Annotated in this window: 100 protein-coding genes, 1 tRNA gene, 1 CRISPR repeat array and 1 riboswitch (2 of these 103 cut by a window edge); of the genes, 50 read left to right on the forward strand and 51 right to left on the reverse strand. The window is 57.9% G+C overall.

What is annotated here, in order from left to right:
- The 6 genes from GbCGDNIH6_RS08395 to GbCGDNIH6_RS08415 form a co-directional block, all read right to left on the reverse strand.
- On the reverse strand, positions 1–609 hold the 5' end (the start) of the coding sequence (locus tag GbCGDNIH6_RS08395; protein ID WP_072563560.1) for a hemagglutinin repeat-containing protein. 2,250 nt of this gene lie to the left of the window's left edge; the window shows 609 of its 2,859 coding nt (coding positions 1–609); it begins with the start codon at positions 607–609; the stop codon falls past the left edge of the window.
- A gap of 44 nt (positions 610–653) precedes the next feature.
- Positions 654–926 (reverse strand): MafI family immunity protein, encoded by a 273-nt coding sequence (locus GbCGDNIH6_RS08400; protein WP_198355737.1) that lies wholly within the window; start codon positions 924–926, stop codon positions 654–656.
- Between the two features lie 227 nt (positions 927–1,153).
- Complete coding sequence (locus GbCGDNIH6_RS08410) at positions 1,154–1,555, reverse strand: hypothetical protein (protein ID WP_072563562.1); 402 nt, start codon at positions 1,553–1,555, stop codon at positions 1,154–1,156.
- Positions 1,556–1,582: 27 nt separating this feature from the next.
- On the reverse strand, positions 1,583–1,723 hold the full coding sequence (locus GbCGDNIH6_RS12470; protein WP_157692389.1) for a hypothetical protein: 141 nt from the start codon (positions 1,721–1,723) through the stop codon (positions 1,583–1,585).
- A 177-nt stretch (positions 1,724–1,900) separates the two neighbouring features.
- Positions 1,901–2,149, reverse strand: a complete 249-nt coding sequence (locus GbCGDNIH6_RS12475; protein WP_157692390.1) for a hypothetical protein — start codon at positions 2,147–2,149, stop codon at positions 1,901–1,903.
- On the reverse strand, positions 2,149–3,552 hold the full coding sequence (locus tag GbCGDNIH6_RS08415) for a hypothetical protein (protein ID WP_157692391.1): 1,404 nt from the start codon (positions 3,550–3,552) through the stop codon (positions 2,149–2,151). The genes GbCGDNIH6_RS12475 and GbCGDNIH6_RS08415 overlap by 1 nt, the downstream gene beginning before the upstream one ends.
- On the opposite strand from GbCGDNIH6_RS08415, the gene GbCGDNIH6_RS12480 reads away from it, so the two are divergent.
- The gene (locus GbCGDNIH6_RS12480; protein ID WP_157692392.1) at positions 3,553–3,786 is read left to right on the forward strand and encodes a hypothetical protein; all 234 of its coding nucleotides are present in this window, start codon (positions 3,553–3,555) and stop codon (positions 3,784–3,786) included. It abuts the gene before it with no gap.
- A gap of 127 nt (positions 3,787–3,913) precedes the next feature.
- Here GbCGDNIH6_RS12480 and GbCGDNIH6_RS08420 read toward each other — a convergent pair whose 3' ends face one another.
- From GbCGDNIH6_RS08420 to GbCGDNIH6_RS08435, 4 genes are read right to left on the reverse strand one after another with little or no spacing between them, the layout of a single operon-like run.
- Complete coding sequence (locus GbCGDNIH6_RS08420; protein ID WP_157692393.1) at positions 3,914–4,267, reverse strand: hypothetical protein; 354 nt, start codon at positions 4,265–4,267, stop codon at positions 3,914–3,916.
- 49 nt (positions 4,268–4,316) lie between these two features.
- Positions 4,317–16,532, reverse strand: coding sequence for a hemagglutinin repeat-containing protein (locus GbCGDNIH6_RS08425; RefSeq protein ID WP_072563565.1), 12,216 nt, complete (start codon positions 16,530–16,532; stop codon positions 4,317–4,319).
- Positions 16,532–18,265, reverse strand: coding sequence for a ShlB/FhaC/HecB family hemolysin secretion/activation protein (locus GbCGDNIH6_RS08430; RefSeq protein ID WP_081370053.1), 1,734 nt, complete (start codon positions 18,263–18,265; stop codon positions 16,532–16,534). The genes GbCGDNIH6_RS08425 and GbCGDNIH6_RS08430 overlap by 1 nt, the downstream gene beginning before the upstream one ends.
- 52 nt (positions 18,266–18,317) lie before the next feature.
- On the reverse strand, positions 18,318–18,995 hold the full coding sequence (locus GbCGDNIH6_RS08435) for an invasion associated locus B family protein (protein ID WP_081370054.1): 678 nt from the start codon (positions 18,993–18,995) through the stop codon (positions 18,318–18,320).
- Positions 18,996–19,672: 677 nt separating this feature from the next.
- Between GbCGDNIH6_RS08435 and purC the strand changes: the two genes are divergently transcribed.
- The 7 genes from purC (at position 19,673) to grxD (ending at position 24,688) form a co-directional block, all read left to right on the forward strand.
- On the forward strand, positions 19,673–20,437 hold the full coding sequence (gene purC, locus GbCGDNIH6_RS08440; protein WP_025287067.1) for a phosphoribosylaminoimidazolesuccinocarboxamide synthase: 765 nt from the start codon (positions 19,673–19,675) through the stop codon (positions 20,435–20,437).
- Positions 20,438–20,439: 2 nt separating this feature from the next.
- The gene (purS, locus tag GbCGDNIH6_RS08445) at positions 20,440–20,709 is read left to right on the forward strand and encodes a phosphoribosylformylglycinamidine synthase subunit PurS (RefSeq protein WP_198355738.1); all 270 of its coding nucleotides are present in this window, start codon (positions 20,440–20,442) and stop codon (positions 20,707–20,709) included.
- The gene (locus GbCGDNIH6_RS08450) at positions 20,706–21,050 is read left to right on the forward strand and encodes a Rap1a/Tai family immunity protein (RefSeq protein ID WP_072563568.1); all 345 of its coding nucleotides are present in this window, start codon (positions 20,706–20,708) and stop codon (positions 21,048–21,050) included. The genes purS and GbCGDNIH6_RS08450 overlap by 4 nt, the downstream gene beginning before the upstream one ends.
- 10 nt (positions 21,051–21,060) lie before the next feature.
- Positions 21,061–21,756: a phosphoribosylformylglycinamidine synthase subunit PurQ gene (gene purQ / locus GbCGDNIH6_RS08455; protein ID WP_072564475.1), complete on the forward strand. Its 696-nt coding sequence runs from the start codon at positions 21,061–21,063 to the stop codon at positions 21,754–21,756.
- A gap of 106 nt (positions 21,757–21,862) precedes the next feature.
- Positions 21,863–24,037, forward strand: a complete 2,175-nt coding sequence (purL, locus tag GbCGDNIH6_RS08460; RefSeq protein WP_072563569.1) for a phosphoribosylformylglycinamidine synthase subunit PurL — start codon at positions 21,863–21,865, stop codon at positions 24,035–24,037.
- Positions 24,038–24,076: 39 nt separating this feature from the next.
- Positions 24,077–24,310, forward strand: a complete 234-nt coding sequence (locus GbCGDNIH6_RS08465; RefSeq protein ID WP_025287072.1) for a BolA family protein — start codon at positions 24,077–24,079, stop codon at positions 24,308–24,310.
- Between the two features lie 42 nt (positions 24,311–24,352).
- On the forward strand, positions 24,353–24,688 hold the full coding sequence (grxD, locus tag GbCGDNIH6_RS08470) for a Grx4 family monothiol glutaredoxin (protein WP_025287073.1): 336 nt from the start codon (positions 24,353–24,355) through the stop codon (positions 24,686–24,688).
- A 58-nt stretch (positions 24,689–24,746) separates the two neighbouring features.
- Here grxD and GbCGDNIH6_RS08475 read toward each other — a convergent pair whose 3' ends face one another.
- Positions 24,747–25,208 carry an RrF2 family transcriptional regulator gene (locus GbCGDNIH6_RS08475; protein WP_332455412.1) on the reverse strand — a complete coding sequence of 154 codons (462 nt, stop codon included), beginning with the start codon at positions 25,206–25,208 and terminating at the stop codon, positions 24,747–24,749.
- A gap of 109 nt (positions 25,209–25,317) precedes the next feature.
- Here GbCGDNIH6_RS08475 and hmpA point away from each other — a divergent pair, with 109 nt between their 5' ends.
- Both hmpA and GbCGDNIH6_RS08485 read left to right on the forward strand, forming a co-directional pair.
- The gene (gene hmpA / locus GbCGDNIH6_RS08480; RefSeq protein ID WP_072563571.1) at positions 25,318–26,544 is read left to right on the forward strand and encodes an NO-inducible flavohemoprotein; all 1,227 of its coding nucleotides are present in this window, start codon (positions 25,318–25,320) and stop codon (positions 26,542–26,544) included.
- A gap of 99 nt (positions 26,545–26,643) precedes the next feature.
- Entirely contained in the window at positions 26,644–27,045 is a 402-nt protein-coding gene (locus GbCGDNIH6_RS08485; RefSeq protein WP_072563572.1) for a DUF3597 domain-containing protein, read from the forward strand.
- Positions 27,046–27,139: 94 nt separating this feature from the next.
- Here the strand turns inward: GbCGDNIH6_RS08485 and katG are convergent, their stop codons facing one another.
- The 9 genes from katG to GbCGDNIH6_RS08530 all read right to left on the reverse strand — a co-directional run bounded on the left by katG (position 27,140) and on the right by GbCGDNIH6_RS08530 (position 35,923).
- Complete coding sequence (gene katG, locus GbCGDNIH6_RS08490) at positions 27,140–29,305, reverse strand: catalase/peroxidase HPI (protein ID WP_232450056.1); 2,166 nt, start codon at positions 29,303–29,305, stop codon at positions 27,140–27,142.
- Between the two features lie 372 nt (positions 29,306–29,677).
- Entirely contained in the window at positions 29,678–30,787 is a 1,110-nt protein-coding gene (gene leuB / locus GbCGDNIH6_RS08495) for a 3-isopropylmalate dehydrogenase (protein ID WP_072563574.1), read from the reverse strand.
- 81 nt (positions 30,788–30,868) lie between these two features.
- A complete protein-coding gene (gene leuD, locus GbCGDNIH6_RS08500) occupies positions 30,869–31,495 on the reverse strand; it encodes a 3-isopropylmalate dehydratase small subunit (protein WP_072563575.1) in 627 nt (208 codons plus the stop codon).
- Positions 31,495–32,910 (reverse strand): 3-isopropylmalate dehydratase large subunit, encoded by a 1,416-nt coding sequence (gene leuC / locus GbCGDNIH6_RS08505; protein ID WP_072563576.1) that lies wholly within the window; start codon positions 32,908–32,910, stop codon positions 31,495–31,497. Before leuC ends, leuD begins: the two co-directional genes overlap by 1 nt.
- A gap of 353 nt (positions 32,911–33,263) precedes the next feature.
- The gene (rplS, locus tag GbCGDNIH6_RS08510) at positions 33,264–33,653 is read right to left on the reverse strand and encodes a 50S ribosomal protein L19 (protein WP_025320274.1); all 390 of its coding nucleotides are present in this window, start codon (positions 33,651–33,653) and stop codon (positions 33,264–33,266) included.
- 28 nt (positions 33,654–33,681) lie between these two features.
- The gene (trmD, locus tag GbCGDNIH6_RS08515; RefSeq protein ID WP_072563577.1) at positions 33,682–34,479 is read right to left on the reverse strand and encodes a tRNA (guanosine(37)-N1)-methyltransferase TrmD; all 798 of its coding nucleotides are present in this window, start codon (positions 34,477–34,479) and stop codon (positions 33,682–33,684) included.
- Positions 34,476–35,042, reverse strand: coding sequence for a ribosome maturation factor RimM (rimM, locus tag GbCGDNIH6_RS08520; protein WP_072563578.1), 567 nt, complete (start codon positions 35,040–35,042; stop codon positions 34,476–34,478). Before rimM ends, trmD begins: the two co-directional genes overlap by 4 nt.
- Before the next feature lie 37 nt (positions 35,043–35,079).
- The gene (gene rpsP, locus GbCGDNIH6_RS08525) at positions 35,080–35,424 is read right to left on the reverse strand and encodes a 30S ribosomal protein S16 (RefSeq protein WP_072563579.1); all 345 of its coding nucleotides are present in this window, start codon (positions 35,422–35,424) and stop codon (positions 35,080–35,082) included.
- 325 nt (positions 35,425–35,749) lie between these two features.
- Positions 35,750–35,923, reverse strand: coding sequence for an addiction module antidote protein (locus GbCGDNIH6_RS08530; RefSeq protein WP_072564476.1), 174 nt, complete (start codon positions 35,921–35,923; stop codon positions 35,750–35,752).
- A 158-nt stretch (positions 35,924–36,081) separates the two neighbouring features.
- Here GbCGDNIH6_RS08530 and GbCGDNIH6_RS08535 point away from each other — a divergent pair, with 158 nt between their 5' ends.
- Positions 36,082–36,828 (forward strand): prepilin peptidase, encoded by a 747-nt coding sequence (locus GbCGDNIH6_RS08535; RefSeq protein ID WP_072563580.1) that lies wholly within the window; start codon positions 36,082–36,084, stop codon positions 36,826–36,828.
- A 12-nt stretch (positions 36,829–36,840) separates the two neighbouring features.
- Here the strand turns inward: GbCGDNIH6_RS08535 and GbCGDNIH6_RS08540 are convergent, their stop codons facing one another.
- Complete coding sequence (locus tag GbCGDNIH6_RS08540) at positions 36,841–37,485, reverse strand: LysE family translocator (protein WP_072563581.1); 645 nt, start codon at positions 37,483–37,485, stop codon at positions 36,841–36,843.
- A gap of 260 nt (positions 37,486–37,745) precedes the next feature.
- Here GbCGDNIH6_RS08540 and cas3 point away from each other — a divergent pair, with 260 nt between their 5' ends.
- The 8 genes from cas3 (at position 37,746) to cas2e (ending at position 46,383) form a co-directional block, all read left to right on the forward strand.
- On the forward strand, positions 37,746–40,295 hold the full coding sequence (cas3, locus tag GbCGDNIH6_RS08545; protein WP_198355739.1) for a CRISPR-associated helicase Cas3': 2,550 nt from the start codon (positions 37,746–37,748) through the stop codon (positions 40,293–40,295).
- A 248-nt stretch (positions 40,296–40,543) separates the two neighbouring features.
- The gene (gene casA, locus GbCGDNIH6_RS08550; protein WP_232450059.1) at positions 40,544–42,019 is read left to right on the forward strand and encodes a type I-E CRISPR-associated protein Cse1/CasA; all 1,476 of its coding nucleotides are present in this window, start codon (positions 40,544–40,546) and stop codon (positions 42,017–42,019) included.
- Positions 42,006–42,587 (forward strand): type I-E CRISPR-associated protein Cse2/CasB, encoded by a 582-nt coding sequence (locus GbCGDNIH6_RS08555; protein ID WP_072563584.1) that lies wholly within the window; start codon positions 42,006–42,008, stop codon positions 42,585–42,587. Before casA ends, GbCGDNIH6_RS08555 begins: the two co-directional genes overlap by 14 nt.
- The gene (gene cas7e / locus GbCGDNIH6_RS08560) at positions 42,580–43,740 is read left to right on the forward strand and encodes a type I-E CRISPR-associated protein Cas7/Cse4/CasC (RefSeq protein ID WP_072563585.1); all 1,161 of its coding nucleotides are present in this window, start codon (positions 42,580–42,582) and stop codon (positions 43,738–43,740) included. Before GbCGDNIH6_RS08555 ends, cas7e begins: the two co-directional genes overlap by 8 nt.
- Positions 43,737–44,444 carry a type I-E CRISPR-associated protein Cas5/CasD gene (cas5e, locus tag GbCGDNIH6_RS08565; protein WP_072563586.1) on the forward strand — a complete coding sequence of 236 codons (708 nt, stop codon included), beginning with the start codon at positions 43,737–43,739 and terminating at the stop codon, positions 44,442–44,444. The genes cas7e and cas5e overlap by 4 nt, the downstream gene beginning before the upstream one ends.
- Positions 44,444–45,187 (forward strand): type I-E CRISPR-associated protein Cas6/Cse3/CasE, encoded by a 744-nt coding sequence (locus GbCGDNIH6_RS08570; RefSeq protein ID WP_072563587.1) that lies wholly within the window; start codon positions 44,444–44,446, stop codon positions 45,185–45,187. The genes cas5e and GbCGDNIH6_RS08570 overlap by 1 nt, the downstream gene beginning before the upstream one ends.
- 3 nt (positions 45,188–45,190) lie before the next feature.
- Positions 45,191–46,090, forward strand: a complete 900-nt coding sequence (gene cas1e, locus GbCGDNIH6_RS08575) for a type I-E CRISPR-associated endonuclease Cas1e (protein ID WP_011632400.1) — start codon at positions 45,191–45,193, stop codon at positions 46,088–46,090.
- Positions 46,087–46,383 (forward strand): type I-E CRISPR-associated endoribonuclease Cas2e, encoded by a 297-nt coding sequence (gene cas2e, locus GbCGDNIH6_RS08580; RefSeq protein WP_081370055.1) that lies wholly within the window; start codon positions 46,087–46,089, stop codon positions 46,381–46,383. Before cas1e ends, cas2e begins: the two co-directional genes overlap by 4 nt.
- Positions 46,384–46,442: 59 nt before the next feature.
- A CRISPR array of direct repeats spans positions 46,443–48,544; the repeat unit is 28 nt; unit sequence GGTTCCTCCGCGTGCGCGGAGATAGACC.
- A 19-nt stretch (positions 48,545–48,563) separates the two neighbouring features.
- Here the strand turns inward: cas2e and GbCGDNIH6_RS08585 are convergent.
- Positions 48,564–48,654, reverse strand: a tRNA-Ser gene (locus tag GbCGDNIH6_RS08585).
- Between the two features lie 346 nt (positions 48,655–49,000).
- Here GbCGDNIH6_RS08585 and rplU point away from each other — a divergent pair.
- The 4 genes from rplU to proB all read left to right on the forward strand — a co-directional run bounded on the left by rplU (position 49,001) and on the right by proB (position 51,922).
- Positions 49,001–49,315: a 50S ribosomal protein L21 gene (rplU, locus tag GbCGDNIH6_RS08590; protein ID WP_025287092.1), complete on the forward strand. Its 315-nt coding sequence runs from the start codon at positions 49,001–49,003 to the stop codon at positions 49,313–49,315.
- Positions 49,316–49,328: 13 nt separating this feature from the next.
- Positions 49,329–49,598, forward strand: a complete 270-nt coding sequence (gene rpmA, locus GbCGDNIH6_RS08595) for a 50S ribosomal protein L27 (protein ID WP_011632406.1) — start codon at positions 49,329–49,331, stop codon at positions 49,596–49,598.
- A 156-nt stretch (positions 49,599–49,754) separates the two neighbouring features.
- A complete protein-coding gene (gene obgE / locus GbCGDNIH6_RS08600; RefSeq protein WP_072564477.1) occupies positions 49,755–50,786 on the forward strand; it encodes a GTPase ObgE in 1,032 nt (343 codons plus the stop codon).
- Entirely contained in the window at positions 50,783–51,922 is a 1,140-nt protein-coding gene (proB, locus tag GbCGDNIH6_RS08605) for a glutamate 5-kinase (RefSeq protein ID WP_025287093.1), read from the forward strand. Before obgE ends, proB begins: the two co-directional genes overlap by 4 nt.
- A 12-nt stretch (positions 51,923–51,934) precedes the next feature.
- Here proB and GbCGDNIH6_RS08610 read toward each other — a convergent pair whose 3' ends face one another.
- Positions 51,935–52,123 (reverse strand): hypothetical protein, encoded by a 189-nt coding sequence (locus GbCGDNIH6_RS08610; RefSeq protein ID WP_025287094.1) that lies wholly within the window; start codon positions 52,121–52,123, stop codon positions 51,935–51,937.
- A 197-nt stretch (positions 52,124–52,320) separates the two neighbouring features.
- On the opposite strand from GbCGDNIH6_RS08610, the gene GbCGDNIH6_RS08615 reads away from it, so the two are divergent.
- From GbCGDNIH6_RS08615 to GbCGDNIH6_RS08660, 10 genes are all read left to right on the forward strand, one after another.
- Positions 52,321–53,586: a glutamate-5-semialdehyde dehydrogenase gene (locus tag GbCGDNIH6_RS08615; RefSeq protein ID WP_025287095.1), complete on the forward strand. Its 1,266-nt coding sequence runs from the start codon at positions 52,321–52,323 to the stop codon at positions 53,584–53,586.
- A 3-nt stretch (positions 53,587–53,589) separates the two neighbouring features.
- Positions 53,590–54,276, forward strand: coding sequence for a nicotinate-nucleotide adenylyltransferase (locus GbCGDNIH6_RS08620; RefSeq protein ID WP_038515592.1), 687 nt, complete (start codon positions 53,590–53,592; stop codon positions 54,274–54,276).
- 170 nt (positions 54,277–54,446) lie between these two features.
- Complete coding sequence (gene rsfS, locus GbCGDNIH6_RS08625) at positions 54,447–54,899, forward strand: ribosome silencing factor (protein ID WP_025287097.1); 453 nt, start codon at positions 54,447–54,449, stop codon at positions 54,897–54,899.
- Positions 54,900–54,939: 40 nt separating this feature from the next.
- Positions 54,940–55,413, forward strand: a complete 474-nt coding sequence (locus GbCGDNIH6_RS08630; RefSeq protein ID WP_025287098.1) for a 23S rRNA (pseudouridine(1915)-N(3))-methyltransferase RlmH — start codon at positions 54,940–54,942, stop codon at positions 55,411–55,413.
- 102 nt (positions 55,414–55,515) lie between these two features.
- Positions 55,516–57,054 (forward strand): 2,3-bisphosphoglycerate-independent phosphoglycerate mutase, encoded by a 1,539-nt coding sequence (gpmI, locus tag GbCGDNIH6_RS08635; RefSeq protein ID WP_081370056.1) that lies wholly within the window; start codon positions 55,516–55,518, stop codon positions 57,052–57,054.
- A complete protein-coding gene (locus GbCGDNIH6_RS08640) occupies positions 57,051–58,454 on the forward strand; it encodes a murein hydrolase activator EnvC family protein (protein ID WP_157692395.1) in 1,404 nt (467 codons plus the stop codon). Before gpmI ends, GbCGDNIH6_RS08640 begins: the two co-directional genes overlap by 4 nt.
- A gap of 79 nt (positions 58,455–58,533) precedes the next feature.
- Positions 58,534–59,949 (forward strand): S41 family peptidase, encoded by a 1,416-nt coding sequence (locus GbCGDNIH6_RS08645; RefSeq protein ID WP_072563590.1) that lies wholly within the window; start codon positions 58,534–58,536, stop codon positions 59,947–59,949.
- Between the two features lie 17 nt (positions 59,950–59,966).
- A complete protein-coding gene (locus GbCGDNIH6_RS08650; RefSeq protein ID WP_072563591.1) occupies positions 59,967–60,488 on the forward strand; it encodes an RNA pyrophosphohydrolase in 522 nt (173 codons plus the stop codon).
- A complete protein-coding gene (locus GbCGDNIH6_RS08655) occupies positions 60,479–61,465 on the forward strand; it encodes a GDP-mannose 4,6-dehydratase (protein ID WP_072563592.1) in 987 nt (328 codons plus the stop codon). Before GbCGDNIH6_RS08650 ends, GbCGDNIH6_RS08655 begins: the two co-directional genes overlap by 10 nt.
- A gap of 2 nt (positions 61,466–61,467) precedes the next feature.
- Complete coding sequence (locus GbCGDNIH6_RS08660) at positions 61,468–61,944, forward strand: YbaK/EbsC family protein (protein ID WP_072563593.1); 477 nt, start codon at positions 61,468–61,470, stop codon at positions 61,942–61,944.
- A gap of 33 nt (positions 61,945–61,977) precedes the next feature.
- Here GbCGDNIH6_RS08660 and GbCGDNIH6_RS08665 read toward each other — a convergent pair whose 3' ends face one another.
- Positions 61,978–62,184 carry a DUF4169 family protein gene (locus tag GbCGDNIH6_RS08665; protein WP_072564478.1) on the reverse strand — a complete coding sequence of 69 codons (207 nt, stop codon included), beginning with the start codon at positions 62,182–62,184 and terminating at the stop codon, positions 61,978–61,980.
- A gap of 172 nt (positions 62,185–62,356) precedes the next feature.
- On the opposite strand from GbCGDNIH6_RS08665, the gene GbCGDNIH6_RS08670 reads away from it, so the two are divergent.
- Positions 62,357–62,509, forward strand: a complete 153-nt coding sequence (locus GbCGDNIH6_RS08670; RefSeq protein WP_072490579.1) for a DUF3309 family protein — start codon at positions 62,357–62,359, stop codon at positions 62,507–62,509.
- Positions 62,510–62,974: 465 nt separating this feature from the next.
- Positions 62,975–63,232, forward strand: coding sequence for a hypothetical protein (locus GbCGDNIH6_RS12485; RefSeq protein ID WP_157692396.1), 258 nt, complete (start codon positions 62,975–62,977; stop codon positions 63,230–63,232).
- 64 nt (positions 63,233–63,296) lie between these two features.
- Here GbCGDNIH6_RS12485 and GbCGDNIH6_RS08680 read toward each other — a convergent pair whose 3' ends face one another.
- Positions 63,297–64,184 carry an S-methyl-5'-thioadenosine phosphorylase gene (locus tag GbCGDNIH6_RS08680; protein ID WP_072564479.1) on the reverse strand — a complete coding sequence of 296 codons (888 nt, stop codon included), beginning with the start codon at positions 64,182–64,184 and terminating at the stop codon, positions 63,297–63,299.
- A 263-nt stretch (positions 64,185–64,447) separates the two neighbouring features.
- Here GbCGDNIH6_RS08680 and hemF point away from each other — a divergent pair, with 263 nt between their 5' ends.
- Positions 64,448–65,347 carry an oxygen-dependent coproporphyrinogen oxidase gene (gene hemF / locus GbCGDNIH6_RS08685; protein WP_072563595.1) on the forward strand — a complete coding sequence of 300 codons (900 nt, stop codon included), beginning with the start codon at positions 64,448–64,450 and terminating at the stop codon, positions 65,345–65,347.
- A gap of 48 nt (positions 65,348–65,395) precedes the next feature.
- Here hemF and GbCGDNIH6_RS08690 read toward each other — a convergent pair whose 3' ends face one another.
- The 14 genes from GbCGDNIH6_RS08690 to GbCGDNIH6_RS08755 all read right to left on the reverse strand — a co-directional run bounded on the left by GbCGDNIH6_RS08690 (position 65,396) and on the right by GbCGDNIH6_RS08755 (position 81,837).
- Complete coding sequence (locus GbCGDNIH6_RS08690; RefSeq protein WP_072563596.1) at positions 65,396–66,982, reverse strand: DHA2 family efflux MFS transporter permease subunit; 1,587 nt, start codon at positions 66,980–66,982, stop codon at positions 65,396–65,398.
- Positions 66,979–68,223, reverse strand: coding sequence for an HlyD family secretion protein (locus GbCGDNIH6_RS08695; protein WP_025287110.1), 1,245 nt, complete (start codon positions 68,221–68,223; stop codon positions 66,979–66,981). The genes GbCGDNIH6_RS08690 and GbCGDNIH6_RS08695 overlap by 4 nt, the downstream gene beginning before the upstream one ends.
- Before the next feature lie 121 nt (positions 68,224–68,344).
- Positions 68,345–71,077, reverse strand: a complete 2,733-nt coding sequence (locus GbCGDNIH6_RS08700) for a nitrate reductase (RefSeq protein WP_072563597.1) — start codon at positions 71,075–71,077, stop codon at positions 68,345–68,347.
- Positions 71,074–71,421, reverse strand: a complete 348-nt coding sequence (nirD, locus tag GbCGDNIH6_RS08705; protein ID WP_025287112.1) for a nitrite reductase small subunit NirD — start codon at positions 71,419–71,421, stop codon at positions 71,074–71,076. Before nirD ends, GbCGDNIH6_RS08700 begins: the two co-directional genes overlap by 4 nt.
- Before the next feature lie 6 nt (positions 71,422–71,427).
- Positions 71,428–73,896, reverse strand: a complete 2,469-nt coding sequence (nirB, locus tag GbCGDNIH6_RS08710; RefSeq protein WP_072563598.1) for a nitrite reductase large subunit NirB — start codon at positions 73,894–73,896, stop codon at positions 71,428–71,430.
- A gap of 22 nt (positions 73,897–73,918) precedes the next feature.
- A complete protein-coding gene (locus GbCGDNIH6_RS08715) occupies positions 73,919–75,163 on the reverse strand; it encodes an MFS transporter (RefSeq protein WP_072563599.1) in 1,245 nt (414 codons plus the stop codon).
- A 337-nt stretch (positions 75,164–75,500) separates the two neighbouring features.
- Positions 75,501–76,793 (reverse strand): CmpA/NrtA family ABC transporter substrate-binding protein, encoded by a 1,293-nt coding sequence (locus tag GbCGDNIH6_RS08720; RefSeq protein WP_072563600.1) that lies wholly within the window; start codon positions 76,791–76,793, stop codon positions 75,501–75,503.
- A gap of 1 nt (position 76,794) precedes the next feature.
- Complete coding sequence (locus tag GbCGDNIH6_RS08725) at positions 76,795–77,430, reverse strand: ANTAR domain-containing response regulator (RefSeq protein ID WP_072563601.1); 636 nt, start codon at positions 77,428–77,430, stop codon at positions 76,795–76,797.
- Positions 77,431–77,484: 54 nt separating this feature from the next.
- Positions 77,485–78,819: an alpha,alpha-trehalose-phosphate synthase (UDP-forming) gene (locus GbCGDNIH6_RS08730; RefSeq protein WP_072563602.1), complete on the reverse strand. Its 1,335-nt coding sequence runs from the start codon at positions 78,817–78,819 to the stop codon at positions 77,485–77,487.
- A complete protein-coding gene (gene otsB, locus GbCGDNIH6_RS08735) occupies positions 78,816–79,574 on the reverse strand; it encodes a trehalose-phosphatase (RefSeq protein ID WP_232449773.1) in 759 nt (252 codons plus the stop codon). The genes GbCGDNIH6_RS08730 and otsB overlap by 4 nt, the downstream gene beginning before the upstream one ends.
- Positions 79,575–79,685: 111 nt before the next feature.
- Entirely contained in the window at positions 79,686–80,417 is a 732-nt protein-coding gene (locus GbCGDNIH6_RS08740; RefSeq protein ID WP_157692397.1) for a DUF2155 domain-containing protein, read from the reverse strand.
- The gene (locus tag GbCGDNIH6_RS08745) at positions 80,407–80,649 is read right to left on the reverse strand and encodes a hypothetical protein (RefSeq protein WP_072563604.1); all 243 of its coding nucleotides are present in this window, start codon (positions 80,647–80,649) and stop codon (positions 80,407–80,409) included. Before GbCGDNIH6_RS08745 ends, GbCGDNIH6_RS08740 begins: the two co-directional genes overlap by 11 nt.
- Positions 80,650–80,697: 48 nt before the next feature.
- Entirely contained in the window at positions 80,698–81,246 is a 549-nt protein-coding gene (gene mlaD, locus GbCGDNIH6_RS08750) for an outer membrane lipid asymmetry maintenance protein MlaD (RefSeq protein ID WP_072563605.1), read from the reverse strand.
- Between the two features lie 147 nt (positions 81,247–81,393).
- Positions 81,394–81,837 carry an NADH:ubiquinone oxidoreductase subunit NDUFA12 gene (locus tag GbCGDNIH6_RS08755; protein ID WP_095413405.1) on the reverse strand — a complete coding sequence of 148 codons (444 nt, stop codon included), beginning with the start codon at positions 81,835–81,837 and terminating at the stop codon, positions 81,394–81,396.
- 105 nt (positions 81,838–81,942) lie between these two features.
- Between GbCGDNIH6_RS08755 and GbCGDNIH6_RS08760 the strand changes: the two genes are divergently transcribed.
- The 3 genes from GbCGDNIH6_RS08760 (at position 81,943) to GbCGDNIH6_RS08770 (ending at position 85,394) form a co-directional block, all read left to right on the forward strand.
- Entirely contained in the window at positions 81,943–83,571 is a 1,629-nt protein-coding gene (locus GbCGDNIH6_RS08760) for a TSCPD domain-containing protein (RefSeq protein ID WP_072563606.1), read from the forward strand.
- A gap of 110 nt (positions 83,572–83,681) precedes the next feature.
- Positions 83,682–84,146, forward strand: coding sequence for a RidA family protein (locus tag GbCGDNIH6_RS08765; RefSeq protein WP_072563607.1), 465 nt, complete (start codon positions 83,682–83,684; stop codon positions 84,144–84,146).
- Positions 84,147–84,239: 93 nt separating this feature from the next.
- Complete coding sequence (locus GbCGDNIH6_RS08770) at positions 84,240–85,394, forward strand: GNAT family N-acetyltransferase (RefSeq protein WP_072563608.1); 1,155 nt, start codon at positions 84,240–84,242, stop codon at positions 85,392–85,394.
- A gap of 64 nt (positions 85,395–85,458) precedes the next feature.
- Here GbCGDNIH6_RS08770 and GbCGDNIH6_RS08775 read toward each other — a convergent pair whose 3' ends face one another.
- Positions 85,459–86,706, reverse strand: a complete 1,248-nt coding sequence (locus GbCGDNIH6_RS08775; RefSeq protein WP_025287124.1) for a porin — start codon at positions 86,704–86,706, stop codon at positions 85,459–85,461.
- Between the two features lie 310 nt (positions 86,707–87,016).
- Here GbCGDNIH6_RS08775 and GbCGDNIH6_RS08780 point away from each other — a divergent pair, with 310 nt between their 5' ends.
- The 4 genes from GbCGDNIH6_RS08780 (at position 87,017) to GbCGDNIH6_RS08795 (ending at position 91,252) form a co-directional block, all read left to right on the forward strand.
- Positions 87,017–88,012 carry an endonuclease/exonuclease/phosphatase family protein gene (locus GbCGDNIH6_RS08780; RefSeq protein ID WP_025287125.1) on the forward strand — a complete coding sequence of 332 codons (996 nt, stop codon included), beginning with the start codon at positions 87,017–87,019 and terminating at the stop codon, positions 88,010–88,012.
- Positions 88,013–88,048: 36 nt separating this feature from the next.
- A complete protein-coding gene (locus GbCGDNIH6_RS08785) occupies positions 88,049–88,807 on the forward strand; it encodes an SDR family NAD(P)-dependent oxidoreductase (RefSeq protein WP_025287126.1) in 759 nt (252 codons plus the stop codon).
- On the forward strand, positions 88,804–89,715 hold the full coding sequence (locus tag GbCGDNIH6_RS08790) for a polyphosphate kinase 2 family protein (RefSeq protein ID WP_072563609.1): 912 nt from the start codon (positions 88,804–88,806) through the stop codon (positions 89,713–89,715). Before GbCGDNIH6_RS08785 ends, GbCGDNIH6_RS08790 begins: the two co-directional genes overlap by 4 nt.
- Positions 89,716–90,220: 505 nt before the next feature.
- Positions 90,221–91,252: a hypothetical protein gene (locus GbCGDNIH6_RS08795; RefSeq protein WP_157692398.1), complete on the forward strand. Its 1,032-nt coding sequence runs from the start codon at positions 90,221–90,223 to the stop codon at positions 91,250–91,252.
- Between the two features lie 86 nt (positions 91,253–91,338).
- On the opposite strand, the gene atzF is transcribed toward GbCGDNIH6_RS08795, so the two are convergent.
- From atzF to GbCGDNIH6_RS08850, 11 genes are all read right to left on the reverse strand, one after another.
- Positions 91,339–93,117 (reverse strand): allophanate hydrolase, encoded by a 1,779-nt coding sequence (atzF, locus tag GbCGDNIH6_RS08800; protein WP_072563611.1) that lies wholly within the window; start codon positions 93,115–93,117, stop codon positions 91,339–91,341.
- Position 93,118: 1 nt separating this feature from the next.
- Positions 93,119–96,712, reverse strand: a complete 3,594-nt coding sequence (uca, locus tag GbCGDNIH6_RS08805) for an urea carboxylase (RefSeq protein ID WP_025287130.1) — start codon at positions 96,710–96,712, stop codon at positions 93,119–93,121.
- 16 nt (positions 96,713–96,728) lie between these two features.
- Entirely contained in the window at positions 96,729–97,373 is a 645-nt protein-coding gene (locus tag GbCGDNIH6_RS08810) for an urea amidolyase associated protein UAAP2 (protein ID WP_025287131.1), read from the reverse strand.
- A 3-nt stretch (positions 97,374–97,376) separates the two neighbouring features.
- Positions 97,377–98,111, reverse strand: coding sequence for an urea amidolyase associated protein UAAP1 (locus GbCGDNIH6_RS08815; RefSeq protein WP_072563612.1), 735 nt, complete (start codon positions 98,109–98,111; stop codon positions 97,377–97,379).
- Between the two features lie 83 nt (positions 98,112–98,194).
- Positions 98,195–98,998: an ABC transporter ATP-binding protein gene (locus GbCGDNIH6_RS08820; RefSeq protein ID WP_072563613.1), complete on the reverse strand. Its 804-nt coding sequence runs from the start codon at positions 98,996–98,998 to the stop codon at positions 98,195–98,197.
- Entirely contained in the window at positions 98,995–99,822 is an 828-nt protein-coding gene (locus GbCGDNIH6_RS08825) for an ABC transporter permease (RefSeq protein ID WP_232449774.1), read from the reverse strand. Before GbCGDNIH6_RS08825 ends, GbCGDNIH6_RS08820 begins: the two co-directional genes overlap by 4 nt.
- A 29-nt stretch (positions 99,823–99,851) precedes the next feature.
- The gene (locus GbCGDNIH6_RS08830) at positions 99,852–100,925 is read right to left on the reverse strand and encodes a putative urea ABC transporter substrate-binding protein (protein ID WP_072563615.1); all 1,074 of its coding nucleotides are present in this window, start codon (positions 100,923–100,925) and stop codon (positions 99,852–99,854) included.
- 110 nt (positions 100,926–101,035) lie between these two features.
- Positions 101,036–101,149: riboswitch (guanidine-I (ykkC/yxkD leader) on the reverse strand.
- 332 nt (positions 101,150–101,481) lie between these two features.
- Positions 101,482–103,842, reverse strand: coding sequence for an ATP-dependent Clp protease ATP-binding subunit ClpA (gene clpA, locus GbCGDNIH6_RS08835; protein ID WP_072564483.1), 2,361 nt, complete (start codon positions 103,840–103,842; stop codon positions 101,482–101,484).
- Positions 103,843–104,124: 282 nt separating this feature from the next.
- Positions 104,125–105,240 carry a glycosyltransferase family 4 protein gene (locus tag GbCGDNIH6_RS08840; RefSeq protein WP_072563616.1) on the reverse strand — a complete coding sequence of 372 codons (1,116 nt, stop codon included), beginning with the start codon at positions 105,238–105,240 and terminating at the stop codon, positions 104,125–104,127.
- Positions 105,241–105,250: 10 nt separating this feature from the next.
- Complete coding sequence (locus GbCGDNIH6_RS08845) at positions 105,251–106,969, reverse strand: heparinase II/III family protein (RefSeq protein ID WP_072563617.1); 1,719 nt, start codon at positions 106,967–106,969, stop codon at positions 105,251–105,253.
- A 134-nt stretch (positions 106,970–107,103) separates the two neighbouring features.
- Complete coding sequence (locus tag GbCGDNIH6_RS08850; protein WP_072564484.1) at positions 107,104–108,426, reverse strand: RsmB/NOP family class I SAM-dependent RNA methyltransferase; 1,323 nt, start codon at positions 108,424–108,426, stop codon at positions 107,104–107,106.
- Between the two features lie 121 nt (positions 108,427–108,547).
- Between GbCGDNIH6_RS08850 and GbCGDNIH6_RS08855 the strand changes: the two genes are divergently transcribed.
- From GbCGDNIH6_RS08855 to GbCGDNIH6_RS08885, 7 genes are all read left to right on the forward strand, one after another.
- Complete coding sequence (locus GbCGDNIH6_RS08855) at positions 108,548–110,248, forward strand: ArnT family glycosyltransferase (RefSeq protein WP_072563618.1); 1,701 nt, start codon at positions 108,548–108,550, stop codon at positions 110,246–110,248.
- Between the two features lie 109 nt (positions 110,249–110,357).
- A complete protein-coding gene (locus tag GbCGDNIH6_RS08860) occupies positions 110,358–112,130 on the forward strand; it encodes a GspE/PulE family protein (protein WP_232449775.1) in 1,773 nt (590 codons plus the stop codon).
- On the forward strand, positions 112,127–113,380 hold the full coding sequence (locus tag GbCGDNIH6_RS08865) for a type II secretion system F family protein (RefSeq protein ID WP_072563619.1): 1,254 nt from the start codon (positions 112,127–112,129) through the stop codon (positions 113,378–113,380). Before GbCGDNIH6_RS08860 ends, GbCGDNIH6_RS08865 begins: the two co-directional genes overlap by 4 nt.
- On the forward strand, positions 113,377–113,844 hold the full coding sequence (locus GbCGDNIH6_RS08870) for a pilus assembly FimT family protein (protein WP_072563620.1): 468 nt from the start codon (positions 113,377–113,379) through the stop codon (positions 113,842–113,844). The genes GbCGDNIH6_RS08865 and GbCGDNIH6_RS08870 overlap by 4 nt, the downstream gene beginning before the upstream one ends.
- A complete protein-coding gene (locus GbCGDNIH6_RS08875; RefSeq protein ID WP_072563621.1) occupies positions 113,831–114,268 on the forward strand; it encodes a type IV pilus modification PilV family protein in 438 nt (145 codons plus the stop codon). Before GbCGDNIH6_RS08870 ends, GbCGDNIH6_RS08875 begins: the two co-directional genes overlap by 14 nt.
- Positions 114,265–114,882 carry a prepilin-type N-terminal cleavage/methylation domain-containing protein gene (locus GbCGDNIH6_RS08880; protein WP_072563622.1) on the forward strand — a complete coding sequence of 206 codons (618 nt, stop codon included), beginning with the start codon at positions 114,265–114,267 and terminating at the stop codon, positions 114,880–114,882. The genes GbCGDNIH6_RS08875 and GbCGDNIH6_RS08880 overlap by 4 nt, the downstream gene beginning before the upstream one ends.
- A protein-coding gene (locus GbCGDNIH6_RS08885) for a PilN domain-containing protein (RefSeq protein ID WP_072563623.1) crosses the window boundary here: on the forward strand, positions 114,879–115,343 show its 5' portion. 696 nt of this gene lie beyond the right edge of the window; 465 of the gene's 1,161 nt are visible here — the first part of the coding sequence; the start codon lies at positions 114,879–114,881; its stop codon lies off the right edge, out of view. The genes GbCGDNIH6_RS08880 and GbCGDNIH6_RS08885 overlap by 4 nt, the downstream gene beginning before the upstream one ends.

The raw sequence follows: 115,343 nt of genomic DNA on the forward strand, positions 1-115,343 counted from the left end.
CTCAACACCATAGCCCGTGCTTTGCGTGCCGATCCCCGCATACACACCGACAGCAGCGGATTTAGAGACATTGTCGTTGCTGTATTGCGTGCTGTTCTCCCCTGACTGAAAAATGATGTTTCCGGTCGAGACAAACGCCGCGTTCCCGCCCGCCTTCAGGGTCGCCCCACGTGCCGTGATGTCGCCATCGGTCGACACCACAGACAGATTGCCACCTGCAAACGCAACACTTCCCTGTGCCGTGCTGCTGAAATAACGATCATTGGCTTTACTGCCTGAGCCGCCGACCACGACATCGACCTGCAACAGCTGACCGTTACCGCCCGAAGACGTGGCCGCATCAACCGCCTTATACGCCTCATAGCTGGCATACCCGGCCTGCCCGGCTTCCAGAGCCTGTAGACGCGGATCGGACGGACGGTCCGACGCAGCAACCGCCGCAGCGGTGTAGGCGTTCCCGACCACCCCGCTCAACGATGCCGTCAAACCGGAGAAATTGGACTTCTGTGTTTGTGTCTGCGTCGTTGTGTCATGCGACACATCAAACGTGACACTCTTGCCGATGATCGCCATGTCACCGCCGGATGAAAGATGCGCATCCTGCAACATCACCGCGCCACCAGAATGAACCGTCAGATCACCGGACAGTCAGGTCATTTTGAATCAATCACAAGAGATTTAAGCATTTTTTTATCTAATTCACTTAATTTCATTCCAGGAGAAGATCCTATATTTATTATTTCTCTAAATTCATCAGAAGAAATTAATACACCATCATCACCGATATGATCACAAAGCATTTCAAATGCAAGAAGCGATTCATTATGTTCAATATATTCAAGAGCAGAATCAATCTTCCACTGCTCAAGGCGACCTCTTAATTTTTCTCCCAAATCATATATTCTTTGTATAATTTCCATGGTCATTATTTAACCCTCTTTGCTCCTTGAGACGGGCCAGCAAAATCAGGATATGCAGTTACTACTCTTCCAGTGGCCGGCTCAAAAATAACACGTATTTGAATACCATCACGGGTTTCCCATGCAGCCCATCGCGCAGGCTTGCCAGAAGCAGTATAATACCCACCGCTTCCAGATTGAACATACCATTTCGTGCTTGGCGACGTAGCAATATCGCCAATATCATGAATCACCTAATCAGGAGTCATAGATTCTGGGAATAGCGTCTTGCCTGGATTGCCAGGAGGATAATGACCACCCCGGCTAAAGTCATCACCGTAAAGAATGTGCTGACGAGTATCTGGAGAAAGTATATCTACATACTCATTCGAATCTGGAACATTAGATAACGATACATTATTTTCTTTTGGGGTCGTTCCATACCCCTTCACCTGAACACCCGGCTGCCCGACGACGGTCATCTCGCCGTCTTTCACGATCACGGTTCCGGGTATCTGCCGTGCTGACCCGGCAGCAGAGGCTGCGGCTCCCCCCGCCATGCCATACAGAAGCTCCGCGGCCCCCGGAGACATCCCAAAGACAGAAACCAGAGCCTGTGCGCCGAAAGTCCCCGTCGGATGACCACTGATCGTCATCAGGCCCGCTGCTACCTGATCAGCAGCTCAACCACTCAGAACAATGCCACCGGCAGCAACCATACAGCCACTGCCAAAGCTTGCCGCGCAGCTGGTGATACCGCTGATCGTCAGCGCACGACCCGTTACCGCAGCCGTATATCCACCGGCGACCTGCAAGGTAGCCATCCCTTGCGTGAGAACACGACCGTGACCGGAATCAAACGCACTCAACGCGTCAATTGCAGCATCAGACGTGGAATAACCAAAAAGCTAGATCTCTGTGACCAGAATCCAGCTTTTGGCGCTTCTTCTCTAAAATACCCCTGCCCATAAACTCAAAAAATTGCAAATTTTATATTTTTATTACATTTCATCATTTATTGGCAACCAAGATCCTGAAAAATATCCAGGATCAGGACAGGATAATTTCCAAATCTTTCCCGAATCTTTACAGACAAACCATCTATCATTCCATTCACTCTCATGAAGATTTTTTTTATATATTTCTTCACATAACCCATTATTTACTTGGTTTTGAATCCATTGCACAAAACGACGATATTCCGAAAGAGATTCAAAGGAAGCAATTTCTTCCCAATTGCAGCTCGTCATTATTTAATCCACCTCGGATCAAAGGGTGTAAGAGTTTTATCAAAATATATTTGATTACCCCCTCCTACTAGTCCACGCTGATGGGCAGCAACCCCCTCAAAAAAATGTGTCCCGGCAGGAACTTGCATTTCTACTACTTTGGTTGCTGTGTTACCCCAATTTTGGTCTAATGCACTATCAATAACTGATTGCAATGGACCTTTAGGTTCAACCTTTGTCCAATATGGACCTGCAGGATTACCATTGTCACCAATAATTCTATATAAAGTTATTGGTTTATTATTTACAACTTCTCGATATGTACCACTACGAAATGTTGCCGCAATCTCATCCGGTAGTGGACCTTTATTTAGCGGATTATAAGAAGCAATAATATTTTCAGTCTGTCCTCCATACCCCTTCACCTGCACACCCGGCTGCCCGACGACGTTCATCTCGCCGTCTTTCACGATCACGGTTCCGGGTATCTGCCGTGCTGAGCCGGCAGCAGAGGCCGCGGCTCCTCCGGCCATGCCATACAGAAGCTCCGCGGCCCCCGGAGACATCCCAAAGACAGAAACCAGAGCCTGTGCGCCGAAGGTCCCCGTCGGATGACCACTGATCGTCATCAGGCCAGCCGCTACCTGATCAGCAGCCCAACCACTCAGAACAATGCCACCGGCAGCAACCATACAGCCACTGCCAAAGCTTGCCGCGCAGCTGGTGATACCGCTGATCGTCAGCGCACGACCCGTCACAGAAGCCGTATATCCACCGGCGACCTGCAAGGTAGCCATCCCTTTCGTGAGAACACGACCGTGACCGGAATCAAACGCACTCAACGCGTCAATTGCAGCATCAGACGCGGAATAACCAAAAAGTGCCTGTTCTGCAGAAGGACTGTGGCCAGGGGTACTCCCTCCCTGAAAAAATGCAGTCTGCGAACTCAACTGATTGCGCAGATCCGCATAACCGGAAGAGGCACCAATATCCGCAATGCTCTTCCAGAATATGTATTCCTGACTGCCCTCAGCATACTCCGCGTAGCATTTCACCAAAGCACAGGCCGCAGCCGTCAGAGCCGCCTCCCGCTTAGGGTCACCGTTCGCAAGCTGCCTGATCCGGTCCAGTTCAACCGGATGCAGTTGCCGGTTGAACTCATCCGCGCTCATCGCCGCACCGGCACCACTGAGCGTGCCACCGCTGCCGCCAACCGCGCTGCCGGCAATCCCACCGGCGACACCGCTCACGGTTGATGTCACGATGTTCGTCGCGATCGGACGCAGCCAGGCAGGGAGATCAGCCGTTACCTGACCGGTAAAGCCGGAGAGAGCGCCAGAGGCCGCATCACCCGCAGCACTGCCCGCCATCGCCCCCGCGACGTTCCCGCCGCCCAGCGCGGCACCCGTGCCTGCCACCACCATATGCATCAGGCCGGAGCCGTAGCCGGACCAGAAATCAGCCGTAGCCTGCTTGTTCTTCAGATCAGACTCATCCGCCGCAAGCGTGCTGGAATCAGCGCCATTCCGGCGATCATTCTCAAGCTTCTCAGAGGCCGCCTGAACATCACGATCGGCTTTGTCGCGATAAGATTTCGCAACCTCGCCGCTGACCATCATGCCGAGGTGGGTAAAGCCGTAAGGCAGCGGATTTCGTGACGTTCTCGCTACTGAACCGCGTGTATTTTGCGCAGACTATAATAGGGTAGTCCCGGTCGAGAGCGGAGCAATATGCCGCCTGTATTTAGTCTCACTCCACATGCCCAGGCAGCATCATTTTATTTCTTTATTTGAGCATATACAACTTTGCCCACTCCACAAATGATGGGGAAAGGGGCCTCTTTAGCCCCCCTATATTAAAACCCTTTATTAATTCTTTACCATATGCAGTAGAGTATAATTGATAGCCATACCAGGCTTGGATCCCATCATCACCATTAGGATCAGTATTTTTTAGATTTTCCAGAATCCCCCATGTAGATATTTTTATGCTAGTATCAATTTCTGCTATGCCAGTTTTACAAGAGGCTTCGACAAAACCAATCACTCTATCTTTCCATGTCGATTCACCTGTAATCTGATCATACAATTCTATTCCAGGAAGAATACTATAAATAGCCATCTCCGTAATGCTCAACATATAAATATCATCTTGGTAAGCTTGGAGAATTTTTTGATCACACATCATTCTACTCACGAGGAAATTTTAACTTTAGAATCCTATCTGAATTTAATTCCTTTACCACAGGATCATTGATCTCAACAGTTGCTGTTGTCGGCAGTGTATCCTGACCTGCTTGGCCAGCTCGACGAAAGGTTATAGCACTACCATCACTGAATTTCGCAACCCATGCGCCAGGCTTACCCACGATTAATTTAAAACTTGTCGGCACTCTACCGTTGAATGCATTGAACGCAAACTGCTCAGCGGTTTGATCAGGGTTAGCACTGGCAGGCATTTCACGTGGACTGCCAGGATCACCAATAGGGGTACCGGCAAAATCACCATTCAGTCTGAATAAATTGGATAAACCACCACTCCGATTAGAGAGTGTTTCCAACAATGCTTTTCTGGCATCCAAAGTAGCCTGATCGGCTACAGAAAGATTTTCTGTACCAACAGAAGCATTCTTGATCAGCTCCAGCAAACCATCTGCTGTTGTATTGAGGGCCTTAATGTTCCTTGCCTCTGCCAGCGCCTGCTGCATCCGCACTACATCTTCACGGGTCGGCACATAGTTCCGAGGGATCAGCATTTGCAAAGCAGGGTTCTTCGGATCAATCTCCGCAAGTTCTCTCGCAGCAACGTTGAAGTTACGCGTCTCGAGGATTTCCTCCTCCGTCAGAGGCTCACCATTCGGACCGACAGGGCGACTGACCTCTTCATCAAGAGGCTCCTCCATATTGTAGAGTGTAGAGCTGGCTGCTGCGGAACCACCCAAAATCGCACCGATCCCTGCACCGCCCATGCCTACGCCGGTTAATGCCCCTATACCAGACCCAATAGCCGCACTCGCCATGAGGATGACGACATGGCCAGCCGGGCTATCGGGCCGGATCGAGCCACCATGCAGATAGTCATCCCACAAATATTGCTGTAATTGCGCCGAGGAATACGTTCCAGCCTCTGCGCCAAGACCACCAGCCAGAATACTTCCTGCACTGCCGCTTCCTGCGATGGCACCCTGCGCGGCACCGATCACAGCATGCAGCGCCAAGGCTTCCGCACTGTCTTCCTTCCACCCCACATTGCGTATCTGTGCCCCGGCGACCTCATTAGCGACCTGACCAAAAAGCGTTGCTACTCCCTGATTGAAAGCGAGATCATTGCGCGTCTGCTGCGGATCGAACTTGTTCTGCAACCCGTTCGTGGTTTGCAGCGCCGTGCCGCCATTCCCCGCGATACCGCCCGTGACTGTGCCGAGTGATGTGTTCGCCGTCAGCTGATCCGGACGCAGCAAATTCGATGGAACAGAGCCGTCACGCACCGTCACACCGACATTGCTGGTGATCGCGGACAGGGTTGTGCTGTGCGCGCTATCGCTGGTTTGGGCGACACCGCCGCCGCTGCCCGTGCCGCTGCTTGACGCGCTGGCAGTCATCGAGACGGCAGAGTTATCCCGGTGATTATCCAGATTGCTCACCGTCAGTGTGCCGGTGTTCAGAGTGTTATCATTCGCAGGCGCAAGGCTGGAGATCACCGCACCGGTCAGCGATGTATTGCCGCCAACGGTTACGTTCAGGCCACCCTTCCCAGCAAAAAGCCCCGTCTGGGAAACAACAGAAGCGTAGCCATTGTTGATATTCGAAGCCGCCACAGAAGCAGAGCCGCCGCTGGTGCCCGTTATCCCGATCTGGACATTCACCGAGCCGCCGGCCTGGCTGCTGCTGCCGCTCGCGGTGGCCTGCATGCTTTTCAGGATCAGGTCCCCGCCGATGCTTGCAACGATTTTGTTCGCAGAAGCATCAGCCCCTTCCAGACGCGTGTCTTTTCCGCTGACCAGAACAAGCGTGTTCCCCGCCGCCACCACCGTGTTCACAGGCGTCGTGCTGCTGGCAACAGTCCCGCCCTGAGACCAGCTCGCGCTGCCCTCAACACCATAGCCCGTGCTTTGCGTGCCGATCCCCGCATACACACCGACAGCAGCGGATTTAGAGACATTGTCGTTGCTGTATTGCGTGCTGTTCTCCCCTGACTGAAAAATGATGTTTCCGGTCGAGACAAACGCCGCGTTCCCGCCCGCCTTCAGGGTCGCCCCACGTGCCGTGATGTCGCCATCGGTCGACACCACAGACAGATTGCCACCTGCAAACGCAACACTTCCCTGTGCCGTGCTGCTGAAATAACGATCATTGGCTTTACTGCCTGAGCCGCCGACCACGACATCGACCTGCAACAGCTGACCGTTACCGCCCGAAGACGTGGCCGCATCAACCGCCTTATACGCCTCATAGCTGGCATACCCGGCCTGCCCGGCTTCCAGAGCCTGTAGACGCGGATCGGACGGACGGTCCGACGCAGCAACCGCCGCAGCGGTGTAGGCGTTCCCGACCACCCCGCTCAACGATGCCGTCAAACCGGAGAAATTGGACTTCTGTGTTTGTGTCTGCGTCGTTGTGTCATGCGACACATCAAACGTGACACTCTTGCCGATGATCGCCATGTCACCGCCGGATGAAAGATGCGCATCCTGCAACATCACCGCGCCACCAGAATGAACCGTCAGATCACCGGACAGGGAGCCGACCGTGCTCGCGACATTCGTCACCTGCTTTATCGTCGTCGTGTTGCTGTTCTGCTGAAGGCCAACGCCGACGCCAACAGGCAGCATGCTGTTCCCCATGCTGAAAACACCGGCTTTCTTCCCGTTCTGATTATCCGTGATGCTCAGCGTCTGCTCTGCGCTCCGGATCGAGATATCGCCCACGGCACCAAGCGTGACATCCCCCGTGCCAACAACGCCCGAACCGACAATCGTCAGATTTTTCCCGGACTGGATCGAAACCGTATCGCCGGACACCGTGCTGCCAACAGACAGAACCGCCTCCGTCTGTGTCGACACTGTGTTGTGGTGATAATCCATCCCCGAACTACCAAACGAAACCCCGCTCTCACTATACGAGGCAAAGCTGTCATGATGCTCCGTTGCGGAGAGCAGAGAGATATCGCCGTTCTTTGTCTGAAGGCTGACAGGCCCATGATCGCTCAGAAGGTTCGCCCCTGTCCCGGTGATCGAGCCAACAGCCAGAAGAGAAAGACCGTTGTCGCCCGAAAGCGTGCTGCCCTGAACATGCTCGTCATACGAGCCGACCGTTTGCGAACGGCCATCGATCAGGCCCGTATGGCTGCTCGATGCCTCTCGCGTCTCGCTGCTCGTCACCGCGTTCAGCGTGATGCTGCCCGTCGTGATTGCATCCAGTGCGCCGCCTGCCTTAGCACTGCTGCCGTTCAGCGTAATCCCGCCATCACCGGCAGCAAGAGTCATATTGCCGCCCGCATTGATCGAGGAGCCGATCTGCAATGTTGCAGCATGCAGACCACTGAAACCGCTGCTGTTACCAAAACCGCTTTTGCTGCCGGAGATCGTGCTCGACAACGTATTCGTCGAGGCGCCGAGAGAAAGCGATTGACCTCCAATCAGGGTCACATCTCCGCCAGATGACAGCTTGACACCTGTCAGGCTCAGAGAATTTTTGGCCAAAATGATCGAGTTTTTACCTGCGCTGAGAGTAGTGCCGAGATTTTCAGTCAGATTAAATTGACGGTTGACGCCACCAAAGGAAGAGTCATCCTTGGTCGACAATGCCAGGCTTCCCAAAGCAACATTGCGAACCGCTGAAAGTTCAAGAGAACCACCGGCCCCAAACATACTTCCTGCCGAAACAATATCCTGCCCGGCTTTCATCGTCAGATTGCCACCGGAAACAATGGAGGCAACACGGTTCAGGGACTCAATAGAGCCACCCATCGTCTGCCAGCTTTGTGTCGTGCTGGTGCTGAGGATCGTGCCACCCGCCTGAAGCAGAATGTCATTCCCCGCTTTCAGCGTTCCGCCATTATTAATAATGTCGCCCGTTACAGAAATTAAAAGATTGTTCGATGCGGAGACCGTGCCGGAGTTATAAAGCCCTGCCGCTTTCAGTGTAACATCTTTACCGGCCAGCACCGCACCATCAGTAAGCACCTTATCCCGGCTGGCGGAAGCAAGATAAAGTTGGGGAACCAGAACTGTTTTTCCATTCACAGTCCGCGGAACATACCAGACAATATCATCATCTAGTGCCGCGACCTGCTCCGGTGTCAAATCAACACCGAATTGCAATCCAAGTGAATGAGACTGGCTGGCCGCATTGTTCAGCAGTGCAACCATTTGTGCCTGCTGCGTAGTATATGCCGCACTCAGCGTCGCACGGCCTGTGGCGTCCGATACCTGCTGGGCAATATAACGCGTGTCAAAATACGCATCCCCCAGAAAAGGAGGCGTTGTCTGTGAATTTACGCCCAAGCGGTCAAGCAGATACTGGGAACCGTAGAAACCCTTGAATGTCGAATAGTTCGGATTGGTTTCAATCAGATATTGTGCCTGTGGAGAAGGATTGGGGACAAACAAAGCGTTACCCCCCGCCACAGAGGCAATGATCTGCGCCGTGCTCGGGCCGTCAACACTGCTGAACGAAGACTGGGTGGCAGAAGAAGAGGAGGCGGAATTTGTCGTAGAGATAGGCTGGAATTGGGGCGTTGTATTCGAAGACGACGCACCTTGCTTGATGACGACTGCATTGCCATTACTTCCCCAACTCCCTGCTCCCTGATTTATGCCCGGCAAGTGAGAAGCTGTACCTCCGACAGATCCTGTCCCCTGCATGGACAGATTACCAGTAGAAACACCGCCCCCTCCCTGTGTAGGCGTCAACGAATTCGAGGCACCAGGCACCGTATAAGAAACTGTTCCGCTCGGCAGGCCTCCCGTGGTGGAGGACAGACCGCCCGGCAAAGTCGCCATAGACCCCAGTCCTCCATTGCCATTAGAGATGAAGCTCCCGGCACCATTAGAGCCAGCCGGTGCTGCTGCCGTCGATGGCAATGGTATTGAGCCGCCAAATCCCAGCATCTGCGATGGCATAGCCTGAGCAATTTTTGTCTCGTTGGTAATTGTCCCTGTGAAATTACCGCTGATATTCCCACCAGCAATAATGGAACCCGTGACGCTCTGTCCTGCCGCATTAAACCAGTCTGCCGCTACAATGGGATGACCTGCACCAATAACCCACCCAGGCATCGGAATATTCGAGGGCAAAGGATCAACAAGCGGTAAGGCCGAACGACAGCTGTCATTGCCCGTACAAGTCGTCGTATATTTAACACTTCCCTGATAGCCAATATTATTCAGACTGCCTCCGGTCAGGTTGATGTTTCCACCCGCCGAAAGATGACTGGCATCATTTTTGATACCGTTGCTGGAATTAATTGTAAGGTTTCCACCTGCACTGATCAAAGCCGCTGCAGCATTCCGTGCGTAGCTCGCACCAGTTCCTTCAACCAGTATACCGGATTGTGCACTTTGATCATAAAGCGCAAACCAGACACCACCAGCCCCAATCGGATTTGGCACGTAGACGTGTTTAACGTTTGTCCAATATTGACTGATATCAGATGATGATTTGAAATTACCAAGATCTACGGCTGGTGGATTTTGATTGACTGCGTAAAGCTTTTGAAAAATAACCCCCGATGTCTGTGTTACACCGCCAACCACGTCATTTGTAATACTCTGAGCATCAATAGTAATATTACCATTTGAAGAAGCTGCCTGAATAAGTCCAGAGTGATTCAACAAGGCGCTTGCAGAGCTTCCAGTGCTCCTGCCACCAATCGTCAGATTACCATTTTCTGCAATAAGTGCACCCTGATTATTATACAGGGTACCATTTAGGCCAATATTTAATCCTGCAGAACCATATATCAATCCAGTATTGGAAATATCATCTTTAATCAACAGATTCATATCTGTTGTGCCAAACAGACCACCTGCATTGATCAAGGAATTCGCAGATATAGAAAGTTTCCCATTGGCACCAATGCTTTGGCCGGCAGAGATGCTCAGCGTGCCATCGACATCAAGAGATATATCCTTGCCAGATGCAACACCTGCAAAATCTTCTGCATTCAAATTCCCTTTTAAATTCAAGAACAGATTATTTGCAGCACTGATCTTTCCCAACCCTGATTGAGCAACGGCACTGATTGTCAGATCACCATCACCTGCCTGAATACTGCCATTTGTATTATCAAGAAGTCCAATTGAAGAATTCAGCAAACCCTTGATTGTAAAAGAGCCAGAAAGAGCAATAATACTTCCTCCTGCATTGCTCAATGTACCATCAGTCTGCACTGTAGCACCGGTTTTACCAACCATCATCCCGGAATTAGACAGATCTCCAGAAAGGGTTCCATTGAGTACACCCCCTGCTCCAATAGAACCATTATTAACAAGTGATCCCGCGCTGATAATGAGATCACTCTGCACCGCAACCAGATTTGCCTCTTTAGCATTATTCAGCTGGCCAGAAATTTGTACAGAACCACCTGAAGAAGAAATAATGGATCCATTATTGTTCAATGATGCTGCTTCCAGCATCATTTGTGACCTCCCTTCGCTTTGAATCTTTTTGTTATTGATGACAGATCCCTTTGCCGTCACGCTGACGACGCCATCTTTCGCCCCGATCAATCCACCATTTACCACACTGTCGCCTGCTGTGATCAGCAAATTCTGACCGCCGACAAGTGCACCATCTACACCGATAGAGACAGATTTTTCAGTGAGCAGAGTAACCGACTGGCTACTCCTTACCTGGCCCAAGCCTTCGTCATAATACGAGCCTGTATTAATATTGATAGTACCGGCATTCGCCTGGATACTGCCTGCGGAGTTGACGAGAGCTCCCATTGCAGCATTTCCAATGCCGGCCAACCAAATATCACCTGTCGTAGCACCAAGTATTCCCTTGTTTTCGACAGTTCCCGCAACATTCATGACCAATCCGGTCTTACCCAGAATGGTTCCTGTATTGGTTAAATTTCCTGAATCAGTTATGAACAGTCCTGTATCCGATGACAGGGCGCCTGAGTTATTAAAAACTCCCGCATGCACCGTGACTGTATCACTGACTGAGCCGATTGTTCCGGAAGCATTATTTAAAAATAGACCGCCAATATCCAGATTAACAATTCCGCTCGCTGTTATAGAACTGTTATTGTTTAAAATGCCTGCCGTCACCAGATTCAAGCTGCCATTCTTTGCAACAAGACTGCCTTGATTATCCAGATCCCTGGCTATCAAACTTACCAGTCCGGATGCGGCCCCAATCGTAGCGCCCGTCATAATGGTCAACTGGCCTGATGTATTCAGAGTCAAACCATTCGAACCACCAGCCAACGGACCAGCTGTAACAACGGGACCATCAGCATTCATACTCAATGCTGTCCCAGCGCTGATTTGACCAGCAGAATCCGCAGAATAACTGCCTGTTATGATAGAAACAGCGCCAGCATTCGCCTGTATACTACCCCCATTATTCGTTATGGCTGCCAAGGCTGTATTATCTGCGAGCCCACGCAAGGTAATATCGCCTTTGTCTGAGGCCATAATCCCTCCATCATTGTGAAGAGTTCCTCCTGCCCCAAACAATACCCCACTCTGTCCATAAAACAGACCTGAGTTGGTAGCATCACCTTTCACCATGGAAGACACTATACCAAGAGCTGCCAAACCAGTTGGCGTTTCCTTCACTATGCCAGCTGTATTATTAAATGTCCTGGCAGATATAGTAAGATTTCCACCTTTAGCAGAAATCAATCCACTCCCAGTATTACTAAGCATATTAGACACGGTCAGTACTTGCTGACCACTTGCTACAATCTGTCCTTTATTCGCCAAGGCTGTGGCCTGCAAAGTGATATCACCCGCTGCCGCCTGCACCAATCCATCGTTCGTTATATTACCTGCCCAGATGGTAACCGGACCCTGCAAAGCCCCCACCATGCCGCTATTGATGATATCCCCGGCAGCGAGGGCAAAGGTCCCACCACTGACATTGCCATGCACAGAAAACAGCCCGGACACTGAGAAATCCAATGTCTGCTTGGCACTGATGATACTACTCGCATTATCACTATACGAGGCAGCCGCAATCCTGATATCACCGTCAGAGGCTTGTATTTGTCCCCCATTGTTGAGTATGGCAGGCGCGACCGAACCTGTCAGGCCCTTCAATAGTACATTGCCGGCCTGCGCAATAATAGAACCATTGCTGATATCTAGAGTACCATCAATAGCCAAGCTTACTCCAGAGTCTCCATAAATCATTCCGGTATTGCTAATATTTCCAGCAATTTTCCCGATGATGAGACCCGTACTCAGCAGCCCTGTACTGTTTCCTGTTGCTGTATTTGAAAGTGATGCTGAAGTAAACTGAAGGTTTCCTCCCAATGCTGCAATCTGACCAGAGCCACCATTTTCGATTTTATCAGTCACACTTATATCGGCTGCTTTACCAGCAGCGATCTGACCACTATTGAGCAAGGACTGCGCATTCAACGACACATCATTGGAGACAGCAATCATGACACCTGTACTCATGATTGCCCCTGATTTCAGGTTAAGCTTTCCTGATTGTGTTCCTATCGTTCCATGATTGATCAGAGACGCTGATGAAAGGATCAAATCGCCACTGGCAGCCTCAATAGTGTCCTCATTTTTCAATATACCACCGGCCCGCAGCGTCAGAGGTCCCGCTGCAATCTGGCCAGCATTGGTAATATCTCCACTGACAAACAGCGCCATGTCCTGCGCTGAAAACAACGCCCCATTTCCAACAAATGTACCGGTATTAAGGGTTAGCTTTCCCCGCTTTGCAGCAATGACGCCCCCTGTCGGAACACCTTCGACTATGCCAACACCATTATTAATAATCTGTGCTGTTGCACTTCCGGAATCCATTCCGCCGATTAAAATATTCCCGTGCTCTGCAATGACAAGACCATTCGTATTATCAAGCACACCGGCGATCTGGAATATATCGCCCTGTTCACCATATAATTTTCCACTGTTCCTCAATTCATCTGCGGTCAGTCCTAATAATCCCGTTTCGGCTATGACTGAACCTGTATTGGTAACAGTTTTACCAATAGAAAAAGATACATTGCCAGAACGTGCTCCGATCATGCCATTATTACTCAGCGCGCCGCCAGCCGTCAGCTGCAAACCTGTACCACCGGTTATCTCACCCTTTGCTCCAACAGAAAACCCAGCGACCGCATCCAGCGATACCTGGCCAGATCCACTGACCAGACCACCCCCAACATCTGTATAGGAAGAAGCATGAACGCTAACATCTCCAGACTTCGCCTCAAGCTTGCCGCCTGTATTATTGAAATCACCTCCACTGTTCAGGGTCACACCAGTCTGACCATTCAGACCTCCGCCTGCATTATTGAAGGTGCCAGACGTATACAGCGTTAATAAAGAGTTTGGAGCAATTACTTGTCCCGCATTGTTCACAGAGCCAGCTGATACAGACAAAGCTTCCTTCTGTGACCTGATCAGACCAGATGATTCATTGTTCAGGAGGCCGGACAGCATCAATGTTTGGCCATCAGATGATTCAACCTGACCACTATTTACCAAAGACAACGCTGTAAGAGAAATAGTGCCTGCAGCAGAAGCAATTTGGCCGTTGTTAACGCTTGCCCCGGCAATAATCTTTACCGATCCACTATGAGAACCGATCACACCATTATTACTTAGCGCGCCGCCAACCGTCAGCTGCAGACCTGTATCACCGGTTATCTCACTCTTTACTCCAACGGAAAATCCAGCGACCGTATCCAGCGATACCTGGCCAGACCCAGTGATCAGACCACTCCCACCATCTGTATAGGAAGAAGCATGAACGCTGACGTCTCCAGACTTCGCCTCAAGCTTGCCGCCTGTATTATTGAAATCACCTCCACTTTTCAGGGTCACACCAGTCTGACCATTCAGACCTCCGCCTGCATTATTGAAGGTGCCAGACGTATACAGCGTCAATAAAGAGTTCGGAGCAGTTACTTGCCCTGCATTGTTCACAGAGCCAGCTGATACAGACAAAGCTTCCTTCTGTGACCTGATCAGACCAGGTGACTCATTGTTCAGAAGGCCGGACAGCATCAATGTTTGGCCATCAGACGATTCAATCTGGCCACTATTTGCCAGAGACAACGCGGTAAGAGAAATAGCGCCTGCATCCGCCTTAATGATACCGTTGCTATTATTCAACAGACCAGCCACATTCAAGAGCAGTCTGTCGGATACTGCCACAATCTGTCCATTTGTGTTATCGAACGTTTCGCTGCTCATCAGCGAAACACCGGCTTGTCCTCGCAACATCCCGCCAGCATTACTAGATGAAGAAGAAGATTTTATATTTAAAAAACCGTTATTACTAATAATCGATCCATTACTGGCCAATGCATTGGCAGCAATATGTAAATCAGATCCAGATTCAATATACCCGCTATTATTCAGAGCACCTTTTACGTCCACAATAGTGGTGCCGGCTGCACTGATCTTACCAGCATTACCAAGCGAACTAGCTGCCATGGCCAGCTTATCAGAGGCAGCATCAATCTTGCCTGTGTTCATTATATCGCCGGACTTGATGGTCACAGAGCCGGCCTGTGCACCCAACATACCGGCATTGAGCAACGGACCACCTGCGCTCAATACTAAACCGGAGCCGCCAATAACCTGTCCCTGAATTGACACCGCATCTGTTGAAAGCAGCGCCATCCATCCTGACGCGGTCGCTATACCTTTGCCTGCATCAGCATAGGATTGCGTCTCCAACCTGATATCCCCATTCCGTGCCTGAATGAGGCCATTTGTATTAACGACTGCCGTTAGGGGAAGATTGTTTGAACCTCCATCCAGCATCACTGCACCAGATGTAGAGGCAAGCTGACCACCTGTATTGTCGAGCACTCCGTTAATATGACCTGTCAATCCCGTATCAGCTGCCAGAACTCCACCGGTGTTGGATACATCTCCTTTTGACTGGACCTGCAATGATCCTGAACCAGATACAATTGTTCCTGCATTACTGAGACTACCAACCGAGAAAACCAGATCACCGGCATTTGTAATTATTTTTCCACCAGAAACATTACTGGCTTTCTGTGCAACCTGAAAATTCGCCTTTTTATATGACTGCACTGTACCGTTGTTATTAAAAGAATTCGCCTCGATTGAAACAGACTCTTTCGTTGAAGCGATAAGACCTGCATTATTCAACAACCCATTCTGGTTCAGTTGAACATTACCACCTGATTGGATGCTGGCGGCAGGCGATGCATCAATACCTTGTGTAGAGATTGCAATATTACCCGCTGCGGACAAAGATCCTTTTAAAACAAGCTGACCGTTTGCCGTCAGGATCAGATCGCTTGCATTGGCAGCCATTTTGCCGTCAATTCGAACCCCTGCTCCTGCCTCTGTAACAGTCATCAGAATCCGATTGGCATACATTCCTCCCATCGCCGCTGTATCAATTGCAAATTGCGGCGCAAGAGAACCATCCGAGGCTGCTGTTGCCGTTCCTGAAGGATAGGCATAGTTGACTTGACCAGCAGTCAGCAAAATAGCCTGCCCGTGGACAGGACCGTTGACCGTTACACGCCTGCTGACGATATCAAGAACTGGGACCTCTGTAAAATTACCACCTTTACCGACAAAAGCTATTGTCCCTTCTCTTACCGATAGATCTTTCAGAGATCCGTCTGCTCCAAGAGAAGGAGTGCCTGTAGAAAGTGTCACACGGGGTGTATTTATAAAACCGCAGCCTGAGCAGGTAATACCATTAGGATTTGCCAGTACCACAGCAGCTGAAGCACCGGCGACTTCGGTAAATCCATTCAGTTGGGAAGCGGCATTCCCTGTGACTTCATTTAAAATAATCTTTGCAGAACGGCCTTGCAAATTCGAATTACCGTATACAACCCCTCCCAACTGGGTTGACGTGGCTGTTGTTGCATTGTTCAGGATCAAACCTGAAGGTGCCACACCAAACTCAGTGAAATGGTTATGAGACAATCCTGCTGCATTAGGCGTTGCGACATTCAACTGCGCAACACCATTGGCAGTTGTATCCAGTGTCGGCAACGCGCCACCAGCACCCGCATCAACCACGATACGCTGAGCATCCGCCATAACCGGTTCAAGTACAAGCACAATACTAAGACAGAATGCGATAAAACGCCGGCCAATCCCGGCTGCATGTGAAGGAAATTCTGTCAAAATTGACAACGGCACAAAAATAGAAAAATTCATTTTATCGCCTGTTTTTCTGATGTGTCGGTTATTCATCAGAATTTTACTCCAGCCTGAAACGCACAGACCCATCCATCATGACCGAGAGGCCCTTCTGCAAGCGCATGCTGTGCCGAAATATCCCAAAATACTGGACCACTCAGACTTCGAAAGCCGAATGCCGCCCCAGCCACTCCCCCACGGACAAGCGACTGGTTCGTCTGTGACAATGCAGCGTCTGACTCTGCCCAACCTGCATCAAGGCCTATATAGGCTTCTATTTTTCCGCTTAGTATATCAACGTTTTTTAAACCTGTACGCGGCAGGTTCCATGTAATATCGTTACGTATATAAGAACCATGATCACCGATCAGGCTGACATTGACGAAGCCTCTGACTGTATAAATGCCACCAATTTGTAAAGCCTGTTGAGAATATAGATGCGCGTTTGCATAATCTGCATGTATAAAACTGTGCAGGCGTGCACGCAACGGAAGCGGCTGGTAAATGTCGATATCAATGCTTGGCCTGATATAGACAGCATGTGGATCGGTATCCGTTGGATTTTTAATTTCCAGAGATGTCCCCAGACCTGGAAGACCTCCCTGCAAACCTATTGTCAGAAAATATTGCCCACCCCACATCCGCTGGCTGTAACTGAGTCTGGCTGAGAGGGCAGCCAAGTCTTCACTGGCAGTAAATAACTGAACATCATTTATACTGGACTTGACCTGCTTAAGCTCATAGGAAAATTCCAGGGTCGTTTTGCTGATTTGTCCCCGTGTCAATACACGGCTCAAGCCTGCCTTCCAGGTAAGTGTATCACCAGCCAGCTTGAAAGTGTCGCTATGCGCTATCAAAGGATAGGTATAGCTGGCGTAACGCCAATCAAGAAAAGCTGTCCAGTATCCATAGGGAATTGCGACATCAAACGCTGCGTAACTACTGTTACGCGAATGCTGAAGTGGAAATACGGAATGATCATATTCTACAGACCAGATATCAAGCATACCAAAAGGATCATCAGCACGTAACAACAGATGACCAGTGTTTCGGCCAGTCCACTGCTGTCCATAATTATCGACCCATGTAGCACCATGCAGCCAGCCATTATGAGGGGTTTCTATCACCACAATGCTGGTACCAATTTTTTTACCAGGCTCGATATGCATCCGTGCATCCCAGCTGGGCAGACGGTTCATCTGCTCCAGACCCTGCTCCAGATCTCTTAAATTAAGGATGTTTCCAGAAAGACCCTGAAACGCCCCCTTTTCATGCCATAAAGATTTTTGTCCTTTAAAAATAAAGCTGTTGACACGGCCTTCTACCGCTACGATCCTGACAGTCCCGGATGATAAATCCTGCTGTGGTAAATAAGCTCTAGACGTTACAAAGCCGGAATCAATGTAAGCTTTGTTAAACGCATTGATCAGCTTATCAAGCTTAACCAAAGAGAGACATTTTTGTGTAAAAGGGGCAGCCAGCGCCTGCTGCTGCCATGGTGGAAGATGATCAGCCCCTTTTATTTCAATCCGGCTGACTTGTATGCAATTTCCCCCAGATGGAACTGGAACCGATGGAGCGCGCAATTCTACGTCCCCATCTGGTGGTGCGATACGCTGCAACTCCCGCTCACGATCCTGCGCTCTCCCTCTCTGCTGCTGGTCGAGCGCATTGCTGATGAGGTGAGAAGATCCATTCTGAAAAATTTGCGCCTGTGTCTTGGTTGAGTACACTGGCAAGAAGCTTATCGCCACAAATGCGGCCAGCCTCTGGTAGCAAGGCGCCATGATACAGCAACCCTTTTAAAGCACAGTTCAAGAAAAACAGGAATTTGAAGTCTTATGGCTTGGTGACCTGCGCAGAAGATGCTGCGGCAGTATTTGCAGATGAATCAGCAGCAACCGGCACCGGCGCTTTCCCACTCTCAAAGGCTGCCAGTGCTTCTGCCACCCCATTCATCACAAAATTCAGCGTCACACCACGTCCATTGCTCATGACAATGTGGATATGCCCCTGCTTGCCATGCTTCAACTGCGACAAAAACGATGGAGACATCATGGATCGTGCAAAACAACCCCGGCTATCACAGAACTGATAATCAAGGGCAGTTGTATGTCCTCCATCAACTGACAAAGTCAGGGCAGATTTCAACTGTACACCCAATGGCGCAACCACGGTCGCAGTATAAGGCTTTCCTGGCACTTCTGCCATTAAGGCAAATGTCATGATGGGAACCAGCTTTTCTCCCTGCTTGAGCAACATCTGCTGAGCAATCTCGCAAACAGGATGCTGATTTTTGTTTGCTGTATCCGCTGGGTGCTGACAACGATAGATCCAGTCTCCAAAAATCTGGGCTACCACACGGGGTTGGGCAGAAGAAGGAGGGGACACAGCAGGCGATGCCGGACCTGCAGAATCAGATGAAGATTTCATCTGATTAGATTGAGCCAGAAGGGATAATGGCAAAAGCATTCCCCATGAGGCTAATATGGCAATTAATCTAATTTTATACATCATTTCGCTTCTCAAACATTATGTTTTGCGAATTATAATAAGATAAGAAAATAATCAAGCTTTGTATTTGAAATTAAAGTTTTTTACTTTATATACTTATTTATATTATTCAATAAATTTTCTAAAATGGTAAAATAAACCTAATAAATTAGATTCTGTCGTATCCTGCTTGGCAAGGAACATACAAACCGCTACGCTATCATTGGTAAAGCTGAGCGTATAAAGCTGCTGCCGTTAGCGGTTATGACCTTCACCACACCATGATGATTGGTCTGATTGACCGTATCGTCGCTTGAAGCAGCTTATCACCGCACCAGAGCACCTAACCCCTACAATAGGTCCAGGCCAGGCACGGACCTGTCAGCGTGATTTGCACTGACCGGAGCAGGATCAGATGACCCACCGGACATAGAATAATACCCTGACCTTGCCCTATCACCGGCCTGATCATCATGAGCAAGAACAAATCATCGCCGGATAATCATCATTCCAGAGAACCGCACCATCCCCCCTCCCCCGCCTGAACCGCTGGAAGTCAGGGACAGAACCGATACGCATGACGATGACACAGGAACAGGGCGTTACAGATGTTTCCCGATGCCCTGCATGCTGCTATACCCGGCGCGCGTCGCCCGGTTCGGGGGACGTGGTTCGTCACCACCGTCGCTGAAAGTCATGCCATGGCACGCCGACGCCAGCTCTATGAGGGCAAGGCCAAAATCCTGTTCGAGGGGCCCGAACCGGGCACGCTCGTGCAATATTTCAAGGACGATGCCACCGCCGGGAATGGAGCCAAAAAAGGCATCATCACCGGGAAAGGCGTGCTGAATAACCGGATCAGCGAATATCTGATGCAGCGTCTGGGTGAGATCGGCATCCCGACCCACTTCGTCCGCCGTCTCAACATGCGGGAGCAGCTGATCCGTGAGGTCGAGATCATCCCGTTGGAAGTCGTCGTGCGCAATGTCGCTGCCGGCAGCATCTCCAGCCGCCTCGGGATTCCAGAAGGCACACGCCTGCCGCGCTCTATCCTGGAATATTATTACAAAAACGATGCGCTGAACGACCCCATGGTCGCGGAAGAGCATATCACCGCGTTCGGCTGGGCCAGCACCACCGATATGGATGATATCGTCTCCTTGACCCTGCGCGTGAACGATTTTCTCTCCGGCCTGTTTCTGGGCGTCGGGATTCTGCTGGTTGATTTCAAGCTGGAATTCGGCCGCCTGTGGGAAAACGAGGAAATGCGCATCGTGCTGGCTGATGAGATCAGCCCTGATAACTGCCGCCTATGGGACGCCAAGACCAACGAGAAAATGGATAAGGATCGTTTCCGCCGCGATCTGGGCGGGGTCGAGGAAGCCTATCAGGAAGTGGCCAAGCGCCTGGGCATCCTGCCGGAAGCCGGAAGCCGGGACATGAAGGGCCCGGAGACCATGCAGTAACAATGAGCGATACAGCAATGAGCCATCCCACCAAGGCCGTGGTCACCGTCACCCTGAAGAACGGCGTGCTGGATCCGCAGGGCAAGGCCGTTGGTCATGCCCTGCATACGCTGGGTTTCTCCGGCGTCGGCGAAGTCCGCATCGGGCGCGTGATCGAACTTGAACTGGCCGAGACCGATCCCGAACGCGCCCGTCAGACCGCGGAGGATATGGCCCGCAAGCTGCTGGCCAACACCGTGATCGAAAGCTTTCGCGTGGAGATCAAGTCATGAGCCGTTTTCCGACTATTCTGTTCGGTGCCGTTCTTGCCTGCACCGCCGTCACGATCGGCCTGTCGGGCTTTTCAGCCCCGGCACATGCGGATTTTCTGAAGCGGAAAGTCTTGCTGGACTCCTGCCTCAGCGCAAAAAACGAGCGCGACTGCACCGGCTATATCGCTGGAATCGCCGATGCCGCCAGCGATGCGAAACAGGTGTGCATCCCTGCCGAAGCCCATCTGCCACAGGTCAAGACCCGCGTGCTGGAATGGCTGAAAGCCCATAAGGAAAACCCCACCGAAGCCGCCGCCCCGTGGGTGAAACAGGCCCTGACGGAAAGCTTCCCCTGCAAGTGAGCCAATGCGCATGAAAGCCGGCATCGTCATTTTCCCCGGCACGAATCGCGACCGCGATATGGCGATCGCGCTGGAACGTGTCACCGGCCATGCGCCGGCGCGGTTGTGGCACCGCGATACCTCCCTGCCCACCGGACTTGATCTGGTGGTGCTGCCGGGCGGGTTCAGCCATGGCGACTATCTGCGTAGCGGGGCCATGGCCGCCCTCTCCCCCATCATGGCCGAAATCCGCGCCTTTGCCGGGCGTGGAGGCCATGTGCTGGGGGTCTGCAATGGTTTCCAGATCCTCACCGAAGCGCACCTTCTACCCGGCGCGCTGCTGCGCAACGCGTCCCTGCGCTTCCTGTCGATGGACTGCTATTTGCGGGTGGAGCGGGCAGGAACGCCCTTTACCTCACGCTGGCAGAAGGGAGACACCTTTCGTTCCCCCATGGCGCATGGCGACGGCAATTTCTTCGCCGATGACGATACGCTCGACCGGCTGGAAGGCGAAGGACGTGTCGCGTTCCGCTATGTCAACGCAACGGGGGAAGCAGCCCCGGACGCCAATCTCAATGGCAGTGCCCGCTCCATCGCCGGTATCTACAGCGAGAATTTGCGCGTGCTCGGCCTGATGCCCCACCCGGAAAACCTGGTGGACCCGCTGATGGGCGGCGTGGACGGCAAACCGCTGTTCGACAGCATCGCCGCATCGCTCGCGGCATGAGGGGGCGGAGCGGCTCCCTTCCGGTGGGCCATCCACCCCGATATTTTCCTACCATCCGCGCGCGCCGCTTCCCGCAGGCCAGCGCGCCCGGCACCGAGGCTGCTGCATGACCCGAGACGTCACCCTGTCCCTGGCCCAGGAATTCGGCCTCGACGCCGCCGAATACCAACGCGTGCTGGACATCATGGGCCGTACCCCGAGCTTTACCGAGCTCGGCATTTTCAGCGTGATGTGGTCGGAGCACTGCTCCTACAAATCCTCCCGCTATTGGCTGAAGCAATTGCCGACCAAGGCCCCCTGGGTCATTCACGGCCCCGGTGAGAATGCCGGCGTGGTCGATATCGGCGACGGGCTGGCCGCCATCTTCAAGATGGAAAGCCATAACCATCCCAGCTTTATCGAGCCTTATCAAGGCGCGGCAACGGGGGTGGGCGGCATTCTGCGTGATGTGTTCACCATGGGCGCCCGTCCGGTGGCCAATCTGAACGCACTGCGCTTTGGCAGCCCGGATCATCCGGCCACGAAGCGGATCATCGACGGCGTGGTGCGCGGTATTGGCGGCTATGGCAACTGCGTCGGCGTGCCGACCGTGGGGGGAGAGGTCAATTTCCACCCGTCCTATAACGGCAATCCGCTGGTCAATGCCATGACCGTGGGCATTGCGCCGAAGGATCGCATCTTCCTCTCCGCCGCAGCGGGTGTCGGCAATCCGGTGATCTATGTCGGCTCCAAGACCGGACGCGACGGCATCCATGGCGCGACCATGGCCAGCACGGAGTTCGGAGCGGATTCCGAGGAAAAGCGTCCCACCGTGCAGGTCGGCGATCCGTTCACCGAAAAGCTGCTGATCGAAGCCTGTCTGGAGCTGATGGCCACCGACGCCATCATCGCCATTCAGGATATGGGCGCGGCTGGCCTGACCTCCTCCTCCGTCGAAATGGCGGGCAAGGGCGGGGTTGGTATCGAACTCGACCTCGATGCCGTGCCGCAGCGCGAGGAAGGCATGAGCGCCTATGAAATGATGCTCTCGGAAAGCCAGGAACGCATGCTGATGATCCTGCGCCCCGACCGGCAGGATGTGGCCCGCGCCATTTTCGAAAAATGGGAGCTGGATTTCGCCGTCATCGGCCACCTGACCGATACCGGGCACATCGTCGTGAAGCATCAGGGCGTGGTGGAGGCCGATATTCCGCTTGATCCGCTGGCGGAACAGGCCCCCCTCTATCAGCGTCCGACCGTCGAAACGCCCAAACGCGCGCCACTGGGCGAGGTCGCCGATCCGGTCGGGATCGCACCGGCCCTGCTGACGCTGATCGGCTCGCCTGACATCGCCTCCCGCCGCTGGATCTGGGATCAGTATGACAGCACCGTCGGCGGCCAGACCGTGCGCCGTCCGGGCGCTGCCGATGCCGCCGTGGTGCGGCTGGAGGGCACCCGGCGCGCTCTGGCTCTGACCACCGATTGCACGCCGCGTTACTGCTTTGCCGATCCTGAAGTGGGGGGTGCGCAAGCCGTGGCGGAAACATGGCGCAACCTGACCGCGGTGGGTGCACATCCGCTGGCCATTACCGACAACATGAATTTCGGCAATCCTCAGAAGCCGGAGATCATGGGCCAGTTCGCCGCCGCCATCCGTGGCATGCGCGAAGCCTGTCTGATGCTGGATTTTCCGGTCGTCAGCGGCAATGTCAGCCTTTACAATGAGACCGAAGGCACCGGTATTCTGCCGACCCCGGCGATTGGCGGTCTTGGGGTGCTGGATAACGCTGAAACCGCCACCGGCCTTTCCCTGCGTCCGGGCCTTGATCTGGTGCTGATCGGTGCAGGCGGTACTACGCTCGGCCAGAGCCTGTGGCTACGCGAAATCGCAGGCCGCGAGGACGGGCCACCCCCCGCCGTCGATCTGGCCGCAGAGCGTCGCCATGGCGATCTGGTCCGCAGCCTGATCCATCAGGGCAAGGTCGCTGCCTGTCACGATCTGTCCGATGGTGGTCTGCTGGTGGCTGTCGCCGAAATGGCCATCGCTGGCCATACCGGTGCCGTGCTGAGCGTGGAAGGCGATCATGTTTTCTGGTATGGTGAAGATCAGGCCCGCTATATCATCGCCACCACCGACGGCGCGGCGGTACTGGATGCGGCGAAAACAGCCAATGTCCCTGCCAGCCTGATCGGACGCGCCGAAGGGACGGATTTGCAAGTGCCGGGTTGCGCCCCCATATCCGTTGCCACCCTGCGCGAACGTCACGAGGCGTTCCTGCCTGCGCTGATGGCGCAGCGCTGAGCGCCCTGTCATTCACGCCCCGCGAAGGAGAAAACTGCCATGGCCATGTCGGTTGGAGAAATCGAGGCCCTGATCAAGGCGGCGCTGCCGGACGCACAGGTCACGATCGAGGATCTGGCCGGGGATGGCGATCATTACGCCGCCACTGTCATCAGTGAGGCTTTCCGGGGTAAAAGCCGGGTGCAGCAGCATCAGATCGTCTATCAGGCCCTGCAAGGCCGAATGGGCGGTGTGCTGCATGCTCTGGCGCTCCAAACCAGCGCGCCCGCCTGAAAATCCCTGTTTATTTCCTATTTACGAGCTAAGGACGAGCCGATGAGCGACACAGCCAGCCGCATTCAGGCGGATATCAATGAAAACCCGGTCATGCTCTACATGAAGGGCACGGCGATGTTTCCGCAATGCGGCTTCTCCGCCCGGGTGGCGCAGATCCTGAACCATCTTGAAGTGCCCTATAAAACCGCCAATGTGCTGGAAGATCAGGCGTTGCGCGAAGGCATCAAGGCCTTCTCCAACTGGCCGACCATTCCGCAGCTCTACATCAAGGGAGAGTTCATAGGTGGCTGCGACATCGTAATGGAAATGTTCCAAAGCGGCGAATTGCAAACCCTGCTCAGTGAAAAGGGTATTCCCCATAAGGCTGCCGCCTGAACTTACCCGGACGGGGTCGGATACGATACGAAAGCCGGAGCCAAGGCTCCGGCTTTTTTCATGGGGCATGATACATACCCCGTAGACTAAGGGCTGCATGGGCTATGCTTTTGTCTCTCACCACATCAGCGAGGGTGTAGCGGTCAAGGACCGCCAGAAACGCTTTTGTTGCCTCGGACAGTATGGAGGGGGCCTGACAGCCCGGACGAACCGCACAATTGGCACACTCCACAAGATGAAAGCCATCCTCAGTATGGCGTACCAGCTCCCCCACTGTGATCTGATCTGCCGGTCGGCCAAGACGCAAGCCTCCACTACGCCCCCGCACCGAAGACACTAACCCTGCCGAGACCAGCCCCTGCACTACCTTCATCAGATGGTTGTGGGAAATATCATAAACACGTGCAATTTCTGCAATCTGTACCACATGATCCAGATTGACACTCAGATAAATCATGACTCGAATAGCATAATCGGTATATCTGGTGAATTTCATAAACTGTAATTCTCGTGAATACATCAAAAGTAGAAGATGCCATTTTTATATATATTTTTTATGGACTTAAAGAGGTATTTTATATACCTCTAAAAATCTATTGTTTAGAGTGCGATAAAAAGGAACAGGCACCATGTCCTCCCCACTCGGTGATGACACCACCGCCCTGATCAAGGCTACGATTCCCGCTCTCGCTGAACATGGCATTGCCATTACCCGGGCAATGTATGCACGGCTGTTCCAGAACAGGGAGATTGCCGCCCTGTTCAATCAATCCAATCAATCCAGTGGTATGCAGCCAGAGGCTCTCGCGGGCGCAATCCTTGCCTATGCCCGGAATATCGACACTCTTGAGGTGCTTGGCCCAGCCGTGGAACGTATTGCCGAAAAACATGTCGGTGCGCATATCCTGCCCGAGCATTATCACTTTGTTGCCGAAGCCCTGCTGGGGGCAATCAGCGATGTGCTCGGTGATGCAGCAACGTCGGAGATCCTGAACGCGTGGGGTGAGGCTTACTGGTTTCTTGCCAATGTCCTGATCGAGCGGGAAAAAGACCTGCGTGAGGCTGCCGCCAATGCAGAGGGCGGCTGGACCGGCTGGAGACCTTTCATCATCGCCGACAAGATCAGAGAAAGCGAGTTCATCACCTCCTTTATCCTTCGCCCGACCGATGGCGGCCCGGTGCTGCGTCATCGGCCCGGGCAGTATCTGACGGTCACGCTGTCCCCTGCTGGGGCCCCTCCGCTGAAGCGCAACTATACTATTTCCTGTGCTCCCAATGGGAAATACTATCGCCTTTCTGTCAAACGTGAGGCGTCCGGTGGCGGAGCATCCGCTTTTCTGCATGATCAGATGAACGTCGGCGATACCCTGCTTGCTACCCCGCCGGCAGGTGATTTTGTGCTGCCGGAAAACCAGACACGGCCGGTGATTCTGGTCTCCGCCGGGGTCGGGCTGACCCCGATGGTCAGCATGGCTGAAAGCCTTGCCGCATGTCACTGCCCGGTGCCGGTGCATTTCATTCATTGCACCTCCAACAGCAAGACCCACGCCATGGGGGCAGCGCTGGATGCGTTGGCAGAGAGACATAGGGAGCGCATGACGGTCACAACCTTCTATTCCCGTCCGCTTGCGACCGATGAGCAGGGCGTGGCCTATGATCAGAAGGGCAGAATTACTGCCCAGTGGCTGACGGCATGGCTGTCAACCCATATGCCTCTGATGGATGCCGATCTCTATTTGTGTGGCCCTCGTCAGTTCCTGCATGACATGCTGACCGGGCTGGATGCAGCCGGTGTGCCTGCGGAGAGAGTGCATCATGAGTTATTCGGCCCCACCATCAGCCTTCAGGCCGCATAACATCTGCGTGTGCCGGTCATATTCATGCGGGGGAATCTGCAACCAGCGAGACGGCAAGGGCGCTGTCAGTCCAGGTTTTTATTAACCGGAGCAACAGATATGTCCCTTTTTGACTCGATCGTCGACAAGATTGTTCACTATGCTGGCAATCTTGTTTCCGGAGCCAAAGCCGAGCCCGCATCGGCCCAGCCTGCGCCGGGTGAGACTTCTACAGCCTCATCCGGTGCCGTTTCCGGCACAGATTCTTCCCTGCAATCGGTCGATATCAGGACTACGCTCTCCCGATTGGCTGAACAGAATGGCCAGGGCCTGAACTGGCAAACCTCAATCGTCGATTTGCTGAAGCTTCTGGGGCTGGATTCCAGCCTGCAAGCCCGCCAGACGCTGGCCGGTGAACTCAACGTCCATGCCGGAGAAACCGGCAGTGCAGAGCAGAACATCGCCCTCCATCAGGCAGTGGTGCAGAAGCTGGCTGCTCATGGTGGAAAATGGCCCGGCTGAGACGCAAGGCCACTCTCTTCAAACAGAATCAGGGCGCTGGCAGGATCTCTGCCAGCGCCCTTTCTCCTGCCGGGACGAAACGAAGGAAATGTTTTTATTGCCGCTGAAGATCGAAGCGATCGAGCATCATCACCTTGTTCCAGGCTGCAACGAAATCACGCACGAATTTTTCCTTCGCATCGTCGGAAGCATACACTTCCGCCACGGCGCGCAGTTCGGAATTCGAACCAAAGATCAAATCCACCGTGCTGCCTTTCCAGCGCAAGGCATCGGTCTTGCGATCATGCCCTTCATACACGCCAGCCGTATCCGCAGCCTTTGACCATTTCGTCGACATATCGAGCAGATTGACAAAGAAATCATTGCTTAACACGCCCGGATGCTCGGTCAACACACCGAGTTGTGAGTGGCCTTCATTGGCATCCAGCACCCGCATACCCCCAACCAGAACCGTCATTTCCGGCACGGTCAGATTGAGCATGCTGGCCCGCGTCACCAGCATGTCCGCCGGAGAAAGCTGGTTGGACGACGCATAGTAATTGCGGAATCCATCGGCGGTCGGCTCCAGCACGGCAAAAGATTTCACATCGGTCTGCGCCTGCACCGCATCGACCCGGCCCGGCGCGAAGGGCACCGTCACCGGATAGCCCGCTTTCTTCGCGGCTTCCTCGATCGCCGTATTGCCACCCAGCACGATCAGATCGGCCAGAGATATTTTCCTGCCATCATGATGGCCGTCGTTGAAAGCAGTCTGGATGTTTTCAAGCGCACCAAGCACTTTTTGCAATTCTTGCGGATCATTGACCGGCCAGTCTTTTTCCGGAGCCAGACGGATACGCGCACCATTGGCCCCTCCGCGCTTGTCCGTGCCGCGGAACGATGCCGCCGATCCCCACGCCGTGCGCACCAGTTCCGGAACCGTGAGGCCGGAGGCCAGAATTTTCTGCTTCAGATCGGTAATATCGGCTTCATCGACCGCCTTGTAAGTCATCGCCGGCAACGGATCCTGCCACAGCAGATCTTCCTTTGGCACTTCAGGACCGAAATAGCGTGACCGCGGTCCCATATCGCGGTGCACCAGCTTGAACCAGGCACGGGCAAAGGCAGCCTTGAATTTTTCAGGGTCTTTCTGAAAGCTGAGTGCGATCTTGCGATAGGACGGATCGGTTTTCAACGCGATGTCGGTCGTGAACATCATCGGCGGATGACGCTTGGAGGCATCAAAGGCGTCAGGAACCAGCTGATCCGCAGAGGCATCTTTCGGCTTCCACTGGATGGCGCCCCCGGGACTTTTCGTCTGCACCCAGTCAAAGCCGAACAGATTATCGAGATATTGCGATGTGAAATTCACCGGATCAGCCGACCATGCGCCTTCCAGACCACTGGTGATCGCATCAGGGCCTTTGCCGGTGCCACATTTATTTTTCCAGCCTAGCCCCTGCTCCTCGATCCCCGCCGCTGCCGGTGCAGGACCGACGCATTTGGTGGGTGAGGCCGCACCATGGGCCTTGCCGAATGTATGGCCACCAGCAATCAGGGCAACGGTTTCTTCATCATCCATCGCCATACCGCCGAATGCCTCGCGGATATCCCGCGCGGCGGCAACCGGATCAGGAACACCGTTCGGCCCCTCCGGGTTGACGTAGATCAGCCCCATCTGGGTCGCCGCCAGCGGCTTTTCCAGCTTGCCGTTTTTGTCACGGTTGTTGGACATGAACTTTGTACCGGAACCCCAGTAGATCAGGTCCGGCTCCCAGTCATCGGTGCGACCACCCGCAAAGCCATAGGTCTTGAAGCCCATGGTTTCCAGCGCGACATTGCCCGTCAGCACCATCAGATCGCCCCATGAGAGCTTCTCGCCGTATTTCTTCTTGATCGGCCAGAGAAGGCGGCGGGCTTTATCCAGATTGGCGTTGTCCGGCCAGCTGTTCAGCGGCTCGAAACGCTGTTGGGCACCACTGGCCCCGCCACGCCCGTCATAGGTGCGATAGGTGCCCGCACCATGCCATGCCATGCGGATGAAGAAAGGTCCGTAATTACCATAATCCGCCGGCCACCAATCCTGCGGCGTTTTCAGCAGAACCGTGATATCTTTTTTGACCGCATTGAGATCCAGGCTCTCAAACGCCTCGATATAATTAAAATTTGCCCCCAGCGGATTGGCTTCCGCCGCATGCTGGCGCAGGGGGGACAGATCAAGATGATCCGGCCACCAGAACTGAATGGATCGCGGCTCGCCATCACTCCAGGCTGGAACCATGGGTATGGTGGCAGAGAGAACGACTGTCAGAACGGCAGCAACGCTTCTAATTGTCCGGTGCATGCAGCTTGATCCTTCCTGATGATAAATGAGACTTCTGAACGGCGTCTCTTTCACGTGTCAGGAAGATGCAGAACCCGATGGCGCAAGGATAATAGATTCTTGCTACCGTCAGGATCGGCTGAGCCTATCAAAACAATACACACACGGAATTATCAATTTTATCAAGCAGATCGCACATTGCTTATTCAAACCTTGCAACAAAACAGACTTCTATTTCCCGGAAGATGGCAGTTATTGCAGGTTGATACCCACAAAAAAGCCGCCTCCCGCAGGAGACGGCTTTTTGTACCCAGCACCGCCAGGAAGCGCTCAGAGTGACTCATCCAACGCGGCAAGGATACTGTCACCCATTGCCTGCGTGCTGACTGAAGCAATACCTGAACCGGCAATATCGGCGGTCCGCACGTTGCGGTTTAAGACCGTGCTGCAAGCCTGCTCGATCAGATCGGCCTCTGCATGCAGATCGAAGGAATAACGCAGCAACATGGAGAAGCTGAGAATCTGCCCCAACGGATTGGCAATGCCTTTCCCGGCGATATCGGGTGCACTGCCATGGATCGGCTCATACAGCGCCGGGCGACGACCATCCACATCCCGTGCACCAAGCGTCGCAGAGGGCAACATGCCGAGACTGCCGGTCAGCATGGAAGCGAGATCCGAGAGAATATCACCGAACAGATTGCCGGTCAGGATCACATCAAACTGACGCGGATTGCGCGCGAGCTGCATGGCACAGTTATCGGCCAGCATGTGCGACAGGGTAACATCCGGATATTCGGCGGCATGCAGCTCCGTCACCACCTGACGCCAGAGCAGGCCGCTTTCCATCACATTGCATTTCTCGACGCTGGTGACGCGGTTGTCGCGCGCACGGGCCAGATCGAATGCCACGCGGGCGACGCGCTGGATTTCCGTGGTCGAATAGGTCTCGGTGTTGAAGCCGCGCTTCGTGCCGTCCGGCAGGGTCTCGATGCCTCGCGGCTCCCCGAAGTAAACACCGCCCGTGCTTTCGCGGACAATCATGATGTCCAGACCGCGCACCACATCCGCCTTCAGCGTGCTGGCATCCACCAGTGCGTCGAACACCTTGGCCGGACGCAGATTAGCGAACAGGCCCAGCTCCGAACGCAAACGCAGAATAGCAATCTCCGGGCGCATGTCGAAGCCGAGCTTATCCCATTGCGGACCACCGACCGAGCCGAACAGAACCGCATCAGCCGCTTTTGCGGCCGCCAGTGTTTCATCGGCCAGCGGCGTACCCTGCGCGTCAATCGCAGCGCCGCCAACCAGACCCTCAGACAGATCGAAGCGGATGCCGCGCTTCGCTTCCAGCCAGTCGATGATACGCCTTACCTGCTGCATCACTTCCGGGCCGACACCGTCACCGGGCAGCAGCAGCAACTTACGGGCAGTCGTCATGTGATCCGTCCTTCGCAAAAGCGCCCGCTTTCGAAAAAGCGGGGCGCCATCAGCAGCAAACTCGTATGAAGCAGCCGGCACTCAGTTGGCAGGCAGCGTAATCCGGGGGAACCAGGGCTGGGTTACGGTCCGGTTTTCCTCAAACCGGTCGATCGCCTCGCGGCGTTGCAGTGTCTGACCGATGTCATCCAGACCGTTCAGCAAAAGATGACGGCGGAAAGGATCAATCTCGAACGGGATTTCTTCACCGTTCGGACGCACCACCACCTGACGCTCCAGATCGACGGTCAGACGGGAATTGGCACCATTTCCGGCATCATCCATCAGACGATCACAGAGATCGCGTGGCAGACGGATCGGCAAAATGCCGTTCTTGAAGCTGTTATTATAGAAAATATCTGCGAAATCCGGCGCAATGACACAGCGTATGCCGAAATCCAGCAAAGCCCATGGGGCATGCTCGCGGGAGGAGCCGCAGCCGAAATTCTCATGCGTGACCAGGATCTGCGCCTGACGGTAAGGCTCCCGATTCAGCACGAAATCCGGGTTTTCCTGACCATCGATGTAGCGCATCGCATCGAACAGATGCGCGCCAAGGCCAGTGCGCTTGATGGTTTTCAGAAAGCGGGCCGGAATAATCTTGTCGGTATCGACATTGGCGACCGGCAGCGGTGCGGTAATGGCCGTCAGGACGGTGAATTTATCCATCAGACGGTTTCCTCGACATTCAGGGTGCGCACATCGGTCAGCTTGCCGGTCACGGCAGCAGCGGCGGCCATGGCGGGAGACAGCAGATGTGTGCGCCCACCGGGCCCCTGACGCCCCTCGAAATTACGGTTGGAGGTGCTGGCGCAACGCTGGCCGGGCGTCAGCTTGTCCGGGTTCATGCCGAGGCACATGGAGCAACCCGGTTCCCGCCATTCGAAACCGGCATCAAGGAAAATCCGGTCCAGCCCTTCCTGCTCGGCCTGCTGCCGCACAATGCCGGAACCGGGGACGACCAGGGCGCGTACTCCGTCCGCAACATGCCGACCACGGGCGATGGCAGCGGCGGAACGCAAGTCTTCGATCCGGCTGTTGGTACAGCTGCCGATAAACACGACATCGACCGGCAGATCAGCGATAGACGCACCGGGCTTCAGATCCATATAGTCGAGCATGCGGCGCATCTGGGTACGGCGCGCTTCATCGGTCGCACGGTCAGGGTCAGGCACAGTACCATCGATGCGCACCACATCTTCCGGGCTGGTGCCCCATGTAACCATCGGCACGATCTCGGAGGCTTCCAGCACCACGACACGGTCGTAATGCGCGCCTTCATCACTGGCCAGGGAGCGCCAGTACTCCACCGCACGGTCAAAATCCTCGCCCTGAGGCGCAAAGGGGCGGCCACGCAGCCAATCAAAGGTCACGTCATCAGGCGCGACCAGACCGGCACGGGCACCGGCCTCGATCGACATGTTGCAGATGGTCATGCGGCCCGCCATATCCAGCGCCCGCACCGCCTCCCCGGCATATTCGATCACATGGCCATTGCCACCCGCCGTGCCGATCTTGCCGATGATCGCCAGAATCATGTCCTTCGCCGTGGTGCCGGGCGGCATCTTGCCCCGCACCTCGACCAGCATGTTCTTCGCAGGCTTTTGCAACAGGGTCTGGGTGGCCAGTACATGCTCCACCTCACTGGTACCGATGCCGAAAGCCAGCGCACCCAGCGCACCATGGGTAGAAGTATGACTGTCACCGCAAACGATGGTGAAGCCCGGCAGTGAAATCCCCTGCTCCGGCCCCACGACATGGACAATACCCTGCCGCACATCCAGCAGATCGAAATAGGGCACGCCGAATTCGGCCACGTTCTTCTGCAGCGTTTCAACCTGCAGACGGCTTTCCGGCTCCTGAATACCGGCACGGCGGTCGCTGGTGGGAACGTTATGATCGACCACGGCAATGGTGGCATCCGGACGACGCACCGGCCGGCCAGCCATACGAAGGCCCTCAAACGCCTGAGGCGACGTCACTTCATGCACAAGGTGACGGTCGATATAGAGGATGCAAGTGCCATCCTCGAGACGATCCACCACATGGGCATCCCAGATCTTGTCGAACAGCGTCCGCTTCATGCGAGCCTCCGGTCAGGGTGGCCGAACCACGATCCGGCACATCCCGAATAAGCACATCACCCCGTTGCAGCGAAGAGGAGCCGCCAACAGGGCACTTCATCAACAGCGCCTGCATAAAAGGGGACACAGCTCGTGCGGTGCAACCGCCGAATCATGTCCCCTCTTCAGCGTTTCCGGCATGACAGCACGGAATAATGCAGCGTAAGAATGGCGCAGCGACATGGTCAGGCCCCCGCCTTCCATGTTCGCCCCCTGCCTTGCGCGGCCTCATTCCGGGCCACCCATCCAGACAGTCTCCGCATCCCGTCTCCATCACCCGCAAAACCGGGGATGAAAGCAGGAGCGCCGATTGATTACTCGGCGGCCGCGGTTTCGGTCGTGGTGGTGCGCGCCTTTTCAGCGATACGGGCGGACTTGCCGGAGCGGCCACGCAGGTAATACAGCTTTGCACGACGCACATCGCCGCGACGCACCACCTGAATTTCCGCAATGGTGGGGGAATACAGCGGGAACACGCGTTCCACACCCTCGCCATAGCTGATCTTGCGGATGGTGAAGTTGCTGTTCACACCGCGGTTCGAACGGGCGATGCACACGCCTTCAAACGCCTGGGTACGGGTACGCTCACCTTCGACAACCTTCACGAGCACGCGCAGCGTGTCGCCGGGCACGAATTCGGGAACGGGACGTTCGCTGACGAGACGGGCAATCTGTTCCGCCTCGAAGGTCTGGATGATGTTCATGACTTGGATCCTTCTCTGGATGCGGTGATTAGGGCGAGCCGCCACCGCGCGCAACATTATCTTCAGGATAAGAGGCATGTGGCGATGCGGCATCGCCCAGCCGGTAAGCCGTCCATAAATCCGGGCGCCGTTCCCGGGTCACGGTTTCCGCCTGACGCTGCCGCCAAGCGGCAACCTCGGCATGGTGACCGGACAGCAAGACATCAGGCACGCGCCGGCCCTGCCATTCGGCGGGTCTGGTGTAATGCGGATATTCCAGCAATCCGGCGGAGAAGCTTTCCTCCTCCGCACTGCTGGCGGCCCCCATCACACCGGGCAACAGGCGGATGCAGGCATCAAGCAGCACCAGCGCCGCAGGCTCACCGCCCGACAGCACATAGTCGCCGATACTGACCTCCTCTGCCGCATGGGCATCGAGGACGCGCTGGTCGATCCCCTCATAACGGCCGCAAAGCAGGATGCAGCCTGACCCGGAGGCCAGAGCGCGCACCCGAGCCTGCGTCAGGGGGCGTCCACGCGGGGTCATGCACAGAAAGGGGCGCGTATCCCCCTCCATCCTGACCGCCGAGAGCGCGGCATCCAGCACATCCGGCCGCATGACCATGCCCGCACCACCGCCAAAAGGCGTATCGTCCACCGTCCGATGCCGGTCTGACGCATGGGCGCGGATATCCTCCGCCTGCAGCGCCCACACCCCGTCCCGCAATGCCCGCCCGGCCAGAGACAGGCCGAGAGAGCCGGGAAACATCTCCGGAAACAGCGTCAGCACGCTGGCACGCCAGGGAGAGGAAGGAGGGGCCTCATGATGAGAGGAAACTGCGCTCATGCCGCCTCTCCCCCATCATCGCAACCCTGTTCCCGCTCATTCTGGCCGAATTCCGGAGCGTTTTCTTCCTGCGGCGGGTCGATCAGCACCCGGCCGGCGGCAATATCCACCATCGGCACAGCGGCCCGCGTGAACGGCACCAACAGGGAGACACCGCCGGAGCGGGTGATCTCCAGGCTCGCACCCGCGCCGTAATCATGCACCTGCGCGACTTGACCCAACAGCGTCTCATCAGCCACCAGACGGGCCTCCAGACCGATGAGATCGACGAGGTAAAAATCATCCTCGTCCTCCACCGGCGGCAAGGCGTCCCGGGTAATGAAAAGACGCGTATTGGTCAGACGCTCCGCCGCGGAACGATCCTGCACCGGCACGCCGTCAATGGTGATGCTGGCCAACCCGTCCGCGCGCCAGTCCAGCATGATCTGCCGGCCGGCCTCGTCACGCAGCGAGCCATACGCGGTCAGATCATCGGGATCGGCCGTGTAGCTGACGACATGCACCAGGCCGCGCACCCCGTGGGGGCGACCGATCACGCCCAGCAGGATGAGATCGCGCGACATTCGGACAAACCGGATTTAAAAGGACGGACGAACCGGATCAGGAAGCGGCAGCAGCCGCAGCGGCCTTCGCACGTTCCTGCGCCTTCTTTTTCGGCGCGGACTGCTTCGGCTGCTCATTCCAGGTCGGCATCTTGGTCAGACCGGCCTTGCCCAGGAAGCGGGCAACGCGATCGGTGGCAATGGCACCCTCGGTCAGCCAATGCATGATGCGGTCCTCGAACAGACGGACGCGCTCGGCATGCTCGGCAGGGAGCATCGGGTTATAGCTGCCCAGCTTCTCGATGAAGCGGCCATCGCGCGGGGCGCGGCTGTCGGCAACGACGATATGATAGTACGGACGCTTCTTGGCGCCGGCACGGGCAAGGCGAATCTTGAGGCCCATCGGGTCACTCCCACGTGGCTCTGAACTGCATCCAAACGAAAACGCGCCGCTGCGCGAACCCTCGCGGAGCGGCGGTGCCCAATTCGGACAATCGGTAGCCTCTCTAGCGGAACCGATCGACACAGGTCAAGTAAAGCGGCCTGCCTCGCCCCGCGCTTCATGCAAGGCGGTCATGAACCTCCGCCTCGCATGTATCAGCACCACCCGTTCATATTCGGACCATTCACCCGGCAGTGTGATCAAGCATATAAGGACAGAAATTCATATCAAAGAAGGAATGATATAAAATTTTCCACATCAATATTATTCTGATTCAGCAATGAAGCTATTCTGCCTTTTGAGCCATGGATCTGGATCGCGCCACGACGCCGAGCGCATGCGCAATCATGGCCGGATCGTAGGCAGATTCTTCCATGACCGCTTCCATGTAGGCGGCGATATCCTCGTCGGATTTCAGGTAATCAGCGCTGTCATAGCGGGTAAAATTTTCGTCACTCATTGCTCTGCCCTCCATTACCACATGGGAGATGAAACGGTGCCTGCATGGGTTTCGATCCTGCACTGAGAAATTGGACTTCGGTGGTTACCGATATTCCTGATACATCGTTTCAAGTAACAAAAATCCTGATTTTCACCGCGCAGTAAAGGGTCTGTCGCATGGGCTGGCTGCTTTTACTGATCGCGCCCGTTATCGGCAGTTTTCTCGGTGTGCTGATCAGGCGCTGGCCTGATGGCCATAGCATTGTTTTTGGTCGCTCCCGCTGTGAACACTGCGGCCATCCTCTGTCACCTGCCGAGATAATCCCGCTGCTGAGCTTCCTCTGGCTACGTGGACGATGTCGGCAGTGTGGCAGCCCCATCGATCCCTTTCATCCGATGATCGAGTGTGCCGCCCTCGCAGTGGCGGTCTGCGCCTGCACTGCACGCGGCATCAACAATTCTTTTCTGGCAGGGGACTGTCTGCTCGGCTGGACGCTGCTGGCGTTGGCCTGCATTGATCTGCAGCACTGGCGGCTTCCGGATGTGCTGACCCTCCCGCTGATCCTCCTCGGGATGGGGGAAGCAATATGGCTTGATCCTGCCGCCCTGCTCTGGCCGCGTGTAACGGGGATCGTGGCGGCGTATGGTACCCTGACGCTACTTGGCGCGCTATATCGCCTCCTGCGCGGGCGGGAGGGGTTGGGGGCCGGAGATGCCAAACTTTTCGCCGCCGGGGCAGCATGGACCGGACTGGCCGCCCTGCCCGGTATCTTGCTGCTGGCTGCGCTTGGCGGATTGATCCATGCCGCCATCCGAGCCTCACGAGGCAGCTCATTCAGCCCACATGCCGCCATCCCCTTTGGCCCCGCTCTGGCCGCCGCTATCTGGATCATCCGCCTGTTGATGTTTCAGGACATGGAATAGCCCGGACAGCCTCTACAAAGACCGCTTTTCCATCATCAGCCGTGCCGCAAAACCGATCATCACCGTGCCGGTGATGCCATCCAACACGCGGGATGTCGCTGGATGCGTCAACAAACGCTGCAACGGAACGGTCGCCACCGCTACGGCAGAGAAAAACATCAGCCCCATGAAGGCGTGAATACCGGATAGCAGTGCTCCGAACGAAACAGCCGGAAGCTCTGGCGGTAGAAACTGCGGCAGAAAACTGACATAGAAAACACCGACCTTGGGATTGAGCAGATTGGTCATCATCCCGCGCAGAAACCAGTTGGGTTTTGCCACCAAACGCTCCTGCCCCGCCGGAAACACGATCGGGGACCCACCGCCCGCAAACACCCGGCGCAGCATGGTCACGCCAAGCCACGCCAGATAAAACGCACCGACCATCTGCACCACATGATAGGCATATTCAGACGCCGCCAGCAGCGCACCAAGTCCAAGCGCCGTAATCACTCCCCAGCTCAACACCCCTGCCGAGATGCCTGCACCGGCCAGAACAGCCTGACGCGGTCCCTCGACAGTTCCAGTCCGCACAACCAGAGCCGTATCCAGCCCCGGTGTTACCGTCAGCAGAGCCGCCGCAGCAGAAAAACGCATGATGGCTGAAAATGCATCCATGATCCGTCCGCTCCATCGGACTGCCGAGAAAGCAGCTTTCCTATCAGAAAGAATTTCAGCGCATCCATGTCTTCATAACAAAGCAGCTCATTCGGGAAAAAATCTTTCTGGCTAAGGATAATCTGCATAACCGTCAGTCACGAGAATTTGATTCGTTTCTTTTCCTCCCCCTCCATTGCCACACGGCACAACCAGCCAAATAATGATCCGGTACCGTATCATTTTTTATCATGGCTTTGGCATCATCACAGGGCCCGCTCATGCCGATTGCGCTACCTCCTTTTCCTTGGGCCAAATTTGCGGAACCGGATTGCTGGTTACCCCTGATCACGCATCTCGGGGATGTCGGCGAGTGTTTTGAGGCCCTGCTCAATCTGCCGCTCTATCGTGCTCGCCTGGCCGCAATCATCGAAAAGGAGCCGGATCGCGTCACCATACAGCGTCTATGCGCGCTGGCTTTTTTGCACGACATTGGAAAACTTAGCAGCGGTTTTCAGGGGAAAATTCTGACAAAAGCCAGAAAAGGCCATCTGCTGGAAGGCTATCATGTGCTCTGGAGAAAAGAAGCCGGGCTGCAAGACGCGCTCGGTTTGCGGGAAGATCTCAGCCAATGGGGGGAAGCCATGCGCAGCCTGTTTCTGGCGGCACTGGCACATCATGGCAGGCCGATCATGGTCGTGGGTCAGGAGCCGGTGCAAGCAGACTGGGCAGCCCGGACAGGGTACAATCCGACCGAGGCTGCAAGGGCAATCGGGCAGGCCTGCCGTACCCGGTACCCTGATGCTTTTGGTCCCGGCCCTCACCTGCCGCATCATACAGAACTTCAGCATTTCTTTGCCGGTCTGGTGGCACTGGCTGATCAGATCGGATCGCGTGAGTGTGATTTTCCCCTTGATCGCACGATACGCCCCGCCACAAAAGCGGCAGATGTCCTGCGCAATATCAACATGGACGTGTCCCGACTGCGTCAGGCTCTGAATCAGGTTGAGCCATGGCAGCTTTTCGGCTGGGCGGAAGGGACGAAACTGCGCCCGATGCAACAGGCTTTGCTGGAGCTGTCTCTGGACATACGCCTTGCCGCCCTGGAATCCGAAACCGGCTCCGGCAAGACCGAGGCCGCGTTTCTGCGCTTCCTCCGCTTATTCAGGGCAGGATTGGTGGATGGGCTGTATTTTGCCGTACCAACCCGCGCTGCCGCAGCACAACTTCATCGACGGATCAATCATGCCGTACAGGCAGCCTTCGGTGGCGAATGCTTTCTGGCGCTACCCGGATACATGAAGGCCGGAACTGCCGAAGGCTGGGCACTTCCCGGCTATCATGTGGAATGGGCCGACAATCCGGACGAAGCACAGAAGCAGGCACGATGGGCTGCCGAAACCTCACGCCGTTTTCTGGCCGCACCAGTTGCCGTGGGTACGGTTGATCAGGTCATGCTGGCAGGCTTGCAGGTGAAATGGTCGCATTTTCGCAGCGCAGCCCTTGCCCGCAGCTATCTGGTCATCGACGAAGTGCATGCTTCGGACAGCTATATGAGCGCGGTCATGGACCGGATCGTGCAGAATCATGTAGCCCATGGCGGCCACGCATTACTGATGTCCGCAACGCTTGGCTCGGCCACACGAGCCAGCCTGCTGGGTGCCAGGAAAAAGGGAAAAACGGATTCATCCAGCATAGTGGAGGCGCCTTATCCATCCCTGAGCTGGGCAGAAGGAGAAGAAAGACGAAAACAGGAAATTCATCTTGGCATTGACCTGACAGAGTATCAAAAAACGGTTTCTGTTAACGCGGCTCCCCTGATTGCAGACCCACACGCCATTGCAGGCATAGCGCTGGAAGCGGCACGACAAGGCGCACGCGTGCTGGTGATCCGCAATACGGTCGATCAGGTGATTGCCACACAGCAGGCGATTGAGGCGCTGGATGCCAATGCTCCCACGCTATCCGTCAACGGGATACGCTGCCCCCACCACAGCCGATTTGCCGCCGAAGACCGCCTTCTGCTGGATCATGCGGTTGAGCAAGCAATGGGCAAACACTCCGTTTCCGGCGGCCGGATCGTCTGCGGCAGCCAGACAGTGGAACAAAGTCTGGATATCGATGCCGACTTTATGATGACCGATCTGTGTCCGATCGACGTATTGCTGCAACGTATCGGACGGTTGCACCGTCATGCCGGTCGTCACGACCGGCCCGATGCGTTCAGAAACGCCCGATGCGTTGTGCTGATACCGGAAATATTATCGCCAGAGACTAATTTGCTCCGCTTCGGTCTGGGGATCAGCCGCGATGGAGGGGGCGTGTACACCGACCTTACCGGGCTGGAATCGGTGCGGCGCATGATCGATGATGGAGTCGTCTGGACAATTCCACAGGACAATCGACGTTTGGTAGAAACAGGCACCGATCCGCAAACCCTTACAGCACTCGCTCAACAACTGGGTCCCGCCTGGACTCAAGCGCGTAACGCCGTTGTGGGAGGGCGCAGCGCACAGGGTACAATCGGGCGCATGAACCTGGTCGACTGTACACGCGCCTTCGATGGCAGTATTGATGACTGTTTCCCGGTTGATACGAATATTGTCACCCGCCTTGGCGCTGACCGTACCGCACTGCTTTTTGCGCCGGATACAAGGGGGCCATTCGGAGAAAAAGTGTCGCAGATCTTCGTACCCGGACATTGGGTTGACGCCAGTGTTGCAACTGCAACCGGCGCCGAATGGATACAGCCATCATCAGAACAGCTTGTGTTCGAATCTGCCGGACTGAGCTACAGCAGGTTTGGGCTGACACGGTCTTATAACACCTAAAAAAACCTAAATGAAAGGGTTCCATATTGACAAGTTTTGAATTCTCGGTTGTATTTTTATCGATAAATTCATTTTAAAAATGAGTTTATCCATTGTTATTTGGCTTGCCTATCATCTGCTTTAGCTGACTTCACATCCTCCTCATTCAGGTTGAATGAATGTATTGTCTTTTATCTCATCCTGTTTTTCGTGTTGTTGTCAGAGCTGAAACTGATATTCTGACCCTGCCGGGCGCTCTGGCCGCATTGATGCTGGACAAAGTGGACAATTTTACTGGCCTGCGCCCGCATCAGCAACACGCATGGCATATGTTCCTGGCAGCACTTGGGGCCATTGCGCTGCATCGTGCCGATCAAAGCACCATTCCCGAAACAGAGGAAGAATGGAAAGACCTGCTCCTTGACCTCACCGATCAGGCCGAGGAACCATGGTCATTGATTGTTGAGGATCTCTCAAAGCCTGCCTTTCTTCAGCCCCCGGTTCCTGAGGGGAAGCGCGAAGTACTGAAGAACACAGTTTATACACCGGATGCGCTGGATATTCTGATCACCGCAAAAAATTTTGATCTGAAGGCTGAAGTCGCTGTTGAAGCCGGGCTTGATGAATGGGTATTTGCTCTGGTCAGCCTGCAAACGATGCAGGGTTATAGCGGGGCCACAAAATATGGAATTGCCCGCATGAATGGCGGGTTCTCCGCTCGCCCCTTTCTCGGACTGGCGCCTCCAAAAGGAGGAATTGGCGCTCATCTTCGCCGCGATATACGCGCCATGTTGGCCGGACGGGGCAAGCTGCTCGACATGTATCGGGATTATGATGATGAGGGCCTCGCGCTCCTTTGGTTGGAACCCTGGGATGGCAAGACCAGTCTTTCACTCGATCAACTCGATCCATGGTTTATCGAAATCTGCCGCCGGGTTCGTCTGATTAAAGGGGTTGATCAGCCCATTGTCGCGCTTGCTGTTGGCTCCTCGGTCGCGCGTATCGAGGCCAAGGCCTGCAACGGAATCACTGGAGATTTCTGGGCACCAGTGTATGACAGCGAAGGAAAATCTTTTTCTCTGGATGAGCGGGGCTTTTCCTACCGGGTATTATGCAAACTTTTGTTTGGAGAAACGCAGAAACGTGTTGCGCGACTGCCCCAGTCAATGCAGCTTTTACTCGATGAACAGGAGATGATTCTGGTCGCCCGAGGCATGGTGCGCGGCCAGGGGAAAACCGAAGGCTTTCACGAACGTATCATTCCAACACACCGACGTATCGTTGATGCCATGAATAATGAAACCAAACGGCTTCAACTGGCAGAGATCGCTGATAAACAGCAGAAAGAGATTGCTTATATTGCATCCGCCCTGAGACAGTGCTGCGCTATCGTATCTATTGGCGGCGCGGATAAAAAACCGTCAAAAGATGATTATGGTTGTGCGGGCTCTTATACAGATCGTCTGGAAGCCGAGGCCGAGGCCTATTTCTTTACGACGATCCAGCAACGTTTCGAAGAAGGTGAGGACAGTAAGATACCTTATCTGCGACACTTGATCCGCTATGCAGAACGCCTGCTTATTGAAGCATCGGAGTCTATCGCCTGCCCCGTTCAAAGCCGCTGGCGAGCCCGTGTTCGCGCGCCCCGTGCATTTCATGGTATGCTGTGGACTCAGAAAAGCCCTTTTGTAAACGACCGCACCTCGATTTTTCCTCCGAAAGAAGCGGCTGATGCCAGACAGTAAAAACCAGACCGAGCAGGATAGCGATCCGCTTATCTCCAAACTTTCCCTTGCATTGGCCAGATTGCCTCCCGGCAATCTCGCGTCCCTCCGGCGAGCGATTCCAGGCCATGGATGTCCAGAGTTCTGGAGAATTTTTTATAGCCAGAAACTTGATCAAGATCGCAAGTATAATGATCAAGCCTGGGAATGGGTGATGATTGCCATTGCACGGCTGACACCAACCGGGCAGCCACTTATACGCTCAGGAGACAAGGAAGACTTCAAATTAAGCGCCCATAATCGTGACGTCTCACTGGGACAAGCACTTTCTGATGCTAACGTTTCTGAAAAACGGATTGCCCGTCTGTTAAACGCCCGGTTCGCACAAAGACGGGAAATAATGATGAGGCTGCTTCACGTACTATCAGCGGCACGCGCACGGTTCAACATGAGTGATATCGCACAATTACTTACGCAAGAGCATCACGATCCACGTGCCGCCCATAATCCACTCCGCAAACTGGCGGAAAATTATTATCGGGCTTCCGATACAAAATCTGCAAAAGAGAAAGAGAAGGCAAATGCCTGAGCCACGTTTTCTTCAGATTCACAGTCTGCACAGCTACACGGCTTCGCTGCTGAACCGCGATGACAGCGGGCTGGCGAAGCGCCTTCCTTATGGCAACGCCGTGCGCACCCGGATTTCCTCGCAATGTCTGAAACGGCACTGGCGTACAGATGATGGCATTTTCTCGCTTCATCATATTTCCGGGGCTGAAGCAGCTGTTCGCTCCCGGGATCTGGTTACGAAACGGCTGCGTGAACCGCTGGAAAACACTGTTGATGCCAATATTCTCGATGCCATAGAACCCTCCTTTCAGATTGCCATATATGGCAAGGATGCAGCCAAGGGGAAAAGCAATCGGCAACCGTTGCTGTTCGGAGAGCCTGAACTACGTTATCTGGCCGAAGAATTTACCCGTATTGCGACCTCTGCCACCGATCCAAAATCTGCCAAAGCCGCCGCAGAAGATTTCACAAAAGACAAATTGTTCCAGAATACGATGAAGGCTATGCGGGATTCCGTATCCCTTCCCGGCGGCCTGACTTCTGCTTTGTTTGGACGTATGGTGACCTCCGATCCCGAAGCAAATATCGATGCGCCAGTGCATGTGGCCCATGCATTCACCACGCATGCTGAACAGACGGAAAGCGACTATTTCGCCGTCGTCGATGATCTGGCAGGCGTCGACGATACCGGGGCCGACCATATCGGCGAGACCGAACTCACCTCTGGCCTGTTTTACGGTTATGTCGTGATAGATGTTCCGGCCCTGGTCTCCAACCTGACCGGTGTTGCTGCAAGCAACTGGCTTACTGCTGATCGCAACATGGCGGCTGAAGTGGCAGCCTGTCTGATCGGCCAGATCGCTACGGTCTCGCCCGGTGCGAAACTCGGCTCGACCGCACCCTATGGCTATGCCACCACCATGCTGGTGGAGGCTGGGGACCGTCAGCCGCGTTCTCTGGCCGAAGCATTCCGTGATCCGGCCGAACCAACCGTTAAAGACGCAGAAGATAAACTCCATGAAAAGCTCAAAGCCTTTGATGCCGCCTACCAAACCGGGGAAGACAGGCGTCTTCTGTCATTGAGCAACGATCCGGGCATCAAAAATATCAGCCGCACGTCTCTGCCGGAGCTGATGCAATGGGTGCGCGATACCATCCTGAAAGCCGCATGATGCGCTGGCTGGTGTTGCAATGGCGCGCACCGCTTGCAAGCTTCGGTGGGACGACCATCGATTCACGCGGTGTAACACGCGATTTTCCGGCTTTGTCGGCAGTCACCGGGCTGCTGGCCAATGCGCTCGGCCTTGATCGTACCGACACCACGCAGCTCGACCGGTTGCAGGAGCGGATCGTGTTCGGGGCCAGACGCGAACAGGAACCACTGCTCGGACGGATGACGGATTTTCAGACCGCCCTGCTCGGCAGCAATGATCGCGGCTGGACGACACGCGGCCGTGTCGAAGGGCGCGACGGTGCCTCGAACGCAGAAGCCAGCACCCATATCCGCCAGCGCGATTATCACGCTGATATGCAAATGACTCTTGTGCTGCATCTTACCCCTGCTGAAGAAGACCCGACGCTGGATGATATTGCCAAAGCACTGCTGAAACCGGCCCGTCCGCTGTTTTTCGGCCGCAAGCCGTGTCTGCCGGCAGATTATGTGCTCGCTGCCCAGGAAGAAAACAGATGGGTAGAAGCCGAAGATGCCAGAGCAGCACTGATTGCAATCCCCGGCGAGGGTGTGCTGCGTGCGCAATGGTCTGCTGCCCCCGGCAAGGGAAAGAGTCTCGCCGACCGACGTAACTGGCGCAGCGGGCTGCATGGTGGCACGCGACGCGTTGAGGAGGAACGGATTACCCCCGTTACACGACGCTGATGCTACATCTGATCCATCTGCCGATTGAGGCTCGCTCCTTTGCGCATTGGGCCAGGGATCGTGGCTTCGGTCCGAAAGGCACTCAGGATAACGATGCCGTGCTGCATCATTTGCTGACGCAATTATTTGGCAGACAGATGCTTCAACCCTTTCGTGTGTTTACGCCAGAACAGGCCAAGTGGTCCCTTTACGCCTATGCCAGTCAGGACGCGACGACACTGGTGGAACAGGCGCGTTTCTCGATCACGCCGGACATGGCGGAAGTTGTCTCTCTGGAGCGTCTGCGCAGCAAGGCCATGCCAGACGCAAAACCGGGGCAACGGATCGGCTTCGATGTCAGAATAAGGCCGGTCCGTCGCTCTGCCAAACAGCACGACCAGGAAAGCGAAAAAATGCAGGAACGTGACGCTTTCCTTGCAGAAGCGCTGCATAATCACGCTGACGACACAACCGGTATGAAAAGCGCCAACCGCACCCGCGAGATGGTTTATCGCGATTGGCTGGCGGAGCGCATGCCATGGGCCACGCTGGAAACGGCACGACTGGCGCATTTCCAGCGTCGGCGCGTACTGCGCAACGGGAACGGTATCGAGGGGCCTGATGCAACGATTCATGGCACAATGGTCATCGTTGATCCCGCGCAATTTTCTGAAGCCCTTCGAAAAGGCATCGGCAGACACAGCGCTTATGGGTATGGCATGATGATGCTGCGCCCACCGGATGCTCTTCCGCCGGATCGCTGATCGATGCTGAAGGGAAGGCTGGGACTTCACTCCTCCCGTATTCCTCACGCGGACCGCGCCGGCCTGTTGTATCTGGCGCGAGGGCAGTTGGTGGCACGAGATGGCACGCTCGCCTTCCTGCGCGGTCCGGAGGAAGACGAGACCTTACCCAGCGGCGAATACGGTATTCCCGTGCAGAGTATCTCGATGATCCTGCTCGGTCCCGGCTCGACCGTCAGCCATGATGCGCTCCGTCTTCTCGCGCGTGCCGATACTGCTCTGGCAGCGGTGGGAGAAGACGGGGTGAGGCTTTATACCGCACCTCCACTGGGGCCTGATCGCTCGGCTGTTGCACGGCGACAGGCAATCTTGTGGGCGGACCCCAAAAAACGGGTAGATGTCGCCCGACGCATGTATGCGTGGCGCCTTGGCGAAGTGTTGCCCCATCGTGATATCACCGTGCTGCGCGGAATCGAAGGTGCGCGGATGAAGGAGATTTACCGCCTCGCTGCGCAACGTGCCGGTATTGTATGGCATGGCCGACGCTATGATCGTGCCAATCCGACTGCCGCCGATCTGCCCAATCAAGCCCTGAACCACGCTGCCACAGCAATGGAAGCCGCGGCCGCCATTGCATGCGCGGCAGTGGGGGCCATTCCTCAGTTGGGCTTTATCCATGAAGACCCTGGCCAGTCTCTGGTGCTTGATATTTCCGACCTGTTTCGGGACACCGTAACCATTCCAACCGCTTTCGCCGCAGCGAAGTTGGCCGAGCGTGGCCATGAAAATATCGAACGTCTCACCCGACGCCAGACTGGACGCGTTCTGGCAGAGCGCTCCGTCATTCCAAAAATGATCGAGCGACTGAAACAGCTTTTCGAAAAAGAAACGGAGGCCATCCCCTTTCTCGAGGATGATGAATGATGCCGGCCACTCTGGTCATTACAAAAGATGTGGAAGCACGATATCGTGGCTATCTGACCTCGATCATGCTGGAGCTTTCTGCTGGCGTTTATCTGTCTCCGCAACTATCCTCGGCGGTGCGTGAGCGCACCTGGGCGGTCCTGTCGGAATGGCATTCCGAACTGCGCCGTGGTGCCATCGTGCTGGCATGGCCCGATGCCAAATCCCCCGGAGGCATGGCAATCCGCACCCTTGGCGACGCCCCCAAGGAGATTATCGATGCCGACGGGGTGCTGCTTGTTCGGAAAAGTTAAGCTTTGAAACATACCGTTCTTTAATATTGTCAATCAATATCAATGTGTTATAGGTAAGAGGTTCCTCCGCGTGCGCGGAGATAGACCCGCTATTGCTCAAATATTGCGTATCCCACGGTGGGTTCCTCCGCGTGCGCGGAGATAGACCTGTCACCATGACAGAGCTGTCAGCCCCGCCAGCGGTTCCTCCGCGTGCGCGGAGATAGACCCGCCGGTCACGCGGCGGAGGCTATCTATGCCGCGGTTCCTCCGCGTGCGCGGAGATAGACCCGGGATCAGAATCTCACCACCCACGATGCGGGTGGTTCCTCCGCGTGCGCGGAGATAGACCCGGTTATTGATCGTGTGGAGTGTCATGTGAGCGGGTTCCTCCGCGTGCGCGGAGATAGACCTATTGCGTATCCCACGGTGTATATTTTAGTCGGGGTTCCTCCGCGTGCGCGGAGATAGACCTTCAGACGCCCGCTTACTCTGCGATAGATCGCCGGTTCCTCCGCGTGCGCGGAGATAGACCTCTCCGTAGAGAGCCAGAATCCGTCCGGCGTCGGGTTCCTCCGCGTGCGCGGAGATAGACCTCAGGATCAGCCTGCCGCAAGACCCGGGCCAGGGGTTCCTCCGCGTGCGCGGAGATAGACCCCCTGACTTCGCGGGCATCGGAAGCCGGTTTTTGGTTCCTCCGCGTGCGCGGAGATAGACCCTGGGTCAAAAAATGCGCTTGCAGGCACATCTAGGTTCCTCCGCGTGCGCGGAGATAGACCGTGCTCGGCATGGGCAAGCTCGGTGCGCGGGAAGGTTCCTCCGCGTGCGCGGAGATAGACCTTTGTCACTTACGGTGACACATATTCTGTACCGGGTTCCTCCGCGTGCGCGGAGATAGACCCGCTACAGCGTCGTCCTCTGACAGAGATGACAGGGTTCCTCCGCGTGCGCGGAGATAGACCCTGGTCATTCAGGGCGCGGAACTCGGCAGCCAGGGTTCCTCCGCGTGCGCGGAGATAGACCTTCCGCCGCCTGATCACGCGTGCCATTTCTCTGGGTTCCTCCGCGTGCGCGGAGATAGACCCGGTGGTCAATAGGCGATCGCGCGTTACGTCGGGGTTCCTCCGCGTGCGCGGAGATAGACCCCACTTGGTTACGTTGGGGGGTCCATCCTTGGAGGTTCCTCCGCGTGCGCGGAGATAGACCTGCCAGAAAGCATCGCAGATGCTGCCAATCCGCGGTTCCTCCGCGTGCGCGGAGATAGACCCGGGCATCACAGAGAGGGTCACCTAGAAAATGAGGTTCCTCCGCGTGCGCGGAGATAGACCTGGGCGTCGCAGGAAAATGCCTCCCATACCGACGGTTCCTCCGCGTGCGCGGAGATAGACCCAATAGGTGGGATCGTATTGATGCAGACACACGGGTTCCTCCGCGTGCGCGGAGATAGACCCACCGGAATGGCGCGCTACCTCCGGACCGCGTCGGTTCCTCCGCGTGCGCGGAGATAGACCTACGATCCCACCCTATTTGCGCAGTCTATATCGGGTTCCTCCGCGTGCGCGGAGATAGACCCGCTTCAGAGCGACTTTATGACGCCTTCCCAGTGGTTCCTCCGCGTGCGCGGAGATAGACCCATGCTCAAACAGAACTGGGACACGGTTAAATGGGTTCCTCCGCGTGCGCGGAGATAGACCGTGAGCTGGCCGCCGTCATTACGTCTCTCACACGGTTCCTCCGCGTGCGCGGAGATAGACCCCCACCCATCGACATCAACCCATTGCCCATTAGGGTTCCTCCGCGTGCGCGGAGATAGACCCGGCATGATGAGCACCGTGCAGACCCGTGTAGAGGTTCCTCCGCGTGCGCGGAGATAGACCCAAAGCATGATCGTGAAGGCGGCGTCCCATTCGGGTTCCTCCGCGTGCGCGGAGATAGACCCGAAACGGGGGCATAAGTGGTTGACTTTTTTGAGGTTCCTCCGCGTGCGCGGAGATAGACCTGCGTCACGTATGTAGGAAATATTCGCTATCCGGGTTCCTCCGCGTGCGCGGAGATAGACCCCTCGTGCACTGCCCAGCTAACTACTGCAGCCAGGTTCCTCCGCGTGCGCGGAGATAGACCTCGCTCTTCTTTTTTGCAATCGTGGATGGCGCAGGTTCCTCCGCGTGCGCGGAGATAGATTCTCGGCAATGTCTGCGAGATGGCGGAGAGGGTGGGATTCGAACCCACGGTACCCTTTAGGGGCACAACGGTTTTCGAGACCGTCACCTTCGGCCACTCGGTCACCTCTCCGTTCGGGGTCTCTTAGAGCAGGCGAAAGCCCGCGCCAAGAGGCTGTAGCAGAAAGATGCCCCCTTACGTTCCTGCCCAGTTCCGTCCGGCCCGAGTCCGAATCGAAGCCACGGTAAGCGAGGGGCTCTCTACCCGCTGAGCAAACAGCTCCTCCGGGCTGCCAGCACGGCAGATATGCCATGAAAATGGGAGCCATGCCGTAAGGAATGTTTGACTTGTGACGTGTGACCGGTATAACCCGCGCCTCTCGGCCGCCGTGCCCCCCGCTTGTTGGGGCGTTCGGAGGCCGCTCGGCGTTGACGGGATGGCTCCGTCGTCGCGGAGCCAGCATTTGGGACCAGAAGCGATGTTCGCAGTTATCCGCACTGGCGGAAAGCAATACCGTGTTACCCCGAACGCCGTGCTGAAGGTGGAAAAGCTTGAGGCTGAGCCGGGTAGCACCATCACCTTCACGGACGTGCTCGCAGTGGGCGGGGAAGGCAATCTGACGATCGGTGCGCCCGTTGTGGCCGGCGCCAGCGTCACGGCGACAGTGATCGCCCAGGATCGCCTTGATAAAATTGTGGTGTTCAAGAAGCGCCGCCGGCAGAACAGCCGCCGCAAGAATGGCCATCGCCAGCACGTCACCGTGCTGCGCGTCGGCGATATCGTCGCGGCCTGAGGAGGTTTGATCCATGGCACATAAAAAGGCAGGCGGTTCATCCCGCAACGGGCGCGATACGGAAGGTCGTCGCCTGGGTGTCAAGAAGTTCGGCGGCGAAAGCGTCGTTGCCGGTAATATCATCGTCCGACAGCGCGGCACGAAGGTTCAGGCTGGCCCGAATGTCGGCGTTGGTCGTGACCATACCCTGTTCGCGCTGACCGACGGGCATGTGAAGTTCCTGCGCCGCGCCGAAGGCCGCGTGCAGGTTGCGGTGACCCCGCTGGCGATCGCTGCCGAGTAAAGCGCCGCCCTCCCTCCACGGCCATCTGGTCAGGGGGAAGCAGATCAAAGGGGCCGGCGCAAGCTGGCCCCTTTTTGCGTCGCCTCGTATGGCCCTTCCGGAACCATGCCTGGCAGCCCCCCTTATCTTCCCCTTTGGCAGACGAGCCGCACACCGATGAAATTTCTCGATCAGGCCAAAATCTACGTCAAATCAGGTGATGGCGGTGACGGCGTCATTGCCTTCCGGCGCGAGAAATATATCGAGTTCGGGGGCCCTGATGGCGGCAATGGCGGCCGTGGCGGCGACATTATCGTCGAGGCCGTGGCCAATCTGAATACGCTGATCGACTTCCGCTACACCCAGCATTTTCGTGCACCGAAAGGCGGCAACGGGGCTGGCTCCGACCGGACCGGCGCCGCCGCCCCGGATGTGCTGATCAAGGTACCGGTCGGAACCCAGATTCTGGAAGATGACCGGGAAACGCTGATCGCCGATCTGGATGTGCCTGGCAAGCGCATCACCCTGTGCCGGGGCGGGGATGGAGGGCATGGCAATGCCCATTTCAAATCCTCCACCAACCGCGCCCCTCGTCGCGCCGATAAAGGCTGGCCGGGCGAGGAACGCTGGGTCTGGCTGCGGCTGAAACTGATCGCCGATGCCGGGCTGGTCGGACTGCCCAATGCCGGCAAATCCACCTTCCTGTCTGTTGTCTCCGCCGCCAGACCGAAAATCGCCGATTATCCGTTCACCACCCTGCATCCTCAGCTTGGCGTGGTGCGGCTGTCGCTTCAGGAAGAATTCGTGCTGGCCGATATTCCCGGTCTGATCGAGGGCGCCCATGAAGGAGCCGGGCTGGGCGACCGCTTTCTGGGCCATGTAGAACGTTGCGCCGTGCTGATCCATCTGATCGATGGCGCTGCGGGGGATGTGGTCAAGGCATGGCGCACCGTGCGGGAAGAAATGGAAGGCTATGGTGGCGGCCTGACCGAAAAGCCGGAAATCATCGTCCTGAATAAATGCGACGGCATGACCCCGCGTGAAGCCTCTGCCCGCCGCTCTGCCCTTGCCAAAGCCAGCGGACAGACCGTGACCGTTATCTCTGGCGTGACAGGGGAAGGCGTACAGCCCCTGCTGCGACAGGTTATGACCTATGTTGCACAGTCGAGGGAAGAGCGTAGGAAAGCCCTGTCCGGCACCTCCGCATGAGCGGTCATGAGCAGGATGAAGCCCTGCCCCGGCTGACCACTGCGCGCCGTCTGGTCATCAAGCTGGGCAGTGCTCTGGTGGTGGATAGCAAGGCCGCCACTCCCCGCATCGAGTGGCTGCGGGGGGTCGCTGCGGATATTGCCATGCTGCGCCGGCAGGGTGTGCAGGTCATCGTGGTCTCATCCGGAGCCATAGCGCTGGCGCGACAGGCGCTGAAACTCACTCAGCCCCGGCTGCGTCTGGAGGAAAAACAGGCGGCTGCTTCGGTCGGCCAGATCCGTCTGGCACAGGCATGGAGCGAGGCGCTCTCCGCGGAGGGCATGACCGCCGCCCAGCTGCTGCTGACGCTTGGCGATACCGAGGATCGCCGCCGTTACCTCAATGCCCGCGCCACGCTGTCGGCCCTGCTGGGCATGGGGTGTGTGCCGGTCATCAACGAGAATGACAGCGTGGCCACAGCGGAAATCCGCTTTGGTGACAATGACCGTCTGGCCGCCCGCGTGGCCGAAATGGTCCAGGCTGATCAATTGGTCCTGCTGTCGGACATAGACGGGCTTTATACGGCCGATCCACGGCGTGATCCGGAGGCCAGCCATCTGCCGGTGGTTCGGGCCATCACACCGGAGATCGAGGCCATGGGCGGAGAGCCTCCCCCCGGTTATTCCAGCGGCGGCATGCGAACCAAGCTGACCGCGGCCCGCATTGCAACCGGGGCCGGATGCGCCATGGCGATTGCGCTGGGGCATACCGATCATCCGCTCCGTGCACTGGCGGAAGGCGCGCGCTGCACATGGTTCCTGCCACTGCCAGAGGGACGCACGGCCCGCAAACGCTGGATTGCCGGCAGCTTGCAACCCATGGGGACACTGACAGTTGATGACGGTGCCCGCCGCGCACTCCTGCGGGGTGGCTCCCTGCTTCCGGCCGGAGTCGTTTCTGTCGATGGCCGATTTGAGCGCGGCGATCCTGTACTGGTACAAGGGCTGGATGGTACTGTGCTGGCACGGGGCCTCTCCGCTTATGCCAGCAGGGACGCCTCCCGAATTGTCGGACGACGCTCGGAAGATATCGAATCCATCCTCGGCTGGCGTGGCCGGGACGAGTTGGTCCATCGGGACGATCTTGTTCTGATATGATCAGATCAATTGTCAGTGATATTCCACGATCTCCTTCGATTCCACGACACATTCCTCCTTCAACGCCATCAAGGCCGCCTGTATCAGCTCTCGTGTCAAAGGCACGGGAAGAAATGCAAGCAGCTTTTCGACATTGCGGAGGGTATAGAGTGCCGTTTCATAAACATGCTCTTCATCCAGACTTTTTGTATGCATGGCCATCAGCGCCTCCGTTTGTCAGGCTTGTTCGCAGTATCATGAACGATACGGTGACAGCCTGTGTCTTCTGATCAGACAGCATGGTTGTTTTCCGGCCCGAGCGCTAATTAAATCCTCGCATTGTTTTGCTGTGCATTCTTGCAACCGAACAAAAAAATGAGCTGAATACAACCAGTCGTTGCATAACGGGACTTGAAGCAATGCTTGATGGCGTATCGGAAACAGCACAGCAATGGATCGCACAAGCAGGCCGCTCTGCACGCATGGCTTCTTCCGTGCTGGCCCGGGTCCCACATGAGGTCAGGCAGAACGCCTTGCGTCAGGCGGCTTCTGCTCTGCGCGATGATGAAGCCGCCATCCTGGCTGCCAATGCCATCGACCTTGAACGCTCCAATGCCAGCGCTGCTTTCAAGGACCGTTTAACCCTGACCAGATCGCGCGTTGCCGCTATGGCTGACGGGCTGGAGCAGATTGCCGATCTTCCTGACCCGCTCTCCCGCGTGTTGTCGGAATGGGAACGCCCGAACGGGCTGCGTATCCGTCGCATTGCTGCGCCGATCGGCGTGATCGGTATGATTTACGAAAGCCGTCCGAATGTCGGGGCGGATGCGGCAGGCATTGCCATTAAATCCGGCAATGCTGTGCTGCTGCGCGGCGGATCGGAAAGTCAGCATAGCGCGCGCGCCATTCATGCAGCGATGCAGGCTGGCCTGCGCAAGGCGGGATTACCGGAAGAGGCGGTGCAAATCGCTCCCGACACTGACCGTGCTTATGTCGCGGCGATGCTGGCAGGCAATCAGGTGCTGGACCTCATTATTCCACGCGGCGGCAAATCGCTGGTTGAGCGTGTGCAAAAAGAGGCCAGAGTTCCCGTGCTGGCGCATGCGGAAGGGCTGTGTCACACCTATATCCATAAGGCAGCCGATCCTGAAAAAGCCCGTTCTATACTGGCAAATGCAAAAATGCGACGCACCGGAATCTGCGGTGCGACCGAAACCCTTCTGATTGACGCGGCTATTGCGGGATCTCTACTGCCGATTCTGGTCGAGGATCTGTCAGCCCTCGGCTGCACTTTCCGCGCGGATGACGCTGCCCGCGCGATTATGCCGGGTTTACCTTCTGCCAGTGATGCGGATTTCGATACGGAATGGCTGGATGCCATTCTGTCCATCAAGGTCGTGGATGGAATTGACGCCGCCCTGGCTCACATCACCCGCCATGGCAGCGAACATACTGAAGCCATCATCACCGAAGATGAGGCAGTAGCAGAGTATTTCCTGTCCCGTGTGCAATCAGCAGTGGCAATGTGGAATGCCTCCACCCAGTTCTGCGATGGTGGAGAATTCGGGTTCGGGGCCGAAATCGGGATTGCCACCGGACGTATCCATGCACGCGGCCCGGTCGGGCCGGAGCAGCTGACCACCTACCGATATCTGGTGCTTGGTAACGGCCAGATCAGACCCTGATCCTTGCCGCATTTTTCTTCCACACCCGTGACCGATCCATTACCAAGATTCGGGGATCGTCGGCGCATACGGATCGGGTTGCTCGGTGGATCGTTCAATCCAGCCCATGCCGGACATGCGCTGATTGCCCGGCATTTCCGGCAGAAGCTACGGCTGCATCAGGTGTGGCTGATGGTCTCCCCCGGCAATCCGCTCAAATCCGGGGAGGATATGGCACCGCTGGCGGCCCGGCTTGCTTCTGCCCGGGCCATTGCTGATGGACGCCATATCATTGCCACAACCATCGAAAGCCGTCTCGGCACACGCTACACCGCCGATACACTTGCCAGATTGCGCACCCTGTTTCCATGCGCCCGCTTTGTCTGGCTGATGGGCGCAGATAATCTGACCGGGTTCCCGCGCTGGCGGGACTGGCGTGGGATTGCCGCCGACTGGCCCTTCGCCGTTCATCCTCGCCCAGGCTACACCGCACGCGCCTTGTCCGGACAAGCGGCCAGCATCCTGCGCCGCTATCGGCGTCCAGAGCGGGAGGCCCCGTTGCTGGCCGATCTGCCACCCCCGACCTGGATGATGCTGCGTCTGCCGCAAAGTCCGCTCTCCGCCACCCAGATCCGGGCGGGCTTCAACCACCCCTTTACCGGCCTGCCATCGACAGCGCGGGCGGAAAGCGGCCCGGCGGAAAGCGGATAGGCCCCATTCGAGTGCGTCAATGGCCGAGGCCGCGCAGTTCTGGTAGAGACCATCCAATAAACAGCGTCACCAGCCCGGAGTCCAAGACCATCGCCCGCAAGCCAATCACGGATGGTACCGAATCATCCAAGAGCCGCCGCACCAGCCCCCGCCCGGTGACGGCCCCGAACATGGCGGTCAGCCCCGGTTCCCCCCGCAAAAAAGCGGCTGCCGCCGGCCCCCGTGCCATTGGCGCGAAAGCGCCGGAAGCACAGGATCAGGCCGTTGCGGCCAGGGAAAGACTGGACGCCATCCAGGCCGTGATCATCGAAAGTCTGGAGGACGACAAGGCCGAGGACATTATTACCCTCGACCTCTCCGGACGCGCCGCCTTCACGGATCGTATGATCATCGCCACCGGGCTGGCGGATCGTCAGATCTCCGCCATGGCCATGCATCTGCAACAGAAGCTGCGCGACGCCGGAGTCGGGCGCGTACCGGTCGAAGGTGCGGGCGGCTCCGACTGGGTGCTGATCGACGCCGGCGACATCGTGGTGCATCTGTTCAAGCCGGAGGCGCGCGCTTTGTACCGGCTTGAAAAAATGTGGAGCGCGGAACTGGATGATGCAGAGAGCGATGCCTGATCCGGCATCCTCCCATCCCTGACCAGCGGCGCATGGTGCCATGACAGCGCCCTGGCGGATCATTGCGGTCGGACGCATGCGAGGCAGCGAGGAAGAAGCGCTGTTCCAGCGTTACGCCGCACGATTGCGCCCGGCCCTGACCGTAACGGAAATTGCGGAAGCGCGCGGCAGCACCGCTGAAATCCGCCGGCGGGAAACATCCGCCCTGCTGGCGGCACTTCCCCCCGCCTGCATTGTGGTCGCCATGGATCTGGGCGGACGCGCCCATGACAGTGAGGCTTTGGCCGCACTCGCCCGGCGCTGGCGGGAACAGCCTCTGCCGGTCTGCTTCATGATCGGCGGGGCGGAAGGTCTGGAGCAGCCGGTGCTGGATCGGGCCGATCATGTGCTGTCACTCGGGCCGATGACCTGGCCTCATCTGCTGGTCCGTCCTCTGTTGGCGGAACAGCTCTACCGGGCGCAGGCTATCGCCACCAATCACCCCTACCATCGCACAGGGCGGCCATCCGGATAATGACGGTGCCTGGCTGATCAATACGCCCGATATTGATACTGGCTGCCCTTGAAGCGACAGCCTGCCTCCGCTACCCCTCCTGCAGAGCCGGAGACCGAACCGATGTCAGCATCGCCGCCGCCCAGACCTGTCATGCTCGTCATTCTCGACGGGTGGGGCTGGCGTGAAGAGCGGAATGACAATGCGATCAGGCTTGCCCGTACTCCCGCGTTTGATCGACTGTGGAACAGTGCACCGACCACGTTCCTGCGTACATCCGGCCTTGATGTCGGTCTGCCTGATGGGCAGATGGGCAATTCCGAAGTCGGGCACATGAATATCGGCGCAGGCCGGGTGGTGATGCAGGAACTGCCGAGGATTGATGCCGCGCTGCAGGATGGCAGCGTCAACGATCTGCCCGCCCTGCGCGATTTCATCACGGCCCTGCGTCAATCAGGGGGCACCTGCCATCTGTTTGGCCTCGTCTCCGATGGTGGTGTGCACGCGCATCAGGATCACGGAGCCGCTCTGGCGCAGATTCTGACACGGGCCGGCATTCGCGTGGCCGTTCATGCCTTTACGGACGGGCGCGACACGCCACCCGCATCGGCCCGGCGCTTTCTGACCAAATTTCTGCCCGCCCTGCCGGAAGGCGCCACCCTGGCCACGCTGTGCGGACGATTTTACGCCATGGATCGCGACAATCGCTGGGACCGGGTCGAAAAAGCCTACCGGATGATGGTGGATGCCGAAGGCGAGCGTTACAGCGATCCGTGTGACGCCATTACCGACGCCTATGCCCGCGAATTCTCCGACGAATTCATCCGGCCTGCCGTATTCGGTGACTATACTGGAATGAAAGACGGCGATGGCTTGCTCTGCTTCAATTTTCGTTCCGACCGGGTGCGGGAATTGTTGACCGCACTGCTCGACCCGGCATTTCAGGGCTTTGAGCGGCCTCGCTTCCTGCATTTCTCCGGCGCGCTCGGCATGACACGCTACAGCACCGAGCTGGAATCCCTGATGCAGACACTGTTTCCATTTCAGGAAATGACCAATCTGCTGGGTCATGTCGTCTCGGCAGCGGGCAAGCGGCAACTGCGTATGGCAGAGACCGAGAAATACCCGCATGTCACCTACTTCCTCAATGGCGGCGAGGAAGAAGTGCTGGAGAACGAGGACCGGATCATGGTCCCCTCCCCCAAAGTTGCGACCTATGATCTGAAGCCGGAAATGTCGGCTCCAGAGCTGACCGAAAAAGCCGTCATCGCCATCGGCAGCGGGCAGTACGATCTGATCGTGCTGAATTTCGCCAATCCGGACATGGTCGGCCACACCGGCAGTCTGGAAGCCGCGATCCGCGCTGTGGAAACGGTGGATGCCGGGCTTGGCCGAATCGTGGACGCCATCACGGCGGTCGGAGGCGCCTTGTTCGTAACCGCCGATCATGGCAATTGCGAATTGATGCGTGACCCTGATACAGGCGGCCCGCACACGGCACACACCACCAATCTTGTGCCCGCTTTGCTGTATGATTCCTCGGCACCCATCGGTACGCGACGCCTGACCAGCGGCAAGCTGGCCGATATTGCACCCACCCTGCTGGACCTGATGCAACTGCCGCAGCCGCCCGAGATGACGGGCCAGTCTCTTCTGGCTTGACGCAGGCTCGGAAAGAATCAGCCACTGCCCTCGCCTTTTGCCGGGCGGGGTGGCACCAGAAGTGGTCTGGTATCCTGCCCGCCCTGGTGACGGCCTGCACAATCGCCATGATGCCGTATGGACAGGCTCTGGCGGCCAAACGGCGGTCCCCTGCCTATACAGCCACGCCCTCTGGCACCCCCGCTGCCACCTCCCCGGCCAGCCCGGCGCAAGCCCAGGCAGCGCTCAACCGTGCTGAGCATGAGCGCGCCAGGCAGGAAGCCGCCCGCAAACGCGCCGAGCAGGAAGCCGCCATCGCCGCGCAGCAGGAGGCCAAAATCGCAGAGGCCCGCGCCGCTGCCGCCATACACCTCCGTGAGGCTGACGAAGCCGTCGCCGCCATCGCGGATCGTATGGCCGATCTGGCCCGGCAGCGACAGGAGGCAGAAAAAACCCTTGCCGCCCGAGCCGCCGATCTCGCCCCGATGCTGCCGCTGATCGAACGGTTGTCGCTGTATCCGGCGGAGACCTTGCTGGCAGTGCCGGACCCCCCCGAACGCGCCCTCCGCGGTTTGTTGGTATTACAGGGGCTGAGCCGCCAGCTGGAACAAAGCGCCCAGGCCCTGCGTGCCGAACGGGCCAAAGTGGATGCACTCGCCGCTTCCATCCGGAAAGAAGCGTCCACCTTGGCCGAGGCTCAGGCGCGGCAGAAAACCGAGGCCCACACTCTGGATGAAAAACTGACGGTTATCCGATCCGAAATCCGCTCCGCCCGCAATGCCGCCGCCGAGGCCGCACAACAGGCGGCAGCCTCGGCACAGAAAGCCGATTCGCTGCGGGATGTCATTGCCCGGCTGGAAGAAGCCCGCAGGCAGGAGGAAGCGAAGGCAGCCGCCGAAGCAAGACGCGCCGAAAAGGCCAGACAGCAGGAAGCCGCCGATCAGGCACGTCAGAAAGAAGCCGAAATCGCCGCACCAGCAGGGCCAGGCTTAAGCGAACAGCCTGCCTCCCCTCCTCCTTCCGGTCGATCAGCAACCGGCGGCATGCCGGTGGCAGGTACGCTGGTGCGTGCCTTCGGTGCCCCGTCAGAGGCTGGCGGCAGCGCTTCCGGCATGACATTCAGCACCGCACCGCAAGCCCGGGTGCTGGCCCCCTGTGAGGGGCGGATCGTCTTTGCCGGTCCGTTCCGCAGCTATGGCCAGCTGGTCATTCTGGATTGCGGGCGGCGCTATCATTTCGTGTTGGCGGGCATGGAAAAACTGGATGCCAGCGTGGGGCGGCATGTGGCGCCGGGGGAGCCGATCGGGCAGATGGCAGGATGGGATCCAGCCTCCTCCGCAGCCGCCCGGCCCCAACTTTATGTGGAGTTGAGACATGAAGGTTCGGCAATAGACCCTCGCCCATGGTTGCGAGGGCGCTGATGACGCGGCAAGCTGTCACACAGAGACTGACTGAATCACGGCTGACCCGGAACAGGGGTGGCCCAGAGGAAACACGGACATGAAATTCCGCACCGGCCTGATGATCGGCGCTGCCTTCCTTGCTGGCGTCGGTGCAGGGCCCGCATCGACACTCATTGGCCGGCATGCCGGCATCGCATCCGCCTTCGCGGAAGAAAGCGACAGCAGTGACACCTATCGCCTGCTGACCCTGTTCGGCGATGTGTTCGAGCGCATCCGGGCCGAGTATGTGGAGCCGGTCAAGGACAAGGATCTGATCGAGAATGCCATCAACGGCATGCTGACCGGCCTCGATCCGCACAGCTCCTACATGAATGCCAAGGCATTCCGTGACATGCAGGTCCAGACGCATGGAGAATTCGGCGGGCTTGGGCTGGAAGTGACGCAGGATAACGGCTTCGTCAAAGTCATCAGCCCGATCGACGATACCCCCGCCAGCCGCGCCGGAATCAAGGCAGGCGATCTGATCCTGACCATTGACGGCCATTCAGTACAGGGCCTGACCCTGAACGAGGCAGTCGATAAAATGCGTGGTGCTCCGGGCAGCAGCATCAAGCTGACCATCAAGCGCGCCAATGTCGACAAGCCCATCAACGTGACCCTGACGCGGGAAGTCATCCATATTCAGGTGGTGAAAGACCGTCTGGAGGCAGGCAACATCGCCTATATTCGGCTGACCCAGTTCAATGAGCAGAGCGACCCAGCGCTGCGTGCCGCCTTCACCAAGCTCCAGAAGCAGGCAGGCGGCAAACTGCGCGGCGTCATCCTCGATCTGCGCAACAATCCGGGCGGTCTGCTGGATCAGGCGGTCGCGGTCTCCGACGATTTCCTGAACCATGGTGAGATCGTCTCCACCCGCGCCCGTCATACGGAAGACAGTAATCGCTGGAATGCCAAGGAAGGCGACATTACGGGCGGTCTGCCGGTGGTGGTGCTGACCAATGGAGGTTCCGCCTCCGCCAGCGAGATCGTCAGCGGTGCGTTGCAGGACCATCACCGCGCCATCATCCTCGGTACCCGTACCTTCGGCAAAGGATCCGTGCAGACCGTGATTCCTCTGCCGGGCAACGGGGCGATGCGCCTGACCACCGCGCGTTACTACACGCCGTCCGGGCGCTCCATTCAGGGTCTGGGTATCCAGCCAGACGTGCCGGTGGCTTTCACCCGGACCGAGGAACCTCATTTCCTGCCCGACCGTGAGGCCGATCTGAACCACGCCATCACCAATAGTGGCGGCACCACCGACAAGGCCGCGCCACGCACCGATATGCCCGCGATGGTGCATAATGTGCCGACCCTGCCGCCGGAAAACTGGCCGAAATTCGATCCCGCCAAGCCGGATACAGATTTCCAGCTGCATGAAGCCATTGAGGTGGTGAAGGCGATGGCCCAACAGAAAGCTGGCCAGAGCAGCGATTCCAATGCGGTCGACGCCAAATCCGGCAAGGCGAACTGAAGGAGCCTGCGCCGGTCATGACGAAAACCTCGCCGGAAGCACTCTCTGCCTTGCGGGAGAGCCTCCCCTATCGCCCCAATGTCGGCGCGGCTCTGTTCGCGCCGGACGGGCGCGTGCTGGTCGCACGACGTGCCGATCTGGCCCATGTCTCGGAAACAGTGTGGCAGATGCCGCAAGGGGGCATTGATCCCGGTGAGGATCCACACACAGCCGTATTGCGGGAATTAAAGGAAGAAATCGGCACCGATCACGCCGAAATCGTCGGCGAGCATCCGGACTGGATCGCTTATGATCTGCCTGATCACCTGCTCGGTCGTGCGCTGGGCGGGCGGTTTCGTGGGCAGCGGCAACGCTGGTACGCGCTGCGCTTCCTCGGCACGGAGGCTGATATTCGTCTGGATGCCGACCCGCATATCGAATTCGACGCCTGGCGCTGGGCAAGGCTGGAAGAGCTTCCCGCCCTTGCGCCCGAATTCAAACGTCCGGTTTATGCTACGCTGGCAGCATCCTTTGCACGGTTTGGGCAGGGATGGGTTTGACCTCCGTGACGGGAATACAGGCCGACAGCTTTGCCCGGATTCTGGTCACTGGCTCCGGGGGGTTTGTCGGGACGCATCTGCTGCCGATCATGCGGCAGTCTTTCTCGCAGGCCGTGTTCGATGCTCCACGTCTGTCTGACGGCTTCGACATCACCGATACCGTCGCGCTGGAGGAACGCATCGCCGCTTTTCAGCCGGATGCCTGCATCCATCTCGCTGCCATTGCCGCACCTATGATCGTCCGGCAGAACCCGGATGCCGCATGGAAGGTCAATCTCCATGGCTCACTGGGGCTGGCCAATGCGATCCTGAAGCATGTGCCGGGCTGCGTGCTGCTGTATGTCTCGACCGCGGATCTGTATGGAGCCTCGTTCCGCAGCGGTATTCCGCTCGATGAAAGCGCCACTCCTGCGCCGATGAACCTGTATGGCGCGACCAAGGCCGCTGCCGATCTGGCACTGGGTGCGCTGGCCGGTGAAGGGCTGCGGGTCATCCGTGCCCGCCCTTTCAACCATACCGGCCCCGGTCAAAGCGAGGATTTCGTCCTGCCGGCCTTTGCCGCCCAGATTGCAGCCATTGAGGCCGGCCGGCGCCCTCCGGTAATTTCCGTCGGCAATCTGGATAGCTGGCGGGATTTTCTGGATGTCCGCGATGTCTGCGCGGCCTATGTCCACATGCTGACCCATGCCGACCGACTGGTTCCCCCCGGCAGCAAACACGCGCCGATTTTCAATATCGCTTCCGGCACCTCCTACCGGATTGGTGATCTGCTGGAGCGACTGCTGAGCCTGAGCCGGGTTTCTATCCGCACCGGAACAGACCCGTCCAGACTCCGCCCCGCCGATATTCCCCGTGCGGAAGGCAATGCCACGCTGGCGCGCTCCGTGCTGGGTTGGGTGCCTCGCATTGCGTTGGAGCAGACGCTGGGCGATCTGCTGGACGATTACCGGCATCACCACATTCCAGACAACGGGTGATCATGAGCCTCGCCAGCGTCCGTGCTTTTCTGGCGGCGCAAGCCCCCGACATTGAGATTCTGGAAATGCCGGACAGTACCGCGACTGTTGCACAAGCTGCCGCGGCCTTCGGTGTGGAACCAGGCCAGATCGCCAAAACATTGGCATTCCGGGTAGGAGAACAGGCCGTTATCCTGGTTGCACGCGGCAATGCGCGGCTGGATAACCGCAAGATACGCATCCGCTTTGGCGGTAAGCCGCATATGCTGCCGTTGGAAGACGTGGAGCCGGTGACCGGTCATCCGGTCGGTGGTGTCTGTCCTTTTGGATTGAGTCAGCCTCTGCCGGTGTATTGTGACCGCTCTCTTCTTGGCTTTGCAGAGGTTCTGCCTGCGGCAGGCTCCCCCAACAGCGCGGTACGGATCGCGCCGGAACAACTGGCCTTCCTGACCAATGCGGAATGGGTCGATGTCTGCGCTGAAATACCCAACGTCGATTGATCAGGACTGGGCGGGTGATCAGGACAGGGCGGGTTATTCGCCATCCTCGTCCTTCTCTTGCGGATCGCACTCCAGCCTTGCCCCATCCAGCAGGGCCTGACGACGCGCCTGCTGCTGCGTATCGCGGGACTTTTCCGCAGCCGTGCGTCCGAACAGAATACGGCGGCGAGCGGCCTCCCCGGCTTTCTGGTCCTTCATCATACGTTTGCGAACAGTCCGTAAATTGATGATCTCAGCCATATCCGGCCTCATTTTTCCCACATGCCCCAAATTTCTGACCGATTTCATGGCCGGTGGCACTTCGGCCACGCAACGAAAATGGCGGCATTACGTTGAGGCATGACGGATCCTCGTAACAACATCCGGTCGTCATTACGATCCAACAGGCTGCAAAAGGAAGAACATACGCGCCATGAGCACCATTCTCCTCATCATCCTGATCCTGCTTCTCGTCGGTGCGCTGCCGACATGGGGCTACAGCTCCGGCTGGGGTTATTTCCCTTCCGGAGGACTGGGTCTGGTGCTGCTGATCGTCATTATCCTGCTGCTGATGGGCCGGATCTGACGGCCTGACTGATTGCCGCACTGGCACTGCGCCCGTTCATTTTCCGAACAGCGCGGTGCCATCGGCATCATAGATGGGTTGCCATGAACGCGCCCTGTCTCCGACATGTTTTTGCCGCAAGAGGAAGCATACTGGCGAAATGAAACGAAGGCACAACACATCGTTTCGTTTTCAACAGGATGACCCATGCGTATATCGTCACGCAGTCTCGCGGCATTTGCAGCTGCAGCATTTTCATTGCTCCCCATCCTGCCGGGCATAGCGCGGGCAGAGGACACCGTCAGCCATAGTGATCTGGCATCTGTCCAACGGAGCGTTGATGATCTGTCCCATCAGACATCTGAGTCCATTTCCAATCTGAGGAGAGAGGTGTCTTCCAATTACGACAGTCTGCATAATGAAATTTCCAGCCTTTCTCACCAAATGGAAACATTGAACAGTGAGCACCGCAGTATGAGTCAGGACATGGTTGATCCTCGATCTGCCATGAACTCAGAGGTCTCGCATTTTGCAGCCAGCATCAAGGAAGACATTCTGAAGAGCGTGAACGCGCAAAATGCACGACGGAATACCGCCACTCCCGATCAGGCCACTATCAACAAGATGGTGAAAAAAGCTCTGACCGATAATCCGGCCCTGCTTCGTGCTGCTCTGGCTTCCCTGAAACAGGGTAGCAATGACGAAACAGGAAGCACCTCCAGAACGCTACCTGCCAGCAAGTAATTTTCATACAAAAAAGGCCGGGCATACACCCCGGCCTTTTCCATTTTTTCGATCGGCCTTGCGCTCAGGCAGCGCGGAGCACGCGACCCGCGACGGCATCCAGCTTTGCCATCAGGGCAGGATCGCGATGATCTTCAGGAGTGGTGATCGCGAAATCCAGCGCACGATCACATCCGGCTTCACACGGGCCACGCTCCTGCCCCAGCGCCGGCACCACCGCCTGCACCAGCGCACGCGCCTTTTCGGCATTGCCGCGCAGAACACGGATCACCGCATCGACCGTGACATGATCATGATCCTCATGCCAGCAATCATAATCGGTCACCATCGCGACAGTGGCGTAACACATCTCCGCCTCACGGGCGAGTTTGGCTTCCGGCATGTTGGTCATGCCGATCACGCTGCATCCCCAGGACCGATACAGCTCGCTCTCTGCCCGCGTGGAGAATTGCGGCCCCTCCATGACCAGATAGGTGCCACCCCGCGCATAAGGCAGCGACAGGCGCTTTGCTGCCTGCTCCACCACATCGCCGATACGCGGGCAGACCGGATCAGCCACAGAGACATGGGCCACGCAGCCATCACCGAAAAAGCTTTTTTCACGGGCAAAGCTGCGATCAATGAACTGATCGACGATCACGAAATGTCCGGGCGGCAGCTTTTTCTTCAGGCTGCCGACAGCGGACAGAGACAGAATATCGGTGCAGCCGGCGCGCTTCATCGCATCTATATTGGCGCGGTAGTTCAGATGGCTCGGCGAGAGGCGATGCCCGCGGCCATGACGGGGCAGGAACACGCATTGCACGCCATCCAGAGTGCCGAACAGAAGATCATCCGAAGGCAGCCCCCAGGGGGTCTCCACACGGCGCCACTCCTTGTTCTCCAGACCGTCAATGTCATACAGCCCGGAGCCACCGATGATGCCGATAACCGGCTGAATACGCTCTGCCATGATAACGCCTCCCGTCCCGCAGGATGTAATGCCGGGCGTATCCGCCACGGCGCGCCTCGTGTTAGGGGTCAAAGGCGGCCGGAATCAACCGCACATGACAAAAATTCTCTCCTGCTGACAGGGGGTGGTGGCTCAGGATCGAGGCAAAGTTCCTCCTTCATAGGTGATTCTACCGTCTTGCCGCCGGCCCTTCGCCATGCGACCCCTTTGGGAGCAAGAAGGCCGGATGTCTATTATCCAGAGCATATGAGGACGCTGCCAGTATGACCGATACCGTTACAGTCCCCCCCCACGAACATCTGAAATCGGCGGCAAGGCTCTGGTTCGAATCCCTGCGCGACCGCATCTGCGCCGCGTTTGAAGCCATCGAGGATGACTTGCCCACCTCCGCCCCGTTCGGCGATCTGACGCCGGGCCGGTTCGAGCGGCAGCCCTGGGACCGGCCTACCCCTGATGGCAGCCCCGGTGGCGGGGGGGTGATGAGCGTCATGCGCGGCCGCGTGTTTGAGAAAGTCGGTGTGAACGTCTCCACCGTCTGGGGGGAGTTCAGCGAGGATTTCCGACGACAGATTCCGGGTGCAGAGAATGATCCGCGTTTCTGGGCCAGCGGGATCAGTCTGGTGGCGCATATGCGAAGCCCCCATGTGCCGGCAGTGCACATGAACACCCGCATGCTGGTAACGACCAAAGGCTGGTTCGGCGGTGGCGGCGATCTGACGCCGATGTTTTTGGACACACCGGAAACGGCGGAAGATCGGGAAAGCTTCCACGCTTCCTATCGCGCTGCCTGCGATACGCATGACCCAGCGCTGTATCCGAAATTCAAGCAATGGTGCGACGAATATTTCTTCCTGCCGCATCGGGGCGAGCCGCGTGGTGTAGGCGGTATTTTCTTCGATCACCACAACACCGGTAATGCCGAGGAAGACTTCCACTTCACCCGCGATGTCGGCGAAGCGTTTCTGAATGTCTATCCCGCCATCGTGCGTCGCCGGATGGAGCGCCCGTGGACCGAGGCCGAGCGCCATCACCAGCTGGTCAGACGAGGCCGCTATGTGGAGTTCAACCTGCTGCATGATCGCGGCACGCTGTTCGGCCTGCGCACCGGTGGAAATACCGAGGCGATCCTGATGAGTATGCCGCCGGAAGTCCGCTGGCCCTGATCAAATAGAAAAGGCGGAGGATCATCCCCCGCCCTTTTCTTTCCCGCTTCAATGTCCCGGCATACCACCACTGCCCTTGGTGGAAGAGAACAGGAAACATACCGGAATAGTCGCGAAGGACAGGATCGCGGTCATGCCGAAAATGTCCATATACGCCAGAATCGCCGCCTGCTGCTGAAGAGTCTGATAGGCAATACCGGCGGCCTGCTGCATTGCCTCCCCCGCATTGGTGCCGAGATTCACCAGCCCCTGCTGCACATGCTGAAGATAGTCGACATAAGGCTGCTCCAGCGGCGTCATATGCGGCTGAAGATGCGCCATCCGCACCTGGCTACGCTCCGTCACCAGCGCCGTTGCGGCAGAAATACCGATCGAGCCTGCGAGATTGCGGAACATGGTGAACAATGCGGCGCCATCCGCATTCTGCTCTTTCGGCAGGGTGATATAGGTCACAGTACTGATCGGTACGAACAGGAAAGCCAGACCGACTGTCTGGGCTGCCCGCATCATCATCAGCGTCCGGAAATCGATGTCCGGCGCGATATGATGCGAATAAACCAACGCCAGACCCAGCAGGGCAAAGCCCAGCATGATGACGAAGCGCGTCTGCACATATTTCATGATCCGCCCGACAAACGGGATCAGGACAGGCACCACCAGCGCCCCCGGCATCAGCATCAGACCGGCCCATGTGGCCGTATAACCGAGCCTGGTCTGCACCAGCTGCGGCAGCAGCACGGCACTGGAATACAGCACCATCGCCATCAGGAAGATGGTCAGACAGCCGATCGCGAAATTCCGGTCCGCCATCACCCGGATATTTACCACCGGGTTTTTGGCATGCAGCAGCCAGAACACCGCCCCCACCAGCCCGAGAAAAGCCAGCAAGGAAAAAAGCCGGATGAACCCGGATCCGAACCAGTCGAGATCCTCCCCACGATCCATCACCACCTGCAGGCAGCCGAAGCCGATCGTGATCAGCGACAGACCGATATAATCAACGCTGCGTTCTCCTTTCTGTTCACGTTCCAGCCAGGGAGGATCTTCAACCAGCGCCGCAACAGCGAAGAAGGTAAAAATGCCGACCGGCACGTTAATCAGGAAAATCCATTGCCAGGAGAAATTATCCGTCAACCACCCGCCAACGGTCGGCCCCATGACAGGGGCCAGAACGGTTGCAATGGCCACCACACCGAATGCCGCTCCGCGTTTGGCAGGCTCAAACGTGTCGAGCACGATGGATTGCTGACTGGGCTGAAGGCCACCGCCAAAAAATCCCTGAATCAGCCGGAACAGGATCAACTGCCACAGAGACCCGGCAATACCGCATAAAAAACTCGCCAACGTGAACATGGCAATGCAGATCAGGAAATATCGTTTGCGCCCGATGATGCGCGCAAACCACCCTGAAATCGGCAACACGATGCTGTTCGCCACAAGGTAGGAGGTCAGCGTCCACGTGCTTTCATCGTTGGAGGCCGACATCGCCCCGGCAATATGCGGCAGGGCGACATTGACGATGGTGGTATCCAGAACCTCCATGAACGCTGCCAAAGTCACGGCGATAGCAATCAGCCACGGATTGGCACGCGGTTTCCAGCCTGCGGCCTGATCCGCTACAGCCGCCCCGCTCATGGTGCTTCCGGCACCTTGACGGGGGCCGTCACCGGAGCAGCATTGCCCGGCGGGATATGACCGACCGGACGGGCTTTCTCGGGCAAGGGCTGGCTGTTCTCCGGCGTGCTGGACAGATCCACCACCGGCTCTACCGACAGACCAAGCGGAATTGGCAAGGATGGGTCAATCCCACGGTCAATGCGGATCTTGACCGGCACACGCTGCACGATTTTCACGAAATTGCCGGTCGCGTTCTCCGCCGGGAAGGCCGTGAAGCGGGAGCCTGATCCCTGCTGGATGCTGTCGACATGGCCTTTCAGATTCAGCCACGGATAGGCATCGATGCTGACATGGACTTTCTGGCCGGGCCGCATACGAGTGAGCTGCGTTTCCTTGAAATTGGCCACAACCCAGATTTCCGGCGAGACCAGCGACATAATCTGCGTGCCAGTCTGGAGGAAGTTGCCTTTCTCGACATTCCGCTTCGTCACCCAGCCATCCTGCGGTGCAATGATGGTGGCGTATTCAAGATTCAGCTTTGCCTGTTCCAGTTGCCCTTCAGCCTGTCTGATCTGGCCGGCCAGCTGATCCACCTTCTGCCCGGTTTCATTGATATTGGCCTCCACCGGCATGGCCTGCTCGATCGCCGCCTGAGCCGAGGCAAGCTGGGCCTGCGCCGCACGCAGCGACGCGGTAGAGGCATCAATCGCCTCCTGTGTGGTCGCAGCGCGGGCCACGCTGTGCTGACGCTTGTAATCGGTCTGCGCCCGAAAAAGCTGTGCCTCGGCCTGCTGCTTCTGCGCCTTCGCGGCATCCAGCTGAGCCGGGAAATTTTTCTTCGCAATCTCCAGCTGATAATGAGTGGCCGCATGCTGAGCGCGAACCATGGCCAACTGGCCTTCCGCTACCTCGACCGCCGCCTGATAGGGTCGAGGATCGAGCCTGACCAGCACCTCGCCCTTATGAACGAACTGGTTATCGCGAACATTCAGATCGACCACATAACCAGCCACCTGCGGCGAGATCATCACCGCCCGGCCTGACGTGTAGGCATCGTCCGTGGTTTCGAGATCGCGATGGGTGTACCAGTAATACACACCGCCCGCGACAGTACCCAGCAATGCCAGAATCAGAATCACCCTCACCAGGGGGGAGCGCTTTTTCGTGGCGTGGCCCTGGGGTTGGCTGCCTTGGGGTTGCATATTGGAACCACCCTGCCGGGCCGGGCTGTCTGACGCCGTGTTCACGTCATCGGGCATGGATTGCCATCCTCACGCACTTGATCGAACAAAACTGCGTCAGACATAGAACTGAACGGTTCGGTCAGCAAGCAAGGAAGCCGGCAGTTTTCTCCCGGCCTTTCGCACAACTGCAATGCGATTATGCCGCGACCGTCGCAGGCGTGCCTGCTTCGTTGCGTTCGATCAGGATGCGGATCTCCGCCCGGCAGGAACCGCAATTGGTACCCGCCTGAAGCGCCTGCCCAACGGAGTCCACCGTATGGCATCCGCCGGCGATCGCCATCTTGATCTGTGTGGCACCCACACCAAAGCAGGAGCAGACGATCGCCCCACGATCCACACTGCCTTTGCCGGGCCTGCCCGCAATAACGATGAAGCGGCGCAGGGGATCGGTAAAATCTGCCTCCAACTGCTCCGCCGCCCAGCCTCGCGCCACGCCCACAGGCTGCTGATCCACATAGAGCGCACCGGTCAGGCGTGCCCCGTCAAACGCGGCATAGCGGGCCTGACCGGTTCTGACATCGACATAGGACAGGTTTTCTCCGTCTTCATACCCACCTCTGATAAGAGAAGCGGCGAAGCCTGCCATATCTGCCGGAGCCTCGGTAAAGGCGCATTCCAGTCTCCATCCACCCGTGCAGCGGCTGATGGCCCAGTAATCGGGTGTGTGTCCGATCTGTTCCCAGTCCGGAGGCTGCTGAAGCACCGCGAAACCATAACAGGCCGGCGCATAAGGCTCGATCCGCGCCGCAACATTCTTGGAGGCAGGCTGGCCGGAGACCGGATCAATCAGGTCCGGAACCAAAGCATCCACACGGGCGCATGAAGCGAACTGGTCCGTCCAGTGCATCGGCACGAACAGCATTCCCTTTCTTTGCCGTGGCGACAGTAAGGCCCTCACCACGATACGGCCCAGCGCCGTCCGGACAGAGACCAGATCAGCCGCCGCGATGCCGAGGGGAGCCGCATCATCAGGGTGGATTTCGACGAACGGCTCGGCCAGATGCTGGGACAGGCGCGGGCTTTTGCCGGTACGTGTCATGGTATGCCACTGATCGCGGATGCGGCCGGTATTCAGCACCAGTGGCCATGCGGCATCCGTTTGCACCGGAAGAGAGGGCGTGACGGCGATGAAGCGGGCCTTGCGATCCTCGGTAAAGAAACGGCCATCGGCGAAGAAGCGACCATCCTGCCCCACCGTTCTGAAGAAAGAGTTTTCCTTGAAAGCAGGCCATAAAACCGGTTTCAGCGCCTCAAAATCCGCATTGCCGATAGTGGCCAACGCACCGATATCGAAATCCCGCCGCCCCTCATTCCCCAGTGCCGACAGGGCGGCATGCTCGGCGAAAATTTCGGCGGCATTGCTGTAGGAGAAAGCCTCTGCAAAGCCCATCCGTGCCGCCACATCACACAGGATGCGCCAATCTGCCCGCGCTTCCGCCGGGGCTGGCAGAAAAGCACGCTGGCGGGAAATGCGGCGCTCGGAATTGGTGACGGTGCCGTCCTTCTCCCCCCATGCCAGCGCAGGCAGCGCTACATGAGCGTGGCGCATCGTATCCGTGCTCGCCAGCACGTCGGAGACCACGACGAAGGGACAGGCCGCAATCGCTTTCTGCACCGCATCCGCATCCGGCATGGAATCCACCGGGTTGGTGGCCATGATCCACAGGGCCTTGATGCGGCCATCCGCCACGGCGTGGAACAGATCGACCGCTTTCAGCCCGGCTTTCTCCGGCATGCGGGGGGCATTCCAGAACAACCCGACCAGAGCGCGATGCTCGGGATTCTCGATCTCCATATGCGCGGCCAGCATGTTGGCCAGGCCGCCGACCTCCCGCCCGCCCATCGCATTGGGCTGGCCGGTGACAGAGAACGGACCCATGCCGGGACGGCCAATACGCCCTGTCGCCAGGTGACAATTGATGATGGCATTCACCTTGTCAGTGCCGCAGGAGGATTGATTGACGCCCTGACTATACACCGTCACCGTTTTCCCGGTTGTGGTGAACAGAGTGTAGAATGCTTCCCTCTCCGCGGCCTCCAACCCTGTCATCTGGTCCAGCATATCGCGATCCAGCGCGGAGGCCGCTGCCAGCGCCTCGGCAAAGCCGGAGGTGTGGCGCGTGACATAGCTCTCATTCACCTGCCCTGCCGCGGCCAGCCAGGCCAGCAGACCGGCGAATAGCGCCGTATCGCCATCAGGACGGATCGGCAGATACAGATCGGCAATCTCCGCCGTCATGGTGCGACGCGGATCAATCAGCACCACGCGCATCTCCGGCCGCGCCGCCTTTGCCGCCGCCAGACGCTGGTAAAGCACCGGGTGGCACCAGGCGAGATTGGAGCCGGTCAGCACCACCAGATCAGCGCATTCCAGATCCTCATACAGTCCAGGCACAGTATCCGTCCCGAAGGCACGTCGATGCCCGGCTACGGAAGACGCCATGCACAAACGCGAATTGGTGTCGATATTCGCCGAACCGATGAAACCCTTCATCAGCTTGTTGGCGACATAGTAATCCTCCGTCAGAAACTGGCCGGAGACATAGAATGCCACGCTGTCCGGGCCATGCTCGGCAATAGCGCGGGAGAAACCTTGCGCCACATGGTCCAGCGCCTCATTCCAGCCCACCTGCTGCCCGTTGATCATGGGATGCAGCAAACGTCCCTCCAGATCTATCGTCTCCATCAGGGCAGACCCCTTTGAGCAGAGACGGCCGAAATTCGCCGGATGCTTCGGATCGCCCCGCACACTGCGTGTGCCATCCTCCGCCTGCTCCACGATCACGCCGCACCCGACCCCGCAATATGGGCAGGTCGTGCCGACAGAATTCCGTGACAAGGATGCTTCTCCCTGCTGCGATATTGTCATGCAGCTTTGCTCGCCTGCATGGCCAGCATATCCGCCGACAGGAACAGGCGGCCTTCCTGTTCACGCAGCTTGTAAACCGGAACGCTCCCTTCATCCGCGCCCTGCGCCTGCCCGGTCTCCAGAGAAAAAACCCAGTTGTGCAAAGGACAGGTGATGGAATGATCATGCACGATCCCTTCACTCAGCGGGCCTTTGCGATGCGGACAGGTGTCGCCAATAGCGAACACCCGATTATCCATGGTGCGGACAATGGCGATTTTTCCGACCGGCGTCTGCACACAGCGCGCACCACGCAGCGGAACATCCTCGATCCCACCGATTTCAATCCATTCAGGTGATGTCATGATCGCTTACTCCGCCGCGTTCATCATGCCGATGGAGGCCATCGGTTTGAATTCATGCTTGTCCTTGCCGGACACACGCTCCGACCATGGATCGACCTGGGCGAATTTCTGGGAGAACACGAAACGGCCGAAATAATGACGACGCCGTTCCTTGTCTTCCAGAACCTGCTTGCGGATTTCAGGAATCCCGACGCGCCTGGTCCATTTGTAGATGCGCTCCAGATAACGCGCCTGTTCCCGGTACATCTGCACCAGTGCGACAATGACTTCCAGCGCCTCGTCTTCATCCGGTACCAGACCGAGTACTTCCGTGCCACGGATATCGAGGCCGGCGGCTCCGGCAAAGTGGATTTCATATCCGGAATCCACACAGATGACACCGACATCCTTACAGGTCGCCTCGGCACAGTTACGCGGGCAACCGGAGACCGCCATCTTCACTTTGGCAGGCGTCCATGATCCCCACATGAATTTTTCGATGCGGATACCGAACCCCGTTGAATCCTGCGTCCCGAACCGGCACCAATCGGAGCCGACACAGGTTTTGACCGTGCGCAGGCCTTTCGCATAAGCATGGCCGGAGACAAACCCGGCCTTGCCGAGATCGGACCAGACGGCAGGCAGATCTTCCTTACGAATGCCCAGCATGTCGATGCGCTGACCACCTGTGACCTTCACCGCAGGAATGGCAAATTTATCGACCACATCGGCAATCGCGCGCAGCTCCGCAGCGCTGGTCATGCCGCCCCACATGCGGGGCACCACGGAATAGGTACCGTCTTTCTGGATATTGGCATGTACGCGCTCGTTAACGAAGCGTGACTGGTAATCATCTGCATATTCATCCGGCCATTCGCAGACCAGATAATAATTCAGTGCAGGACGGCATTTGGAGCAGCCGCAGGATGTTTTCCACTCCAGCTCCTGCATCACGGCGGGGATGGTCTTCAGACTCTTCGCGCGGATCAGGCGGCGTACATCATCATGCCCCAGCGTGGTGCAGCCACAGACAGGCTGTACCGCCGCAGGCTGATAGGCATCCCCCAGTGTCAATGTCATCACCTGCTCCACCAGACCGGTGCAGGAGCCGCAGGATGCCGATGCTTTCGTATGCGCCCGCACATCGTCGAGCGTGGTCAATCCTTTCGTCTGGATGGCGCTGACGATCGCGCCCTTGCATACGCCGTTGCAGCCGCAGATCTCTGCGTCATCCGGTAAGGCTGCAACGGCCGCCGTAGGGTCCAGCGGGGCGCCTCCCTGATAGGCCTGACCAAAAATCAGCGTATCGCGCATCTCGCTGATATTGGCAGCTTTCTTACGCAGGTCATTGAACCATGCACCATCGGAGGTATCTCCGAACAGCACGGTGCCGATGATACGCTCGTTCTGGAGAATGACACGCTTGTAGACACCCGCTGCCGCATCGCGCAGAACGATTTCCTCACGGTCCTCTCCATCGGCGAAATCACCGACCGAGAACAGATCGACACCAGTGACTTTCAGCTTCGTCGCCGTTTCGCTGTGTACAAAACCGCTGGTGGGCTGGCCAGCCAGAACGGCAGCCGCCACACGCGCCATATCGTAAAGAGGTGCCACCAGACCATAGGTGCGGCCATCGACCTCTACACATTCTCCCAGAGCGAGAATGTCAGGATCGGAAGTCAGCATAGTCGCATCGACCTTGATCCCACGCCCGACTTCCAGCCCGGCCTGCTTCGCCAGCCATGCATTGGGAATGATACCAGCCGCAACCACAACCAGATCAGCCGGCAGCTCCGTCCCGTCCGCCAGCGTAACGGAGCGCACATGGCCCCTGTCATCATGATTGAAGATTTTGGTATTCGCGCCGGTAATGACGTGAATACCCTTTGATTCAATCGCTTTTTGCAGCAGATAGGCGGAAGCACTATCCAGCTGCCGTTCCATCAGCGTCGGAGCAAGATGCAGTACCGTGACATCCATGCCCTGTGCATATAGACCCGCCGCAGCCTCCAGACCCAGCAAACCACCGCCCAGTACGACCGCCCGTGGCAGCACACCCGCTTTCGACTGCGCCGCCAGCATCATCGCCTGCACATCGTCCAGATCGCGATACGTCAGCACACCCGCGAGATCACGACCGGGGATCGGCGGAATGAATGGTACGGACCCGGTTGCAATCACCAGACGATCATAGGATTCCACAACACCATGATCAGAGGTAACAGTTTTTGCCGCCCGGTCGATCTCGACGATCTTATGACCCTTATAGAGGGTGATACCGTGATCAATATACCAGCCATCACCATGGATGATGATCTGCTCATAGGTTTTTTCACCCGATAGAACAGGCGAGAGCATGATACGATCATAATTCACCCGCGGCTCGGCATTGAAGATTGTAACGTTGTACCGATCCGGAGCCTGTTCGAACAGATGTTCCAGCATACGGCCTGGCGCCATGCCATTGCCGATGATGACAAGTTTTTCAGTCATGATTCTGATCCAGTCAAAAATCTTATTGTGCAGCTTGCAGGATCATCGACTGACGGCGCATGGCCCGGATCGCAGCATGCATCCATATCATTGAGACAAGAACAACCACGAACAAAAGCATGAAGCAGCTCTGCCACAATCCTGTCTGATCCTTCAGGAACCCGAAGATGATCGGAAAGATAAATCCACCCAGACCACCGATCAGGCCGACGATACCTCCAACAGCACCGACGGAATCTGGATAATAGCTCGGCACATGCTTGTAGACAGCGGCCTTACCAAGGCTCATCACAAAACCGAGCACGAAAGCAACGATCACGAAGGTGACGGGACCGATTCCAGCAACACCTCCTCCTGCATGGGCAGGAAAGGACAGGATCAGGGTCGCCAGAGCGGCAACACCAAACATCACATACAACACGCGACGCGCACCGATCCGGTCAGACAGAATACCGCCATACGCACGGAACACACTGCCGGGAATGGAATAACATGCGGCGACCAGACCCGCCGTTTCCAGATCCATGCCATACACGCCCACCAGATAGCGCGGCAACCACAGCGCAAGTGCGACGAACCCGCCGAAAGCGAAGAAATAATAGAGGCTGAACCGCCAGACCTGCATATGACGCAGTGGAGCGAATTCATCCCGGAAGCTGCCCCGGCGCTGAGCATGCTGCGGCTCATCAGAGGTAAGAAACCAGAAAGCTCCCGCCGTCAGCACCAGCGCCACCGCCCAGACCGGCGGCACAGCGCGCCAGCCCCAACCCGCCACGACCAGCGGCGCTAGCAGCTTGGTCACGGCAGCGCCGACATTCCCGGCTCCGAAAATCCCGAGAGCCGTACCCTGCTTGATCTGCGAGAAGAATGGCGAGACATAGGACACGCCCACCGCAAAAGAACCACCGGCAATGCCAATGCCAAGGCCTGCCAGCAGCATAGTTTCATAGCTATGCGCGAAGGATAGCAGCAGCGTCGCCACGGCGGCAGTCAGCATGACAGCAACATAAACCGCCCGACCGCCCCAGCGGCTGGCCCAGATACCCAGCAGCAGGCGTGACAACGAACCGGTCAGAATGGGTGTGCCGAGCAGCAGGCCGAACTGCGTTTCGGTCAGATGCAGTTCCTGCCTGATCTTGACGCCGATAATGGCGAAAATGGTCCAGACGGCGAAACAGATGGTAAAGGCAAACGTCGACATCCAGAGCGCACGCGAAGCACTGTCGCGGGCCTTACCCGGAAGCAGGGAGGCAGTTCCATTGGTCATCGGGCTCTCCAATCACGGAGCCGCTACGCCGGCAGATATGGTGCCGAAATCGTCAGGCGGCTGCGCCATGAAACAAAATCGCTCAAGGGAGAAGACTCAGTGCCTGCAAAGCAGGACATGGCCCCTCCGTTCTCCGGCGTCTTTGCCTGGATGCATCCGCCTTTGGACGCTGACCGTGCTTCATGCCTTCATTGGCCAAGCTCATGTCTTGTGGCCAATATACAAATCCATGCCTGCCATGTCGCGCAGTTTTTAGCCCAAAAATGGCGCTATTTTTGCTTCTGAGACAAGAAATGCCTTCTGTTTTAGCTTTTATATCTTTCAAAAAAGCAATTGATTAAATTTTAGTCCTTTGCCGCGCGATATAATCGTCGATATGATCTGGATCAAACAGTTCGCCATCGAAGAAACCGTCCGGCCCCAGTGTCAGGCCGGCCAGATTGGCACCAACCGGCGTGGGCCGGATTAACGCGCCCTCCACCTTTGCATTGGCGCCCGGCAGCGGATAGCCCAACCCGCTGACCGCCGCCCGATACAGATCAGGGCAATAAGTATTGGCGGCAATCACTGCATTGTCCGCGCTGTGTTCCAGATAGCTCCAGCGCGCCAGTTGCGCATAAAACCACATGGCATGGCTTTTCCAGGGGAAAGTAGCGGCCCGTGCGAAAGGCACGAAGAAATCCGACACCGCAACCGCCCGGCTGCCATGACTGCCGGGCACGATCTCTCCATCCAACGCCGCCATCATCCACATGGCCGGCTGACCGACATATGTCTCCTGCGAGAGAATCCGGGCCAGATCGGCGTGATGATCACTGTCGGCGCACCACAACGCCGCTCTGGTCATGGCCCGCAACAAAGCAGCCAAAGCCTCAGGATTTTCACGCGCCCAGCCGGCATGCACACCCAGCACCTTTTCAGGACTGGAACGCCAGATGGCTGCCTTGACGGTGATGATCCGACCATGTCCCCCGGCCACGGAGGCGGTGTTCCACGGCTCGCCGACGCAATACCCATCAATCCCGCCGCCCCTCAGCGCATCCGCCATCAAAGGAGGCGACAGAACCACAATTTCAATATCGCGGTCCGGCATGATCCCACAGGCTGCCAGCCAGTAGCGCAGCTCGATATTATGCCCGGAATAGGCATGCACGACCGCGAAACGGAGCTTCTTCTGTCCCTGCATCGCCCGATCTGCGACCACAGCAGCCAGCGCCCGCCCCTGCATGGCAGGGTCAAACACATCGCCGCCACTGGCTGCCGCACCGGAATCCTGCATTGCCTGCCACAGGGCCACACTGACGGTGACTGCATTTCCACCCAGTCCCAGCGCCATCGGGGCGATGATCTTCTGGTTCCATGGTGTCAGACCCAGATTGCAGGCAATCGGCATGGGCGCGAGCATGTGCGCCATCTGAAAATGTCCGACCGCTATCCTGTCCCGGATATTCGCCCAGGAATTCTCCCTTACCAGAGTCAGGTTGACGCCTTCTTGATCCGCAAATCCACATTCCAGCGCCGCGATCAGAATAGCGCTGTCCAGCAGTGGCATGAACCCGGCAGTCATCCGGTACGGAGCCTGTTGGTGATGCTTCCCGGAACCTGCATCAATCTCTGGTAGGTCACTCATTTTACCGCCCCCCTTTTTTCTTTGAAACGGCAGACGGTTCATCAGCCTCTGGATCGAGCAGATCGACAGCAGTCAGCAGACTGTGTGCAATATCTGCGATCTTGCGATTCTGGTTCATCGCAGTCCGGCGTAGCAGGGTATAGGCGGCATCCTCGCTCAATCCCCGGCTTTTCATCAGCAACGCCTTGGCCTTATCTATCAGACGACGGCTTTCCAGCGCCCCCCGCGCCTCCTCCAGCTCCCGCTGCAGGCGGGAATAAGCGTTGAAACGACTGATCGCCATATCCAGAATTGGCTTGATGCGTTCCTGCCGCAAGCCATCCACCACATAAGCCGAAACGCCGGCCTCCACCGCGGCTTCAATCCCCGCCTGATCAGAGCGGTCCACGAACATCGCCACCGGCCTGCGCACGGAGCGCGAAAGGCGAAACATTTCCTCCAGCATATCACGCTGGGGATTCCCAAGATCGATGACGATGACATCCGGCGCAGCAACCGCAATTGTTTCCGCCGCTGCGGCAACATCATGCAGCACGGTGACGCGATCATGGCCACCTTCCCGCAATCCCGTCTCGATGATGGAGGCGCGGATACGGTCCTCGTCTATGACCAGAATGGATAGGCTCGGCTTCTGCATGCCGCCTTATATGCAATGCGCCCTGTCTCGTGGCCATAGGGAAGACGCCTGTCCCTACGCCGGCGCGTTTTCCAGATCCTGCAGAAAGCTGCGTGCCCATGCGGCAGCAGTGGAAGCCTGTACCGCCGACATCATCGTTTTCCAGCGTCCCTGCCGTGATTCCCGGTCCAGCCCGAGCGCCATATGCAGTGCCTCGGCAATTTCATCAGGATCATAGGGATTAATGATGATGGCCCCCTCCATCTCCGAGGCAGCTCCGGCGAAACGCGACAGGATCAATGCGCCCGGATTATCGGCATCCTGTGCCGCAACATATTCTTTCGCGACCAGATTCATGCCATCGCGCAGCGGCGTCACCAGCCCAATCCTGGCTTCCCGGTGAAATCCGGCCAACACATTGCGCGCCACCGCTCTGGTCAGATACCGCACCGGTACCCAGTCGAACTCCGCATGCTCACCATTGATACGGCCGACCAGTTCATCCATTTCCTTCCGCAGGGATCGGTACTCCGCCACATCCCCACGGGAAACCGGCGTGATCTGCAGAAAAGTGACATTGTTACGATGCTCGGGAAACCGCTTCAGCAACTGGGCATAACCATGGAAGCGATGCGGAATGCCCTTGGAATAATCCAATCGGTCCACCCCCAGAATCAGGGCACGATCACCCATGGATTCCCGCAATCGTCTCGCTTCAGGACTTTTCTGGGCGCGACGTGCGGTCGCGGCAAACGCAGCCGGATCAATGCCGATCGGATAAGAATCAGCCCGGCGGGCCACCCCTGCCATGGCCAGACATTCGTTCAGATGACCTGCATCCTCGATAGTTTGCAGACCGATCACATCATAGGCTCCGAAAGCCTGTAACAGCAGATCCCCTTGCGGCAGAGCCGAATACACCGCCATCGGAGGAAACGGGACGTGGAGGAAAAAGCCGATCCGGGCTGTCACCCCCAGCTTACGCAGCGCCGCGCCAAGGGGGATGAGATGATAATCATGGATCCAGATGATATCATCCTGCCGTAACAATGGTTTCAGCGCTGCCGCAAAAGCATCGTTCACAGCCATATAGGCAGAAAGGTCGGAGCGGCTGAACACCCCGAGCCCAATCCGGCTATGCAGCAGCGGCCAGAGCATCCCATTGGAAAAGCCTCGATAATATCCCTCATACGCATCAGTCTGGAGATCAAGCGTAGCGTAAGTAACTCCCTTGGCTTCTTCCAGATGCACGTCAGGACCGGGCTGATCCACGGTCTTGCCGGACCAGCCGAACCAGAGGGTTTCATGCCCGGCAATGGCTTCCTTCAATGCGACGGCCAGGCCACCGGCCAGTTGTCCTCGCTCCTTAGGCTGGGGAACACGATTGGAAACCAGAATCAGCCGACTCACCGCACCGCCTCCCTTAACCAGGCCCGGACGCCGGCTGCATCGCCGAAGGCTTCCTGTACCCGCAGGCCGGCTCCTCCCATGGCGCGACAGGCCGCCATTCCATCCTCATCGGTCACGTCATCGCCGATAAAAACCGGCACACGGCCCCGGAAGGGGGCGTGTTGCATCAAATGCTGAACCGCGGTGCCCTTATCAGCCCCTTTCGGCTTCACTTCCCACGCCATATGCGCGGCCATCAGGGTAAAACGGTCTTCATGACCAGCCATGAGGGCGCGCAGGCCAGCCTCGACCTGCGGACCGGCCTCCGGTACGGCACGGAAATGCAACACGAAGCCGCGCTGTTTACGTTCCAGCAATACCCCCGGCAAACGAGCCGCCAACGCTTCGCCCTGCCGCAACCATTCAACCGGCAGGTCTGCCAGTGCCACACGCTCCGTGGTCTGCATTGTGCGGTGATACAGCGCACCCCCATGCTCCCCCGCAATGGCGGTGAAAATGCCGGGAAACAGGGCTTCCACTTGCTCCACCGGTCGACCGGTCACGACAGCGATGGCACCACCCAGATCATCATGCAGACGGCTCAACACCTCGGGTAAACCGGCCTCCACCTGCACAGCATCCGGTGTCGGCGCAATGTCCAGCAGGGTGCCATCCATATCCAGAAACAAGGCAGCCCGCGATAAAAGAGGAAGTGGATCAAAGTCAGAAACGGGATGGGACAGTGCAATACAGCGCAGAGGTGGAAAGGACATCATACCTGAACAAACCCTTTAGAAAGCCACAGGTTGCGTCTGGCCCCTCTGATACCGAATGAAAATCAGCATCTGAAGAAAACCCGATTCATACCGGGCCGGGTCATCTTCCCGTCAGTCGCAGTGCATAACACGCACATCGTACAGGGGGCTTTCATACACGGCCACCCATGGCTCCTTTGCCAGCATCCAGCCGGAAAAGCGTGGGGCGCCCTCCGTATCGGCGGTGATGTCGAGCCATGCGGCAAAATCCTGAGGCGCCTCTGCCGCATGTTTCAGGCAGTTGCGCATCACAACTGTCAGATGACCGATCGTGTGACGATCTCCATCCTTGAGTGTGACACGGGACACGCGATCACTGAGCTTTTCCAGAATCTGGAGCTGTACGCTATGGCCCGGCTGCCAGGGATAGGCCGAGAGCGGATTTGCCGCCGCAGCCGGAGGCTGGGCATCACCAGCCGCATTCCCTTCAGGTGTTTTATCGGTGGGATTATCCGGCCTGGTGCCGGGCTGGGAGCCGGGTGTATCGGGCAAATCTCCCTCACCGGAGGAAGAAGGGATGTCAGGCCTCGTCTCCGGATCCGCCGGCAGAGGCACAATCCGGGGGGAAGTGACCGGCGGCGAAACCGGTCTGGCGGTCGTGCCTGCGTTGAAACCCGTATCATTCGGATCATCGTAATGCGGCATGGAATCGACCGGTGCGCTGCCGGAGGGGGATTTCGGAAGGGGCCGACGATCCTGCAACGAGGTCGGCTGAGCATAGGCATGCGTCCCTGCCACCATGCAGAGCGCCAGCACCATACAACCGGCCATCCGGTACGCACGCATCCGTTTGTCACGAGTCATGAAAGGGGCTTTTCAACGCTTGGACCATATCCAGCAGGCTGCGCCTGAACATGTCGGGGTCAACCCCCATCAGGATGGCATCCTCATAAGCATCCTGCATCACCTGCGCCAGTTCCTCATGGTTGTCCGCCAGAACACGGCGTTTTTCTGCGCACGTGATTGGCGCCCCGTCAGGTGCGGTCCAATCAGGAAGCGCTTGGGAGACTAGATCAGGGTCAGGATCAACGGCCACTGAAGGCTCTCCTTTCCGGGGCCATATCTGACATGACCAGGATCATGATTACTCCAGCGGCTTGATCGCCCCTCCGCCTTTCCGGTCCGCAGGCTGCTTTGCCAGGGGGGGATTACCCTGCATGGCCGGATTCTTTTTAATTTCGGTCACAAGATCACCCACGCTGAACACGAATTTGCCCAGCTCCTCCTCCAGACTGACCGAGGGCGTGGTGATGGTGATCTGTCCACCCGGCGGAATCGCCTGCTCATCCCCGCCGGGAGACAGGCCGAGATATTGAGATCCCAGCAATCCATCGCTCAGAATCTGGGCGGCACTGTCTTTTGGCAGATGGATATCGTCACGAACCCGCAAGGTCACGACAGCCTGAAAGGTTTTAGAATTAAGGGAGGTCTTTTCTACCGTCCCGATCTTGACCCCGGCCATACGCACATCCGATCCGGCTGTCAGCCCGGCAATATTCTCGAACTGTGCGGTCAGCGGATAGCCGCTGACGGAAGTGCGTCCCGAGTTGGCCATGGCATAGGTCAGAAATCCTCCCGCCACAGCCAGAATGGCCGCTCCGACGATGATTTCGGCTGAGTTACGCGATGCCATGCAGTCATTCCCCGACGCCAGACAGACAATTTGCGGTCACAACGCATCACGACGGCGCATGGTGCGACCTTCGCTGTACTGATCAAGGTGGTGATGGCCGTCAAGGGAGACCGCGTCAACCAAGGCGGCCACCTCGGGACAGCCGGATCAGGATCCGGGCGTCCAGGCCTCATAATCGCCGCTGCTGCGCGCTCTTTGGCCGCCGCTATAATCATGGCCCGGCGGCCGGTAGCTCAAGGGCGTGCCGGTCAGATTGGGGCGATGCGGGCGGACCCACGGTTTATGGGTCATCGGCAACGGCTCATCGGTGATGAAATGCAGCCAGGCATGCCATTCCGGCGGCACCTTGGTGGCCTCCGGCGCGCCTTTATAGGCGACCCAACGACGACGGCGCGGCTGGTCAGGGCGCTTCTTACGATCCTCGTAATAGCGATTCCCGGCGGAATCCTCGCCGACCAGACGGCCACGAAGCTTTGTGAACAGCCATGTGTCGAAGTTCATACCGTCTTTATAATCTGCTCCTTGGCGCTGGTCCACTGACTTTACCGGGCTTTCCCGCTCTGTTGCCGCATAGACAATTTCCCCCAACATTCCCGAAGATGTCCCCACCCTTACCCACAGGATTTTGTGTTCATCCCCGTTATCCAACGCAAAATAGACTCCCGATCAAGCGGAGCCGGACCTACTATAACGGGTATGAACAAGCGCCCTTCTTCCCCTGTCCCGGCTGCCGATCACGCCGATCATGGCCAGTCCATCTGGCATGGCATCCGCATGCGCGATGTACTGGCAGCGCCCAGCCCGGATGATGATCCGCGTGCCATCCGCATACCGGTGTCATGGGCTGACGATGCCGCTGCGGCCCTGGCGGCGCTGTGTACGGAAATGGCGACTCCCCCTCGTCCAAAACGTGGCCGTGCCGCACGCCCCACCCCGTTCGGGCACCGTATCGACACCGTGATGGCCGCTGATCGCTGGATCACACCCCTGGACGAAGCCGCATGCCGGGAAGGATTGCATGAAACGCTGGGCGCCTCCCTGCACACCATGCTGCGCGACCGGCGCGGCACGGCTGGTGTCTCGCTCTGGACCGGGCAGGAAGATGCGCTGACACCGCCGAGCTTTCTGATCAACCTGCCTGCTTTCTATACTCGGACCGATGGTCTGGATGTCGCAGCCTTGGGGCAGGCAGTCTCCGACGCCGTGCTGGCGCTGACGCTGGCGGTTCCTTCCGCCCGCCGCCTCGCTGTGGCCCCGACCGGGCTGGCGGCACTGCTCGACAAGGCCGGGCTGGCCTATGCCAGTCAGGAAGCTCGCGATACCGCACGCTGTCTGACCGCCTTCATCCGTGCCTGCGCCGATCACGCCTCCGCCACTCTGGCACGGAGTCTGGGCGGTGGAGAGGCCGCCAGCAGTGTCGTCTCCCGCGAGCTGCCTGCCTCCTGCCCGCTGCCCGGTCTGGCCGAAGCCGCAAGACAGGCCTGCGAGACCGCACCACTTGGCGGGCTGAGGCACCGCGCCACCACCGCCATTCTGCCACCGCAGATCGCAGAGTCCCTGCTGGGTGTGCGCATCAGCGGCATTGCCCCCGGCTTCTCTCCCCTGACCAGCGAAGGCATATTATCAGAATCCGCGCAGGACTGGCTGCTGGCCCGTGGCCTGCGTGCCGAGGATGCCATTGCCGCGCTGATCCGGGGCGAGAGCGTGTTCCCCTCGGCCGACACCGCCGCCCGCATCGCCATGCATGATGCGGTTGCACCCTTCATCCATATGATGGAAGCCCGTCCGGCAGCAGAACCGGACAAGGATGCCGCCACCACTCCGATCTTGTCCGCTCAGGCCGAGGATCTGCCCGCACGCCGGCGCGGCTATACACAGCGGGCAACGGTTGGCGGCCACACCGTGTTTCTCCGCACGGGAGAATATGCAGATGGGCGACTGGGCGAGATTTCTATCTCTCTTCCCAAGGATAGCCCCACGGCACGGGGTCTGACCGAATGTCTGGCGCAGGCAATCAGCATCGGTCTGCAACATGGCGTCAGACTGGATCGCTTCGTGGAGGCACTGGCCCTGACCGATTTCGGGCCGGCCGGCACCGTCGAGGGCGATCCTTCGGTAGATCGCGCGACTTCCATCCCGGATTATGTCGTACGTCATCTCGCCGCCAGCTATACGCATCAGGCTGTTACCCCGGCCCCTGTGCTCGAAGGGCCTAATCAGGATGAAGATACCATCGCTCCCCTGCTGCCGCTGGATCTGCCGCATGACATGAGCAAGGTCTCTGCCCGATCCCGCAGGCGTGGGCTGCGGCTGGTTAATGGCTGACTGCCCGCGTTTCAGCACGCAACCAGACCAGGGCACAGGCGGGCCATAGAGAAGCAGACAAGTCGTGTGCTACGCTATCTGAAAACAGTGCATCGTCAGAGGAGACCACCATGGCCAATTCCATCGAACACCGTCTTGCCGATCTCGGCATCGTGCTGCCCGAACCGATGGCTCCCATCGCGAATTATGTGCCGTGGGTCGTCACTGGCTCTCTGGCGGTGATTTCGGGACAGGTACCGGCGAAAGACGGCAAGATCGCCTATACCGGGCGTCTGCCGGAACAGAGTGTCGAATACGCCGTTGAAGCGGCCCGTACCTGTTTCATAAACGTGCTGGTGCATCTGAAAGCTGCCACCGGTGGCGATCTGGACCGTGTCCGCCGCGTCGTGCGTCTGGGTGGTTTTATCGCCGCCGCGCCCGAATTTACCCAGCATGCGCTGGTCATGAACGGTGCCTCCGACATGGCCGTCGAGGTATTCGGCGATCTGGGCCGCCATGCGCGTGCCACGATCGGGGTTCCCTCGCTACCTGGGAATGCTATTGTCGAGGTCGAAGGTCTGTTCGAAATCGCCTGACCTGCGCTCAGCTTTCATAGCCTGCGCCGGAAAGGACGCATTTCCACGGCGTACGAACATGCCATATGAACTGCCCCGCAAGTGGATGAGCGTATGGAGCCGGAAACGTCGCTGGATCTGACCGCCTGCCTGCATAGCAGCGCATCCTCCATCCCTGCCGCCGCATGGAATGCCTGCACCGGGAGCCGCAATCCTTTCGTCAGCCATGATTTTTTCATGGCACTGGAGGAAAGTGGCTCGGTCGCGCCCCGAAATGGCTGGCTGCCACAGCATCTGAGCCTGGCCGATCCGGCGGGTGATATTGTGGGGATCGTGCCGCTCTACGCCAAATCACATAGCCGCGGCGAATATGTTTTCGATCATGGCTGGGCCGAAGCCTTCCAGCAGGCGGGTGGCCGATATTATCCCAAACTGCAAAGCTGCGTTCCCTTCAGCCCCGTCCCCGGCCCTCGCCTGCTGCATCGTCCCGGTCTATTGCCCGGCATGCTGGGTGAAGCACTGATACAGACATGTCAGGCACTGGAACTCTCTTCCGTGCATGTCTCCTTCTGCCAGCAGGAAGAAGCACAGGCGCTGGAACAGCTAGGCTTTCTGTCCCGGATCGGTACCCAGTATCACTGGCAGAATAACGGCTATCATAGCTTCGACGATTTTTTGGGGGCGTTGTCATCCCGCAAACGCAAGCAGCTTCGCCGGGAGAGGCGCGATGCCAATGAAGCAGGCCTGGTGTTCAAAACGCTCCGCGGTAACGACATCAAACCATGGCACTGGGATGCATTCTACGCATTTTATCTGGATACGGTGGATCGCAAATGGGGGCACGCCTATCTGACCCGGGAATTCTTCACCGCCCTCTCTGAACGTTTGGGAGACGCTGTCATATTGATGACGGCGTCATCGGATCATGCTCTGGCCGGTGCCGCGCTCAATCTGATGGATGACGATGCGCTGTACGGGCGGAATTGGGGATGTCGGGACTCATACCCGTTTCTGCATTTTGAATTATGCTATTATCGGGCTCTTGATTTCGCGATTGCTAACGGGCTGGGCCGTGTCGAAGCCGGAGCACAAGGCGAGCATAAAATCCAGCGTGGTTATCTACCCGTTCCCACTTACTCCGCGCACTGGATTGCCCATCCCGGCCTGTCGGACGCCGTTGCTTCCTATCTGGCGGCCGAAAAATCTGCCATGCAGGCAGAAATGGAAGCGCTGGCTACGCTGTCTCCTTTTCGAAAAGCACAGGACTGAAAAGCCCGTTTCATAAAAAAGGCGAGCACCGAGGTGCCCGCCTTTTCCGAAACGACCGGAATGATCAGAACTGTAGAATGGCATCCGCAGCGAACAGGAACTGACCGTTATGCCCAACGGGGTTCGTATCACTGTAAACAAAGGAACCAGCGCCGTTCAGGGACCGGTCATAGCGGACTTCCGGACGCAGCATCAGACCGGCAATCGGCTTCGGCAGGCTCGGCTTCCAGGTTACACCCAGCGTCAGGTCGCCATAAGTGCCCGGACCGGGAGCGGTGATCAGAGGTGTAGACAGACCTTTGATGGATTTCCAGCCGCCATTGGCTTCCTTGAAACCGGCGATGAAGAAGTTATCCATGTCACGGAACACTTCAGCACGTGCATTGAAGGTCCAGTGGTCATTGAAGACATGGGAAAAATAACCGACTGTGCTGAAGGATTCCGCATTCATCACTTCATCACGCATATAATTCAGTTCAAGCGTCAGAGTTGTCTTCTCGGTGGCCTTATAGCCGATAACGATATCATCGAAGAAACGCAATGAGCTGTTGGCAACATCCGGACCAAGGGCAAGCGACGCACCTTCAGGGCCGATATTTGTCAGTGCCAACACACTGAGCTTACCATTCATCAGATTGTTGAACTGGAAACCGAACACGCCGGAAGGGCGGCTGTTATTGTCGCCACCGGCAAAGGTGGTGAAGTTACCAGTGTTGACGCCGAAATAGACATCTACCATCGGCGAGACATGCGACACGCTGAGGAAGCCGGTGTGCTGGAAGGGCACGGCGAAGTTGAATGTATAGGAGTGAGTATAGAAAGGTGTGGTTGCCGGATCGATCGTTTCAAAACCGACTGGAGAAATGTACTGGCCGATTTTCCAGTCGATACCCCCTTCAAACAGCCATGGCGTATGCACGGCAACGTTGGCCTGCAACGGCACCAGCTTGTAGCGGTCGCTGGTCATCTTGTTGAACTCACCCAGGAACGGCAGGTAACGCACGTCCGAACCATAGATAAGCTGCAGGTTGAAACCGAAATCATACCCTTTACTGGTGCTGTCGATGTCACGATGCAGCGTCAGGGCCGCCTGGTTCAGCGTGGCCTGATTGGAGCGATCGGTGAACAGCTGGCCGAAATTGACGCCATTATCTGGCGTATTCCCGTTGATGACAAAGCCGCCATCAAGCTGCGCATCCAGTTTGATGCTGTCGGTCCACTTTGCCGCCTGAGCCGCCTGGGCTGTCTGAGCCGCACCAGAAGCCAGAATGCTCGCCGACGCCAGCAAAATGGATGCAAGAGCATGACGCATGAAGGAAGTCTCCTTGAGAAATCGTGTCGCATTCCTCCATTGCAGGTGTCGTGCCATATGCTGTTGCAAAAATACAACTTATCCTGCCTCCGTATCATTCAACAGTCATAACAAGCGTTGGGCATGCCAAAATCAGGCGCTCGGGGTAAAATGACACTACAGTTAGAAAACGCTTTGCCCTTGCCATCCTGCCTCAATGAGATCGTGATTTAGGCATTTCAGTAAGAAAATGATGAAAAATAGTTCATTCCACTTTCGAACGCTTCTGATATCAGGCTTCTTTCTGGTTACGTGGCTTTTCTACAAACAGGTGCCTGTTTTTAAGGCGCCCTCTGATCAAACGACCGTTTCCCTTGTTTCCAGGGGAGAAGCGGCAGAACCGGCTTCTCTGGTAAAAACGCCATTTGCGGGCGGACTGAAGATTGCGACATGGAACCTGGACTGGCTGACTGAGCCTGGCAGCGAGGCGACGCTGCCTCCGGATGCGCCGCATCGCACAGAGAACGATATCAGCCGCCTGAGTCATTATGCGACCCTGCTGGATGCCGATATTATCGCCGTACAGGAAGTGGCCAACCCGGATATTTTGCGCCGTTTGTTCCCGCCCGACCGCTATGTGATTCATCTCAGCGGCGATAAGGTGGCCCAACGCGTCGGCTTTGTGGTCCGGCGTGGATTAATGGTGACAGCGAACCCCGATCTGTCGGGGCTGGATGTCTATGGTCCTCATGCGCCCCACCATCTGCGCAGCGGAGCAGATATTACGGTGGATCTGCCAGCTTCCTCCGGTGGCGGCAGGCTGCGGCTGCTGGCCGTGCATCTGAAAGCCGGCTGCAGACGCGACGCTTTCGCCAGAAGTCTGCGGCCAGCCTGTGCAACCTTACAAGCCCAGACCATTCCGCTGACCGGATGGATCGCAGAACGAAAACGGGAGGGTGTTCCCTTTCTGATTCTGGGGGATTTCAACCGCTGGCTTCATCCCGGCGATGACGTCCTGCAACGGATGGAACAGGTGACACCGCTCACGCTGCTGACGGGTGGCCGACGCGACCCCTGCCACCATGGCGCCTCCTTTATCGACCATATTCTGGCAGGTGGCGCCGCACGCAGCTGGATCGACCCGGAAAGCCTGCGCGTCATGACGTATGGCCCGGCCATCACGTCCAAACCGGAGGGTCAGGCGATGCGTTATCAGCTTCCCTGGACGCGCACGCCTCCGGGGAAATTGATTCAACCGGCCAGCAATGATGGATTATCCGATCACTGCCCGGTATCAATCCGGCTGATTCCTGCCCTGCCTCACTAAACAGACAGCGACCGGACTACGGAGATAAGAAAGACCATGAGCAAAACGCTTCTCGTCACAGGTGCCACATCCGGCTTCGGTGAGGCCATCACCCGCCGTGTCGTCCGGGACGGTCACCGCGTCATTGCCGCAGGCCGTCGCGTTGACCGGCTGGAAACACTGGAAGCTGAACTGGGGGAAGCCGTTCTACCCTACCGGTTGGACGTAACCGATCCCATTGCCACCGCCGCCCTGCCTGATGCCCTGCCAGAGGAATGGCGGCAGATTGACGTACTGGTCAATAATGCCGGGCTGGCGCTGGGGCTGGAGCCTGCTCATCAGACCGATCTGGCACAGTGGGACACGATGGTGGCCACCAATGTGAGCGGGCTGATACACATTACCCGCGCGATTCTGCCGGCCATGGTGGCGCGGAATGACGGGCTGGTAGTGAATATCGGCAGTATCGCCGGCACCTATCCCTATCCCGGCGGCAACGTCTATGGCGCGACCAAAGCCTTTGTAAAACAGTTCAGCCTCAATCTTCGTGCTGACCTGATCGGAACCGGGATCCGTGTCACCAATCTGGAACCTGGTGCCGCTTCTGGCTCAGAATTCAGTCAGGTCCGCTTCAACGGGGATGTTGACAAGGCGACAGCCGTGTACGATGGCATGCGCCCGCTGATGTCCGAAGACATTGCTGAAACGGTGGCCTGGCTGCTGACATTACCGCCCCATGTGAGCATCAATCGCATGGAGATCATGTCTGTGGATCAGGCTTCCGGCCCCCTTGCCATGCACCGGCGTACAGCATGAGCGACGCTATCAGTGAAACAGTCCGGCAGTTCCTCACGACCTGCCGGATTGATAATGGCCGGGAATTCAGGCTCGCCGCTCATGACCCGGATCGTAAGCCGGAGATCGATCTGTCCCGTCGGGAAATCACCGATTACCTGACGGAGCGGACAGAATGCCTGTCTGACCTTCAGCAAAGGCTGTATTCATCCCAGTCATACGGGTTGCTTTGCGTGTTTCAGGCAATGGATACCGGCGGTAAGGATGGCACGATCCGCCACGTCATGTCCGGCGTGAACCCGCAGGGCGTGCAGGTCAGATCTTTCAAACAGCCCGGCCCGGAAGCAATTCATCATGATTTTCTCTGGCGCGTTTCACTCTCTCTACCCCAGCGTGGGGAGATCGGAATTTTCAACCGCAGCCATTATGAAGAAGTGCTGGTCACCCGCGTACACCCTCACCTGCTGGACAAAAGCGGCATTCCAGAAGAACTACGCGGCAAACCATTCTGGAAAAACCGTCTGCGCGATATTCGTCATTTTGAATCCTATCTCGGCCGTCAGGGCATCGTAGTACGCAAATTTTTCCTGCATATCTCGAAGGAAGAGCAGCGCAAGCGCCTGCTCGCCCGCTTGGACGACCCGACGAAACACTGGAAATTCAGTGTGGATGACATACAGGAACGGCAATACTGGAATGCCTACCAACGGGCCTATGAAAAGGCGATCATCGGCACGGCCAGAAAAGCCGCACCATGGTTCGTCATTCCAGCCAACAGTAAACCAATCGCCCGGCTGCTGGTGAAAGAGGCGATCATCGAAGCACTGGAGGAAATTAACCCGCAACTGCCCGTGCTGAATGAGGAACAAAAAGCCGCCCTTGATGAAGGACGTGCAGCATTGGAAGACCGCTCGGACACCCCTCAGTAAGCGATTTCAGCTGACACGAAAGACGCACGTCGGTATGGCGAGCGTTTAAGCGTCACAGATTCGGCTTAGACGAGAAAAATATCTGCCGCTTAAAGAGCATCCTGCGAACGATAACCGATCAATCAAGCAGTCTGGCGGGCTCATTCATCTTGCCTGGCGACGCCCCAGAGCATGGCCATGACAAAATACAGCCGTAGCGCTACTTTTTAAATCCACCTAACGCAGCCCAACACAGCATTAAAAAACGCCCTCTATCGCCTGCATCATTTTCGGCCGGCTGCCAGCGATTGTAATAAACGCGCGCTACAATCGGTAGCTCTTAGAGCTGCTGGCGCTCCGTTTTTGAACAAGCTGTGCATTTGGGAAAATGCTTATGTTCAAGTTTAAATAAAAAGTAATTAGATTTTTAAATCTATAGTTATGCCTTAACTATAGACAAATATAACAAATTATAACTTTTTAGTGATTGAATTGCGTTATCGTAAAAAGTCTGCAAAAATTCTGCATGAATCATCGTACTTGCATCGTTCACATAGGCACCCATAAGACTGGAACCAGCGCCTTGCAAAAAGCGCTGACTGCCGGCGATTTTTGTAAGGCAGGATATTTTTTCCCCACAAAAGGGCGTTTAACAAATGATGGCGGACACCATGCCGCAGCCATGGAGATGTATAAGCCCGATTACCCCACTGGACATATCACTGCCCTGCTAGAAGAGCTTAGCGTATCTTCATTGAACGCGATCATTTCAAGTGAAGAATTCACCAGTGCCATTTTTTATAATCCCGGAATATTCAACAGTTTCTTAGAATCGCTTGACCAAATTTTTGACGACATAATCATTATCTGTTACATAAGAAGACAAGAAAAATTTCTTCAAAGTAATTATATTGAAAGGTTAAAATCAAAGTTTTCTTTTACATTTAAGGATTATGTTCTTTCTAGACTCACTCAGAATCTTGAAGAATATCCTCTTGATTATACATGGCTGACAGAGCGCTTAGAAAAGCTTGAGAAACTGGCTAAAATTCGCCTCCGTTCTTATGATGGGCTGACAAAAAGCGTTATCCGGGATTTTCAGGAAGTTCTGCACTTACCCGCTGCATTCTCAATGGCGGATATGCGTGTGAACGAAACGACTTGTCTTGTCGATGCCATGAAGAAATTCGTGACTGCTCAATTAGACAGGAAGCTGAGCCAGTCAGAAGAAATCGTCTTGGATTTAATTGGCTATCCGATTTCTGCAATGCATCCCCAAATGGACCCTTCCAATCAAATGATGATTAGAAATCATTTTTCCAGCTCAAACAAGAAAATTGCTGAAAAATGGGATCTTCCTGGTTTAGTGGATACCACACCCTTATCAGAGGATAATCTATCCCTTGAGGATGTTTTTTCCCATTTATTGTCCACTATCGTTCCTGTGCTGGCCGACAGGATGCAGAAAGAATTTGATGCACGTGAAGAAGCTCAGAAGCTGGCTTGGGAAAGACTGGATATCATTAGTGCGTTAGAAAAAAATACTCCCCCTTCTTAACCCAATCTGATTTTGCTGCCGTTAAGGGGCATGGAACATGCACGTTTCAGATCTGAATCCCACATTTCTGCCCAAAAAGTGATAGGTTACCGCGCCAAATAGGCACGCCATCCTCCAAAGCGGGTGATATCCTGTGCTCCGACCAGACCGGCCGGTTCACAGACGAAACCTTTGACAGAAGTTCCATCGGCCAGACGCAAAGTACCGATGGCCAATGGGGCCGGAACCAAAGCGGTAAACGTACCAAACGCTTCCGCATCCATGCTCCATATTTCGATTTCGATGCCATCCCCGGTGAATTCAGGATCAGCCACCAACCCCGGTTTGGGAGGGGTGGTCTCAGCCAGAGCATAAAGCCGGTACTCTGGCGCCGTTCTGGTCCGTGCCACCAGAGTGGCATTGCGTTCCGTCAATTGCCAATGCAGCGGCTGTCCGGACAGATGGGCCCCGACCACAGCCAGCGCGATCTGTTCCGGATCAGTCTCCTGAAGCACAGGATCGGGCAGAGAAACACGATGCCGTCCATAGCTGGATTCCAGTTGGCGATGGAGATGGTCGGCTATCAGGGCCAGAGAATCGTCGCTGAAAGCCGGTCCCACCAGAGTAACGCCGAAAGGCAACCCCGTTTCGGTAAAACCCGCCGGCACTGCAATGGCGGCACAATCCATCAGGTTAACGAAATTGGTATAATACCCCAACTGGCTGTTCAGGCGCACAGGATCAGCCATCACCGCCTCGACCTTGTAAATAGTCGGGGCCGTGGGCAGCAGCAGCACATCCACCTTGGCCCATTGGGCATTGGCCTGTTGAGCCAGCGCTGCAAGTTCGTATTGGCCACGGAAAGCATCCACTGCCGAGAGTGTATGCGCACTTTCGACAATGCTCCGTACCACCGGATCAAAAGAATCCGGTGCCCGGGACAGATGATCACCAACAGCCGCCAGCCTTTCCGCAACCCATGGGCCACCGTACAGCAGTTTGGCAGCATCGCGGAAAGGTGCGAAGTCGATCTCGACCAGTTCTGCATCGAGGGAGATCATCTCATCCAGCGCACGCTGATAAAGGGCGGCATAAGCGGTATTGCCGTAGAATTCCCGCTGATCCTGTCGGGGAACGCCTACTCTGAGGCCGACATGCGGCAGTCTGCGCTTTTGCGACGGACGGGAGTACGGATCTGCCGCATCATAGCCCTCGGCGATCCGGCGGATCAACGTTCCCTCCGCCACCGAAGCGGCAAAGACGGTGACGCAATCAAGGGAGCGACAGGCCGGGATGACCCCACTTGTGCTGAGCAATCCTCTGGTGGGTTTCACCCCGACCAGATTGTTAAAGGCTGCCGGTACCCGGCCAGAACCAGCCGTGTCGGTCCCCAACGAGAAAGCCACCAACCCTGCCGCCACTGCAACAGCAGAGCCTGAACTTGATCCGCCGGAGATATAATCCTGATCGAACACACAGCGCGGTGCCCCGAACGGAGACCGTGTGCCAACCAGGCCGGTGGCGAATTGATCCAGATTGGTCTTGCCAAGAACGATGGCTCCGGCTGTCCGCAGCCGCGCCACGACCGTCGCGTCTCTATCCGGTTCATAGGTAAAAGCCGGACAGGCAGCCGAGCACGGCAAACCGGCCACGTCGATATTGTCTTTGACGGCGAAAGGAACACCGTAAAGTGGTTTCTCGGCTGCGGGGGAAGCATCCAGTACCCGCGCTTCCGCCAAGACCTCCTCGCGGGGACGCAGGGCGATCCATACTGCCTTGTCGCCATAGCGCGTGATGCGGTCATAGGCCTCGATGACCACCTGCTCAACGGTGCCGCCTTGCGCCAGAAACGCCTGAATGCCTTCGAGGGTCATGCTCAGCGTCATGTCAGGCTTCCTCCTCGATCAGCAGCAGACGCTGCCCGGCCTGGACGGTTTTACCCGTCTGGCACAGCACTTCCCGCACTACGCCGGAGACAGAGGCTTTAACCTCCATTTCCATTTTCATGGATTCAAGAATGGCCACAGCCTGGCCGGGTTGAACCTTGTGACCGGTTTCAACCAGAACTTTCCAGACATTGCCAGGAATGGGAGAGTCCACGGTCATGACACCCGGCGGCAAGACAGAAACGTCCTCAGGCGGGGCAGCCGCGTCATCTTCGGAGACATAGGCTGCCAGCCCAAGCTCCCTCCAACGCTGACGCTCGGCCTCGAAGGCAGTCTGCTGGCGGGATTTGAAAGCGGCAATGCTGTCGGCATTCTCAGCCAGAAAGCGGTGGTAATCCGCCAGTCTGAACACTGATTCTTCCGTCTTCAGCGCATAACCGCCATAGGGGAAGGCATCGCGGGCTTCGGCCAGTTCCTGTGCCGAGACGGGAAAGAAGCGTATCTGGTCGAAGAAACGCAGCAGCCAGGGTTTGCCATCCCGGAAATTGGCAGTCTGGCGATGGGTGTTCCAAACCTGCACCGTGCGTCCGACGAACTGATAGCCGCCGGGACCTTCCATGCCATAGATGCACATATACGCCCCGCCGATCCCGACCGCATTTTCAGGGGTCCAGGTGCGGGCCGGATTGTATTTAGTGGTGACCAGACGGTGACGCGGGTCCAGCGGCGTCGCCACCGGTGCGCCCAGATAGACATCCCCCAGCCCCAGCACCAGATAGCGGGCATTGTAGACCACATCCTTGACCGCCTGCTCATCGGCCAGCCCGTTGATGCGGCGAATGAACTCGATATTGGACGGGCACCAGGGTGCGTCAGGGCGCACCAGATCCTGGTATTTGCGAATCGCCAGTCGGGTCGATTCATCGTCCCAGGAAAGCGGCATATGGATGGTACGGGTCGGCACGCTGATCTGATCGACCGGCGGCAGATCGGCGATCGCCTCGGCCAGCAATCCACGCATTCTGCCGATCGGCAGGCGGTCGGGATCGAGATGAACCTGAAGCGAACGGATTCCCGGTGTCAGATCCAGCAGTCCCGGCAGATTGTCCGCTTTCAGCCTCTCCATCAGGGCATGGGCCTGAAAACGCAGGCTCAGATCAAGTTCAAGCGGTCCGAACTCCACCAGCAGATTGTCATCGCCCGACTGACGCAGCAGCACGGCTTCATTGCCTTCGCGGAAACGCGCCAGCACCGGGCTTTCCAGTGCGGGGGGGGCCAAGGCGGGCGCAGTCACAGCATGCAGGGTCTTCAGGGCCGCATCCTGCGCGTGGCGCAGAGCATCGGCCTGGTCGATATCGAGCCGGACGAAAGACAGCTTGTCGCCCGGCTTCAACTGGCCGATTTTCCATAACTCGGCGCAGGCCACTGTGACCGGGCAGACGAAGCCACCCAGTGACGGACCGTCTGGCCCCAGAATGATCGGCATATCCCCGGTGAAATCCAGCGCCCCAACTGCATAAGCGTTGTCATGGATGTTCGAGGGATGCAGCCCGGCCTCACCGCCATCGGTGCGGGCCCAGTCGGGTTTGGGACCGATCAGCCGTACGCCGGTGCGGGCGCTGTTGAAATGCACCTCGTACTCGGCCTCGAACAAGGTGGCGATGTCGGTTTCCGTAAAGAAATCGGGAGCACCGTGTGGGCCAACCAACACGCCGATCCGCCAGTCACGGGTCAGGGCGGGCCGCAGGGTCGGGTCGAGCGGTGCTTCATGGACGGGACCGGCACCGCTTCTGTTCAGACGCAGCACATCGCCGGTACGCAGACAGCCAACGCCGTGACCGCCGAAACGACCCAGAGCAAAGGTGGCGCGGCTTCCCATATAAACCGGAGCATCAAAGCCATGACGGACCGCCAGATAGGCACGGTTGCCCGCCTGCCTCGCGGCCGCGATGGTCAGCACCTGCCCGGCCTCGACCCTGATCACCTGCCAGAAGGGCACGGGCTGCCCGTCCAGCGTCACGTCCATCTCAGCCCCGCCCAGAGCGATCTCCGTGGGGGCATTGAAGCGCAGGGTGGGACCAGTCAGGGTGATTTCCAGAGTTGCGGCCTCTGACGGGTTCCCCAGCAGGCGGTTGACCAGTCGATGGGACAATGCATCCATCGGGCCACTGGGTGGCACGCCGACATCCCAGTAACCAAGACGGCCCGGCCAATCCTGAAGGCTGCTTTGCGCGCCGGGGGCCAGCACATCGATGGTCGAGGGTTGATAGGGAAAATCCCCCAGCGCCCGCGTGCTGACCTTGCCGGAGGACAGCATCCCGGATGCGGCGATAGTCGCCAGATAATCAAGATTGGTCTCGATACCGTAAACACTGGTATGGGCCAAAGCATCCTGTAACTTACTCAGGGCTTCGGCACGGTCCTGACCGGTCACGATGATCTTGGCCAGCATGGGATCATAATAAGGCGTCACCTCGGTGCCGCTTTCGATCCAGCTATCCACGCGGACATCATCGGCGGGAAAGGCGACATGGGTCAGACGGCCCGAACTGGGCAGAAACCCCTTGCCGGGATCTTCAGCGTACAGCCTGACCTGAATTGAAGCCCCGTGGGGCATGGGGGCTTTCAGACCGGACAGTTCGCCCGCAGCCTGCCGCACCATCCATTCCACCAGATCCACGCCGGTAACCTGCTCGGTCACGCCGTGCTCGACCTGAAGGCGGGTATTCACTTCCAGAAAATAGAACTGATCGGCTTCATCATCATAAATGAATTCCACCGTTCCGGCTGATTCATAAGCGACATGACAACCAAGCCTGATTGCCGCATCCATCATGGCGGCACGGGTAGCAGCGGGCAGATTGGGGGCCGGTGTTTCCTCGACAACTTTCTGATTGCGCCGTTGCAGTGAACAGTCACGTTCGCCAAGCGCCACAACATGGCCCTGACCGTCACCGAAAATCTGCACCTCGATATGCCGGGCCCGGGCGACATATTTTTCAAGATAGATGCCGCCATCTTTGAAATTGCTTTCCGACAGACGGCGCACCGTTTCGAACAGCGGTCCCAGTTCGTCGGCGCTGCGGCAGAGTTGCAAACCGATGCCGCCGCCGCCCGCGGTGCTCTTGATCATGACAGGATAGCCGATCTGCGTGGCGGCTTGATGGGCTGCCTGCAAATCGGGCAGCAGACCGGTCCCGGGCAAAAGCGGCACACCGCAGGCCTGAGCGGCTTCTCGGGCAGTATGCTTCAGCCCGAAGATGCGCATGTGCTCCGGGGACGGCCCAATGAAACGGATGCCTTCCTCGGCCAGACGATTGGCGAAAGCGGCATTCTCCGAGAGGAAACCGTAACCGGGATGCACCGCCTGCGCGCCAGTCTGTTTGCAGGCGGCGATGATGGCCTCGATATCCAGATAGCTTCCGGAGACCTGTGCAGGACCGACGCAGACCGACTGATCGGCCATCAGGCGATGACGGGAATGGCGATCGGCCTCGGAATAGACGGCCACCGTGCCAACGCCCATTTTTTTCAGCGTGCGGAAAATGCGGCAAGCGATGGCACCCCGGTTGGCCACCAGAACATGATCGAACATGGAAAACCCCTTTTCGTCAGGCCGCGTCCCACACCACCACTTCGATGGGCGTGGGGTTGTAGGCATTGCAGGGGTTGTTGAGCTGCGGGCAGTTCGAGATCAGCACGATCACATCCATCGCCGCGATCATCTCGACATATTTGCCGGGTGCCGACAGCCCATCCTCGAAGGTCAGGCCGCCTTCGGGCGTCACCGGCACATTCATGAAGAAATTGATGTTGTGGGCGATGTCACGCTTGGTCAGGCCCAGATGATCGTTCTCGGCCACGGCCAGCAGCCAGGAATCACGGCATGCATGCATGGTCTTTTTGTCCAGAGCATAGCGGACCGTGTTGGACTCGGTGGCGCAGGCCCCGCCCAGAGTATCGTGGCGGCCCACAGTGTCAGCGAGGATTTCGAGCATCACATTGCCGTCCTGGGAATAGAGCTTGCTGCCGGTGGTCAGATAGACATTCCCCTGCTCACGGACGGTATCCTCGGCCGAATAGCGCTCGGACGGATCTTTCGCCGAAAAGAACAGGGTGTCGGCAGACTGGTTGCCCTCAAGATCGACAATGCGAAGCGTCTGACCGGCCTTGACCACATGCATCCAGTAATCACCGGCTTTGACCGTGCTGCGATAGCTGGCGTTTTCCGGTGCGAGATTGCTTTCCCTGATCATGGCTCAGCTCTCCATTCCACAAGAACACAGGTGATAGAGACGGTTGTTTTCAAAACCGCGTTCATTTTCAGGACGGAAATGTTTGCAGGCATCATCCTCGGCGACTGGCTCCGCTTTCAGAAGCTCATAGGCCACCGGGCGGCGGGGATAGCTGGCTGACGAATTAAGCGGATGCGGACAGGTATGCAGCAGAACCAGCGTATCCATCTCGAAGCGCAGCGTCACATGCGCGCCCGGTCTGGAATGGGTGGCGCCGAAAAGAAGAGTTCCATCGGCGGCAACGGCCACCTTGCTGAACCAGTTCACGTTGGATGCCAGATCGCGCCGCCCCAGACCGTATTTCGCGCCTTCCACCAGAAAACTGTCATGACCATTCTGGGTCCAGTCATTATGACCGGTCTGGTAATCCACATGCTGCCATTTATGGGCGACGCTGGACCTGGTGCTGTTGCCGCAGACCGTGTCGTGCCAGCCCAGACTATCCTCGATGATCGAGCAGAAAATCCGCCCCATATCGGAATAGAGGCAATTGCCGCGGGTTAGCTTGAAGGTGTGCTGGCACTTCAGGCTGTCGGGCGCATTATAACGCTCCAGCAGGTTGGCGGGGTTGTAAAACAGCATGCCGACATTGGCCCCACCCTCCAGATCGGTCAGGCGCAGCAAGGTGCCGCGTTTGAGCGTGAAGGACCAGTGTTTGCCTCCGGGAATCACATCCCGATAGAGAACGTCCTGATTCATAATCCTCTGTCTCCCCGGCAGGTCGTCCCGCCGAACAGGGCCTTTTGCTTCTGGCCGGGTCGTCCCGGCAGGCCAGAGTGAAATCAGTGAGTGAAAAATTCGCTTTCACCAGCGGTGCCGAGCCTGTCCTTCAACACGCTCATGGCTTCGGTCTTCTGCTTCGAACTGGTCCGCTCCAGCGGCAGATCGAAGGTGATCGTCGCCCCATAAACTCCTCTTTCTTCGGGGCGGGTGCGGTAGTGATCAAAGGCGATCAACCGGGTGCCCAGATGAAAGGCTTCTTTCAGATCATGGGTGACCATGAAGACAGTGAGACCGGTTTCCTCGAACAGGGTCAGCATCAACTCGTGCATGTCGGCACGGATGCCTGGGTCCAGCGCTCCGAAGGGTTCATCCAGAAGCAGCACCTTGGGCTTCTTGATCAAGGCCTGGGCAATGGCCAGACGCTGCTGCATGCCACCGGATAACTGGGCGGGGTATTTGTCCCGCGCATGATCCAGCCCCACCGCTGTGATGATCTCGCGGCACTGGTCGAACAGAGCACGGCGGCTGGCGCCGAACAGGCGGCCCAGAACAGGGGCAGCCTTCATCTCCAGCCCGAAGGCGACGTTCTGCAATACCGTTAGATGCGGAAACACCGAATAGCGCTGGAACACCACGCCACGTTCCTCGGTCGGTTCGGGGGGCAGCGGTGCACCATCGATACGGATTTCACCCCGGCTGGGGATTTCCTGGCTCAACAACATGCGCAGGAAGGTCGATTTGCCGCAGCCGGACGGGCCGACAATGGACACGAAAGAATGGGGCGCGACTTCCAGATTGACCTTTTCCAGGATCACCTGGCCATCATACTCTTTCCAGACATTGGAGATGGAAACCTGGGTCATACGCTCCTCCTCCCGGCATCCAGCCACGGAAACAGGGTGCGGTTCAGCAGGCGCAGGCCAAGATCACACAGCAAAGCCAGAAAGGTGATCCAGGCGACATAAGGCAGGATCACATCCATGGCGAGGTAACGCCGGACCAGAAAGATGCGATAGCCCAGGCCCACATCCGCCGCGATCGCCTCGGCCGAGATTAGGAACAGCCAGGCCGGTCCCAGCGACAGCCGCACGGACTCGATCAGGCGCGGCAGCATCTGCGGCAAAACCACTCGCACTATGATCTGCCAGCTCGATGCGCCGAGAGTCTGTGCCTTGATCAGTTGCTCTCCCGGCATTTCCTCCACGCGGGCCTGAAGGTTGCGCATCAGACACGGAGCCACGCCTATGACGATCAGCACCACCTTCGACAACTCGTCCAGCCCGAAGATGATGAACAGAATGGGGAGCACCGCCATCGGGGGGATCATGGAAATAACCGCCACCAGCGGCGACAACCCTGCCCTGACATAGGGAAGGATGCCGTTGGCGATACCCACCAGCAACGCCAGAATTGTGGCGACCGTCAGGCCGATGCCGATGCGCATCAGACTGGCAGCCGTATCGGCCCACAGCAGCACGGAACCGGTGCGGGGATCGGCCCGGAAGGCCACCCGCGCGATGCCTTCCCCCAGCGCGGTGAAGCTGGGCAGAAGCTTGTCGGCAGGATTATCGGCCAGCCGCATCGCTGACGCGGCGGCATAAAGCACAATCAGGACAATGAAGGGCAGTAATCCCAGATAGAACCGTGCTATTTTTCCGGGATCCCGGTTGATCAATCGTCGCGCCATGAGCATTCTCCGTCAGGGGCGGGCGATGCTTACAGCTTGCCGTCAGCCGCCAGTTGCTCATAGGTGTCGTCAAAACGCAGCTTGACGTTGTTCGTGTCGCCCAGCACCTTCCCGCCAGGGAAGCTGATACCGACCGCATCCTTGCTCTGGGCGCCATCGCCCAGCAGGTGGTGTTCGAACGAGAAGCTCCGTACCAGATCCATGGCTTTGAAGGCCTCCGGGCTGCGCGTAAAGGCCGCGGCGGCTTTAGGGTCGGCATACAGGAAAGTGGTTTTCAACTGGGATTCGAAACCACGCAGATCGGTACCCGACAGTTTGGCCATCTCGGCGCGGGCGGCCTTGCCGGCCTCATCATTCCGGGTCATCAGGGCCATGGTTTCATACCAGGCACCCGCCAGAGCCTTGCCCAACTTCGGATTGTCTTTCAGAGTCCGGCTGTTGACCACGGTCAGATCCATAATCTCGCCGGGGATCTTGCTGGAATCGAAGACCTTGGTCATCTCGGGGTTCTTCAGCACCTCCGAAAGTTGCGGGTTCCAGGTCACCACGGCGGTGACATGCGGGCTGGCCGCAGCCCCAACGATATCAGCATCAGAGGTGTTGACGGTTTTAACGTCCTTTTCCGACAGCTTAACTGAATCCAGTGCACGGGCCAGCAGGTAATGAGAAACGGACAACTCCACCAGATTGATTTTCTGACCTTTGATGTCCTTCAGTGATGTCGCCTTTTTCAGAACCACCCCGTCATTGCCATTGGAATAGTCCCCTACCAGCAGGGCGGTTGTATCGACACCGCCAGCCGCGGGAATAGTCAGGGCATCCATATTGGCGACGGTCACGCCATCGAACTTGCCGGCCGTGTATTGATTGACCGATTCAACATAGTCATTGACCTGCACAAGCGTAATCTTGAGGCCGTATTTATCGGCCCATTTCTTGACGATCCCCACCTCTTGCGCATAGGGCCACGGCATCCACCCGGCATAAATGGTCCATGCAATCCTGAAATCAGTTTTTTCGGCAGCCTCAGCGCGGGCGGTAAAGGTCACGGCACAAGCCAGAGCCGTGGCGGCAATCGTCATGTTCTTGAAGGAAAAGGCCATCTTCGGAACTCCGGATCTACGTTTCGTCTATCCGGGGGGAGCGATGGCTCTGCGGGAAGGCAAGAAAGAGGCCTGCCCGACAGGAACGGAAACCGTTCCCCTCGGCTTGAACCTCCCGGGCTTTTATCCCGCCGTGTGTCCAGCCCTTTCCTGAAAGGAGGTACCGGATTGCGACTCTCGGACCAGTCACTGCACAGGCAGCCGGAACCCTAGTCGCATACGTTACCTAGCACGATGCATGCCAATCACGTGATCAGTAGAATTTTAAGGCATTCATCAGATCACGTCTCACTGTAAGCCTCTTGCTGCTTGTTTTCTAAGCTCACAGATGCCTTCTTTTTGTGCCACAGGCTCCAATCCTGACTTGGCGAAGAGCGAACTGACATGGTCTCAACCACCATAAACGTGCAGGCGCTCCTACAGCCCCACTCGGCGATGCCATCACACCGGAGACATTCGTCTTCTGACGCTGGATCGTTCTCACACTTCCCTTTAAAGCACAAAAAACCCGGATCTGTTGACCCGGGTTTTTTATTTCATGCACAGCTTTTACCAATCAATCCGCTGTTTCAGCCGCCAATTCCTCACCGCCATCATTGGCATCCGGTCTCGGCAAGGCTGGTGCACTGGCCTCGACAATATCGAATTCAAGTGCATCGTCTTTCAGCGTGACCTTGACAGAACCGCCTTTGACCAGCTTGCCGAACAACAATTCCTCGGCCAGCGGCTTCTTGATGTATTCCTGAATGACGCGCGCCAATGGACGCGCGCCATACAGCCTGTCATAGCCACGCTCAGCCAGCCATTCCTTCGCGGCGGAATTTAGTTCGATCGTGACATTGCGGTCGGCCAGTTGGGCTTCCAGCTGCATCACGAATTTCTCCACCACGCGCCCGACGATTTCCGAGGTAAGGTTGCTGAACGGAATGACAGCATCCAGACGGTTACGGAATTCCGGCGTGAACAGACGCTTGACCGCGTCCTCATCCTCGCCGACGCGAGCCTCACGACCGAAACCGATGGCCTCTTTCGCCATATCGGACGCACCGGCATTGGTGGTCATGATCAGGATGACATTACGGAAATCAACGATCTTGCCGTTGTGATCGGTCAATTTCCCATGATCCATCACCTGCAACAGAATATTGTAGAGATCTGGATGCGCTTTCTCGACCTCATCCAGCAGCAGAACTGCATGAGGATGCTGGTCGATCGCATCCGTCAGCAAACCACCCTGATCAAACCCGACATAGCCCGGCGGCGCACCAATCAGACGGGAGATGCTGTGACGCTCCATATATTCGCTCATGTCGAAGCGAATCAGCTCTATGCCCAGCGTCGTTGCCAACTGACGCGCCACCTCGGTCTTGCCCACGCCAGTCGGGCCGGAGAACAGATAGTTACCAATGGGCTTCTCCGCATCGCGCAGACCGGCACGGCTGAGCTTGATGGCGGCAGACAGGGCCTCGATTGCTTTGTCCTGCCCGAACACCATCGCTTTCAGATCGCGTTCCAGGGTGCGCAGCGTTTCCTTATCGTCGGCACTGACGCTTTTCGGTGGGATGCGGGCAATGCGGGCGACAATGTCCTCCACATCCTGCAACGTCACCGTCTTGCGCCGCTTGTGCTCCGGCAACAGCATGCGGCTGGCACCGACCTCGTCGATCACGTCGATGGCCTTGTCCGGCAGCTTGCGATCATGGATGTATTTCGCAGCCAACTCCACCGCACCACGAATGGCTTCTTCCGTGTAGGTGACCTTGTGGTGAGTCTCGTAATTCGTCTTCAGCCCGCGCAGAATTTTGACCGCATCCTCCACCGACGGCTCATTGACGTCGATCTTTTGGAAACGGCGCACCAGAGCACGATCTTTTTCAAAATAGTTGCGAAACTCCTTGTAGGTCGTGCTGCCGATACAACGTAAGGCACCGGAAGCGAGAGCAGGCTTCAGCAGGTTCGAGGCATCCATCGCCCCGCCACTGGTGGCGCCTGCACCGATCACGGTATGGATTTCGTCAATGAACAACACCGCGCCGGGATGGTTTTCCAGCTCGGTGACCACCGCCTTCAGCCGCTCCTCGAAATCACCGCGATAGCGTGTACCTGCCAGCAGGGCCCCCATATCCAGCGCATAGATCGTGCTGTTGAGCAGAACTTCCGGCACATCGCTTTCAACGATGCGCTTGGCCAGTCCTTCGGCAATGGCCGTCTTGCCCACGCCGGGATCACCGACATAGAGCGGGTTGTTCTTGGTACGGCGGCACAGGATCTGGATGGTACGCTCGATCTCCGTATCACGTCCGATCAGGGGATCGATCTTGCCGGCCCGCGCCTTCTTGTTCAGGTCAACGCAATAGGTCGACAGAGCGTCCTCCTTACGGCGGCTCGATTTTTCCTCGCGCTCGCTTTCAGGTCCTGAGGGGTCACCCCCCCCATTGCTGCCGCTGGCCGAGCCCTGCACGGGGCGGGTCTGTGAACGGCCCGGCGCCTTGGCGATGCCATGGCTGATAAAATTCACCGCATCCAGCCGGGTCATATCCTGAAGTTGCAGGAAATAGACCGCATGGCTCTCACGCTCGCTGAACAACGCGACCAGCACGTTGGCGCCGGTGACTTCATCACGGCCCGAGGACTGGACATGAATGGCGGCACGCTGCACCACACGCTGAAAACCGGCTGTCGGCTTTGGATCGCTGGCCCGCTCACTGGCCAGACCTGACAGATCCTTGTCCAGAAATTCCGTCAGATCCGTGCGCAGTTTGTCTATATCGACACCGCAGGCACGCAGGACCGCGACAGCGTCGGCGTCTTCCGCCAATCCCAGCAGAAGATGTTCGAGGGTTGCATATTCGTGGTGACGTTCACTGGCCAGAGACAAGGCCCGGTGAAGCGTCTGCTCAAGGTTGCGGGACAACATGGATGGGCAACGCTCCTTGATCCTGGGGTCCGCAGGCAGGGACCGGAAACCGATCCGGTCCGCCCCGCAGGCTCCTTTGCGCGGCATCGATGAGCTGGATATTGGGTTGCAGTGCCGGAAAACTAGCCGGCAGGACGACTCAGCAGCCCAGCCCGGATATGAGCTTTTCACATCCTGCTTCGTGCCGTCCAGCATCTGTTACCGTTTTTGGTCACAAAAGATTCAGAGACGGAGGATGGAGACCATCATACCACTGCCTGATATAGGCTATAACCTGCCTCATTACAGACCCAGCAGATCAAGACTCCGCCCGATGACGGTCTGTTCGACATAGTGATCGAGCGCCCGTTGCCGTCCTGCCGCCCCCATCCGGGCACACAGGGCGGGGGATGTTGCAAGCCGGGTCAAAGCCTGCGCCAGTGGTGCCGCTGCACGGGGCGGCACCAGGAAACCGGTTTCACCATCCACGACCTGTTCCCTCGGGCCACGTACCGAGGTCGCCACCACCGGCAGGCCGCAGAGCATCGCCTCGACGATAGACATCGGCAGCCCCTCGAACCAGCTTGGCAGGGTAAAGATATCGGCGGCAGCCAGCAGAGCGGGAATATCATCGCGGTATCCCAGGCGGCGCAGCCTCGGCCCCAGCCCCTCCGGCGCGGCGGCTTGCTGGAAAGCCGGTTCCAGATCCTCTCCGTGATCGGAGGCCAGACGCTCCCCCACGACCCACAACTCGGCCTCCGGAACCGAGCGCATCGCCTCCAGCAGTTCCAGATGCCCCTTGTGACGGACCAGACGGGAAACGACGATCACGACCGGTCGATCCGTCGGTGTACCGAGCGCCTGCCTGATGCGGCGGCGCGCTTCCGGATCAGGGCGGAACACCGCCGGGTCGCGCCCATTCCCGACCGGAGTGGCATGGCGATGGATCAACAGACGGCGCGCATCCCGTGATTCTTCGGTAGAAACGGTCAGGAATACATGCGTCACCCGTCCGGCAATCGCCTCCATGACCCAGGACACGATACGCCGCGGCAGAGGGGATGGCTGATTGAACAAAAATCCATGGCATGTATAGGCAATGCAGGGCACACCGCAGGCCCGCGCCGCCAGACGCGCCAGAAAGCCGCTGATCGGCATATGCGCATGCACCATATCGGGCTGCTCGGCACGAATCAGTCTCACCAGAGCACGAAATGCCCGCCACTGGGCCAGCGGTGAGATACGCCGCACCATCGGCACCGTCTCGACCCGGAAGCCTTCCGCCCGGACAGCGGAGAGTAACGGACCATCAGCACAGGCCCCCACCACCTCATGCCCCCGATCCCGCGCCGCTCTCATCACCGGAAGAATGAAATGCCGCAGCGCGAAGTCGACATTGGTGACTTCCAGAATCTTCAAGCGCTGACGCTCATTCTTTTGCCTTGCGGGTGATGGCCCATTTGACGCAGCGCGGGCCGTCCGGCGGCACGGAGATCACGACCTGTTCGGCCTGTCTCGGCATCTGACCTCCGAGATAGACGCTTTCTTCCACCGTGATGGCGCCGCCCTCCACCTGCATCAGCCATGCAGCCTGCGGGGTACGCAGCAGGATTGAATCCCGCAACGTGGCGGCCGGCTTTTCAGTGATCGCCTCCTCACCCGACACCGCTCCATCGACCGCAGCCGATTCGACAGACTGCGTCCGGGCCTCTGCCGCCGTACTCTCCATGGCCTGGGTCTGGCGGATCGCATGCACCGCCGGATGGAGATGAAAACGCAGGGCATAGGGACGCGGCTCACCACCTTCCAGACTATCTTCGCCGCGCACATCATCGCCGTTGGCGGCCATGTATAAATGGCGGCGATGCACCAGACCGGCGCTTTGTCGCCAGCCATCATGGGTCGCCTCCAGCCAGATGGCGCCCTCGGACTCCAGACGCTCTGCTGTTACGCGGGAGGGACGACGGCCCAGACCATCCGCGGTCACTTCGGAGGAACTGGTATCGGCCATCACCAGCGTCGAATGGGCAGCGCTGGCGCGCGTTGCCTCCCGCCATTGCGGACCACCGGCGGGCAGAGCGCCGCAATTGGTGATGATCCGGTCGCGTCCGGACGAAAATTCAAAGGCCAGCGTGCCCGCATGAGCATGACGGTCCAGCCCCCGCCGCGCCGGCAGACCGGTATCGACGATAACGACCGAGCGCCCGGCCTGAAGCCTCTGCCAACCACCATGCTGCATGTCATGGGTAGCCCGCGCGCCGCGCCCGGCTTGCGCCAGCACCAGATCGATCAGACCGGCATTCTCTTCCCGGCTGCCATTGAACAGCGCCAGCCCGCCATCACCATGCCGCAGAACCCGCAAGGCCGGCCCCAGACGCTCAATCGCCAGCAGCAGAATATTCGGCACCGGCACACGTGCGCTTTGCAGCAATCCGCGCATTTCAACCAGATCACGCAACGCGGCGTAATGCGCGGACGGAGAACGCTCGACATGGCTGCCATCGGGCAGAATCTGGCGGTCCAGTTCCTTCGGCAGCCATTTCAGCACCCGCGCCAGATAACTCCCTTTGTCCGGCAGCGCGATGGCAGCGGCAAGCAGCCCCTTTAACACGGTCAAGGCGCGTGCATCGGCGGTTTCGGGGGGGATTTCGAACGCCAGCGCCCGCGCATCCGCCACCAGCCGCGCCATCATGCGCTGACGGAAATTGTCATCAGCGGAAGCCGCAAAAAAATCGTAATGCCCCAACCAGGCCATCACCCTGGCCCCTGTTACATCAGGGCGCGTGGCAATGCTGTCGAGTGCGGAAGCGCCAATCCAGTCAGCCACCATGCTCCGTGCCTTCAGGCGTGCACCATCGGTACCGAGCGCACGAAGATCCCGCAGCCAGGAGAATCCGTGAATGGCTGCCCGCAACTCGGCAGTGCCGGCGCTATCCCCCCATGCGCCGGGCTGAAGGCTGCGGATCATGCCGGAGTGTTCGTATTCGCCCCGCAGCAATCTTGCCCCGCGTGTCGCATCGCCGGGCCACAGATCACGGACCATGACAAGCGGTGCATCCGGCGCGCGGCTCAGCCGCAATGTCGGCAGCCGCGCCGCCGCACGGCGCGCACCCCTGACCCATCGGGAGGCGGGAGGAGGCGGACTCATGAAATCGATTCGAATCGGTGACTGGCGCGCATATCTGTTTGTAACGACGGCAGGGCCATCAACACAACTGACCTGTTCGGACCTACGTAAAGTTTGATCTTTCTACCTCGTACATTCGCTGACCGACCCGATCCCTATCGTACCATCAGGCGTGCGGCGAAAAACCCGTCCATCCCTGTTATGGGGGGTGAGCCTTCCGATCCGGCAAACGCAAGTCCCGGATGGGTGCGCAGATATCCTTCCGCCGTGCGCGCCCCCGGCAGGAAGGCCAGCTCCTCCACCGTGAAGGGCGACAAAGTCACGGATGGAAGCATTTTCAGCGCATGCTCGATCCGTTGAGGGCCTTCTTGCGGCTGCATGGAGCAGACCGCATAGATCAGGCGACCGCCGGGACGCAGCATGGCAAGGGCTGCGGCAAGCAGGCGGTCCTGTTGCGCCGTCAGCGCGGTGACATCCCGCTGACGCTTCAGATGCGGCACATCAGGATGGCGGCGGATGGTTCCGGTGGCACTGCATGGCGCATCCAGCAGGATGGCATCCGGCACGAAACCGGCTGGTGGAGTCCATTCCGCCGCATCGGCCACAGCCACCTGCACATCCAGACGCAGCCGGGCGAGGTTTTCGCGCAGGCGCGGCACACGCGCCGCTTCACGCTCCACCGCGATCACCTCCGCCCCGGTCATGGCGAGTTGTGCGGTCTTGCCACCCGGTGCGGCACACAGATCGACGATCTTCTCCCCTGCATGCGCCGCCAGCAGGCGCGCCGGCAAGGACGCAGCCGCATCCTGAACCCAGAATGCTCCCTCCTCAAATCCCGGCAGAGTGCTGACGCGGGTACCCGCGGGCAGCCTTGTCGTGCCGTTCGGGAGTAAAATCCCCTCGGCAGGTGGCGTGATCCCGGGACGCAAGGTCAGATCGAGCGGAGCCTCCGTCTGATGCGCCAGAGCAATGGCGCGGGCATCGCGGCCCCACGCGGTCCACAACCAGCCGGGCGTGTCCAGTCGGGGGGAGTCCAGCCCGTCCAGCATCTCCTGCCCACCCGTTGCCACCTTGCGCAGCACGGCATTGATCAGGCCGGTGAAAGGGGCAAGCCGCAACTGACGCGCCAGATCAACCGCCGTCCCGACCGCCGCATGGGGAGGTGTGTCCAGAAACAACAACCCGGCTGCGCCCAGACGCAGGATGTCACGCACTGGGGCAGGTGGCTCCCGTCTTAAAAACGGCTCCAGCACGGCATCAATGGTGCCAAGGCGGCGCAACGTCGCCGCCGCCAGACGATGGGCGGCAGCACGGTCGCGCGGCTCCATCGGCGGCAGGGCATTCAGCGCCTCTTCCAACGAACGGTGCTGCTCCAGCACCGCATTCAACAGACGGCAGGCCGCATCTCTGGTCGGGTCCATAGCGACCGGGGGAGCCGATGGGCGACGGGAAGAAGAAGGAGAACGAATTGTCATCATGGCTTTTTGCGCGGCCCGGCCCTTTCCGGCAAGCACGCGATACGCATGCCCCTTATCGCACTCCCTTGATCGCAGGCCCTTCGGGGTGGTGCGGCGTGGCAGGTGTGGTAATTCAGAACCTATGCGCCAGATCCTGTTCCTGACCCTGTTCTGCCTGATCGCGTGGATACCGGGTTTTTTCACCCTGCCACCGTCCGACCGCGATGAAAGCCGCTTCGCACAAGCCAGCCGGCAGATGATCGAGACCGGTGATTACGTCACCATCATGAACGGCACCGAGCCGCGTAACCGCAAGCCGATCGGCATTTACTGGCTGCAGGTGCCCTTTGCGAAAGCGGCTCAACAGGCCGGGCTGGCACAGGAAAATCCGATCTGGCCCTATCGGCTTCCCTCCCTGCTGGGCGGATTGCTGGCCGTATGGATGACATACGGCTTCGGCATCAGGCTGGTCGGGCGAAAGGCGGCTTTCCTCGGCGCGTGGATTCTGGGCGCCTCGGTCATTCTGCTGGTCGAGACGCATATGGCGAAAACCGATGCCGCCCTGCTGGCCGCGACACTCGCTGCGCAAGGGCTGCTCGGGCGTGCCTATCTGGTGGCCAGACAAGGCGATCAGGATACCAGATTCGGGCCGGTTCAGGCCGCGCTGTTCTGGATCGCCATGGCCGCGGGGATTCTGATCAAGGGACCGATCACCCCGATGGTCAGCGCGCTGACCGTGCTGACCCTGCTGATCACCGATCGCCGCATTCCGGGGCAAACAGGCTGGCTAGCCGTGCTGCGCTGGCGCTGGGGGCTGCCGCTGGCTATCGCGCTGATCCTGCCATGGTTCATTGCCATCGGGATTGCCAGTCACGGACAATTCTTTGCGCAGGCGATTGGCGGGGAACTGGCCAGCAAGGTACGCAGCGGCGATGACAGCCATGGCGCGCCACCGGGGCTTCATCTGCTGCTGCTGATCATCACCCTGTTTCCCGGATCACTCGCGGTACTTCAGGCCCTGCCGGCATCATGGCGTCACCGGTCAGAACCGGTGATGCGCTTCCTGCTGGCCTGGATCATCCCGTCATGGATCGTTTTCGAGGTCGTACCAACCAAACTGCCGCATTATATCCTGCCCATGCTGCCTGCCCTCGCCCTGCTGGGTGGTAAAGCCATGGCGGAGGTGCTGGCAGTACCGCGCTGGATGCAATGGCTGGCAAAAATCCTGTTCGCGCTTTCCTGCCTGTTGCTCGGGGGAGCCGCCATCGCCCTGCCCTTCGTCATCATGCCGGGACTGCACTGGCAGGATCTGCTGGGCATCCCTGCTTTCCTCATCATGGTTATGCTGCTGGCGCTGGGGACCGGCCTGCTGCCACGCCATCAGCGTGATGCGACCCCCTATCGCAATAGCCGTCTGCTGCTGATCTGCGCGCCACTGGTCGGCTGGAGCATGCTGGGACTGGAATTGCCTTCTCTGCGCGGCCTCTGGCTCAGCCCCGCCATCACTCACGCCGCCCGGATCGAAACGGCACAGCTCTACGGGACACAGGCGCCGCTCGATCTGGTGACCGCAGGCTATAATGAGCCAAGCCTGCGATTCCTGGCCGGAACCGACACGTTTTTTGCCCCCGATGCCGCCAGCGCTGCCGCCTGGCTGGCGAAGCACAAGCAGGCCATTGCCGCCATTGCCCGCCCGGATGGGAACGCCTTCCTCGCCGCAGCCACTGCACGGGGGATCAGTCCCGATCTGCGATACTCCGTTGCCGGATATAATTACTCACGGGGGAAAAGGATTCTGATCGATCTTTATGCATCAGGCACTGGTTCTGCCTCGACTCAATGACCAGCTTCAGCAATCATCGAGTTTATTGAGCAGGGGGCGTATAACTCTGAATTGACAGGCCGCCATACGCTCGGCGCTGATGTTTTTCTGCACAGACGCAGAAGCGGATATGACCATGCAATATGATACGGCTCAGGTGTTCAGGCAGTCCGATGTCGGTCTCTCCGATACCGGCGCGATACAGGATCGTCTGACCAGTCTTCTTCTGTCCCTGGGCCATTGCGATTCTGCATCAGTCAGCCGTGCCACCTCTCTGGCGCGCGAAACCGGGGAGCGGCGCGACGTCGTGATGCAGCGTCTCGGTCTCGTGACCGAGCGTGATCTGGCCGAGGCTTATGCGGCCCTGCTGCATGCTCCCCTGCTTCGGGAGGCTGATTTTCCTGATACTCCGCTTTTTGCCGGCACACTGCCGCGGCGTTTCCTGCGTACCTCCCGCATTCTACCGGTTTCTATCGCGGCGGACGGCACGGTGACCCTCGCCATGGCTGATCCGCTGGATCAATTTGCATGCGACTCCGTAGCAGCAGCGCTGGGCCGGCCTGTGCGCATCGGCATCGCCGTGCCGATCATGGTGGAGACCGCGCTGCAACGTCTTTACCCTGAAACAGACACACTTCAGGATACTGGTAACGAGGTGGAACCAAACGGTGACGGACGGGCCGACGACACGGAGAGACTACGCGATCTGTCCAGCGATGCGCCGGTGATCAGGCTGGTCAACCAGATCATCAGCCGGGCAGTCGAAACCGGTGCCAGCGACATCCATATCGAGCCGTTCGAAGACCGGATCGCAATCCGCTACCGTTATGACGGTGTGCTGCATGAGGCGGAAGGCGTCTCCGCCCGTGGCGGCTCGGCAGCGGCGATCACATCCCGCATCAAGATCATGGCCCGACTGGACATCGCCGAACGCCGACTGCCGCAGGATGGGCGACTGAAGCTGGCCGTACGCGGGCAGGAGGTCGATTTCCGTGTCTCCACCGTGCCTTCCCTGTATGGCGAAACGGTGGTGATGCGTATTCTGGACCGCAGCGCCGTCGCTTTCGAATTCGATCGTCTGGGGTTGCGCGCTGCAGTAAGGGAAAAGCTGGAACGTTGTCTGGCCATGCCAAATGGCATCGTTCTGGTCACCGGCCCCACCGGCAGCGGCAAGACCACGACGCTTTATGCCGGGCTGAACAGTCTCAACAGCCCGACCCGCAAGATCGTCACCATCGAAGACCCGGTGGAATATCAGCTCCGGGGCATCAACCAGATACAGGTGAAGCCCCAGATCGGCCTGAGTTTCGCGGCACTGCTGCGTGCCATCCTGCGGCAAGACCCCGATGTCATCATGGTCGGCGAGGTGCGCGATCTCGAAACCGCTCAGATCTCGGCACAGGCGGCGCTGACCGGGCATCTGGTGCTGTCCACCCTGCACACCAATTCCGCCGCCGCAACCGTAACCCGGCTGCGCGATATGGGGCTGGAAGATTACCTGCTGACCGCCGTGTTGCGCGGCGTGCTGGCCCAGCGTCTGGTGCGCGTGCTCTGCCCGGCCTGCAAGACATCGACCCCGGCCCCATCGGCGCTGATCGAACGTTTCCGACTGGACGAGCACGTTCCTGCCGGACAGACGCCCCATTTATGGCACCCCGTCGGATGCCCGGCCTGCCGCCAGACCGGCTATCGCGGTCGGATGGCCGTTGCGGAGTTTCTGGAACCCGATTCTGCGATTGACCGGCTGATCTATGCCCGCGCCGGTGAGGCCGAGATTGAGGAAGCAGCCCGTGCCGCCGGCATGCGCACCATGTTCGAGGCCGGGCTGGATGCCGTACTGGCCGGAGAAACCTCGCTGGAGGAGATCACACGCTGCCTGCACCATGGTGAGGACGCGCTGTGAGTGAGTCCGCGCATTATTCAGGTAGCCCTACAGGGGGTACAGCCTTCCGGTTCACCGCCCTGTCGACCACGGGGGAGATCACACAGGGAACCCTGTATGCCGCCAGCGTGCCTGAAGCCGAAACAGCCCTCCATGGGCGAGGCCTTGTACCGCTTGAGATTGCCCCGCTGAGGCTGAACACGCTGATGCAGCGCCTGCGTCGTCCGATGACCGGAATGAAGCAGGCGGAACTGACCCGCATCACCCGTGAACTCTCCATCATGCTGGAAACAGGACAGGATCTGGACCGTGCACTTCGCTTCGTGGGAGAGCACAGCGCGCGGCGGGAGTCCGTCCGCCTGATCGAGGCCGTCCGGAACCGGGTGCGGGATGGCAGCCCGCTGGCCGATGCCATGGCTGAGCATCCGCGCGCATTCCCTCCCCTTTATACCGGGATGGTCCGCGCCGGAGAGGCCGGGGGCAGTCTGGCCGCCACGCTGGACCGGCTGGCAGCCTATCTGGAGCGACAGCAGACCATGAATGCCGCACTGGTCTCTGCCCTGATATACCCCGCGCTGCTGCTGGTCACCGCGACTGGTGCCGTCCTGCTGCTGCTGACACAGGTGCTGCCGGAATTCGCCCCTCTGTTTGAGCAAAACATGGCGGCGATGCCGGCCTCGACCCGTTTCCTGCTCGCGCTGAGCCGAAATCTGTCCGTCTGGCTGCCGACAGCGCTGGTGCTCATGCTTGGCCTGCTGGCAGGGGTGTGGTGGCTGCTGCGACGGGACGGGCCGCGTCTGGCCGCGGATCGGTTCGGCCTGCGCCTGCCGCTGATCGGGGCTATCTGGCGAGAATTGCTGGCCGCAAGGTTGACGCGCACGCTCGGCAGCCTGCTGGTCAATGGCGTGCCGCTCATCAATGCGCTCGGGATCGCTCGTGAAACCCTCGGTAATCGCGCTGCCGTCAACGCTGTACGACTGGCAGCGCAGAATGCCAGTGAGGGGGGCTCCTTCGCCAATGCTCTCGCTGAACAGAACGTGTTCCCGGCCCGTACCATTGCGCTTTTGCGGCTGGGTGAGGAAAGCGCCCGGCTCGGCCCGCTCTGTCTGCGCGCTGCCGATATTCACGAAGATACGTTCCGCATCCGGATGCAGCGCGCCGTGTCGCTGGTCACACCCTCCATCACCGTTGCCATGGGGGCAATGGTCGCCGGAATTGTCAGCTCCGTGCTGATGGCGATGCTCAGCCTGAACGATCTGGCATCGCAATGAAAAAACCGAGCTCCACGTCAGCCCATCGGGCAGCCGGATTTACCCTGCTGGAAATGCTGGTGGTGCTGGCCATTCTCGGCGTGGGAACAGGGATTGCCCTGCTATATGGCACCCGGACACCGGATGGGCTGAAAGCCCGGGATGCGGCACGCGCCATCGCCATCGAATTTCGCCTCGCCCGCAGTCAGGCGATCTGGTCAGGTCATACAGTAAGGGTTACCGCCGACCTGGACCATGCCACGCTGCAACGGGACAACGCTATGCCTGTCCAACTGCGCGGCGTCACATTGCATCACCTCTCGCAAGACAGTGAAGCCGCAACGCAGGGTGATGATACACAGGTCACGCTGCTGTTTCTGCCCCATGGGGGGGCGAAGGGTGACGGCCTTGCCGTCAGTGCCGGCCATACCTTTATCAACGTACGAGCCAATCCATTGACCGGCGCCGTCAATGTCGTCCCGTAATGTCTCCACTCCTGGACGCGATACAAGGCAGGAGAACGGGTTTACCCTGCTGGAAACGCTGATCGCTTTCATCATTCTGGCTCTGGCGCTCAGTGAAATTTTTGATGGCAGTCTGATCGGCCTGCGCTCTGCCCGGCGGGCGGAGGAAATAAGGCAGGCTCTGGTCATGGCGCGCAATCATCTGGATGAGACGATCCATGCCGCGCCCGCAACGCTGGCCCGTGCCCATATATGGGAGGGGGAAGACCGTAACGCCATGCGCTGGCGCGTCGTGGTAAGACCACTGATGCAGGCACCGAGATTGCAAATGCCGCTGTGGCTGTCGGAAATCACTGTCTCGGTCTGGTCTTCCTCCGTCAGCAGCACAGATGGCATGCCGCCCCTCGTCACATTGGTGACCCGGCAAATGGCGGGGGTGCGATGATGCGATCAGGCGATCAAAGGCAAGAGGACGCCGGATTTACGCTGCTGGAAGTTCTGGTGGCACTGGTGGTGCTGGGCTTTCTGATCGTGGGACTGACCGAAGGCACCCGTTTCGGTTTTCTGGCGCAGCAGCATCAGGATGCGATTCAGGCCGGCGCCCCCACGCTGGAAGGCGCGGATCGCGCCCTGCGCAGCCTGCTGCGTACGATGCGTCCCGGACTGCCGACCGATGACAGCAATCCCCTTCCCTGGCCGCACGGGGACAATCGAACGTTATTCTTCATCGCCCTGATGCCCGGCAGCGAGGATGATCCGTCCAGCCCTGACTCCACTCTTGCCGACATGGTTCTGCTCGTGCGGAATAATGCGCTGACCCTGCGCTGGACACACCATATCAACGGCACCCCAAGGCATCCGTTACACTGGCAGGAGGCCACGCTGCTGGCGCCGGTCCAGGCACTGGCCATTGCCTATCAGGATGATCAGGGGAACTGGTCCGGCCGCTGGGAAGGGCCTGCCATTCCATCCCTGATCCGCCTGAGCCTGCACCGCTCCCTGACCCAGAAGCAGCAGGTTCTGATCATCGCGCCGCGTATTGATACGGAACGTCCATGACAATTTCATTTGCTCCAGGAGCATCCCATATCACGCGCCTGCTGGCGCCCGTCCGAAAGGCTCTGAAGCCGCTATCGGACAAAATCGGCGCTTTTTTCACATGGTGGGGCACGCAGCTTGCCGCCTGTCTGCCTGCCGGGGTCCGCGCACGTCTGCTGACATTGGCCGGGCAAAACGAAAATTTGCTTCGTCTTTCCATTGTGGAACACGATGATGATCCCCTTCTTTCTCCCCGTGTTACCCTATCCCTCATCCGGGGTACACGCGTGCAGAATCTGGGCATTTATCGCACGACACAGGCCACCGAGCTTGCCGTCCTGCGCAGTATTCTCGACCAGTGGCAACAACGGGCCACTCCGGTTCTGCAAAGTGTCGGGATATCTCCCCTGATGCGAACAGTAACCCTGTCGATAACAGCCGAAGAATGGCTCGACCAGGTACTGGCCCATGAAATGGACCGC

Origin of the sequence: Granulibacter bethesdensis (assembly GCF_001889525.1) — a bacterium.
In the GTDB taxonomy this organism is placed as follows: Bacteria; Pseudomonadota; Alphaproteobacteria; order Acetobacterales; family Acetobacteraceae; genus Granulibacter; species Granulibacter bethesdensis_C.

Excerpts from the sequence above, each read along its gene's own strand:
- GbCGDNIH6_RS08530 (WP_072564476.1), bottom strand. The coding sequence starts at position 35,923 with ATGAGTGACGAAAATTTTACCCGCTATGACAGCGCTGATTACCTGAAA.
- rimM (WP_072563578.1), bottom strand. The coding sequence starts at position 35,042 with ATGTCGCGCGATCTCATCCTGCTGGGCGTGATCGGTCGCCCCCACGGG.
- purQ (WP_072564475.1), top strand. The coding sequence starts at position 21,061 with ATGAAAGCCGGCATCGTCATTTTCCCCGGCACGAATCGCGACCGCGAT.
- GbCGDNIH6_RS08670 (WP_072490579.1), top strand. The coding sequence starts at position 62,357 with ATGAGCACCATTCTCCTCATCATCCTGATCCTGCTTCTCGTCGGTGCG.
- rpmA (WP_011632406.1), top strand. The coding sequence starts at position 49,329 with ATGGCACATAAAAAGGCAGGCGGTTCATCCCGCAACGGGCGCGATACG.
- GbCGDNIH6_RS12475 (WP_157692390.1), bottom strand. The coding sequence starts at position 2,149 with ATGACGAGCTGCAATTGGGAAGAAATTGCTTCCTTTGAATCTCTTTCG.
- GbCGDNIH6_RS08790 (WP_072563609.1), top strand. The coding sequence starts at position 88,804 with ATGAGCGACGCTATCAGTGAAACAGTCCGGCAGTTCCTCACGACCTGC.
- gpmI (WP_081370056.1), top strand. The coding sequence starts at position 55,516 with ATGTCAGCATCGCCGCCGCCCAGACCTGTCATGCTCGTCATTCTCGAC.
- GbCGDNIH6_RS08645 (WP_072563590.1), top strand. The coding sequence starts at position 58,534 with ATGAAATTCCGCACCGGCCTGATGATCGGCGCTGCCTTCCTTGCTGGC.
- GbCGDNIH6_RS08665 (WP_072564478.1), bottom strand. The coding sequence starts at position 62,184 with ATGGCTGAGATCATCAATTTACGGACTGTTCGCAAACGTATGATGAAG.
- otsB (WP_232449773.1), bottom strand. The coding sequence starts at position 79,574 with ATGATGTCCTTTCCACCTCTGCGCTGTATTGCACTGTCCCATCCCGTT.
- hemF (WP_072563595.1), top strand. The coding sequence starts at position 64,448 with ATGACCGATACCGTTACAGTCCCCCCCCACGAACATCTGAAATCGGCG.
- GbCGDNIH6_RS08775 (WP_025287124.1), bottom strand. The coding sequence starts at position 86,706 with ATGCGTCATGCTCTTGCATCCATTTTGCTGGCGTCGGCGAGCATTCTG.
- GbCGDNIH6_RS08795 (WP_157692398.1), top strand. The coding sequence starts at position 90,221 with ATGAATCATCGTACTTGCATCGTTCACATAGGCACCCATAAGACTGGA.
- GbCGDNIH6_RS08465 (WP_025287072.1), top strand. The coding sequence starts at position 24,077 with ATGGCCATGTCGGTTGGAGAAATCGAGGCCCTGATCAAGGCGGCGCTG.
- GbCGDNIH6_RS12470 (WP_157692389.1), bottom strand. The coding sequence starts at position 1,723 with ATGGCTACCTTGCAGGTCGCCGGTGGATATACGGCTGCGGTAACGGGT.
- GbCGDNIH6_RS08845 (WP_072563617.1), bottom strand. The coding sequence starts at position 106,969 with ATGAGTCCGCCTCCTCCCGCCTCCCGATGGGTCAGGGGTGCGCGCCGT.
- katG (WP_232450056.1), bottom strand. The coding sequence starts at position 29,305 with ATGGTTCCAGCCTGGAGTGATGGCGAGCCGCGATCCATTCAGTTCTGG.
- GbCGDNIH6_RS08630 (WP_025287098.1), top strand. The coding sequence starts at position 54,940 with ATGACAGCGCCCTGGCGGATCATTGCGGTCGGACGCATGCGAGGCAGC.
- GbCGDNIH6_RS08875 (WP_072563621.1), top strand. The coding sequence starts at position 113,831 with ATGTCGTCCCGTAATGTCTCCACTCCTGGACGCGATACAAGGCAGGAG.
- GbCGDNIH6_RS08610 (WP_025287094.1), bottom strand. The coding sequence starts at position 52,123 with ATGGCCATGCATACAAAAAGTCTGGATGAAGAGCATGTTTATGAAACG.
- GbCGDNIH6_RS08855 (WP_072563618.1), top strand. The coding sequence starts at position 108,548 with ATGCGCCAGATCCTGTTCCTGACCCTGTTCTGCCTGATCGCGTGGATA.
- GbCGDNIH6_RS08415 (WP_157692391.1), bottom strand. The coding sequence starts at position 3,552 with ATGGTGGTGGCAGGCACGGGTGCCGCGCTGGGCGGCGGGAACGTCGCG.
- GbCGDNIH6_RS08615 (WP_025287095.1), top strand. The coding sequence starts at position 52,321 with ATGCTTGATGGCGTATCGGAAACAGCACAGCAATGGATCGCACAAGCA.
- leuC (WP_072563576.1), bottom strand. The coding sequence starts at position 32,910 with ATGAAGCGGACGCTGTTCGACAAGATCTGGGATGCCCATGTGGTGGAT.
- GbCGDNIH6_RS08785 (WP_025287126.1), top strand. The coding sequence starts at position 88,049 with ATGAGCAAAACGCTTCTCGTCACAGGTGCCACATCCGGCTTCGGTGAG.
- hmpA (WP_072563571.1), top strand. The coding sequence starts at position 25,318 with ATGTCCTCCCCACTCGGTGATGACACCACCGCCCTGATCAAGGCTACG.
- uca (WP_025287130.1), bottom strand. The coding sequence starts at position 96,712 with ATGTTCGATCATGTTCTGGTGGCCAACCGGGGTGCCATCGCTTGCCGC.
- atzF (WP_072563611.1), bottom strand. The coding sequence starts at position 93,117 with ATGACGCTGAGCATGACCCTCGAAGGCATTCAGGCGTTTCTGGCGCAA.
- GbCGDNIH6_RS08815 (WP_072563612.1), bottom strand. The coding sequence starts at position 98,111 with ATGAATCAGGACGTTCTCTATCGGGATGTGATTCCCGGAGGCAAACAC.
- nirB (WP_072563598.1), bottom strand. The coding sequence starts at position 73,896 with ATGACTGAAAAACTTGTCATCATCGGCAATGGCATGGCGCCAGGCCGT.
- purS (WP_198355738.1), top strand. The coding sequence starts at position 20,440 with ATGAGCGATACAGCAATGAGCCATCCCACCAAGGCCGTGGTCACCGTC.
- GbCGDNIH6_RS08650 (WP_072563591.1), top strand. The coding sequence starts at position 59,967 with ATGACGAAAACCTCGCCGGAAGCACTCTCTGCCTTGCGGGAGAGCCTC.
- GbCGDNIH6_RS08540 (WP_072563581.1), bottom strand. The coding sequence starts at position 37,485 with ATGGATGCATTTTCAGCCATCATGCGTTTTTCTGCTGCGGCGGCTCTG.
- nirD (WP_025287112.1), bottom strand. The coding sequence starts at position 71,421 with ATGACATCACCTGAATGGATTGAAATCGGTGGGATCGAGGATGTTCCG.
- cas2e (WP_081370055.1), top strand. The coding sequence starts at position 46,087 with ATGATGCCGGCCACTCTGGTCATTACAAAAGATGTGGAAGCACGATAT.
- GbCGDNIH6_RS08425 (WP_072563565.1), bottom strand. The coding sequence starts at position 16,532 with ATGAATAACCGACACATCAGAAAAACAGGCGATAAAATGAATTTTTCT.
- GbCGDNIH6_RS08765 (WP_072563607.1), top strand. The coding sequence starts at position 83,682 with ATGGCCAATTCCATCGAACACCGTCTTGCCGATCTCGGCATCGTGCTG.
- GbCGDNIH6_RS08830 (WP_072563615.1), bottom strand. The coding sequence starts at position 100,925 with ATGGCCTTTTCCTTCAAGAACATGACGATTGCCGCCACGGCTCTGGCT.
- obgE (WP_072564477.1), top strand. The coding sequence starts at position 49,755 with ATGAAATTTCTCGATCAGGCCAAAATCTACGTCAAATCAGGTGATGGC.
- casA (WP_232450059.1), top strand. The coding sequence starts at position 40,544 with ATGCTGGACAAAGTGGACAATTTTACTGGCCTGCGCCCGCATCAGCAA.
- GbCGDNIH6_RS08870 (WP_072563620.1), top strand. The coding sequence starts at position 113,377 with ATGAAAAAACCGAGCTCCACGTCAGCCCATCGGGCAGCCGGATTTACC.
- GbCGDNIH6_RS08535 (WP_072563580.1), top strand. The coding sequence starts at position 36,082 with ATGGGCTGGCTGCTTTTACTGATCGCGCCCGTTATCGGCAGTTTTCTC.
- GbCGDNIH6_RS08450 (WP_072563568.1), top strand. The coding sequence starts at position 20,706 with ATGAGCCGTTTTCCGACTATTCTGTTCGGTGCCGTTCTTGCCTGCACC.
- cas5e (WP_072563586.1), top strand. The coding sequence starts at position 43,737 with ATGATGCGCTGGCTGGTGTTGCAATGGCGCGCACCGCTTGCAAGCTTC.
- rplS (WP_025320274.1), bottom strand. The coding sequence starts at position 33,653 with ATGAACATCATCCAGACCTTCGAGGCGGAACAGATTGCCCGTCTCGTC.
- GbCGDNIH6_RS08655 (WP_072563592.1), top strand. The coding sequence starts at position 60,479 with ATGGGTTTGACCTCCGTGACGGGAATACAGGCCGACAGCTTTGCCCGG.
- GbCGDNIH6_RS08660 (WP_072563593.1), top strand. The coding sequence starts at position 61,468 with ATGAGCCTCGCCAGCGTCCGTGCTTTTCTGGCGGCGCAAGCCCCCGAC.
- rsfS (WP_025287097.1), top strand. The coding sequence starts at position 54,447 with ATGGCGGTCAGCCCCGGTTCCCCCCGCAAAAAAGCGGCTGCCGCCGGC.
- GbCGDNIH6_RS08850 (WP_072564484.1), bottom strand. The coding sequence starts at position 108,426 with ATGATGACAATTCGTTCTCCTTCTTCTTCCCGTCGCCCATCGGCTCCC.
- grxD (WP_025287073.1), top strand. The coding sequence starts at position 24,353 with ATGAGCGACACAGCCAGCCGCATTCAGGCGGATATCAATGAAAACCCG.
- cas1e (WP_011632400.1), top strand. The coding sequence starts at position 45,191 with ATGCTGAAGGGAAGGCTGGGACTTCACTCCTCCCGTATTCCTCACGCG.
- rpsP (WP_072563579.1), bottom strand. The coding sequence starts at position 35,424 with ATGGGCCTCAAGATTCGCCTTGCCCGTGCCGGCGCCAAGAAGCGTCCG.
- purL (WP_072563569.1), top strand. The coding sequence starts at position 21,863 with ATGACCCGAGACGTCACCCTGTCCCTGGCCCAGGAATTCGGCCTCGAC.
- GbCGDNIH6_RS08820 (WP_072563613.1), bottom strand. The coding sequence starts at position 98,998 with ATGACCCAGGTTTCCATCTCCAATGTCTGGAAAGAGTATGATGGCCAG.
- GbCGDNIH6_RS08825 (WP_232449774.1), bottom strand. The coding sequence starts at position 99,822 with ATGGCGCGACGATTGATCAACCGGGATCCCGGAAAAATAGCACGGTTC.
- GbCGDNIH6_RS08435 (WP_081370054.1), bottom strand. The coding sequence starts at position 18,995 with ATGATGTATAAAATTAGATTAATTGCCATATTAGCCTCATGGGGAATG.
- GbCGDNIH6_RS08410 (WP_072563562.1), bottom strand. The coding sequence starts at position 1,555 with ATGACGATCAGTGGTCATCCGACGGGGACTTTCGGCGCACAGGCTCTG.
- GbCGDNIH6_RS08810 (WP_025287131.1), bottom strand. The coding sequence starts at position 97,373 with ATGATCAGGGAAAGCAATCTCGCACCGGAAAACGCCAGCTATCGCAGC.
- mlaD (WP_072563605.1), bottom strand. The coding sequence starts at position 81,246 with ATGGCATCGCGTAACTCAGCCGAAATCATCGTCGGAGCGGCCATTCTG.
- proB (WP_025287093.1), top strand. The coding sequence starts at position 50,783 with ATGAGCGGTCATGAGCAGGATGAAGCCCTGCCCCGGCTGACCACTGCG.
- GbCGDNIH6_RS08475 (WP_332455412.1), bottom strand. The coding sequence starts at position 25,208 with ATGTATTCACGAGAATTACAGTTTATGAAATTCACCAGATATACCGAT.
- purC (WP_025287067.1), top strand. The coding sequence starts at position 19,673 with ATGGCACGCCGACGCCAGCTCTATGAGGGCAAGGCCAAAATCCTGTTC.
- leuB (WP_072563574.1), bottom strand. The coding sequence starts at position 30,787 with ATGACGACTGCCCGTAAGTTGCTGCTGCTGCCCGGTGACGGTGTCGGC.
- GbCGDNIH6_RS08700 (WP_072563597.1), bottom strand. The coding sequence starts at position 71,077 with ATGACAATATCGCAGCAGGGAGAAGCATCCTTGTCACGGAATTCTGTC.
- leuD (WP_072563575.1), bottom strand. The coding sequence starts at position 31,495 with ATGGATAAATTCACCGTCCTGACGGCCATTACCGCACCGCTGCCGGTC.
- GbCGDNIH6_RS08400 (WP_198355737.1), bottom strand. The coding sequence starts at position 926 with ATGACCATGGAAATTATACAAAGAATATATGATTTGGGAGAAAAATTA.
- GbCGDNIH6_RS08555 (WP_072563584.1), top strand. The coding sequence starts at position 42,006 with ATGCCAGACAGTAAAAACCAGACCGAGCAGGATAGCGATCCGCTTATC.
- rplU (WP_025287092.1), top strand. The coding sequence starts at position 49,001 with ATGTTCGCAGTTATCCGCACTGGCGGAAAGCAATACCGTGTTACCCCG.
- GbCGDNIH6_RS08695 (WP_025287110.1), bottom strand. The coding sequence starts at position 68,223 with ATGCCCGATGACGTGAACACGGCGTCAGACAGCCCGGCCCGGCAGGGT.
- GbCGDNIH6_RS08715 (WP_072563599.1), bottom strand. The coding sequence starts at position 75,163 with ATGACCAATGGAACTGCCTCCCTGCTTCCGGGTAAGGCCCGCGACAGT.
- GbCGDNIH6_RS08690 (WP_072563596.1), bottom strand. The coding sequence starts at position 66,982 with ATGAGCGGGGCGGCTGTAGCGGATCAGGCCGCAGGCTGGAAACCGCGT.
- GbCGDNIH6_RS12485 (WP_157692396.1), top strand. The coding sequence starts at position 62,975 with ATGGTTGATCCTCGATCTGCCATGAACTCAGAGGTCTCGCATTTTGCA.
- GbCGDNIH6_RS12480 (WP_157692392.1), top strand. The coding sequence starts at position 3,553 with ATGCATCAGGCCGGAGCCGTAGCCGGACCAGAAATCAGCCGTAGCCTG.
- GbCGDNIH6_RS08860 (WP_232449775.1), top strand. The coding sequence starts at position 110,358 with ATGACCATGCAATATGATACGGCTCAGGTGTTCAGGCAGTCCGATGTC.
- GbCGDNIH6_RS08880 (WP_072563622.1), top strand. The coding sequence starts at position 114,265 with ATGATGCGATCAGGCGATCAAAGGCAAGAGGACGCCGGATTTACGCTG.
- GbCGDNIH6_RS08720 (WP_072563600.1), bottom strand. The coding sequence starts at position 76,793 with ATGAGTGACCTACCAGAGATTGATGCAGGTTCCGGGAAGCATCACCAA.
- GbCGDNIH6_RS08760 (WP_072563606.1), top strand. The coding sequence starts at position 81,943 with ATGAACAAGCGCCCTTCTTCCCCTGTCCCGGCTGCCGATCACGCCGAT.
- clpA (WP_072564483.1), bottom strand. The coding sequence starts at position 103,842 with ATGTTGTCCCGCAACCTTGAGCAGACGCTTCACCGGGCCTTGTCTCTG.
- GbCGDNIH6_RS08725 (WP_072563601.1), bottom strand. The coding sequence starts at position 77,430 with ATGCAGAAGCCGAGCCTATCCATTCTGGTCATAGACGAGGACCGTATC.
- GbCGDNIH6_RS08430 (WP_081370053.1), bottom strand. The coding sequence starts at position 18,265 with ATGGCGCCTTGCTACCAGAGGCTGGCCGCATTTGTGGCGATAAGCTTC.
- cas3 (WP_198355739.1), top strand. The coding sequence starts at position 37,746 with ATGCCGATTGCGCTACCTCCTTTTCCTTGGGCCAAATTTGCGGAACCG.
- GbCGDNIH6_RS08485 (WP_072563572.1), top strand. The coding sequence starts at position 26,644 with ATGTCCCTTTTTGACTCGATCGTCGACAAGATTGTTCACTATGCTGGC.
- GbCGDNIH6_RS08770 (WP_072563608.1), top strand. The coding sequence starts at position 84,240 with ATGGAGCCGGAAACGTCGCTGGATCTGACCGCCTGCCTGCATAGCAGC.
- GbCGDNIH6_RS08680 (WP_072564479.1), bottom strand. The coding sequence starts at position 64,184 with ATGGCAGAGCGTATTCAGCCGGTTATCGGCATCATCGGTGGCTCCGGG.
- trmD (WP_072563577.1), bottom strand. The coding sequence starts at position 34,479 with ATGAGCGCAGTTTCCTCTCATCATGAGGCCCCTCCTTCCTCTCCCTGG.
- cas7e (WP_072563585.1), top strand. The coding sequence starts at position 42,580 with ATGCCTGAGCCACGTTTTCTTCAGATTCACAGTCTGCACAGCTACACG.
- GbCGDNIH6_RS08570 (WP_072563587.1), top strand. The coding sequence starts at position 44,444 with ATGCTACATCTGATCCATCTGCCGATTGAGGCTCGCTCCTTTGCGCAT.
- GbCGDNIH6_RS08740 (WP_157692397.1), bottom strand. The coding sequence starts at position 80,417 with ATGACTCGTGACAAACGGATGCGTGCGTACCGGATGGCCGGTTGTATG.
- GbCGDNIH6_RS08420 (WP_157692393.1), bottom strand. The coding sequence starts at position 4,267 with ATGTTGAGCATTACGGAGATGGCTATTTATAGTATTCTTCCTGGAATA.
- GbCGDNIH6_RS08755 (WP_095413405.1), bottom strand. The coding sequence starts at position 81,837 with ATGTTGGGGGAAATTGTCTATGCGGCAACAGAGCGGGAAAGCCCGGTA.